General features: G+C 69.7%; 97 protein-coding genes, 7 pseudogenes and 1 riboswitch (2 of these 105 cut by a window edge). Of the genes and pseudogenes, 48 read left to right on the top strand and 56 right to left on the bottom strand.

Going from position 1 to position 113,686, the window contains the following annotated elements:
• Window positions 1-1,375, top strand: partial view of a helix-turn-helix transcriptional regulator gene (locus tag CES90_RS13565; protein WP_189785015.1) — the 3' portion only. The gene continues 779 nt to the left of window position 1, outside the view; only the last 1,375 of its 2,154 coding nucleotides appear in the window; the start codon falls outside the window, past its left edge; it ends in the stop codon at window positions 1,373-1,375.
• A 254-nt stretch (window positions 1,376-1,629) separates the two neighbouring features.
• Here CES90_RS13565 and bioD read toward each other — a convergent pair whose 3' ends face one another.
• Genes bioD through bioB form a run of 3 tightly spaced genes read right to left on the bottom strand, consistent with a single transcriptional unit; the run spans window position 1,630 to window position 4,808 of the window.
• The gene (gene bioD / locus CES90_RS13560) at window positions 1,630-2,349 is read right to left on the bottom strand and encodes a dethiobiotin synthase (RefSeq protein ID WP_189785014.1); all 720 of its coding nucleotides are present in this window, start codon (window positions 2,347-2,349) and stop codon (window positions 1,630-1,632) included.
• Between the two features lies 1 nt (window position 2,350).
• Complete coding sequence (locus CES90_RS13555) at window positions 2,351-3,631, bottom strand: adenosylmethionine--8-amino-7-oxononanoate transaminase (RefSeq protein ID WP_189785013.1); 1,281 nt, start codon at window positions 3,629-3,631, stop codon at window positions 2,351-2,353.
• Window positions 3,632-3,641: 10 nt separating this feature from the next.
• Entirely contained in the window at window positions 3,642-4,808 is a 1,167-nt protein-coding gene (bioB, locus tag CES90_RS13550; RefSeq protein ID WP_189785012.1) for a biotin synthase BioB, read from the bottom strand.
• Window positions 4,809-5,006: 198 nt separating this feature from the next.
• Here bioB and CES90_RS13545 point away from each other — a divergent pair, with 198 nt between their 5' ends.
• Window positions 5,007-6,134: an 8-amino-7-oxononanoate synthase gene (locus tag CES90_RS13545; RefSeq protein WP_189785011.1), complete on the top strand. Its 1,128-nt coding sequence runs from the start codon at window positions 5,007-5,009 to the stop codon at window positions 6,132-6,134.
• A gap of 57 nt (window positions 6,135-6,191) precedes the next feature.
• Here the strand turns inward: CES90_RS13545 and CES90_RS13540 are convergent, their stop codons facing one another.
• Both CES90_RS13540 and CES90_RS13535 read right to left on the bottom strand, forming a co-directional pair.
• On the bottom strand, window positions 6,192-6,416 hold the full coding sequence (locus tag CES90_RS13540) for a DUF397 domain-containing protein (RefSeq protein WP_189785010.1): 225 nt from the start codon (window positions 6,414-6,416) through the stop codon (window positions 6,192-6,194).
• A 9-nt stretch (window positions 6,417-6,425) separates the two neighbouring features.
• On the bottom strand, window positions 6,426-7,298 hold the full coding sequence (locus tag CES90_RS13535; protein ID WP_189785009.1) for a helix-turn-helix domain-containing protein: 873 nt from the start codon (window positions 7,296-7,298) through the stop codon (window positions 6,426-6,428).
• 267 nt (window positions 7,299-7,565) lie between these two features.
• Between CES90_RS13535 and CES90_RS13530 the strand changes: the two genes are divergently transcribed.
• Entirely contained in the window at window positions 7,566-8,024 is a 459-nt protein-coding gene (locus CES90_RS13530; protein WP_189785008.1) for an ATP-binding protein, read from the top strand.
• On the opposite strand, the gene CES90_RS13525 is transcribed toward CES90_RS13530, so the two are convergent.
• The 4 genes from CES90_RS13525 to CES90_RS13510 all read right to left on the bottom strand — a co-directional run bounded on the left by CES90_RS13525 (window position 7,996) and on the right by CES90_RS13510 (window position 10,663).
• A complete protein-coding gene (locus CES90_RS13525) occupies window positions 7,996-8,580 on the bottom strand; it encodes a DUF6328 family protein (RefSeq protein ID WP_189785007.1) in 585 nt (194 codons plus the stop codon). The two genes, CES90_RS13530 and CES90_RS13525, sit on opposite strands and share 29 nt — an antisense overlap.
• 78 nt (window positions 8,581-8,658) lie before the next feature.
• Entirely contained in the window at window positions 8,659-9,132 is a 474-nt protein-coding gene (locus CES90_RS13520; protein ID WP_189785006.1) for a C40 family peptidase, read from the bottom strand.
• 3 nt (window positions 9,133-9,135) lie between these two features.
• Window positions 9,136-9,306, bottom strand: a riboswitch (cyclic di-AMP (ydaO/yuaA leader).
• A gap of 405 nt (window positions 9,307-9,711) precedes the next feature.
• Window positions 9,712-10,020, bottom strand: a complete 309-nt coding sequence (locus CES90_RS13515) for a hypothetical protein (RefSeq protein WP_149824019.1) — start codon at window positions 10,018-10,020, stop codon at window positions 9,712-9,714.
• A 7-nt stretch (window positions 10,021-10,027) separates the two neighbouring features.
• Window positions 10,028-10,663: an ATP-dependent Clp protease proteolytic subunit gene (locus CES90_RS13510; RefSeq protein ID WP_189785094.1), complete on the bottom strand. Its 636-nt coding sequence runs from the start codon at window positions 10,661-10,663 to the stop codon at window positions 10,028-10,030.
• Between the two features lie 126 nt (window positions 10,664-10,789).
• On the opposite strand from CES90_RS13510, the gene CES90_RS13505 reads away from it, so the two are divergent.
• The 8 genes from CES90_RS13505 to CES90_RS13470 all read left to right on the top strand — a co-directional run bounded on the left by CES90_RS13505 (window position 10,790) and on the right by CES90_RS13470 (window position 17,935).
• Window positions 10,790-11,068 carry a type II toxin-antitoxin system Phd/YefM family antitoxin gene (locus CES90_RS13505; protein ID WP_189785005.1) on the top strand — a complete coding sequence of 93 codons (279 nt, stop codon included), beginning with the start codon at window positions 10,790-10,792 and terminating at the stop codon, window positions 11,066-11,068.
• A gap of 360 nt (window positions 11,069-11,428) precedes the next feature.
• Window positions 11,429-11,731, top strand: coding sequence for an urease subunit gamma (locus tag CES90_RS13500; protein ID WP_189785093.1), 303 nt, complete (start codon window positions 11,429-11,431; stop codon window positions 11,729-11,731).
• Between the two features lie 11 nt (window positions 11,732-11,742).
• Window positions 11,743-12,054, top strand: a complete 312-nt coding sequence (locus tag CES90_RS13495; RefSeq protein WP_189785004.1) for an urease subunit beta — start codon at window positions 11,743-11,745, stop codon at window positions 12,052-12,054.
• Complete coding sequence (locus CES90_RS13490) at window positions 12,047-13,768, top strand: urease subunit alpha (protein ID WP_189785003.1); 1,722 nt, start codon at window positions 12,047-12,049, stop codon at window positions 13,766-13,768. Before CES90_RS13495 ends, CES90_RS13490 begins: the two co-directional genes overlap by 8 nt.
• Complete coding sequence (locus tag CES90_RS13485; protein ID WP_189785002.1) at window positions 13,768-14,442, top strand: urease accessory protein UreF; 675 nt, start codon at window positions 13,768-13,770, stop codon at window positions 14,440-14,442. The genes CES90_RS13490 and CES90_RS13485 overlap by 1 nt, the downstream gene beginning before the upstream one ends.
• 306 nt (window positions 14,443-14,748) lie before the next feature.
• Window positions 14,749-15,432, top strand: a complete 684-nt coding sequence (ureG, locus tag CES90_RS13480; RefSeq protein WP_189785001.1) for an urease accessory protein UreG — start codon at window positions 14,749-14,751, stop codon at window positions 15,430-15,432.
• Window positions 15,429-16,190 carry an urease accessory protein UreD gene (locus CES90_RS13475; RefSeq protein WP_189785092.1) on the top strand — a complete coding sequence of 254 codons (762 nt, stop codon included), beginning with the start codon at window positions 15,429-15,431 and terminating at the stop codon, window positions 16,188-16,190. Before ureG ends, CES90_RS13475 begins: the two co-directional genes overlap by 4 nt.
• A gap of 152 nt (window positions 16,191-16,342) precedes the next feature.
• Entirely contained in the window at window positions 16,343-17,935 is a 1,593-nt protein-coding gene (locus tag CES90_RS13470) for an alpha/beta hydrolase (protein WP_189785000.1), read from the top strand.
• A gap of 58 nt (window positions 17,936-17,993) precedes the next feature.
• On the opposite strand, the gene CES90_RS13465 is transcribed toward CES90_RS13470, so the two are convergent.
• From CES90_RS13465 to CES90_RS13455, 3 genes are all read right to left on the bottom strand, one after another.
• Window positions 17,994-19,010, bottom strand: a complete 1,017-nt coding sequence (locus CES90_RS13465; protein ID WP_189785091.1) for an NAD-dependent epimerase/dehydratase family protein — start codon at window positions 19,008-19,010, stop codon at window positions 17,994-17,996.
• A gap of 76 nt (window positions 19,011-19,086) precedes the next feature.
• Window positions 19,087-19,824: a lysophospholipid acyltransferase family protein gene (locus CES90_RS13460; protein ID WP_189784999.1), complete on the bottom strand. Its 738-nt coding sequence runs from the start codon at window positions 19,822-19,824 to the stop codon at window positions 19,087-19,089.
• A gap of 97 nt (window positions 19,825-19,921) precedes the next feature.
• Window positions 19,922-21,118: a CdaR family transcriptional regulator gene (locus CES90_RS13455; RefSeq protein WP_189784998.1), complete on the bottom strand. Its 1,197-nt coding sequence runs from the start codon at window positions 21,116-21,118 to the stop codon at window positions 19,922-19,924.
• A gap of 225 nt (window positions 21,119-21,343) precedes the next feature.
• On the opposite strand from CES90_RS13455, the gene CES90_RS13450 reads away from it, so the two are divergent.
• From CES90_RS13450 to CES90_RS13435, 4 genes are read left to right on the top strand one after another with little or no spacing between them, the layout of a single operon-like run.
• Window positions 21,344-22,276 (top strand): substrate-binding periplasmic protein, encoded by a 933-nt coding sequence (locus tag CES90_RS13450; RefSeq protein WP_189784997.1) that lies wholly within the window; start codon window positions 21,344-21,346, stop codon window positions 22,274-22,276.
• A gap of 10 nt (window positions 22,277-22,286) precedes the next feature.
• Window positions 22,287-23,060 carry an amino acid ABC transporter permease gene (locus tag CES90_RS13445; RefSeq protein WP_189784995.1) on the top strand — a complete coding sequence of 258 codons (774 nt, stop codon included), beginning with the start codon at window positions 22,287-22,289 and terminating at the stop codon, window positions 23,058-23,060.
• Window positions 23,057-23,851: an amino acid ABC transporter ATP-binding protein gene (locus CES90_RS13440; protein WP_189784994.1), complete on the top strand. Its 795-nt coding sequence runs from the start codon at window positions 23,057-23,059 to the stop codon at window positions 23,849-23,851. The genes CES90_RS13445 and CES90_RS13440 overlap by 4 nt, the downstream gene beginning before the upstream one ends.
• On the top strand, window positions 23,848-25,137 hold the full coding sequence (locus CES90_RS13435; protein WP_229914055.1) for an NAD(P)/FAD-dependent oxidoreductase: 1,290 nt from the start codon (window positions 23,848-23,850) through the stop codon (window positions 25,135-25,137). The genes CES90_RS13440 and CES90_RS13435 overlap by 4 nt, the downstream gene beginning before the upstream one ends.
• A gap of 241 nt (window positions 25,138-25,378) precedes the next feature.
• Here CES90_RS13435 and rocD read toward each other — a convergent pair whose 3' ends face one another.
• The 3 genes from rocD to CES90_RS13420 form a co-directional block, all read right to left on the bottom strand.
• Complete coding sequence (rocD, locus tag CES90_RS13430; RefSeq protein WP_229914054.1) at window positions 25,379-26,608, bottom strand: ornithine--oxo-acid transaminase; 1,230 nt, start codon at window positions 26,606-26,608, stop codon at window positions 25,379-25,381.
• Window positions 26,605-27,435 carry a dimethylargininase gene (ddaH, locus tag CES90_RS13425; protein ID WP_189784993.1) on the bottom strand — a complete coding sequence of 277 codons (831 nt, stop codon included), beginning with the start codon at window positions 27,433-27,435 and terminating at the stop codon, window positions 26,605-26,607. Before ddaH ends, rocD begins: the two co-directional genes overlap by 4 nt.
• A gap of 120 nt (window positions 27,436-27,555) precedes the next feature.
• Window positions 27,556-28,047, bottom strand: coding sequence for an Lrp/AsnC family transcriptional regulator (locus tag CES90_RS13420; RefSeq protein ID WP_189784992.1), 492 nt, complete (start codon window positions 28,045-28,047; stop codon window positions 27,556-27,558).
• Window positions 28,048-28,138: 91 nt separating this feature from the next.
• On the opposite strand from CES90_RS13420, the gene CES90_RS13415 reads away from it, so the two are divergent.
• The 4 genes from CES90_RS13415 to CES90_RS13400 are packed head-to-tail and all read left to right on the top strand — an operon-like array spanning window position 28,139 to window position 32,282.
• Window positions 28,139-28,894, top strand: a complete 756-nt coding sequence (locus tag CES90_RS13415) for a LytR/AlgR family response regulator transcription factor (protein ID WP_189784991.1) — start codon at window positions 28,139-28,141, stop codon at window positions 28,892-28,894.
• Window positions 28,895-28,903: 9 nt separating this feature from the next.
• Window positions 28,904-29,263 (top strand): hypothetical protein, encoded by a 360-nt coding sequence (locus CES90_RS13410; protein WP_189784990.1) that lies wholly within the window; start codon window positions 28,904-28,906, stop codon window positions 29,261-29,263.
• Window positions 29,264-29,300: 37 nt separating this feature from the next.
• Window positions 29,301-31,046 carry a sodium/solute symporter gene (locus tag CES90_RS13405; RefSeq protein WP_189784989.1) on the top strand — a complete coding sequence of 582 codons (1,746 nt, stop codon included), beginning with the start codon at window positions 29,301-29,303 and terminating at the stop codon, window positions 31,044-31,046.
• 3 nt (window positions 31,047-31,049) lie between these two features.
• Window positions 31,050-32,282: a sensor histidine kinase gene (locus CES90_RS13400; protein WP_189784988.1), complete on the top strand. Its 1,233-nt coding sequence runs from the start codon at window positions 31,050-31,052 to the stop codon at window positions 32,280-32,282.
• Between the two features lie 33 nt (window positions 32,283-32,315).
• Here the strand turns inward: CES90_RS13400 and CES90_RS13395 are convergent, their stop codons facing one another.
• The 4 genes from CES90_RS13395 to CES90_RS13380 all read right to left on the bottom strand — a co-directional run bounded on the left by CES90_RS13395 (window position 32,316) and on the right by CES90_RS13380 (window position 37,060).
• A complete protein-coding gene (locus tag CES90_RS13395) occupies window positions 32,316-32,471 on the bottom strand; it encodes a hypothetical protein (protein ID WP_189784987.1) in 156 nt (51 codons plus the stop codon).
• Between the two features lie 14 nt (window positions 32,472-32,485).
• Window positions 32,486-34,417: a serine/threonine-protein kinase gene (locus CES90_RS13390; RefSeq protein ID WP_189784986.1), complete on the bottom strand. Its 1,932-nt coding sequence runs from the start codon at window positions 34,415-34,417 to the stop codon at window positions 32,486-32,488.
• Window positions 34,418-34,433: 16 nt separating this feature from the next.
• A complete protein-coding gene (locus CES90_RS13385; RefSeq protein ID WP_232791319.1) occupies window positions 34,434-35,873 on the bottom strand; it encodes a PASTA domain-containing protein in 1,440 nt (479 codons plus the stop codon).
• 242 nt (window positions 35,874-36,115) lie between these two features.
• Window positions 36,116-37,060 (bottom strand): cytochrome c oxidase assembly protein, encoded by a 945-nt coding sequence (locus CES90_RS13380; protein WP_189784984.1) that lies wholly within the window; start codon window positions 37,058-37,060, stop codon window positions 36,116-36,118.
• Window positions 37,061-37,184: 124 nt separating this feature from the next.
• Between CES90_RS13380 and CES90_RS51955 the strand changes: the two are divergent.
• A pseudogene (locus CES90_RS51955) lies at window positions 37,185-38,313 on the top strand (hypothetical protein).
• A 154-nt stretch (window positions 38,314-38,467) separates the two neighbouring features.
• Here CES90_RS51955 and CES90_RS13370 read toward each other — a convergent pair.
• From CES90_RS13370 to CES90_RS13360, 3 genes are all read right to left on the bottom strand, one after another.
• A complete protein-coding gene (locus CES90_RS13370; protein WP_189784983.1) occupies window positions 38,468-39,493 on the bottom strand; it encodes a 6-phosphofructokinase in 1,026 nt (341 codons plus the stop codon).
• Between the two features lie 292 nt (window positions 39,494-39,785).
• Window positions 39,786-40,514: a type 1 glutamine amidotransferase gene (locus tag CES90_RS13365; protein ID WP_189784982.1), complete on the bottom strand. Its 729-nt coding sequence runs from the start codon at window positions 40,512-40,514 to the stop codon at window positions 39,786-39,788.
• A gap of 23 nt (window positions 40,515-40,537) precedes the next feature.
• Window positions 40,538-41,776 (bottom strand): MurT ligase domain-containing protein, encoded by a 1,239-nt coding sequence (locus tag CES90_RS13360; RefSeq protein WP_189784981.1) that lies wholly within the window; start codon window positions 41,774-41,776, stop codon window positions 40,538-40,540.
• A 152-nt stretch (window positions 41,777-41,928) separates the two neighbouring features.
• On the opposite strand from CES90_RS13360, the gene def reads away from it, so the two are divergent.
• Window positions 41,929-42,468: a peptide deformylase gene (def, locus tag CES90_RS13355; protein WP_189784980.1), complete on the top strand. Its 540-nt coding sequence runs from the start codon at window positions 41,929-41,931 to the stop codon at window positions 42,466-42,468.
• A gap of 174 nt (window positions 42,469-42,642) precedes the next feature.
• Here the strand turns inward: def and CES90_RS13350 are convergent, their stop codons facing one another.
• Window positions 42,643-43,290: a TetR family transcriptional regulator gene (locus CES90_RS13350; protein ID WP_189784979.1), complete on the bottom strand. Its 648-nt coding sequence runs from the start codon at window positions 43,288-43,290 to the stop codon at window positions 42,643-42,645.
• Between the two features lie 177 nt (window positions 43,291-43,467).
• Here CES90_RS13350 and CES90_RS13345 point away from each other — a divergent pair, with 177 nt between their 5' ends.
• Complete coding sequence (locus CES90_RS13345; protein WP_189784978.1) at window positions 43,468-44,694, top strand: acyl-CoA dehydrogenase family protein; 1,227 nt, start codon at window positions 43,468-43,470, stop codon at window positions 44,692-44,694.
• Window positions 44,695-44,709: 15 nt separating this feature from the next.
• On the opposite strand, the gene CES90_RS13340 is transcribed toward CES90_RS13345, so the two are convergent.
• The 8 genes from CES90_RS13340 to CES90_RS13305 all read right to left on the bottom strand — a co-directional run bounded on the left by CES90_RS13340 (window position 44,710) and on the right by CES90_RS13305 (window position 52,795).
• The gene (locus CES90_RS13340; RefSeq protein WP_229914052.1) at window positions 44,710-45,240 is read right to left on the bottom strand and encodes a cupin domain-containing protein; all 531 of its coding nucleotides are present in this window, start codon (window positions 45,238-45,240) and stop codon (window positions 44,710-44,712) included.
• Window positions 45,237-46,466, bottom strand: coding sequence for a cytochrome P450 (locus CES90_RS13335; protein ID WP_189784977.1), 1,230 nt, complete (start codon window positions 46,464-46,466; stop codon window positions 45,237-45,239). The genes CES90_RS13340 and CES90_RS13335 overlap by 4 nt, the downstream gene beginning before the upstream one ends.
• Before the next feature lies 1 nt (window position 46,467).
• Window positions 46,468-47,532 carry a type III polyketide synthase gene (locus CES90_RS13330; protein WP_189784976.1) on the bottom strand — a complete coding sequence of 355 codons (1,065 nt, stop codon included), beginning with the start codon at window positions 47,530-47,532 and terminating at the stop codon, window positions 46,468-46,470.
• A gap of 269 nt (window positions 47,533-47,801) precedes the next feature.
• The gene (locus tag CES90_RS13325) at window positions 47,802-48,035 is read right to left on the bottom strand and encodes a DUF6213 family protein (protein ID WP_149824051.1); all 234 of its coding nucleotides are present in this window, start codon (window positions 48,033-48,035) and stop codon (window positions 47,802-47,804) included.
• 25 nt (window positions 48,036-48,060) lie between these two features.
• The gene (locus CES90_RS13320) at window positions 48,061-49,446 is read right to left on the bottom strand and encodes an NADP-dependent succinic semialdehyde dehydrogenase (protein ID WP_189784975.1); all 1,386 of its coding nucleotides are present in this window, start codon (window positions 49,444-49,446) and stop codon (window positions 48,061-48,063) included.
• Between the two features lie 114 nt (window positions 49,447-49,560).
• Window positions 49,561-50,031: an NUDIX domain-containing protein gene (locus CES90_RS13315; RefSeq protein ID WP_189784974.1), complete on the bottom strand. Its 471-nt coding sequence runs from the start codon at window positions 50,029-50,031 to the stop codon at window positions 49,561-49,563.
• Window positions 50,028-51,566, bottom strand: a complete 1,539-nt coding sequence (locus CES90_RS13310) for an ATP-dependent DNA ligase (protein ID WP_189784973.1) — start codon at window positions 51,564-51,566, stop codon at window positions 50,028-50,030. The genes CES90_RS13315 and CES90_RS13310 overlap by 4 nt, the downstream gene beginning before the upstream one ends.
• A gap of 176 nt (window positions 51,567-51,742) precedes the next feature.
• On the bottom strand, window positions 51,743-52,795 hold the full coding sequence (locus tag CES90_RS13305; RefSeq protein ID WP_189784972.1) for an NAD(P)/FAD-dependent oxidoreductase: 1,053 nt from the start codon (window positions 52,793-52,795) through the stop codon (window positions 51,743-51,745).
• Window positions 52,796-52,873: 78 nt separating this feature from the next.
• Between CES90_RS13305 and CES90_RS13300 the strand changes: the two genes are divergently transcribed.
• From CES90_RS13300 to CES90_RS13275, 6 genes are all read left to right on the top strand, one after another.
• Window positions 52,874-53,458 carry a helix-turn-helix domain-containing protein gene (locus CES90_RS13300; RefSeq protein ID WP_189784971.1) on the top strand — a complete coding sequence of 195 codons (585 nt, stop codon included), beginning with the start codon at window positions 52,874-52,876 and terminating at the stop codon, window positions 53,456-53,458.
• 110 nt (window positions 53,459-53,568) lie between these two features.
• Complete coding sequence (locus tag CES90_RS13295; RefSeq protein ID WP_189784970.1) at window positions 53,569-54,546, top strand: NADPH:quinone oxidoreductase family protein; 978 nt, start codon at window positions 53,569-53,571, stop codon at window positions 54,544-54,546.
• A complete protein-coding gene (locus CES90_RS13290) occupies window positions 54,543-55,727 on the top strand; it encodes an acyl-CoA dehydrogenase family protein (RefSeq protein ID WP_189784969.1) in 1,185 nt (394 codons plus the stop codon). Before CES90_RS13295 ends, CES90_RS13290 begins: the two co-directional genes overlap by 4 nt.
• Window positions 55,724-56,851, top strand: a complete 1,128-nt coding sequence (locus CES90_RS13285; protein WP_189784968.1) for an acyl-CoA dehydrogenase family protein — start codon at window positions 55,724-55,726, stop codon at window positions 56,849-56,851. Before CES90_RS13290 ends, CES90_RS13285 begins: the two co-directional genes overlap by 4 nt.
• 183 nt (window positions 56,852-57,034) lie before the next feature.
• Window positions 57,035-57,892 carry a phosphatidylinositol-specific phospholipase C/glycerophosphodiester phosphodiesterase family protein gene (locus CES90_RS13280; RefSeq protein WP_189784967.1) on the top strand — a complete coding sequence of 286 codons (858 nt, stop codon included), beginning with the start codon at window positions 57,035-57,037 and terminating at the stop codon, window positions 57,890-57,892.
• Between the two features lie 103 nt (window positions 57,893-57,995).
• Window positions 57,996-58,190, top strand: a complete 195-nt coding sequence (locus CES90_RS13275; protein ID WP_189784966.1) for a hypothetical protein — start codon at window positions 57,996-57,998, stop codon at window positions 58,188-58,190.
• A 52-nt stretch (window positions 58,191-58,242) separates the two neighbouring features.
• Here the strand turns inward: CES90_RS13275 and CES90_RS13270 are convergent, their stop codons facing one another.
• From CES90_RS13270 to CES90_RS13260, 3 genes and pseudogenes are all read right to left on the bottom strand, one after another.
• A complete protein-coding gene (locus CES90_RS13270; protein WP_189784965.1) occupies window positions 58,243-59,421 on the bottom strand; it encodes a phosphodiester glycosidase family protein in 1,179 nt (392 codons plus the stop codon).
• A gap of 168 nt (window positions 59,422-59,589) precedes the next feature.
• On the bottom strand, window positions 59,590-59,946 hold the full coding sequence (locus CES90_RS13265) for a DUF779 domain-containing protein (RefSeq protein ID WP_189784964.1): 357 nt from the start codon (window positions 59,944-59,946) through the stop codon (window positions 59,590-59,592).
• Window positions 59,947-59,997: 51 nt separating this feature from the next.
• Window positions 59,998-61,776: pseudogene (locus tag CES90_RS13260) on the bottom strand (alginate lyase family protein).
• A 361-nt stretch (window positions 61,777-62,137) separates the two neighbouring features.
• Here CES90_RS13260 and CES90_RS13250 point away from each other — a divergent pair.
• From CES90_RS13250 to CES90_RS13230, 5 genes are all read left to right on the top strand, one after another.
• Window positions 62,138-63,151, top strand: a complete 1,014-nt coding sequence (locus CES90_RS13250; protein WP_189784963.1) for a substrate-binding domain-containing protein — start codon at window positions 62,138-62,140, stop codon at window positions 63,149-63,151.
• Between the two features lie 242 nt (window positions 63,152-63,393).
• Entirely contained in the window at window positions 63,394-65,808 is a 2,415-nt protein-coding gene (locus tag CES90_RS13245) for a sensor histidine kinase (protein ID WP_189784962.1), read from the top strand.
• Between the two features lie 48 nt (window positions 65,809-65,856).
• A complete protein-coding gene (locus CES90_RS13240; protein WP_189784961.1) occupies window positions 65,857-66,285 on the top strand; it encodes a roadblock/LC7 domain-containing protein in 429 nt (142 codons plus the stop codon).
• Between the two features lies 1 nt (window position 66,286).
• Window positions 66,287-66,643, top strand: coding sequence for a DUF742 domain-containing protein (locus CES90_RS13235; RefSeq protein WP_189784960.1), 357 nt, complete (start codon window positions 66,287-66,289; stop codon window positions 66,641-66,643).
• Window positions 66,630-67,211, top strand: a complete 582-nt coding sequence (locus tag CES90_RS13230; RefSeq protein ID WP_189784959.1) for a GTP-binding protein — start codon at window positions 66,630-66,632, stop codon at window positions 67,209-67,211. The genes CES90_RS13235 and CES90_RS13230 overlap by 14 nt, the downstream gene beginning before the upstream one ends.
• Window positions 67,212-67,215: 4 nt before the next feature.
• Here the strand turns inward: CES90_RS13230 and CES90_RS13225 are convergent, their stop codons facing one another.
• Together CES90_RS13225 and CES90_RS13220 are read right to left on the bottom strand one after the other, a co-directional pair.
• Window positions 67,216-67,821 (bottom strand): TetR/AcrR family transcriptional regulator, encoded by a 606-nt coding sequence (locus CES90_RS13225; RefSeq protein WP_189784958.1) that lies wholly within the window; start codon window positions 67,819-67,821, stop codon window positions 67,216-67,218.
• A 27-nt stretch (window positions 67,822-67,848) separates the two neighbouring features.
• Window positions 67,849-69,867, bottom strand: coding sequence for a galactose-binding domain-containing protein (locus CES90_RS13220; RefSeq protein ID WP_189785087.1), 2,019 nt, complete (start codon window positions 69,865-69,867; stop codon window positions 67,849-67,851).
• A gap of 354 nt (window positions 69,868-70,221) precedes the next feature.
• Here CES90_RS13220 and CES90_RS13215 point away from each other — a divergent pair, with 354 nt between their 5' ends.
• Window positions 70,222-71,184 carry an MFS transporter gene (locus tag CES90_RS13215; RefSeq protein ID WP_308437879.1) on the top strand — a complete coding sequence of 321 codons (963 nt, stop codon included), beginning with the start codon at window positions 70,222-70,224 and terminating at the stop codon, window positions 71,182-71,184.
• A gap of 59 nt (window positions 71,185-71,243) precedes the next feature.
• Here CES90_RS13215 and CES90_RS13210 read toward each other — a convergent pair whose 3' ends face one another.
• Both CES90_RS13210 and CES90_RS13205 read right to left on the bottom strand, forming a co-directional pair.
• On the bottom strand, window positions 71,244-71,513 hold the full coding sequence (locus tag CES90_RS13210) for a hypothetical protein (RefSeq protein WP_189784957.1): 270 nt from the start codon (window positions 71,511-71,513) through the stop codon (window positions 71,244-71,246).
• On the bottom strand, window positions 71,510-74,353 hold the full coding sequence (locus CES90_RS13205) for an AfsR/SARP family transcriptional regulator (protein WP_189784956.1): 2,844 nt from the start codon (window positions 74,351-74,353) through the stop codon (window positions 71,510-71,512). The genes CES90_RS13210 and CES90_RS13205 overlap by 4 nt, the downstream gene beginning before the upstream one ends.
• A gap of 152 nt (window positions 74,354-74,505) precedes the next feature.
• Here CES90_RS13205 and CES90_RS13200 point away from each other — a divergent pair, with 152 nt between their 5' ends.
• Both CES90_RS13200 and CES90_RS13195 read left to right on the top strand, forming a co-directional pair.
• A complete protein-coding gene (locus tag CES90_RS13200; RefSeq protein ID WP_229914050.1) occupies window positions 74,506-75,147 on the top strand; it encodes a L,D-transpeptidase in 642 nt (213 codons plus the stop codon).
• Between the two features lie 91 nt (window positions 75,148-75,238).
• Window positions 75,239-75,835, top strand: a complete 597-nt coding sequence (locus tag CES90_RS13195; protein ID WP_189784955.1) for a carboxypeptidase — start codon at window positions 75,239-75,241, stop codon at window positions 75,833-75,835.
• 104 nt (window positions 75,836-75,939) lie between these two features.
• Here the strand turns inward: CES90_RS13195 and CES90_RS49500 are convergent.
• Window positions 75,940-76,059: pseudogene (locus CES90_RS49500) on the bottom strand (adenosine deaminase); the annotation flags it as partial.
• 41 nt (window positions 76,060-76,100) lie between these two features.
• Window positions 76,101-79,103, bottom strand: coding sequence for a glycoside hydrolase (locus tag CES90_RS13190; protein WP_189784954.1), 3,003 nt, complete (start codon window positions 79,101-79,103; stop codon window positions 76,101-76,103).
• Window positions 79,104-79,908: 805 nt separating this feature from the next.
• Here CES90_RS13190 and CES90_RS13185 point away from each other — a divergent pair.
• Window positions 79,909-80,520 carry a hypothetical protein gene (locus CES90_RS13185; protein ID WP_189784953.1) on the top strand — a complete coding sequence of 204 codons (612 nt, stop codon included), beginning with the start codon at window positions 79,909-79,911 and terminating at the stop codon, window positions 80,518-80,520.
• A 158-nt stretch (window positions 80,521-80,678) separates the two neighbouring features.
• On the opposite strand, the pseudogene CES90_RS49495 reads toward CES90_RS13185, so the two are convergent.
• Window positions 80,679-80,762, bottom strand: a pseudogene (locus CES90_RS49495) (cutinase family protein); the annotation flags it as partial.
• Window positions 80,752-82,173 (bottom strand): annotated as a pseudogene (locus tag CES90_RS13180) (acyl-CoA carboxylase subunit beta); the annotation flags it as partial. The pseudogenes CES90_RS49495 and CES90_RS13180, both read right to left, overlap by 11 nt.
• 279 nt (window positions 82,174-82,452) lie before the next feature.
• Here CES90_RS13180 and CES90_RS13175 point away from each other — a divergent pair.
• The 4 genes and pseudogenes from CES90_RS13175 to CES90_RS13165 all read left to right on the top strand — a co-directional run bounded on the left by CES90_RS13175 (window position 82,453) and on the right by CES90_RS13165 (window position 86,328).
• On the top strand, window positions 82,453-83,640 hold the full coding sequence (locus CES90_RS13175) for an aminotransferase class V-fold PLP-dependent enzyme (RefSeq protein ID WP_229914049.1): 1,188 nt from the start codon (window positions 82,453-82,455) through the stop codon (window positions 83,638-83,640).
• A gap of 144 nt (window positions 83,641-83,784) precedes the next feature.
• Window positions 83,785-83,937: pseudogene (locus tag CES90_RS49490) on the top strand (FAD-dependent oxidoreductase); the annotation flags it as partial.
• A 97-nt stretch (window positions 83,938-84,034) separates the two neighbouring features.
• Window positions 84,035-85,273 carry a flavin-containing monooxygenase gene (locus CES90_RS13170; RefSeq protein ID WP_332836396.1) on the top strand — a complete coding sequence of 413 codons (1,239 nt, stop codon included), beginning with the start codon at window positions 84,035-84,037 and terminating at the stop codon, window positions 85,271-85,273.
• Window positions 85,270-86,328: a Rieske 2Fe-2S domain-containing protein gene (locus tag CES90_RS13165; RefSeq protein WP_189784952.1), complete on the top strand. Its 1,059-nt coding sequence runs from the start codon at window positions 85,270-85,272 to the stop codon at window positions 86,326-86,328. Before CES90_RS13170 ends, CES90_RS13165 begins: the two co-directional genes overlap by 4 nt.
• 15 nt (window positions 86,329-86,343) lie before the next feature.
• Here the strand turns inward: CES90_RS13165 and CES90_RS13160 are convergent, their stop codons facing one another.
• The gene (locus CES90_RS13160; RefSeq protein WP_189784951.1) at window positions 86,344-87,183 is read right to left on the bottom strand and encodes an SDR family oxidoreductase; all 840 of its coding nucleotides are present in this window, start codon (window positions 87,181-87,183) and stop codon (window positions 86,344-86,346) included.
• A 97-nt stretch (window positions 87,184-87,280) separates the two neighbouring features.
• Window positions 87,281-87,844, bottom strand: a complete 564-nt coding sequence (locus CES90_RS13155) for a hemerythrin domain-containing protein (protein WP_189784950.1) — start codon at window positions 87,842-87,844, stop codon at window positions 87,281-87,283.
• Between the two features lie 226 nt (window positions 87,845-88,070).
• Between CES90_RS13155 and CES90_RS13150 the strand changes: the two genes are divergently transcribed.
• Entirely contained in the window at window positions 88,071-88,601 is a 531-nt protein-coding gene (locus CES90_RS13150) for a hypothetical protein (protein ID WP_189784949.1), read from the top strand.
• A 35-nt stretch (window positions 88,602-88,636) separates the two neighbouring features.
• On the opposite strand, the gene CES90_RS13145 is transcribed toward CES90_RS13150, so the two are convergent.
• The 4 genes from CES90_RS13145 to CES90_RS13130 form a co-directional block, all read right to left on the bottom strand.
• Window positions 88,637-89,779: an SGNH/GDSL hydrolase family protein gene (locus CES90_RS13145; protein WP_189784948.1), complete on the bottom strand. Its 1,143-nt coding sequence runs from the start codon at window positions 89,777-89,779 to the stop codon at window positions 88,637-88,639.
• Window positions 89,780-90,028: 249 nt separating this feature from the next.
• A complete protein-coding gene (locus tag CES90_RS13140) occupies window positions 90,029-91,321 on the bottom strand; it encodes an MFS transporter (RefSeq protein ID WP_189784947.1) in 1,293 nt (430 codons plus the stop codon).
• The gene (locus tag CES90_RS13135) at window positions 91,318-92,907 is read right to left on the bottom strand and encodes a bifunctional 3-(3-hydroxy-phenyl)propionate/3-hydroxycinnamic acid hydroxylase (RefSeq protein ID WP_229914048.1); all 1,590 of its coding nucleotides are present in this window, start codon (window positions 92,905-92,907) and stop codon (window positions 91,318-91,320) included. The genes CES90_RS13140 and CES90_RS13135 overlap by 4 nt, the downstream gene beginning before the upstream one ends.
• On the bottom strand, window positions 92,900-93,892 hold the full coding sequence (locus tag CES90_RS13130) for an amidohydrolase family protein (protein ID WP_189784946.1): 993 nt from the start codon (window positions 93,890-93,892) through the stop codon (window positions 92,900-92,902). The genes CES90_RS13135 and CES90_RS13130 overlap by 8 nt, the downstream gene beginning before the upstream one ends.
• 327 nt (window positions 93,893-94,219) lie before the next feature.
• Between CES90_RS13130 and CES90_RS13125 the strand changes: the two genes are divergently transcribed.
• The 4 genes and pseudogenes from CES90_RS13125 (at window position 94,220) to CES90_RS13110 (ending at window position 97,237) form a co-directional block, all read left to right on the top strand.
• Complete coding sequence (locus CES90_RS13125; protein WP_189784945.1) at window positions 94,220-95,002, top strand: IclR family transcriptional regulator; 783 nt, start codon at window positions 94,220-94,222, stop codon at window positions 95,000-95,002.
• A 74-nt stretch (window positions 95,003-95,076) separates the two neighbouring features.
• Window positions 95,077-95,742, top strand: a pseudogene (locus CES90_RS13120) (DUF418 domain-containing protein); the annotation flags it as partial.
• Window positions 95,743-95,950: 208 nt separating this feature from the next.
• A complete protein-coding gene (locus CES90_RS13115; RefSeq protein ID WP_208921421.1) occupies window positions 95,951-96,646 on the top strand; it encodes an amidohydrolase family protein in 696 nt (231 codons plus the stop codon).
• A gap of 396 nt (window positions 96,647-97,042) precedes the next feature.
• Window positions 97,043-97,237 (top strand): hypothetical protein, encoded by a 195-nt coding sequence (locus CES90_RS13110; protein ID WP_189784321.1) that lies wholly within the window; start codon window positions 97,043-97,045, stop codon window positions 97,235-97,237.
• Here CES90_RS13110 and CES90_RS13105 read toward each other — a convergent pair.
• The 8 genes from CES90_RS13105 to CES90_RS13070 all read right to left on the bottom strand — a co-directional run bounded on the left by CES90_RS13105 (window position 97,198) and on the right by CES90_RS13070 (window position 105,346).
• Complete coding sequence (locus tag CES90_RS13105; RefSeq protein ID WP_189784320.1) at window positions 97,198-97,443, bottom strand: hypothetical protein; 246 nt, start codon at window positions 97,441-97,443, stop codon at window positions 97,198-97,200. The two genes, CES90_RS13110 and CES90_RS13105, sit on opposite strands and share 40 nt — an antisense overlap.
• On the bottom strand, window positions 97,398-97,913 hold the full coding sequence (locus CES90_RS13100; protein WP_189784319.1) for a winged helix-turn-helix domain-containing protein: 516 nt from the start codon (window positions 97,911-97,913) through the stop codon (window positions 97,398-97,400). The genes CES90_RS13105 and CES90_RS13100 overlap by 46 nt, the downstream gene beginning before the upstream one ends.
• Before the next feature lie 60 nt (window positions 97,914-97,973).
• The gene (locus tag CES90_RS13095; RefSeq protein ID WP_189784318.1) at window positions 97,974-99,830 is read right to left on the bottom strand and encodes a DUF2075 domain-containing protein; all 1,857 of its coding nucleotides are present in this window, start codon (window positions 99,828-99,830) and stop codon (window positions 97,974-97,976) included.
• Window positions 99,831-100,012: 182 nt separating this feature from the next.
• The gene (locus tag CES90_RS13090; protein ID WP_189784317.1) at window positions 100,013-100,624 is read right to left on the bottom strand and encodes a hypothetical protein; all 612 of its coding nucleotides are present in this window, start codon (window positions 100,622-100,624) and stop codon (window positions 100,013-100,015) included.
• Between the two features lie 144 nt (window positions 100,625-100,768).
• The gene (locus tag CES90_RS49480) at window positions 100,769-102,166 is read right to left on the bottom strand and encodes an HNH endonuclease (protein ID WP_229913965.1); all 1,398 of its coding nucleotides are present in this window, start codon (window positions 102,164-102,166) and stop codon (window positions 100,769-100,771) included.
• A gap of 269 nt (window positions 102,167-102,435) precedes the next feature.
• Window positions 102,436-103,656, bottom strand: coding sequence for a restriction endonuclease subunit S domain-containing protein (locus tag CES90_RS13080; protein WP_189784316.1), 1,221 nt, complete (start codon window positions 103,654-103,656; stop codon window positions 102,436-102,438).
• Complete coding sequence (locus tag CES90_RS13075) at window positions 103,656-105,080, bottom strand: N-6 DNA methylase (RefSeq protein WP_189784315.1); 1,425 nt, start codon at window positions 105,078-105,080, stop codon at window positions 103,656-103,658. Before CES90_RS13075 ends, CES90_RS13080 begins: the two co-directional genes overlap by 1 nt.
• 77 nt (window positions 105,081-105,157) lie before the next feature.
• Window positions 105,158-105,346, bottom strand: coding sequence for a hypothetical protein (locus tag CES90_RS13070; RefSeq protein ID WP_189784314.1), 189 nt, complete (start codon window positions 105,344-105,346; stop codon window positions 105,158-105,160).
• Window positions 105,347-105,727: 381 nt separating this feature from the next.
• Between CES90_RS13070 and pglW the strand changes: the two genes are divergently transcribed.
• Window positions 105,728-110,428: a BREX system serine/threonine kinase PglW gene (pglW, locus tag CES90_RS13065; protein WP_189784313.1), complete on the top strand. Its 4,701-nt coding sequence runs from the start codon at window positions 105,728-105,730 to the stop codon at window positions 110,426-110,428.
• Between the two features lie 72 nt (window positions 110,429-110,500).
• Window positions 110,501-113,686: the 5' portion of a BREX-2 system adenine-specific DNA-methyltransferase PglX gene (gene pglX / locus CES90_RS13060; RefSeq protein ID WP_189784312.1), read on the top strand. 546 nt of this gene lie beyond the right edge of the window; only the first 3,186 of its 3,732 coding nucleotides appear in the window; the start codon lies at window positions 110,501-110,503; its stop codon lies beyond the right edge, outside the window.

The following is a 113,686-nucleotide window of genomic DNA, read 5'->3' as shown; positions in this document are numbered from 1 at the left end:
CGCGGGCAACGCCTCCGAGGCCTTCGACGCGCTGCTCACCGCCACCGTCCGGCACGGCCACGACCAGGCCTCGGACACCGCCGCCCACTTGTTGGCACGAGCCACCGAGGCCGCCATCTACACCGGGGACCTACGCCGCTGCCGTGAGGCCGCCGCCGTCGCCGACCGGCTGGGGATCCTGCCGCCGAGCACGCTGGGCGCGCTGGCCGCCGCGTTCGAGGGGCGGTACGACGACGCCCGCGACGTCCTCGAAGCCGCCGCCGGACGCTGCGGCCCCGGCGGCGACCCCACCCTGCTCATCCACTCCGGGATCGCCGCCCTGCTCCTCGGCGACCACACCCGCGCCGCCACCGCCACCGCCCGCGCCGCCACCTCCGCCCGGGCCAGGGGCGAGTCGGTGACCGTGCCGCAGGCCATGGAGTTCCGCGCCTACGCCGAGTTCTGGACCGGGCGCCCCAAGGCCGCCGAGGCCGCCGCCGTGGACGCCCTGCGCCAGGCCTACGCCACCGGACAGGACAACGGGGCCTGCCATCTCCAGGCCGCCCTCGCGATGTTCGCGGCCGTCACCGGCGACGAGAAGGTCTGCCGGGAGCGCGCCGAGTCCGCCCGGGCGTACGCCCTGGAGCGCGGACTCGGACTGCCCGCCGCCCTCGCCATGTTCGCCCTCGCCTTCCTCGATCTGAGCACCGGCCGTTACGCCGCCTCCGCGGCCCGCCTCCGCGCGCTCGCCGGATTCGGCCCGGGCCACGGGCACCGGGCCATCCGGCACATCGCCACCCCGCTCTACGTCGAGGCCGCCGTCCGCACGGGCGACACCCGTGTGGCCCGCGCCGCGCACGCCGACTACGACCGCTGGGCCCGCACCGTCCGCAGCGCCGACGACCTCGCCCTCAGCGCCCGTGGCCGCGCGCTGCTGGCCACCGGGGAGGAGGGCGTCGAGCACTACCGCACGGCCCTCGACCTCCACGCCGGTGGCACCCGCGACTTCGAACGCGCCCGCACGGAACTGCTGTTCGGTAGCGCCCTGCGCAGGCTCCGAAACCGCAACGAGGCCCGCGACCGCCTCCACAGTGCCCTGGAAGCCTTCGAACACTTCGGTTCCCCGCACTGCGCGGCCCAGTCTCGCGCCGAACTCCGAGCCCTGGGCGAGCGCGCCGCCGAGACCCGAGACACCGAGGACCTCACCACCCGCCTCACGGCCCAGCAGCTGATGGTGGCGCGGATGGCGGCGGAGGGCGCGACGAACCGTGAGATCGCGGCCCGGCTGCTGCTGAGCCCGCGAACGATCGACCATCATCTCCGGGGCGTGTTCGCCCGGTTGGGGATCAGGTCGAGGATCGAACTGGTGCGGCTGCTGGGGGAGGGCAGCGACTGAGCGTGGGTATGCCGGGCGCCCGGAGCTGCGGCTGGGCGGGGGCGGGCTGCGCAACTCGGCGCCGCGAGTTGCCGCTGCGCCCACCCTCCCCCCACTCTAGGCTTCGCTCGAGCGGGAGGTACCCCCATCGCCTCAGCGGCACGATTGTCCGCAGCCAGGAACGGGGGTCGCGCCCCGTAAGGGGCGCGGGGAACTGCGCGACCAGCCACGACGAAGCCGCAGTCGGCCAATCGCCACACCCCTACGGCGAGTCTCTAAGGCGCGGCTTCCGCGGTGGTGAAGGAAACGGCATCCCACACGCCCCCCAGGCCAGACGCCAGCCAGTTACCGGCCTCCGCGCGGAACGTGGTCGGCGCCAACGTCCCCGCCCCCTCCGGCACCGCCCCCAGCAGTGGAGACCCCGCCACCACCGGAAGGTCCGCCAGGTTGCAACGGGACGCCAGGTCGGGCCGCTGCGGCCAGCTGCCGATCACCACTCCCGCCAACTCCACCTCCCGAACGGCCAGTTCGCGCGCCGTCAGCTCGGTCGTGTTGAGCGTGCCCAATCCCGCCGAGGCGACCAGCAACACCGGCGCCCCCAGCAGCCGGGCCGCGTCCGCCAGCGTTCCGCCCGCCTCGTCGAAGCGTACGAGCAACCCACCCGCGCCCTCGACCAGCACGAGGTCGTGCTCGGCGGCCAGTTTCCCGGCGGCCTCGGCCACGTCCTCAGGGTGCAGGGGAGGCAGCCCGGAGCGTCGGGCGGCGGTGGCGGGGGCCAACGGCTCGGGATAGCGGGCGAGTTCGCGTGCGGTCACGGCGCCCGCGAGCCGGGCCACCTCGTCCGCGTCGCCGCGCTCGTCCGGCCGTACACCCGTCTGAGCCGGCTTCAGGACGGCCACGGACCGACCCGCGGCCACCGCCACCGCCGCGACGGCCGCCGTGGTGACCGTCTTGCCGACCTCCGTACCCGTCCCCGTGATCACCAGGACCGTCATGTCACCCCTCCCGCGCCGCCGCGCACACCGCACGGGCGATCCGTGCCACGTCCTCGTCGCCCGTGACGTACGGCGGCATCGTGTAGACGAGATCGCGGAACGGCCGCAGCCACACACCCTCGCGTACGGCGGCAGCCGTGGCCGTCGTCATGTCCACCCCGTGGTCGAGCTGGACGACGCCGATGGCGCCCAGTACGCGTACGTCCTTCACACCGGGTACGTCGAGCGCCGGCGCCAGCCCCTCCCTCAGTCCGGCCTCGATCCGCTTGACCTCCGCCGCCCAGTCCTGCCCCAGCAGCAGTTCGATCGAGGCGCAGGCGACGGCCGCCGCCAGCGGGTTGCCCATGAAGGTCGGCCCGTGGGCCAGCACGGGCACCTCGCCGCGCGAGATCCCGTCGGCCACCCGTGCCGTGCACAGCGTCGCCGCCATGGTCAGGTAGCCGCCGGTCAGAGCCTTGCCCACGCACATCACATCGGGCGTCACCGCCGCGTGGTCCGCCGCGAACAGCGCGCCCGTGCGCCCGAAACCGGTCGCGATCTCGTCGAACACCAGCAGTACATCGTGCGCGTCGCACGCCTCGCGCAGCACCCGCAGATACGCGGGGGAGTGGAACCGCATCCCACCCGCGCCCTGCACCACCGGCTCCACGATCACCGCGGCCAGTTCGTCGGCGTGCCGTCCGATCGCCGAGCGCAGCGACTCCGCGTACGACTCCTCGTACTCCGTCGGCGGCGCGTCCACGAACACCTGCCGGGGCAGCACGCCCTGCCACAGCTCGTGCATCCCGCCCTCGGGGTCGCACACGGACATCGGCTGCCAGGTGTCGCCGTGGTAACCACCGCGCCAGGTCAGCAGGCGCTGTTTGCGGGGGCGGCCCAGCGAGCGCCAGTACTGCAGGCACATCTTGACCGCGACCTCGACCGAGACCGAGCCCGAGTCCGCCAGGAAGACATGCTCCAGGCCCTCGGGAGACATGTCGACAAGACGCTTCGCCAGCCGTACGGCGGGCTCGTGCGTGAGCCCGCCGAACATGACATGACTCATCCGGCCCAGCTGCTCGCGCGCCGCCTCGTTGAGCACCGGGTGGTTGTAGCCGTGGATCGCCGACCACCAGGACGACATGCCGTCCACCAGCTCGCCCGAGCCGTCGGCGAGCTTCAGTCGTACCCCGCTCGCCGCCTCCACGACGAGCGGCTCGACCCGGCCGGGCATAGGCCCGTACGGATGCCAGACATGCCGCCGGTCGAGATCCAGCAGCTCGGGCACGCTCAGCTCAGGCATGGGGCGCAGGTCAGGCATTGGGCGCGAGATCGGTTCCGGCGCCCCGGCGGCGTACGGCGACGAGGTCGGTGCGCGGCTCGCCGACCGGCGCGGCAGTGGCCGTACCGCACACATCGTCGGAGCCGCAGGCACTCTCCGAGCCGCAGGCACTCTCGGATCCGCATCCGCCCGAGACGCGGTGCTCCGGCAGCGTCACCTCGCCCATGCCCTCCACCTCGAACCCGGCGTCGGCGATCATCTCCAGGTCGGCCTTGCCGGCCTGGCCCTCGGTGGTGAGGTAGTCGCCGAGGAAGATGGAGTTGGCCAGGTGCAGGGCGAGCGGCTGCATCGTGCGCAGATGGACCTCACGGCCGCCCGCGATGCGCACCTCGATGTCGGGGCAGACGAACCGGACCATCGCCAGGATCCGCAGACACCGTTGCGGGGTGAGGTTCCACTCCTTGCCCAGCGGAGTGCCCTCGACCGGGATGAGGAAGTTGACCGGCACCGAGTCCGGGTCCAGTTCGCGCAGTGAGAAGACCACGTCGACCAGGTCCTCGTCGCTCTCGCCCATGCCCGCGATCAGACCCGAGCACGCCGACAGACCCGCCGCGTGCGCCTTCTGCACCGTGTCCACCCGATCGGCGTACGTGTGCGTCGTCGTGATCTCGCCGTACGTGGACTCGGAGGTGTTGAGGTTGTGGTTGTAGGCGTCCGCGCCCGCCTCGCGCAGGCGTTCGGCCTGGCCGTCGGAGAGGAGACCGAGGCAGGCGCACACCTCGACACCCTCGTTCTGCTCCTTGATCGCCTTGATGGTGCCGGCGACCCGGTCGACGTCCCGGTCGGTCGGGCCGCGCCCGGACGCCACCAGGCAGACCCGCTTGGCGCCACCGGCGAGCCCGGCCGCGGCGGCCTTGGAGGCCTCGTCTGGCTTGAGCCAGGTGTACTTGAGGATGCCGGTGGTGGAGCCGAGCCGCTGGGAACAGTAGGAGCAGTCCTCGGGGCAGAGCCCGGACTTGAGGTTGACCAGGTAGTTCAGCTTCACCCGGCGTCCGAACCAGTGCCGACGCACCTTGCCGGCCGCGGCCACCACATCCAACAGGTCGTCGTCGGAGGTGCCCAGGACGGCGAGCGCCTCGGCACGGCTCGGCGGCTCGCGCCGGAGCCCTTTGTCCACCAGCGTGTTCAGCAGGTCCATGAGAGCCGATCCTGTCCTACGGGAGTGCTCCGGGCCAAGGAGAGTTCGGACAACAGAGTCGGTTCGACGTGTGGGTATTGCCACATCGTGGGCGGCCGGTCGTCCCGTTAGTGTCTGTGCACTGCCTACAAAAGCCCTGAGCGACCTGGATCCTGTCGTCCAGGGAGTGCGGGCTGCCCACATGCCCCCGGAGGAATCATGGCGTTCGGCTGGATCGACGAGCAGGCCGCCGCGCGCCGCCGCGCCGGGCTCGTACGGACCCTGCGCCCCCGCCCCGCCGACTCGCCGCTCCTCGACCTCGCGAGCAACGACTACCTGGGCCTGGCCCGGCACCCCGAGATCATCGAGGGCGCCGCCGAGGCCGCGCGCAGGTGGGGCGGCGGCGCCACCGGCTCCCGGCTCGTCACCGGCACCACCGAACTCCACGGCGAACTGGAGCGGGAGCTGGCCGACTTCTGCGGCTTCGAGGCGGCCCTGGTCTTCTCCTCCGGCTACGCCGCCAACCTCGCTGCCGTCACCGCGCTCGCACCGCACGGCTCCCTCGTCGTCTCCGACGCCGGAAACCACGCCTCCCTCATCGACGGCTGCCGACTGGCCCGCGGCACCACCCAGGTCGTGGCACACGCCGACCCGGACGCCGTCCGCAAGGCGCTGAGCACGGCGAAAAGCCCGGCCATCACCGTCTCCGACACGGTGTTCTCCGTGGACGGCGACGCCGCCCCGCTGGCCGAACTGGCGGCCGCCTGCCGTGAGTACGGCGCCGGACTGGTCGTGGACGACGCCCACGGGCTCGGTGTCCTGGGCGACGGCGGCCGGGGAGCGCCGCACGCGGCGGGACTCGCGGGCGCCCCCGATGTCGTCGTGACGGTGACGCTGTCGAAGTCGCTGGGCAGCCAGGGCGGTGCCGTCCTCGGCCCGGCGCACGTCATCGACCACCTGGTCAACGCGGCCCGTACGTTCATCTTCGACACGGGCCTCGCCCCGGCCGCCACCGGCGCCGCCCTCGCCGCGCTCCGGCTGCTGCGCCGCGAGCCGGAGCGTGCCGCGCGGGCCCGCGAGGTGGCCAGGGCCCTGCACACACGGCTGACGGCGTCGGGCCATGAAGCGGTGCGGCCCGACGCCGCCGTGGTGTCCGTGCGTGCGCCGTCTCCGGATCAGGCGGTGCGGTGGGCGGCGGATTGCCGGTCGGCGGGTCTCGCCGTCGGCTGTTTCCGCCCACCGTCCGTACCCGACGGCGTTTCGAGGCTGCGGCTGACCGCCCGCGCGGATCTCACCGAGGGCCAGATCGACCGAGCCGTGGGGATCATCGGCGATACGCGACCGTGAGTCGGCGTCCCGGCCGTGCGTCGCCGTAAGCGGAAGTGCGAGTGCCTCCGGCGGCGCTCACCGAAGCGTGGTGATGAATCCCTCCCATGCCTCGGGGGCGAACAGCAGAGCCGGCCCCGCCGTGTTCTTCGAGTCGCGTACGGCCACAAGACCGGCCCAGCGGCCGGACCCGGGACGGGCCGTCTCCACACAGTTGTTCATTCCGGTGCTGCGGCTGCTGCGCCGCCAGCACACACCGCGCAGTGCGGTACTGGTAGGTACGTTCCGAGGCGGTGCGGACATGGTGCCTCCTTACGCGCCGGTCGACTGGCAGTGGGCCAGCCCGGCGATGTAATCCAACGAGTCCTCGGGCGAAAGGGCGTGGATCTGAAGGGCGTTGAAGGCCTCGACATAAGCCCTGAGGTCTTCTTTCCGCTCCAGGTAGAGGCTACTCGTCAAGTGGTCGAGAACAACCACGTCCAGATCGGAAGTGCTCCTAAATGAGAAAATGACGAAAGGTCCGGTGATGCCGATGTGTGCCCCGGCAGTGAACGGCAGCACCTGCAGTCGCACCTGAGGAAGGGCCGCCGCCTCGACCAGACGCCCCAGCTGGCGGGCCATGATCTCGGGACCGCCGACCTCCCGCCGCAAAACCCCCTCGTCGAGCACGGCGCTGAGCTCCATCGGCGGATTTCCGCGCAGTACGTCCTGCCGCGCGAGCCGCACTTCCACGAGCGTGTCGAGTTTGTCGTCTTCCAGCCCCTCCACCGCGGCCCGCGTCACCGCCCGGGCGTACTCCGGGATCTGCAAGAGCCCTGGTACGACCGAGGTCTCCAGCGTCCGTATCCCGCTGGCCTGCGACTCCAGGCTGATGAAGTCCCGGTACGTCGGCGGCAGCACCCCGCGATACGCGTGCCACCAGTTGTGCCGCCCCCCGCCGTCCTCGGAGCCCGCCAAGGCCAGCAGCAGCCCCCGCAATTCGGTGTCGCCGACCTCGTACGCGTCCAGTAGCTTCCGTACGTCAGCGGGCTTCACCCCACTGGCGCCCGTCTCGATCCGGCTCACCTTGGACTGGTGCCAGCCCACCAGCCGGGCCGCCTCGATACTCGTGAGCCCGGATCCGGTGCGCAGGACGCGCAACTCGGCACCGAGCTTGCGGCGGCGCACCGCCGGACCGTATTGCATGGGATTCTCCTTCCGCCAGGCGCGGGGTGGTCAGGCCGGCGCGCGGAGGTCGGGTGATGACAGAGGATGGACCGAGAGTCCACCTGAATACGGTCGGTCGTCGGAGAGTTCACTGCTTCGAGCGACAGATATATGCATATCTTGGTCGATCGCCACCCGTGACGGCCCAGGTAGTGGCAGTCTGGCGCGAAGCACCAGTCCGGGACCGTACTCGAACCATCCGCTCCCTGTCGGACATCGGTCCCGTGGGAAAGGGACGACCGTGCCATGGCAGATCATCAGGAAGCATCCGTCACTCTGCCGAGCGATCCCGCTTCGGTGTCCGCGGCCCGCAACTACGTCGCCTCCGTGCTCGCCGAATGGGGCCTGCCGAGCGGCACGGGCATCGCGGACACCGTGCGCCTGATCGTGTCCGAACTCGCCACCAACGCCGTCCAGCACACGCTCGGTCAGTCACCCACGTTCACCGTGGACATCGCCCTGGACCGGGACGAGCAACTGCGCATCGGTGTCACCGACAGTCATCCACGCTTTCCGAAACGGCTGCCCGCCGGGGTCCAGCAGGACAACGGCCGGGGCATGGTCATCATTCGCTGGCTGACCGCCGAGTGCGGCGGCAGACTGAGCGTCAGACCCACGCGTGAGGGCGGTAAGACGGTGGCGATCGAACTGCCATGGACGGTCCCCGTGCAACCGATCAGGGCAGGGGGTCCGCAGGAGCCCTGACGGGCGACTCTCCACGAGCCCGTGCGGGTGACGGTGACGGTGTTGACGAGCCGCCGTCGCGACCGGACCGCCCCACCAGCTTCGGGAGCAGACCCCACAGGAACAGGCACACGAGGAGTGTGCCGGCGCAGGCGGCGACACCGGCCGCCCTGCCGAGGGTCACATCCACGACCAGCAGTACCGATCCGGCGAAGGCGGGCATCAGGACGGCCAGGCCCACGCCGGCCAGCCGGGACGAGACCCGCACGATGGCGGGCTTGGCGCTCTGCTGGAACAGCGAGCGGTGCAGCGCCGCCGGAGCGGTGAACAGCGCGGCCGCGAGAACCGCCAGCAGAAGCGTGGTGACGTATGTGGCGCGCTGGACCGAGTCGAGGTCCGGGAAGCGCGGGGTGAAAGCCAGCGTCAGCAGGAACGCGAAGAGGATCTGTACCCCGGTCTGGGTGACCCGCAACTCCTGCAGCAGTTCGGCGAAGTTGCGGTCGGCGCGTTCGAGGTGCGTCTCGTTACGTGCTTCGAAGCGCTCGTCGCGTGCGGGGTGGGGGCGTTCGTCGGCCATGGGCGTACGGGTATCCGGCACGGCCCGCGTTACGCCCGCCGGGGCGGCGGAGCTTGCCCGCCGCCCCCACGGTTGGGCCTAGCGGACCCGGCCGTACCAGACGCTCTTGGTCCAGATCTTCTGGAGCCGTACGACGTCACCGGTCTTCGGCGAGTGCCAGATCTTTCCCTTCCCCGCGTAGATGCCGACGTGGTAGACGTTCGACCCCGAGTGGAAGAACACGAGGTCTCCGAGCTTGCGGTTGCTCGCGGAGATGTGCTTCGTCTTGTTGTACTGCTGCTGGGCGGTACGGGGCAGCTTCTTGCCCACCTTCTTGAACGCGTAGAGCGTCAGCCCGGAGCAGTCGAACCTGCGAGGGCCCTTGGCGCCGTACTTGTAAGGGGAGCCCTTCTTGGAAGCCGCGACCTTGAGTGCCTTCGACGCCACTGTGGCGGCCTCGGCGTCGGATGCGACGCCCGGGACCACGATGCTGCCGCCGACGGCGGCGATGGTGAGGGCCGAGGCCGTACCGGCCCGGGTCAACAGCGACGGGACACGATTGAGCGCAGTCATGCGCAACCCTTCGTCAGCCGCCTGTGAAGGATGACCTGTCGGATTCGGGCTGGCGAAGTTGCCCGGCCGCTGACGCGGCTTCACCCCAAGGGCTGCTCGGCCCGGTCATGGCTTGACCGTTCCGGCGACCCGTCGTGCTTGGGTCCTCCACTCCTGCCGATGCAATCCTGTCGACCGGTCATCCGGGCGGCGGCAGGACTCGGCGTCCACCCGGATCGCCCCGCCGCTGTGGCGGGGGCTTGTCGTCAGGAAGGGATCTTGACGCACGGAAGTCCGAAAATCCCAACGGAATCGGGGATTTGTGGCCTTACTCACCACCTGCATATTCGGGTGGACGGGGCGATTTCGGCGAAGATGTCCACCCCGCAAGGAGGCTCGCACCAGCATCGGAATGCCATATTCCGTCCCGTAAGCAGGCATGTTGCTCAACTCCACGGGGCCTGAAGCGGGATGAGCGAGTACGTCGTTGCGCCGATACCACTCGGTCCGCCCCAAGTCCGGGCCTGACACCCTTCAGTACGGCGCACGACCCGGCCTCCGTTCAGACGGCCACCGGGTCGCACGCGCCGTGCGTGCCGGTCAACTCTCCGTTCCGGGCGGCAGGGTGACGCGGGCGGCGCGGCGCTCGCCGTCGAGGACCCGTAGCGCCCGCGCGAGGGTGGGGGCATGCACCTCGTTCTCCCCCCGCCTGTGCATCAGTTCGAGCGCGTCGCGCAGTGCGGTCGCCTTGCCGACGAGGGCCTGCGCGGCCCGCAGTCCGCGGTACGTGTCGCCGGGACGGGCCGGATTGATCCGGCCCAGCAGGTCCACCACGTCCAGATAACGGTCGATCAGCTCCGCCTCGGCACGCGTGAGAGCGGGCAACGGCGGCAACTCGGGTGGAAGCATCGGCGGCTCACCTCGCGCCGGGGAGCGTGCGCGAGGTCTTGCGGCTCGGGATGAGCCGGTCGGCCAGGCCGTACTCCACCGCGGCCTCCGCGTCGAGGATCTTGTCCCGCTCGATGTCCCCGCTGATCCGCTCGTGGCTCTGCCCGGTGTGCCGTACGAGCATCTCCTCCAGCTTCCGGCGGTTGCGCATCAACTCCTCGGCCTGGATGGCCAGATCGCTCGCCTGTCCCTCGACCGGTTCGGTCAGCGCCGGCTGCTGGATCACCACCCGGGCGCCCGGCAGCACGAACCGCTTGCCCGGTGTGCCCGCCGCCAGCAGTACCGCGGCTGACGACCCCGCCTGCCCCAGGCAGATGGTCTCTACATCGCAGGTGACGAACTGGATCGTGTCGTAAAGCGCCGTCATCGCGCTGAACGAGCCGCCGGGGGAGTTGATGTACAGCGAGATGTCCCGGTCCGGGGACTGGTACTCGAGGTGCATGAACTGCGCCATCACATCGTTCGCCGAGGTGTCGTCGATCTGCGTCCCGAGGAACACGATCCGTTCTTCCAACAGCTTCGAGTACGGATCCATCGTCCGGTGACCCGTACTGGTGCGCTCGGTGAACTCGGGCAGCACATAGCGGGTCGACGGTCGGTTCATGGGCATGGGCCACGCCTCCTCTGATCGGCAACCGTAAAAAATGTACAGGACGTACGTACCTTTGGAGTGGGCGATGTGGGATCTTTCGCTCTGAGGGGTCGGTGTCGCCGGTTTAAGCTGGACTCCATGGCCTACGAGATTCCGGTGACGCAAGCCAGGGCTGAGCTCGCCGAACTGATCAACCGCGTGGTCTACGGCGGCGAGCGCGTTGTCGTGACGCGGCACGGAAAGCCCCTCGTCGCTTTGGTCTCGGCCGCCGACCTGGAGCAGCTCGAAGCGCTCCAGGAGCCCGCCGAGGAGCCGGTCATCAGCGCGGTCTCCGGCGTCCGCGAGGTCGCGTCGGCCCCGCGCGAACAGCAGCGGTTCGGGATCACGGCGGAGCATCGGGGGAGCGGGGCGTCGTAGCCGTAGCCGTAGCCGTAGTCGTAGGGGTCGTGTGTAGCGGTCGTAGGGGTGTCCCGGTCGGTTGCCGAACGCTACGCGCGGCTGATCGCCTCGCGCCGCGCGTCCAGGGCGGTGTCGAGCAGACCCGTCTCGTGGGCTCCTGGGACCGCCGGGCGACGTACCGATCCAGGTGGTCGAGCTGGGGCTCAGGGCGCCGCTGAGCATGGCGGATCCGGACGCCCGTGCAGGAGCGGATCGTAAGTCGGTTAACGTCGCTGAAACGCCACCCAATTAGCCTGCGCGCACGCCACCAGCGATTTTGCAGGGTGGCGCGGCAACCGGACCCCGCACGGTCCGGAGCGAGGATGTGAGGTGGACGCCGTGCAACTGACCCCGCACGAGCAGGAGAGGCTGCTGATCCATGTGGCGGCGGACGTGGCCGAGAAGCGCCGGGCTCGAGGGGTGAAGCTGAACCACCCCGAAGCCGTCGCCCTGATCACGGCGCACATCCTCGAAGGCGCGCGGGACGGCCGTACGGTGGCCGAACTCATGGCGTCCGGGCGCAAACTGCTCACCCGCGACGACGTCATGGAGGGCATCCCCGAGATGATCCACGACGTCCAGGTCGAGGCGACCTTCCCGGACGGCACCAAGCTCGTCACCGTCCACGACCCGATCGTCTGAGAGGGACCCCGATGATTCCCGGAGAGATCCTCTTCGCTTCAGGCCCGATCGTCTACAACGAGGGCCGTGAGGTCACCCGGCTGACCGTCCTCAACGCCGCCGACCGGCCCGTCCAGGTCGGCTCCCACTACCACTTCGCCGAGGCAAACCCCGGCCTGGAGTTCGACCGTGAGGCCGCGCGCGGCAAGCGGCTGAACGTCGCCGCCGGCACCGCCGTGCGCTTCGAGCCCGGGATCCCCGTCGACGTAGAACTCGTATCCCTCACCGGCGCCCGTGTCGTGCCCGGGCTGCGAGGGGAGACCGGAGGTGCCCTCGATGCCTGAGATCTCGCGTGCCGCGTACGCCGACCTGTTCGGTCCCACCACCGGTGACCGTATCCGGCTCGCCGACACCGATCTGCTCGTCGAGATCGAGGAGGATCGTTCCGGCGGACCCGGGCTCGCCGGTGACGAGGCCGTCTTCGGCGGCGGCAAGGTCATCCGTGAATCCATGGGCCAGGCGCGTGCTACGCGCGCAGAAGGCACCCCGGACACGGTCATCACCGGCGCGGTGATCATCGACCACTGGGGCATCGTCAAGGCCGACATCGGCATCCGTGACGGCCGGATCACCGGCATCGGCAAGGCGGGCAACCCCGACACCATGGACGGGGTCCACCCCGAGCTGGTCATCGGCCCCGAGACGGAGATCATCGCGGGCAACGGGCGGATCGTCACCGCCGGAGCCATCGACGCGCACGTCCACTTCATCTGTCCGCAGATCGCCGACGAGGCGCTGTCGGCGGGCATCACGACGCTGGTCGGCGGCGGTACGGGTCCGGCCGAGGGCTCGAAGGCCACGACCGTTACACCCGGGCCCTGGCATCTGGCCCGCATGCTGGAGGCGATGGAGCAGTACCCGCTCAACATCGGGTTCCTGGGGAAGGGCAACACTGTCTCCCACGAGGCGATGCTGTCCCAGATCCGGGGTGGGGCGCTGGGCCTGAAGCTGCACGAGGACTGGGGTTCGACGCCGGCCGTCATCGACGCGTCCCTGACGGTCGCCGACCAGACCGGTATCCAGGTCGCCATCCACACCGACACGCTCAACGAGGCCGGGTTCGTCGGTGACACGCTCGCCGCGATCGCCGGACGAGGCATCCACGCGTACCACACCGAGGGTGCGGGCGGCGGGCACGCGCCCGACATCATGACCGTGGTCTCCGAGCCGCACGTCCTGCCCAGCTCCACCAACCCGACCCGGCCCTACACCGTCAACACCGCCGAGGAACACCTCGACATGTTGATGGTCTGCCACCACCTGAACGCGGCGGTGCCGGAGGACCTGGCCTTCGCCGAGTCCCGCATCCGGCCGTCCACCATCGGCGCCGAGGACATCCTCCACGACCTCGGAGCCATCTCGATCATCTCCTCCGACTCCCAGGCCATGGGCAGGGTCGGCGAGGTCATCCTGCGGACCTGGCAGACCGCGCATGTGATGAAGCGGAGGCGGGGCGCCCTGCCGGGTGACGGCCGCGCGGACAACCGTCGCGTACGTCGATATGTCGCCAAGTACACGATCAACCCCGCGCTCGCGCAGGGGCTCGCCCGGGAGATCGGCTCCGTCGAGAGCGGCAAGCTCGCCGACCTCGTGGTGTGGGAGCCCGCGTTCTTCGGGGTCAAGCCGCAGCTTGTGATCAAGGGCGGGCAGATCGCGTACGCGCAGATGGGCGACGCCAACGCCTCGATCCCGACGCCGCAGCCGATCCTTCCGCGGCCGATGTACGGTGCGATCGGGCGGGCTCCGGCGTCGAATTCGTTCAACTTCGTGGCGCCGCTGGCCATCGAGGACGGGCTGCCGGAGCGGCTGTCGCTGGGGAAGCGGTTCGTGGCGATCGAGTCGACGCGTGGGGTCACCAAGGCCGACATGCGCGAGAACGACGCGCGTCCCGAGGTACGGGTCGACCCCGACAGCTTCGCCGTGCACATCGACGGGGAGCTGGTGGAGGCCACGCCTGCCGCCGAACTGCCCATGGCGCAGCGGTACTTCCTCTTCTGATGTCCAGGGCAACTCTTCTCGTCCTGGCCGACGGCCGCTTTCCTGCCGGAGGGCATGCGCACTCCGGTGGGGCCGAGGCTGCCGTCAAGAGTGGGCTGATCAGCGGGGCGGACGGGTTGGAGGCGTTCTGCCGGGGGCGGCTGCACACCGCGGGGTTGGTGTCGGCGGCCCTGGCCGCCGCCGCCGCGCTCGGTGTTGATCCGGTCGCTTTGGACAGCGCCGCCGATGCCCGTACGCCGTCCCTCGCCCTGCGGGTCGCCTCGCGGAAGCTGGGGCGGCAGTTGATGCGGGCGGCTCGGGCGACGTGGCCCTCCGGGGAACTGGATGTGGTGGCACGGGAGTTTCCCAAGGGCGCGCATCAGCCGGTGGTGTTGGGAGTGGCGGCGCGGGCGGCGGGGCTGGGGCCGGATGACGCGGCGTACTGCTCGGCGTACGAGAGTGTCAGTGGGCCGGCGAGTGCGGTGGTGCGGTTGCTGAGTCTGGATCCGTTCGAGGCGACCGGGGTGTTGGCGCGGTTGGCGCCGGAGGCTGATCGGGTGGTGGGTGTTGCGGTTGAGGCGGCTCGGGGGGCGGTCGGCGATGGGGTGGATGCCTTGCCTGCGGCTTCCGCTCCGCTGTTGGAGATCGGGGCGGAGGCGCATGCCGCGTGGCCGGTTCGGTTGTTCGCCTCGTGAGGTTTTCGCCCCCGCCGCCCCTACCCGTCCCTCCCCCAGGGGCTGCGCCCCTTCAACCCCCGCCTACCAGTTCGGGTGGGGGTGTTGGTTGGCGGGTGCGGGTGCAGGTGCGTCGGGGCTTGTCGCACAGTTCCCCGCGCCCCTGAAAAGCAGGGGCTGCGCCCCGCTTTTCATCGGCCCGCAGTGTCGTGCTTTTAGGGGCGCGGGGAACTGCGCGAACGACCCCCACTCACCCGCACCCGCCCCCCCCGCAAAGACCCACCCGCCCCTTGGACCACCCACTCACGAACAACAGGAGCCGCTGTCATGCATCTCGGTCACGATCACTCCCACGACGGGCCCTCCGCCGTCAGCGCTGACGCGCGTCGGCCCGACGGCTCCCGGCGAGCCCTGCGGATCGGGCTCGGCGGGCCGGTCGGGTCCGGTAAGACAGCGACCGTCGCCGCACTCTGCAGGGCCCTGCGGGATGAGCTCTCGCTCGCCGTCGTCACCAATGACATCTACACCCGCGAGGACGCCGAGTTCCTGCTCCGCGAGGCCGTGTTGCCGCCCGAGCGGATCACCGCTGTCGAGACAGGCGCCTGCCCGCACACCGCCATCCGGGACGACATCTCCGCGAATCTCGAAGCCGTGGAGGATCTGGAGGACGAGGTGGGTCCCCTCGACCTCATCCTCGTCGAGTCCGGCGGTGACAACCTCACCGCCACCTTCTCCAAGGGCCTCGTCGACGCGCAGATCTTCGTCATCGATGTGGCCGGCGGGGACGACATTCCGCGGAAGGGCGGTCCCGGCGTCACCACCGCCGACCTGCTCGTCGTGAACAAGACGGACCTCGCGCCGTATGTCGGGTCCGACCTCACCCGGATGGCCGCGGACGCGAAGGCACAGCGGGCGGAGCTGCCGGTGGCGTTCCAGTCGCTCAGGAGCGAGACGGGGGTCGCGGAGGTCGCGGGCTGGGTGAGGGAGAAGCTCGCGGCGTGGACGGCATGACGACGGCCGGAGTCAGGGCCACCGCACGGATCGCGGCCCGCCTCGACGGTCGGGGCACCACGGTCCTGCCCGTGCTGGAGAGCGACGGCCCGCTCGCGCTGCGCCGTACCCGGGGACGTGGCGACGAAGCGCGCGTCATGCTCGTCGGCGCCATGAGCGGGCCGCTCGGCGGTGACCGTTTCGCCGTGGAGGCGGGGGTCGGCGCGTGCGCCCGGCTGCACCTCGGGTCGGCCGCCGCGACGATCGCGCTGCCGGGGCAGAGCAAGGGCGAGGCACGCTACGACGTACGGATCGACGTCGCCGCCGGAGGCGAACTGCGGTGGCTCCCCGAGCAGTTGATCTCGGCGCAGGGCAGCGATCTGTGTGTGTCGACGCGCGTGGACCTTGCCGCCGGTGCGCGACTCGTCTTCCGCGAGGAGCAGGTGCTCGGGCGGGCCGGTGAGGAGCCGGGGCGGCTGAGCAGCCGGCTCACCGTGCGGCTGGACGGGCGTACGCTGCTCGACCAGGAGGTGGCCTGCGGGCCGGGGGCGCCCGGTGGCTGGGACGGTCCCGCCGTGCTCGGCGGGCATCGCGCGCTGGGGCAACTCGTCGTCGTACGACCGGAGTTCGGGGAGCGGACGCCCGAGTCGAGGGTGCTGGGGGAGTCCGCCGCGCTCACTCCGCTCGTCGGGCCCGCCGTCCTCGTGACCGCCCTCGCGCCCGACGCGCTGCGGCTGCGGCGCGTACTCGACGAGGCCCTTGCCGCACTCGACGGTTGAACCGCGCTCCGCTCAACGGGACATTCCATACCGGTTATCGGAATAGTAAAGAACGCTCCTCCCCCCTGTTCTCAGGTGCCTCACAGGCACGAGGATCCCCGTGACCATTCGACACTTCGCATCGATCTACGGGGAGTTCCCTCTTGAGAGGTATGAGACCGAGGAGGCGAGCGGCGGCCTTCGGGTCCGCCGGAGCGCTCGTCACGGCGACTCTGATAGCCGGCGCCGTCACGGCGCCGGTGGCCAACGCCGCCGAGACGGCCCGCACGGTCCAGGACCGCGAGGCCAAGGGTGTGGCCGTCGCCGCGGCCAAGGCGGCGAAGAAGGGCATCAAGTGGCAGGACTGCCCTGAGAGCTGGGGCCTGGAGAAGCCCATCATGTGCGGCTGGGTCAGCGTGCCGCTCGACTACGCCAAGCCGAACGGCAAGCAGATCAAGATCGCCGTGGACCGTATCGGCAACACCGGCAGGAAGAAGGAGCGCCAGGGCGCCCTCGTCTACAACCCGGGCGGACCGGGCGGCTCGGGTCTGCGCTTCCCGCGCCGGGTCACCACGAAGAACCCGCTGTGGGCGAACGTCGCCAAGGCGTACGACTTCGTGGGCTTCGACCCCCGTGGTGTCGGCAAGTCGGCGCCCATCTCCTGTGTCGACCCGCAGCAGTTCGTGAAGGCGCCCAAGATGGACCCGGTCCCGGACTCCGAGGCCGACAAGCTCAAGCAGCGGGGGCTCGCCGCCGACTACGCGGCCGGCTGCAAGAAGCGCAGCGGCGCGATGCTGCCGTACATGACGACACCGAACACCGCGCGTGACCTGGACGTCATCCGGGCCGCCCTCGGTGAGAAGAAGCTCAACTTCCTCGGCGTCTCCTACGGCACCTACATCGCCGCCGTCTACGGCACCCTCTTCCCGACCCATGTGCGGCGCATGGTCGCCGACAGCGTGGTGAACCCCTCGCGGGAGAAGATCTGGTACCAGGCCAACCTGGACCAGGACGTCGCCTTCGAGATGCGCTGGAAGGACTGGACGAAGTGGGTCGCGAAGCACGACGCGACGTACCACCTCGGCGACACCCAGGCCAAGGTGCAGGCGAACTGGCTGAAGCTGCGCGCCACCGCGAAGAAGAACCCCATCGGCGGGCTCGTCGGCCCGGCCGAGCTGATCTCCTTCTTCCAGAGCGCCCCGTACTACGACTCCGCGTGGGCGCCCACCGCGCAGGTGTGGAGCAAGTACGCCGCCGGTGACACCCAGGCGCTGGTCGACGCCGCCGCCCCGGACCTCACCGACACCGCCGGCAACGCGGCCTCGGAGAACGGCAACGCCGTCTACACCGCGGTCGAGTGCACCGACGCCAAGTGGCCCACCAGCTGGAAGAAGTGGGACCGCGACAACACCCGGCTGCACAAGAACTACCCGTTCATGACGTGGGCCAACGCCTGGATGAACCTGCCGTGCGCCACCTGGCAGTCCAAGCAGTACACGCCCGTGGAGGTGAAGACCAAGAAGGGCCTGCCGCCCGTCCTGATCGTCCAGTCCACGCGTGACGCGGCCACCCCGTACGGGGGCGCCGTCGAACTGCACAAGCGGTTCAAGGGTTCCCGTCTGATCACCGAGACGAAGGCCGGCTCGCACGGCGTGACGAGCCTGACCAACCCGTGCGTCAACCAGCGCGTGGACACCTACCTGCTCACCGGCAAGGTGGGCAAGGCCGATGTGAAGTGCGCCCCGCACGCCACGCCGACGCCGTAGCAAGACCGGAAGGGTGAGGGGCGGCCGGGTCACTCCGGCCGCCCCTCTCGTATGCCCTTCAGGACTTCAGCCAGGTGTCCTCCGCCGCGTAGTCGAAGAGGTCCCCGTAGGCCTGGAACATCTTGGGATACGCCTCCCGCCAGTCCCGGCCGCCCGCCAATCGCCGTTCGATCCACGCGACGGTGTCCGGCAGCGTCTCCACATACCGGACCACCGGGCGGTAGCCCAACTCCCGTTCGGCAGCGGACATGTCACACACCACCGGTACGGGGACGGACCACGGGGTGTCGCCGACGGAGGGCGCCGGAGGGGGGCCGTCCACCAGAACGGTCTCGGTCTCGACGCCCATCACCGCGTCGATCGCCGCCGCGATCTCCGCGGCGGTCGGCGCGTCGGGGTCGACCGCGTTCAGCGCCCGCGTTCCCGGCCGCACGGCGGCCAGCCGGATCAGCTCGGCGATGTTGTGGACGCTCGCCGGATGGAAGCGGCTCTCACCGCCGTACGCGATGACCCGGCGGCGCCGTGCGTCCAGGTTGCGCTTGACGAAGTACAGCTCGCGGGGTGTACGGCAGTGGGGCCCGTGGATGGCGCCCGCGCGCAGCAGCGTCGTGGGCAACCGGTCGCCGACGGCGAGGAGTTCGCGCTCCAGGCCCGCCTTGCGGGTGCTGTACGAGGCCTCGCCGGGCTGGATCGTGCGCTGGCTCTCGCCGAGTGGCACGGGGTATACGGGGAAGCCGTCCGGCTCCGCCTGGGTGTCGAAGTTACGGCCCTTGTCGTCCTCGTACACCGACACGCTGGAGATGACCACGGCGGAGCCGATCCGGTCGGCGAACGACGTCAACTGCCGGGCGTGCTCGGGTCCGTACGCGACCATGTCGACCAGTACGTCACAGCCGTCGCCGATCACGGCGGCCAGCTCCGTGTCGTCGCCGCGGTCGGCTCCGACGGCCCGTACCCCGGCGGGCCAGCCCTCGTCACGTCCGCCGCCCCGCGAGACGGCGGTCACCTCCCAGCCGTCCCGCGCCAGCGCGCCCACGGCCACGCGTCCGATCTGTCCCGTCGCTCCGATCACCACAGCACGTCGTGTCATGCCCCGACCGTACGATGCCGGCCCCCGGCCCGCTGGGATGCTCTGCTGCGAGCAGAACCGGTCAACTCAGCGGCATACGCGGGAACTTCCGCTCCTTGCCCGCCTTCTCGTCCTTCGCCGCCGCGGCCTCCTCCGCCTTCACGACGGCCGCGTACTGGTCGACGTACTCCTGCTCCGAGAGCGAGAGGATCGCGTACATGATCTCGTCGGTGATGGCCCGCAGGATGGCCTTCTCGTTCTCCATGCCCTCATAGCGGGAGAAGTCCAGCGGCTTGCCGAAGCGGATGACGACGGGGTGGATGTTCGGGATGACCTTGCCCGGCGGCTGTGCCTCGAAGGTGCCGATCATCGCGCAGGGGATGACGGGCACCCGGGCCTTGAGCGCCATGACCGCCACACCGACCTTGCCCTTGTAGAGGCGGCCGTCGTGCGAGCGCGTGCCCTCCGGGTAGATGCCGAGCAGCTCGTCCTTGCTCAGCACACCGAGCCCCTCGCGGATCGCGGCCTGGCCCGCCTCCTTGCCGGAGCGGTCGACCGGGATCTGCCCCGCGCTGCGGAAGAAGAACGCCGTCAGCCTGCCCTTGAGGCCCGGCCCGGTGAAGTACTCGGCCTTCGCCAGGAAGGTGATGCGCCGCTTCAGGATCGCGGGCATCAGGAAGTGGTCGGAAAAGGACAGGTGGTTACCGGCGACGATGGCCGCGCCCGACGCCGGTACGTGCTCGAGGCCCTCGATCCGAGGCCGGAAGACCAGTCTCAGCAGCGGGCCAAGCAGCACGTACTTGAGCAGGTAATAGAACACCGCGCACTCCTCTTTACCCCCAGGAGCGATCAGTTTAGGCGCGGCTGTCGCCGGGCGTAACCGCCGGGAGGTCACTCTCTGTCGTTACTGGCCGCTATCAGGGCGCCGCGGCCGCGCCGGCGCCGCCCATCTCGTCGGCCAGACAGGCGAGATACAGGGCCATGGACGCGCGGTGGTCCCGCAGGGGACGCCCGGTGACCTGCTCTATCTTCTGCATGCGGTAGACGACGGTGTTGCGATGGACATGCAGGGCCGCGGCCGCGCGTACGAGGTTGAAGCCGCTCTCGCACCAGGCTGTGACCGTGTCGCGGAGCACCGGCCAGTCCGGCTGGGCCCGCAGGTCCGCGGTGGTCCGTTCGAGCAGACGGTTGCGGGCGGGCTGGCCGACCGCCGCGAGGACCTGGTGCACGCGCAGCTCGGAGATCAGGCGGACCGGCGAGGCGCCCGCCCGGCGCGCGGTCAGATGGAGAGCGTCCCGGGCGTCCTGGTAGGAATCGTGCAGCCCGGCGACGGTGTCGGCCGGTTCACCGACACCCGCCCGCGCCGAGAGGGCACCCTGGGCCGCGATGGCGTCGATGACCCGTCCGCAGTCGACGACCAGTGACTCCGCCGGCCGGTCGGGGTGGACCCGGTGCAGGACGACGAGCCGGCCGGGCGCCGCCGCCGCGACGATGTCCTGGAGGTCGGCGAACACCTCACGGACCGTGCGGAGCAGCTCGGAACGGGCCAGCGCCATGTCCCGCGCGGGTGCCCCGTACCGGCGGTTGCCCGGGCCTGTCACGGTCACCTCGAACGCCACCGCCACCCGGGGCAGCCGCAGGTCGAAGCCCAGCTCGGCGGCCCGGAAGACCAGGAAGTCGCCCTCGACGACCTGGGGGTCGTACGCGGCGATGTCGGCGAGGAGTTTCTCGGTGGCCCGTTCGGCGAGCAGCCGGGAGCGCAGCATGACGGACTCCCGCAGCAGGATCTCCGTCTGACGTTTCACCAGCAGGCCGAAGCGCCGCACCTGGGCGGGCGTACCGGTGATCCCGACCGTGCCCACCGCCTGCCCGTCCGTGACCAGCGGCAAGGTGACACCCGGCCGTACGCCCCGCAGCCGATGGGCCTCGGACGCGCTGTGCGCGGCGGGTTCCTGAGTGCGGATCACCTCCACGGACGCCTCGTGGAAGGTGCCCACGCGGCTGCTGTCGCCGCTGCCGATGACCATGCCCTCCGCATCGGTGATCAGCACGTTGAAGCCGATGACCGCGGAGGTGTCCCCGGCGATCTCCTGCGCGAGTGAAGGGCTCAGCACGGACGTTCCTCCCGTCGGAGAGGCGGGCCGGAGATGGACGCACCGTACAGCAGATCGAGCGATTTCGGCCGCAAGTTCGTACGAAGTGAACGGTGACGTACGGCGGGCCGGTTCGTAGCGTATGGGCCCATCACATCCCCGCCTGGGGCGTCCATCACATCCCCGCCGGGGGCACAGCGCGGTGAACGGCGGGTTCCGCCACACCGATACGGAAGGCCCGAGCCGATGATCCGTGTGCGTCCACTTGTCGCGGTACTGTCCGCGATCCTCCTGCTGTCGACCGTCGCCGCCTGCGGTGGCGACGGCGACGACGAGCCCAAGAACGTCTCCGCGAAGACCGCCGCCCTGGGCACCCTCACCCCCGGCGTGATCAAGGTGGCCGTACAGCCGTACGCGCCGTACACCAGCGTCCAGGGCGACAAGATCGTCGGCCTGGACGGCGACATCCTCCACCACGTGGCCGAAAAGCTCGGGTTGGAGGTCGAACCCCAGGTGACGGACTTCGCGGGCATGCTCGCCGGAGTGCAGTCCCGCCGCGTGGACATCACCATCGGTGGTGTCGCCTGGACGGCGGACCGGCAGAAGGAAGGCCTGTTCACCGATCCGCCCTACTACTCGCCGCCGGCGATGGCCGTCCGCGGCGGGAAGACGTACAAGACGGTCGACGATCTGGAAGGGCTCGACCTGGGGACCGTCGAGGGGTACGTCTGGGTCAAGTCCATCCAGGCCGTGCCCGACGCGAAACTGCACGCCTACCCCGACGCCAACGGTGTCTTCGACGACCTCGGCGCGGGCCGCCTCGACGTCGGCTTCCTCGACCCGCTGATCATCATCGCGGCACAGAAGGAGCGCCCCGACCTGAGCATCGAAACGCAGTACCTGACCCCGCCGACCGCCGCCCAGGTCAAGGCCGAGCCCGCCTACCAGTACTTCCAGCCGTACCAGACCGGCTTCTACCTCCCGAAGAAGGCCACGAAGCTGGAGCAGGCGATCTCCGAGCAGATCGACGCCATGTACGCCGACGGCGAGATGGAGAAGCTCGTCGAGAAGTACGGCGGCGATCCCGAGCAGTTCCTGAAGCCCGCCGCCGATGTCGCCACCGCACGCCGGGGCGTGGACCGGCCCGAAGACTGGACGCCGCCGTCCATCGCGCAGTGAGGGGGATGACGTGTCCGGTCTCTTTCAAGTCCCCTGGTCCGACTATCAGTCCGATCTGCTCGGCGCCCTCGGCCGCACCCTCTCCTACACGGTGGTCAGCTTCGTCGGCGCCGTCCTGCTCGGTCTCGCGGTGGCGCTGCTGCGGCTGAGCAAGGCCTGGCCCGCGCGTGCCGTCGCCGCCGTCTACACCGAGGTCTTCAAGAACGTTCCGCTGCTCGCCATCATCTTCCTGACGTACTTCGGCCTGGCCTCCGCCGGGATCCGGCTCGACGTCTTCACGGCCGGCTGCGTCAGCCTCGTTGTCTTCTACGCCGCGTACCTGTCCGAGATCTTTCGCTCGGCCATCAGCGGAGTCCACACCGGACAGACCGAGGCGGGGCAGGCCCTTGGACTGGGCAGGGCGGGCATCTTCAGCCGGATCGTCCTGCCGCAGGCGGTACGGCAGGCGCTGCCCGGCACCAACACCATGCTGGTCGACCTGCTCAAGTCCACCTCGCTGCTCGTCACCGTCTCGGCCGCCGAGCTGATGTCCGAGGGGCGGCTCATCACCTCGGCCACTTTCCGGGCACTGGAGGTGTACCTGGTCATCTCGGCCGTCTACTTCGCCCTCTGTTACCCGCTCTCCCAGCTCCTGTTGCTGCTGGAGCGGAAGGTGCGGGCGGGCGTGCCCCTGTCCCCGTGGCGGCGGCGCCGGCTGCGGGCGGCCCGGTCCCTGCTCGCCGGCGACCTCGACCACGGCCTCGGTGCGGGCACCGACACCGACCGGAAGGAGGCGACGGTATGACCGAGCCCGTCACCACGACCAAGGCCACCGCGTCGGCGCCCTCCGACGCGGTGGTGCGGATCAGCGGACTGAGTAAGTCCTTCGACGGCCGCCGCGTCCTCGACGACGTCCATCTGGAGGTCGACCGGGGCCGCATCGTCAGCGTCATCGGGCAGAGCGGCGGCGGCAAGACGACCCTGATGCGCTGCGTCAACCTCCTGGAACAGCCGGACCGGGGCACGGTCGAGGTCGACGGGGAGGTGGTGCACCAGGACGGTCGTACGGTCTGCCGCGACCTGGCCCGGCTGCGGCGCACCGTCGGCATGGTCTTCCAGCGGTTCCATCTCTTCCCGCACCTCACGGCTGTCGAGAACGTCGTCCTCGCGCAGCGCACGGCGGGTTTCCCCGAACAGGAGGCGCTGGAACGGGCCGTCGTACTCCTTCGCCGGGTCAGGGTCGCCCACCGCGCCCTTGCCCTGCCCGAACAGCTCTCCGGCGGCGAACAACAGCGCGTCGCCATCGCACGTGCCCTCGCCCTCCGGCCCGAGGTCCTCCTCTTCGACGAGCCCACGTCCTCCCTGGACCCCGAGGCGACCCGCGAGGTGCTCGGCGTGATGCGGGAACTCGCCGCGGACGGCATGACCATGCTCCTCGTCACCCACGAACTGCCCTTCGCCCGCGAGGTCTCCGACCACGTCGTCTTCGTGGACGGCGGCCGGATCGTGGAGGAGGGCAGGCCCGAGGACGTCCTCGACGCTCCGGCGCGGGCCCGCACCCGGGAGTTCCTCGCCTCGTACCGGACCGCGTCGTGAGCAGCGTGCCCGGTTCCGCGGGTGACGCCCCGGTCGTGGTCATCGGCGGTGGCGTCGTGGGGCTGTGCACGGCGTACTACCTGGCCGCCGCCGGGATGCCCGTGGAGGTCGTCGAGCGGCGAGGGCTGGGCTCCGGGGTGTCCCGGGGCAACGCGGGCTGGGTCTGCCTCAGCCATTCGACTCCCGTGCCCGCGCCGGGAGTTCTGCGCTACGCGCTGCGCTCGCTGGGGCGGCCGGACTCGCCCTTGTATCTACGGCCCCTGCCGGACCCTTCGTTCGTACGGTGGCTGTGGCGGTTCTGGCGCAGCAGTACACCGGCGGCGTTCCGGCGGGGGTACGCGGCCGTCGCCGAGCTGAACCATGGCACCTTCGAACTCTTCGACGGGCTGCGCGAGGCGGGGGTCGCCACGACGCTCACCCGGCCCGGCATGGTGCACGCCTTCCTCTCGCCGGCCGAGGCCCGCCACCATCTCGCGATCCAGCGGGAGATGGCCGACGGGCGCTACCCGCTTCCCGACGACGTCACCATCGGCGCCGACGCGCATCTGCTGGATGCCGCGCTGTCGCCCCGCGTGCGGGCGGCGTACCTCGTTGAGGGGGAGGGCGTGGTCGATCCCGAGGCGTTCGCCCGGGAGCTCGGGGAGGCGCTCGCGGCCGTGGGGGTGAAGGTTCAGGAGAACGCCGAGGTCACGGGGTTCCGGGTCGCGGCGGGCCGCGTCACCGGGGTGCGTACCGGGCAGGGCGAGATTCCCTGTTCGGCCGTCGTCGTCGCGGCCGGGATGCGTTCGCCCGGGCTGTTGCGGGAGCTGGGCGCGGTGTTGCCGCTTCAGGCGGGCAAGGGGTACAGCTTCTCCGTGGATCTGGATCCCGCGCCCCGGCACACGCTGTACTTCGGGGAGCGTCGGGCGGTGGCGTCGCCGATCGGTGGTACCACGCGGATCGGGGGGACGATGGAGTTGAGCGGCAACAACAACCGTCTCGACTGGCGTCGTGTCGTGGCCGTTGCTCTTGCCAGTCGGCACTATCTGGGGCGGTGGTTCGAGGATCCGGACGATCTGGTGGGGCTGATTCGTGATCCTTGGGTCGGGGGGCGGCCGTTCCTTCCCGATGGGCTTCCGGTGGTCGATCGTGTGCCGGGGTGTGGGAACGGGTTCGTGGCCACCGGGCACGGGATGCTCGGTGTCACGTTGGGGCCGGTGACCGGATATCGGCTTGCGGAGTATGTGCGTACGGGGCGGCGGCCGGGGGTGCTGGTGCCGTTTCGGTTCGATCGGTTGCGTGCGTGAGGGGGTGCCTGATGGATTTCGCCCCCGCCGCCCCTGCCCGTCCCTCCCCCACTCTCGGCTTCGCTCGAGCGGGAGGTGCCCCCATCCAGGGGCTGCTGCCCCTTCGACCCCACTTCTGAGGGCTGCCGCCCCCAGGCCCCCGCCGGGATCAGGGGGCCTGGGGTGAGTTTGTCCGTGCGGATCGTCGTTGGTTGCTCGCGCCCACGCGGCGGAGCCGCAGATTGACACAGCCCCGCGCCCCTTACGGGGCGCCCTCCCTCAGGACCTCCTCCAACGTGCCCAGCGCCGCACCGAGTTCCTCGGCCGTGATGGTCAGGGGTGGGGCCAGGCGGATCGTCGAGCCATGGGTGTCCTTGACCAGAATCCCCCGATCCATGAGACGGCGGCTGATCTCGCGGCCCGTGCCGATCGTCGGGTCGATGTCGACGCCCGCCCACAGGCCGCGCGCCCGGAAGTCGAGCACGCCCTTGCCGACCAGGGAAGCCAGGCCTTCCCTCAGGAGTACGCCCAGCTCGGCCGCCCGGTGCTGGAATTCGCCGGTGTGCAGGAGGTCGACGACCGCCGAGCCCACCGCTGCCGCCAGGGGGTTGCCGCCGAAGGTCGAGCCGTGTTCGCCGGGGCGCAGGACGGACAGGACCTCCCGGCGGGCGACGACCGCCGATACGGGGACGATGCCGCCGCCGAGGGCCTTGCCGAGCAGGACGGCGTCGGGGACGACGTCCTCGTGGTCGACGGCCAGCGTGCGGCCCGTGCGGCCGAGACCCGACTGGATCTCGTCGGCGATGAACAGGCAGCCGGCGCGGCGGGTCGCGTCACGGACTCCGCGCAGATAGCCCTCGTCCGGGATGACCACCCCGGCCTCGCCCTGGATCGGCTCGATCAGCACCGCGGCCGTCGTCTCGTCGATCGCCGCCTCGAGCGCCGGGAGGTCGTCGTACGGGACGACCCGGAAGCCGGGGGTGAAGGGGCCGAAACCGGTGCGGGCGAGCGGGTCGGTGGAGAAGCTGACGATGGTCGTCGTACGGCCGTGGAAGTTGTCGGCGGCGACGACGATCGTGGCCTGGTCGGCGGGGACGCCCTTCACCTCGTACGCCCATTTGCGGGCCACCTTGATCGCGCTCTCCACGGCCTCGGCGCCGGTGTTCATCGGCAGCACCATGTCGAGGCCCGTCAGCGCGGCCAGGGACTCGGCGAACTCGGCGAGCCGGTCGTTGTGGAAGGCACGCGAGGTGAGGGTGAGGGTGTCGAGCTGGCGGTGCGCGGCCTCGATCAGCGCCGGGTGGCGGTGGCCGAAGTTGAGGGCGGAGTAGCCGGCCAGCATGTCCAGGTAACGGCGGCCCTCGACGTCCTCGACCCAGCTGCCCTCGGCGCGGGCGACGACCACGGGCAGGGGGTGGTAGTTGTGCGCGAGGACGGGCTCCTCGGCGCGGATGAGGTCGGCCGACGAACGCGTACGGACGGGTGCGGTCATGAGCGGATCTCCTGAGTGACGCACTTGATGCCGCCGCCGGCCTTCTGGAACTCCGAGAGGTCGACGGGGACGGGGACGTAGCCCTGCCGGGCGAGCTGGTCGGCGAGGTCCTTGGCGCGGGGGGAGATGAAGACATGGCGGCCGTCGGAGACCGAGTTCAGGCCGAAGGCCATGGCGTCGTCGCGGGTGGCGATCACCGCGTCCGGATAGAGGCGGGCGAGGACCGCGCGGCTGCCTGGGGAGAACGCCTCAGGGTAGTATGCGATGTTGCCCGCGTGACCGTCGCTCTCGTCGTCCAGGACGAAGAGCGCCGTGTCCAGGTGGTAGAAGCGCGGGTCCACCAGCTGAAGGCTGATCACCGGGACGCCGAAGAACTCCTGCGCCTGGTGATGGGCCTCACGGGTGGTGCGGAAGCCGGTCCCGGCGAGGAGATGGCGGCCGGTAGGAATCAGATCGCCCTCCCCCTCGCACACCGACTCGGACCGGTGCACTTCGTAGCCGGCGTTCTTGAACCAGGCGTCGTACGCGAGGGACTCCGCGCGCCGCTCGGGCGCGTGGAAGAGCGAGCCGAGGACACGGCCGCCGAGGACGAGCGCGCAGTTGGCCGCGAACACCATGTCGGGCAGCGCGGCCACCGGCTCCACGGTCTCCACGGTATGGCCGTGGTCCCGGTAGGCGCGGATCAGTTCCTGCCACTGGTCCTGGGCGAGGTCGACATCCACGGGGGTGTCCGGGTGCATCCAGGGATTGATCGAGTACTGAACGGCGAAGTGTCTGGGTTCGCAGACGAGAAAGCGCCGAAGGCGCGGCACACGGCTGTCGGGCACAGAGGGTCTCTCCGCTTCCTGCGTGTTGGCTGGGATGACACCACGGTAGGAATCGGGGCAGGCGCACGACAAGGAGTGAACGTTGCGTGTTCGCGCAGTAATGCTGCGTGTTCGGCGATCTCAGCGCACGTTCGCTGCGTCCTGTGTCGCGCCCGCCTCCGGCGCCTCCGGTAGCAGGTGCGACAGCACCATGTAACTGATCGTCTTCCGGATGAACGGCTCCGCGCGGATCCGCTCCAGCACCTCCTCGAAGTGCTCCACGTCGACGGCCCGCACATGCAGCAGCGCGTCGGCACCACCGGTCACCGTCATCGCCGCGGTGATCTCCGGATGGTTGCGTACGACCTCCGCGAGCCGCCGGGGCGGCGCCGCGCCCTCGCAGTACACCTCCACGTACGCCTCCGTGCGCCAGCCGAGCGCCGCCGGCTGTACCGTCGCCGTGAACCCGGTGATCACCCCCGTCTCACGCAGCCGGTCCACCCGCCGCTTGACCGCGGTGGCCGAAAGACCGACGGTCGAGCCGATCTCGGCGAAGCTGGTCCTGGCGTTCGCCATGAGCGCCGTGATGATCTTGCGATCGAGCTCGTCGAACGCCGCCGACTTGCTGTTCATGGGGGCACTGTATCCAGCGGCACCCCTCCGTGGACCCCATGTGGAGCGTGCCCGTGTGCAGGCGTACGAATTGCTCCTACACTCCACGTTCATGCTGCGCGCGCTCGCCGTCGATGACGAAAAACCCTCCCTCGAGGAGCTGCTGTACCTGCTGAACGCGGATCCGCGGATCGGCAGCGCCGAGGGCGCGAGCGACGCCACCGAGGCACTGCGCCGCATCAACCGCGCCCTGGAGTCCGGCCCCGACGGGCCCGACGCGATCGACGTCGTCTTCCTCGACATCCACATGGCCGGACTCGACGGCCTCGACCTCGCCCGCCTCCTCACGGGCTTCGCCCGGCCCCCGCTCGTCGTCTTCGTCACCGCGCACGAGGGCTTCGCCGTCCAGGCCTTCGACCTCAAGGCCGTCGACTACGTCCTCAAACCCGTCCGCCGGGAACGCCTCGCCGAGGCGATACGCCGGGCCGCCCAGCTCCGCGACGCGGCCCCGCCGATACCGGTCCACGAACCCGACCCCGACCAGATACCCGTCGAGCTCGGCGGAGTGACCCGCTTCGTCACCGTCGACGACATCACCCATGTCGAGGCCCAGGGCGACTACGCCCGCCTGCACACCTCGCAGGGCAGCCACCTCGTCCGCATCCCGCTCTCCACCCTCGAGGAACGCTGGCGCGCCCGCGGCTTCGTCCGCATCCACCGCCGTCACCTGGTCGCCCTGCGTCACGTCGGTGAGCTCCGCCTCGACGCGGGCACGGTCAGCGTTCTCGTAGGCTCGGTGGAACTCCAGGTCAGCCGTCGACACGCCCGCGAACTGCGCGACCTGCTGATGCGCCGGACCACGGGCTGAGGAGATGGCATGCCCCACGACCCCACCGAACGCCGCGTCGTCGTCACCGGCCCGCCCCGCCGCGCCCGCCGCGGCCCCAGCCACCACCGCCCGCGCACCGAGATCGACGAACAGACCACCCTCGGCCACACCTACGTCCGCTCCCTCATGCGCAGCCAGCTCCGCGCCGCCCTCGCCGTGTTCGCGGTCCTGGTCCTGCTGGTCGCCCCGCTGCCCCTGGTCTTCGCCGCGATGCCGGACGGCGCCGGCCTGGAGTGGGCCGTCCTCGGCTTCGGTATCTATCCGCCGCTGGTCCTCCTCGCCCGCTGGCACGTACGCCGCGCCGAACGCAACGAGCAGGACCTCGTACGGCTCGTCGAGGACCGCTGAGGCGACGGGACCCTGACCTCATGAACGCCGTGAACTCATGAACGAGAACTACGCCGTCCCCGCCGTCGCCCTCGTCGTCGTGGCCACCGTCTTCGTCGGCGCCTTCGGCCTGCGCATATCCCGGACCACCTCCGACTTCTACGTCGCCTCCCGCACCGTCGGCCCCCGCCTCAACGCGGCCGCGATCAGCGGCGAGTACCTGTCCGCCGCCTCGTTCCTGGGCATCGCGGGCCTCGTCCTGGTCCAGGGCCCCGACATGCTCTGGTACCCGGTCGGCTACACGGCCGGCTACCTGGTGCTGTTGCTGTTCGTCGCGGCCCCGCTGCGCCGCTCCGGCGCGTACACCCTGCCGGACTTCGCCGAGGCCCGGCTCGCCTCCAAGACGGTACGACGCCTCGCCGGGGCCTTCGTGGTCGGCGTCGGCTGGCTCTACCTCCTGCCCCAACTCCAGGGCGCCGGGCTGACGTTGAACGTGCTCACCGACGCCCCCGAGTGGGCCGGCGGGGTGATCGTCGCCGTCGTCGTCTCCGCCACGGTCGCCGCCGGCGGCATGCGCAGCATCACCTTCGTCCAGGCTTTCCAGTACTGGCTCAAGCTCACCGCCCTCCTGGTCCCCGCGCTCTTCCTCGTCCTCGCCTGGCAGGGCGACGGCGCCCCGCGCCACGCCTTCGACGAGCCCGCCCGGTTCCGCGAACAGCGTGTCGTCCACGTCGACGAGAGCCTCGACCTCAAACTCGCGAGCCCACTGACCGTCACCGCCTCCGGCACGGTCGACGGCCGCCGCTACGAGGACAGCCGCGTCGACCTGCCCACGGGCACCCACCGCATCGAGCAGGGCACCCGACTGACCTTCACCAAGGGCGACGCCGTCCCCGTCGCCGACCGCGGCAGCAACGGCGGCATGTCCACCTCCCTCGCCGCCGGCCGCGAGGAACGCCCGCTGTACGCCACGTACGGGCTGATCCTCGCCACCTTCCTCGGCACCATGGGCCTGCCCCACGTCGTCGTCCGCTTCTACACCAGCCCGCACGGCGTCGCCGCCCGCCGCACCACGGTCGTCGTCCTCGGCCTGATCGGCGCCTTCTACCTCCTCCCACCGGTCTACGGCGCCCTCAGCAGGCTCTACGCCCCCGACCTCACCCTCACCGGCGACGCCGACGCGGCCGTACTCCTCCTCCCGGACCGCATGATCGGCGGGCTCGGCGGCGACCTCCTTGGCGCACTGGTGGCGGGCGGCGCCTTCGCGGCGTTCCTGTCCACCGCGTCCGGGCTCACGATGGCCGTCGCCGGCGTCCTCACCCAGGACGTACTGCCCTCACGGGGCGTACGGCACTTCCGGCTCGGCACGGTCCTCGCCATGGCCGTACCGCTCGCCGCGAGCGTCCTGGTGGGCGGCCTTCCGGTCGCCGACGCGGTCGGACTCGCCTTCGCCGTGTCCGCCTCCTCCTTCTGCCCCCTCCTCGTCCTCGGCATCTGGTGGCGCCGCCTGACCCCGCCGGGCGCCGCCGCCGGCATGCTGGTCGGCGGCGGCTCGGCGCTCCTCGCGGTCGCCGCGACCATGGCCGGCTTCCCCGACACCGGCGCCCTCCACGCCCTCCTGGCCTGGCCCGCCCTCTGGTCCGTCCCCCTCGGCTTCCTGACGATGACCCTGGTCTCCCTGTCCACCCCGAGCAAGGTCCCGGCAGGCACAGCAGCGATCCTGGCGCGCTTCCACCTGCCGGAGGAACTGGTGGGCGGCCAGTCACGGGCGGCGTCGAAGGAGATCGAACTATGGCGGCGGTGAGCGATGAGCGGTGAGGTCAGCGGCTTCCTCGCGGGGCTCTTCGTAGCCGTGCTCCCGCTGCTCGCGGCAGGATTCTGGCTCGGTCGCCGCACCGCGAGGCCCCGCAGCAGCCTCGGCGGGCTCGGCACGCCCGTCGAGCACGCCACCTTCCAGACCCTGCACACCGCGACGCTCGCCGCACCCCCGCTGCGCGCCGGCCTCACCGAGGAGACGGCCCGCAGGTCCGCCAAGCGGCTGCGCACCCTGCTCGGCACGGACGCGCTGTGCCTCACCGACCACGAGTCGGTCCTCGTCTGGGAGGGCGTGGGGGCGCACCACCGCGCCGAGATCATGGAACGGCTGGCGGGCCCCCTGGAGAGCGGCCGCGGCGAGGCCTTCCGCCTGACCTGCGACATCATCGACTGCCCGGTGCGCTGGGCCGTCGTCGCCCCCCTCACCGTCGACGACCGCGTCCACGGCGCACTCGTCGCCTGCGCGCCCCTGGAGTCCGCCGTCCTCGTACGAGCCGCCGGCGAAGTCGCCCGGTGGGTCTCCGTACAGCTCGAACTCGCCGATCTCGACCAGTCCCGCACCCGTCTGATAGAGGCCGAGATCAAGGCCCTGCGCGCCCAGATCTCCCCGCACTTCATCTTCAACTCACTCGCGGTGATCGCCTCGTTCGTCCGCACCGACCCCGAGCGCGCCCGTGAACTCCTCCTGGAATTCGCCGACTTCACCCGCTACTCGTTCCGCAGGCACGGCGACTTCACCACCCTCGCCGACGAACTCCACGCCATCGACCACTACTTGGCACTCGTACGGGCCCGCTTCGGCGACCGTCTCTCCGTCACCCTCCAGATCGCCCCCGAGGTCCTGCCGGTCACCCTGCCCTTCCTCTGCCTCCAGCCCCTGGTCGAGAACGCCGTCAAACACGGCCTCGAAGGCCGGACCGTGACCGCAGCGGGCAAGAGCCACATCAGCATCACCGCCCAGGACGCGGGCGCCGAGGCGCTCGTCGTCATCGAGGACGACGGCGTCGGCATGGACCCCGCGCTGCTCCGCCGCATCCTGGCCGGCGACGTCAGCCCTTCGGGCGGCATCGGCCTCAGCAACGTCGACGAACGGCTCCGCCAGGTCTACGGCGACGACCACGGCCTCGTCATCGAGACCGCGGTCGGCGCGGGCATGAAGATCACCGCCCGGCTGCCGAAATACCAGCCGGGCGTACACCCGGACGGAGGAATGCCCGGTGTCTGAAGGCCCGGCGTTCGAAGGCCCCGGGCGCGGGCCTCAGGTGCGCGACGCCACCATCCCGAGCGTCAGCAGGCCGAGGACGACCCATCCGAACCACAGCCAGCCGTTGCTGCCGAGCGCCACCGTGTAGGCCGTCACCACGACCAGCCCACCTACGGTGAGCACCCCCATGGCCTTCGTCGAACCGGGCATCGCGACACCCCTTCTCAGGCTTCTTCTCCCTCCATGGTGCCCCCGCTGGCGGAAATGACAGTACAGACGACGTAATGGGCGCCCTTTTTCCAGCCGTCCTCGCTGATCCAGGAGTCGGAGCGGGTGGCGGCGTCCTCGTAGCCGTACTCCTCCGGGGGCACGTTCCTCGCGCAGGCGGCCAGTGCCTTGGTGGTCGCCTGTTCGTAGGTCGTGTCGGCGGGCATCTCGTGGAAGCCGAGGACTTTCTGCCGATGGCGGTCCTGGCACGGGACGAGCCGGGCCTTGGTCTCGGAGATCGGTTCGAGGCAGTCCTGCTTCTGCATGGTGGCCGTATCGACGAACACGGTGCTGCCCACCTGACGGTGGCGCCCGATCGGCCCGTACACCGGCCTGCGCTCGCCCAGCAGCAGACAGGCGACACGGTGCCCCGCTGCGTCGAAGCCGTCGTCGGTCGGGAGCACCGGGTAGGAGCGGATGTCCACGAGATTCCCGCGGTCCTCCTCGGTGAGCTGTTCGCACTGGGCGGCCCCGCCCGCCTCGGCGTCCTCGGCGGAGGACGCCTCGTAGAAGGCCATCACCTGTCCGTCCATCGCGGACCCCGTGCACTCCGGCACCAATCGGAGACGCGGCGTGCCCTCGAACCGGGCGTCGGTCCAGCTGACGTCCACGCAGTCGCCGTCCTTCAGGGGCTCGGCCAGCCCTACGGCCTCCCCGTACGGCAGCGCCTGACCTCCGCTGCCGCCGACGCCGCCACCCGGCAGGTTCCCCATCGCGTACCAGCCACCGCCCACCAGCAGGGTCAGGCCCAGCGCGGTCGCGACGCCGGCGAGCAGGGCCTTGCTGCGGTGAAAACGGTGCCGCCCGGTGGTACCGGCCGTGCCGGTCGTACCGGTGGTTCGTGGGGGAGCGCAGAAGCCCTGGCCGGGGGAGGGGGCCCAGGCGGAGGGGGCCTCCGGCGGATACCACGGCGTCTCGTGGCGCACCCCGGAGCCGATGACCTCGGGCTCCACCGTGTGCGTCCTCTCGCCGGCCCACTGCGGCTGGGAGCCGAGGTCGGGCTCGGTGCGGGGGTGGACCTGGGGCGTCACGATGGCGGAGAGCGCGGCCTCGGTCTCGGCGGCGGTGATCCGGCGCACGGGGTCCTTGGCGAGCATGGCGGCCAGCAGCGACTCCAGGGCTCCCGCGCGCAGCGTCGGCCGCGGTTCCTCCAGGACGACCGCGGTCAGGGCCGCGATCTCCGAGTCCCGGTCGAAGGGCCCGTACCCCTCGACGGCGTAGTACAGCGTGCAGCCCAGCGAGAACAGGTCGGCCGCGGCGGTCGGCGGCCCGCCCTGCGCCCGCTCGGGTGCCAGATATCCGGCGGTGCCGACCAGGACGTGGGTACGGGTGTACCGGGTCTCCTGGGTGTCGGGCTGGACGGAGATGCCGTAGTCGGTGAGCAGGACCCGGGCGTACGGCGACCCGGTGCGGTCGGGCGCGAGCAGGATGTTGGCGGGTTTGACGTCCCGGTGCATGACGCCTCGCTCGTGCCCGGCGGTCAGCGCGTCCAGCACGGCGAGCCCGATGCGGGCGCACTCGGCCGGCGCGAGGGGCCCGCGCTGGGTGACGAGCGCCTTGAGGTCGAGGGCGCCCGGCACGTATTCCATGACGATCCAGGGCAGTTCCTCGTGCTCCAGGACGTCGTGCACGGTGACCACGTTCGGGTGGCCGCGCAGTCCGGCGGCGTGCCGGGCCTCCGCGCGGGCCCGTGCGACCCGGGCCGTGCGGTCCCGCTCCTCCTCGCCGGGACTGCCGAACACGATCTCCTTGAGCGCGACCTCGCAGTCCAACTGCTGGTCGTGCGCGAGCCAGACATGGCCCATGCCGCCGCTGCCCAGCTGGTTCAGCAGGTGGTAGCGGTCGGCGATGACCCGGCCGACTCCCGAATGGGGTGCTCCTGACTGCATCGGTCACTCCCAGGGTTCAGAGCCGCACGGGCTGGGCCGGGTCCTCGACGGGGTCTGCCGGATCGCCTCCGGGATCTCCGGGGTCTCCTCCTGGGTCTCCGGGATCGCCTCCGGGATCTCCCGGGGTCTCGGACGGGGGATCGCTGGACGGTTCGGGATCCGGCGGCGGGGCGACGCTGGTGGGACTGACCTCCGGCGTACTGGGTTCGGGGGGCGGCGGGGGAGGCGGCGCACTCGACTTGGAGGGCGTCTGGGTCGGGGTGGGGGTCGGTTTCGGCGTCGGAGTCGGTGTGGGAGTGGGCGTCGGGCTCGGTGTGGGCTTTTCGGGGCTCGACCTGGTCGCCGACGGTGTGTCGCTGGGCTCCGGCGAGGACTCGGTCCGCGAGGGCGTGTCGCTGGGCTCCGGCGACCCGGTCTCCTCGGGGGTGCCGCCGCCGCCCGGCGACGAGGAGTCCCTCCCCGAGGGACCGGTCGGACCAGGACCCGTACCTGTGCCCGTACCCGTGGGCTCGGGCCCGCTCGGCGTATGCGTGGACCCGCCCTTGTCCTGGTTCCTGTCCTCGGGCCAGTCCACGTTCAGCGCCACGGCCGCACCGAACTCCAACTCGGTGCCCGGTCCTGGCTCCGACCCGGTCACCGGCGCGTCACCCGGCGGCATCTCGTCCCCTGCGACCGTCACCGCGAGGCCCTTGGCGGCCATGGCCTCACTGGCCTGGCTGAACGTCATCCCCTGCACACGCGGCACCGCCTGCCGCTCACGCGTGTCGAACGTCTCGTCGGACTCGCCCGTCGAGCCGACCTCCCGGCTGATGCCCGTGTCGGAGTCCTCGACATCGACGAGCTTGATCTCCTTCAGCTGCTCGGGCGCCGGCTTGACGACGACCAGGGCGGACTCGTCGTAGCCGTCCCACTTCTTGTTGTCGTCGTCGAATTCGACCTTGATGCGCTGGGGGTCCTCGTCGAACGCCCGCAACGGGTTTCCGCAGCTGCACTTCACGGCGGGCAGACCCTGTTCGTCCACCAATACGGCGATGCCCGCCTCCAGCAGCGCGTCGAACGGGACACCCTTGCCCTTCTTGTAGTCGTGATTCTTCACGAGGGTGTCGTGACGCAGAAGAACGGGCGTGAGATCGTCGAGATAATTCCCGATGCCGTCGATTTTCACGCCCGCGATGTCGGCCCATACCTGAGCCTTTTTCTTGTTCTTGGGGTCGTTGAGGAAATCCTCGAGTTTGTCGACGTCGCAGACGTTCGGCTTCCGCGTGCCACCGTAGAGCCCTGGTGTGTTGCCCTGCTGCAGACCGCTGTGCGGCTCCTGGGAGGCGATGCCGGGCTCGTCCCGGCCCAGCCGCTCGCCCTCGTCGAAGAAGGGAGCCAGGGACGGTACGCCCGCGGCCACCGCCTTCACCGCGAAGAACGTCGGAACCGAGTCACCGCATCCGCTGAGGATCACCACCCCCACTACCAGGACGGCGATCCTCCGGGCAGCCGATTTCCCAGCCTTTCGCAAACATGTTCGCAAGCATGCATGAATTGTCATGACCGCTCCCCCTGGCGGTTTTCCCCCGTCGCCCCGCAGAGCGGAAGCAGGGCTCACGCATCATGCTACTGAACGGCAAAGCCTCTCAGTCAAGGAAAAAACAAAAGTGCGGTCGTGTGGCCAAACAAAAGAAATGAGGCCCGAAAAAGAATTGTGGCTCAGTGACTGCGTGCGTTGAGTGAGGCCAGATAGGCGTTGTACGCCTCGAGTTCCTTGTCGCCGTCCCGGTCGGCAGCCCGGTCCTTGCGCCGGGCCTGCCGCTGCTCGGAGCGGTACCACTGGAAAAGCAGCGCGAGCAGCACCAGCACCGAGGGAATCTCGCTGAACGCCCAGGCGATGCCACCGGCCGCGTTCTGGTCGGCGAGCGCGTCGATGCCGAGGGAGGCGGGCGGGTCCTCGTACGTCTTCACCATCGGCGCGGACGCCATCATCAACGCGATACCGAAGAACGCGTGGAACGGCATGCCCGCGAACAGTTCCAGCATCCGCATCAGATGGCCCGGCCGGTGTGGCCCCGGGTCCACGCCCATGATCGGCCAGAAGAAGAACAGTCCGACCGCGAGGAAGTGCAGCATCATCGCGACGTGCCCCGGCTTCGACCCCATCAGGAAGTCGAACAGCGGCGTGAAGTACAGCGCGTACAGGCTCGCGATGAACATCGGGATCGTGAACGCCGGGTGCGTGACGATCCGCATGTACCAGCTGTGCAGCAGCATCAGCAACAGCTCACGCGGCCCCTTACGCCCCTTCCCCGCCACCGGCAACGCCCGCAGCGCCAACGTGATCGGCGCCCCCAGCAACAACATGATCGGCGCCAACATGCTGATCACCATGTGCTGCACCATGTGCACGCTGAACATGACCATGCCGTAGTCGTTCAACCCGGTGCAGGTCACGAGCAGAACGAGCAGCACGCCGACGACGAAGGAGACGGTACGTCCGACGGGCCACTTGTCCCCCCGCCGAACGAGCCGCACGACCCCCCACCCGTACAGGGCCAACCCCAGCAGACAGCCGACAAGGAAGAACGGATCCGCCGACCAGGCAAGTCCTCGCCCCAAGGTGAAGGGCAAGAGATCCATGCCATGCCCGCTGTGATCCATGACGCCGGCTCCTGATTCGTGGGGGGTTGACGCATTGCGTCCCCAGACTAGAACCGCTGCCACTGATCATTACGACCGGGGGCAGGGCAACATGGTCCCGCACGAACTACACGGGGGAGAACAGATGACATACCGGCGCGCAGCCATACCGGTCCTGGTCGGCGCCCTCTCGATGACCGTACTTCTGTGGTGGGCGGGCGCCGGCGCGGAGGCGCTGCGACTGCCCGGCGCCACCAGAGTGCTCGGCATCGACGGCACCGTCGAACTCGGCCGCTGGCTGATCCCTTGGTCGTACGCCCCTCCGACCTCCGTGAACGGCGAGCTGTACGCGACGGCGCTGCAGATCCGGCATGTCGCGGTCCTCGCCTTCTTCATGGCGGGGGCGCTGCTGCTGGTCCGCAGGCCGCCGCCGGTGCGCGGCCGCGTGCCGGCGGCGCTTCTCGCGGTGTGGGCCTGAGGTCTGGTCGCCGGAACGCTGGCGGTGACCGTCTCCGCGCCATGGCTGATCGCCGCGCAGGGACACGGGAGTTACCGCTTCCTGCCGAACCTGGCGAGTTCCTGCCGAACCTGGCGAGCGCGATCTCCGCCGGGCAACAGATCGTGGTCGTGGTGGCCCTGCTCGCGGCGACGGTGACCGTGCTCGTGGCGCGGCTCACCACCCAGGCGACCGAACCGCGGGACCCGGCGCACGTGGACATCCCAGTGCGCGCCGTCCGGCTGGCCGCCTCCCTCGGGACCGCGGTGATCGCACTGTCGCTGGTGGCCCTCTCGTACCGGCGGGTCGCCGCCGCCATCCAGACGGCCCCTCTGGGCACGGCCTGTTCGCCGAACCGGGCGACCTCCTGGGCCAGTGGCTGCTGCTCGGCGCCTGGGCGGGCCCGACGGGCGCCCCGTCCGGGGAGTGGCTCCTGTACCGCGTCGCCGATGTACTGCTGCTCGCCGTGGTGTGGTGGGCCCTGCGGCGGCTGCTCGGGCTGCTCACCCGGGTCACGGTCCCGGCGATGGCGGTAGGCGCTGTGTGCGCGACCGTTCTCGGACTGCTGGCGAGTCAGCTGGTGCGGATGGCCCTGGACGGCTGGAACCTGCCCCTGGGCCTGCTGCGTCTGTCCACGGGCCTGGGCGCCGGAGTCCCGGCCGCCCTGACCTGGGGCTTGGTGGCGGGAGCTGCTGCCGCTGTGATCCTGCGGGTGGCCGCGGGCCGAGGGGAGACCACCGACGCCACAGCCTCAGTCAAGGACGCCGCCCGGTCCTGAGCGGGTCTGGCGAAGTCGACTGCGGTTCGGCAGCGCCCCAAAGGGGTGCGGAGAACTGCGCGACCAGCCACGACGGCGCCGCAGTCGCCAGACGGCATAACCCGACACTTCCAGCGGAGCGCTTGGCACCGGGAGCGGCGCCCTCCACCCCGACTCAGAGGACACACTCCGCCTCGGCGTACCGCTCCTCCGGAACGGTCTTCAGCGTCTCCACGGCCTCGGCCAACGGCACCATCACGATGTCGGTGCCCCGAAGAGCCGTCATCTTCCCGAACTCCCCACGGTGGACGGCCTCGACGGCATGCCACCCGAAGCGAGTCGCCAGTACCCGGTCGTACGCGGTCGGCGTACCGCCTCGCTGCACATGCCCGAGGATCACCGGCCGCGCCTCCTTCCCGAGGCGTGCCTCCAGCTCCACCGACAGCTGCCGCGCGATCCCTGCGAACCGCTCGTGCCCGTAGATGTCCTTGCCGCCCTCGTCGAACTCCATGGACCCGGGCTGAGGCTTGGCCCCCTCCGCCGCCACCACGATCGCGAACCGCTTGCCCGCCTCGAAGCGATCGCCGACCCGCGCCGCCAGCTCCTCGATGTCGAAGGGACGTTCCGGTACGACGATGGCGTGCGCGCCGGCCGCCATGCCGGAGTGGAGCGCGATCCAGCCGGTGTGGCGGCCCATGACCTCCACGACGAGGACCCGCTGGTGGGACTCGGCGGTGGTCTTCAGCCGGTCCAGCGCCTCGGTCGCCACCCCCACGGCCGTGTCGAAGCCGAAGGTGACGTCCGTGACCGCGATGTCGTTGTCGATGGTCTTCGGCACACCCACGACGGGCAGGCCGTTGTCCGACATCAGCCGGGCCGCCTTGAGCGTGCCCTCACCGCCGATGGGGATGATCGCGTCGAGACCGAGCTCCTCGACATGGCCCTTCGCCCGCTCCACACCGTCCCGCAGATGCGAGGGCTGGACCCGGGAGGAACCGAGGATCGTGCCGCCGCGGGCCAGGATGCCGGCCACGGCGTCGAGGTCGAGCTTGAGGTAGTCGCACTCCAGGAGACCTTTCCAGCCGTCCCGGAAGCCGATGACCTCGTCGCCGTGGTCGACGACGGCACGGTGCACGACGGACCGGATGACGGCGTTCAGCCCGGGACAGTCGCCGCCGGACGTGAGGACACCAATGCGCATAGCCCGAATACCTTCTCAACGTGGGCCGGGTCCGGACCGCGCTGTCCGGCAGGAATCCCCGCCACCCTACCGGCGACAGGGGGCGTCGCCGTAGCGGGCGTCCGCCTGCTGGACGCCCCCGCACAGGTGAGCGGAGCCCTGGTCAGACGGGCTGTCACACGTGAGCGGAGGCGCCTTCAGACGGGCTGTCGCATGGGCTTTCGGACAGGCTCCGGTTCGGCTGCTGAGGAACCGTTTCTCAGACCTCTCAGACCTCTCAGACCTCTCAGACCTCTCAGACGCTCGGCCCCACTCACGCGGGCTGCGTGGCCGCCTCGATGCGCTCGTTGCGCAGCGCCTCGAACCAGCGGTCGTCGGTCGGCGGCAGCGCGTTCACATCGAGCGCCAGCTTCAGCAGCAGGTCGGCGATCTGCGGGTTCCGCGCGAGCACGGGACCGTGCATGTACGTGCCGAACACGGTGTCGTTGTACGCCCCCTCCGTGCCGTCGCCCGTGCCGTTGCCCTTGCCGAGCCGCACCTGCGCGAACGCGCGGGCGGTGGGGCCGAGGTGGGTGATGCCCTGGTGGTTCTCGAAGCCGGTCAGCTGGGGCAGCCCGAGGCGCGGGTCGATGTCCGCGAGGACGTCACCGACGCACCGCTCGCCCTCACCACGCGTCGTGACCACGTCGAGCAGACCGAGGCCGGGTTCGCGCTGCCCGAGGTCGTTGACGAACTCGTGGCCGAGGATCTGGTAGCCGGCGCACACCGCGAAGACGATCGCGCCGTTCTCCACGGCCCGGTACAGATGCGCGTCGCGGCGCAGCCGCTCGGCCGCGAGCCGCTGCGGCCGGTCCTCGCCGCCGCCGATCAGATAGATGTCGCCGGAGGTCGGGATCGGCTGGTCGCTGCGTACGTCCAGACGGGCGACGTCGAGGCCGCGCTGGCGTGCCCGACGCTCCACGACCAGGACGTTGCCCTGGTCGCCGTAGGTGCTGAGCAGGTCCGGGTAGACCCAGACGACCCGCAGGCTGTTGTCACTCATGAGTTCCCCTCGAGTCCTCGTGGTCAGTTGCCGACGCGGCGGCGCAGGTCCTGGAACGCGGTGTAGTTGGCGATGACCTCGATCCGGCCCGGCGGGCACATCTGCACCGCCTGGTCGAGGCTGTCGCAGACCTGGAAGTGCTGGTTCGCGACCTCCAGACGTACCGCGAGGTCCAGCTTCCGGTCGCCGAGGACGAAGATCGGGTGACCGGTCAGCCGGGTGTAGTCGACGTCCCACAGCCAGGAGGTGTCGGTGCCGTCGGCGCCGCGCGCGTTCACCGACAGGATCACCGGCGACGGCGGCGGGTCGATCAGCGAGAACGTCTCCAGCCAGCCCGCCGGGTTCTTGGCGAGCAGCAGTCTGAGGTCGCGCTGCATGAACTGCACCACGTCGTAGCGCCCGGCCACGGCCTGCACCTGATACATGCGTTCCAGGGCGACCTGCGGCGGCACGCCGAAGACGGCGGCGACGGCGGCCGACGAGGCGGCGTTCGCCTTGTTGGCGCGGCCCGGCAGCTGGAGGTGGATCGGCCAGGCCGAACCGTGCGGGTCGAGGACGTGGTCGCCGGAGAGCGCCCAGCTCGGCGTGGGGCGGCGGAAACCGCACTCACCGCAGAACCAGTCGTCGCCCGGCCGCTGCATCACACCGCCGCAGGACGGGCATGACCAGGCGTCGTCCTTCCACATCTGGCCGACGGCGACCCAGATCACGTTCGGGGAGGACGACGCGGCCCACACCACCAGCGGGTCGTCGCAGTTGGCCACGATGACGGCCTTGGTGCCGGCCAGACCCTCACGCCAGGCCTCCGCCATCATGCGGGTCTCGGCGGCCCGGTCGAGCTGGTCACGGGAGAGGTTGAGCAGCGCGATGCACTTGGGGTCCGTGTCCCGGGCCACACCGGCGAGGTACTTCTCGTCGACCTCGATGACACCGAACTTGGCGTCCGAGTTCCCGGCGAGCGCCGAGGTGATGCCCGCGGGCATGTTCGCGCCGAGCGCGTTCGAGACGACCGGGCCGGCGGCGCGGAGCGCTTCCGCGATCAGCCGGGTGGTCGTGGTCTTGCCGTTGGTGGCGGAGACCAGGACGACGTCGAGGCTCTGTGCGAGCCGGGCGAGGAGGTCGGGGTCGAGTTTGAGCGCCACCCGGCCGCCGATCACCGATCCGCTACCGCGTCCCGCGGCACGGGATGCCGCCGCGACCGCCTTGCCCGCCGTCACGGCCAGCTTGGCCCGCGGCGTCAGCGGGTCCGAGTTGCCTGCCATCAGTTCTCGATCCTCCTTGCGTACAGCGCCGCGCCCAGTCCCGGCAACGTGTGGACCAAAGCCTATCGAGATCCACTCACGTGCCCGAATCCCGCCGAGGCGTTGAAACCGGCTCGGCCGGTGATGTCGGGTGTGAACGTACTCTTGCGGCCATGCGACATGGCTCGATTCCCGGCGCCCGAGGGCGTGTTCTTCCCATGACACTGCTCGGCGATCCCGTATTGCACGCCCCGTGTGAAGAGGTGACGGAGTTCGGGAGTGAGCTGGAGCGGCTTGTGGAGGACATGTTCGCGACGATGTACGACGCGCGGGGTGTGGGGTTGGCCGCGAATCAGGTGGGCCGGAGTTTGAAGGTTTTCGTCTACGACTGCCCCGACGACGACGAGGTGCGGCATGTCGGCCATGTGGTGAACCCCCGGCTGGTCTCGGTGGAGGGGATCGTGCTGCGGGGGCCCGAGGGGTGTCTGTCGCTGCCCGGACTGGAGGCGGGGACGGAGCGGTACGACGAGGCCGTGGTCGAGGGGTTCACGGTGGACGGGGATCGGGTGCGGGTGCGGGGGAGTGGGTTCTTCGCGCGGTGCCTTCAGCACGAGTGCGATCATCTTGAGGGCAGGGTTTATGTGGACCGGCTTTCGGGGTGGCGGCGTTCTCGGGTGATGAGGAAGATCGCCAAGGCGCCGTGGGGGCGGTGAGCCCGTTGGCGGCTGCGGGTGCGTTGTGGCTGGTCGCTCCCCCACTCTCGGCTTCGCTCGAGCGGGAGGGACCCCCATCGTGGCGGAGCCGCAATCGACACAGCCCCGCGCCCCTGTAGGGGCGCGATCCCCGGCCCCGGCCCCGGCCCCGGCCCCGGCCAAGAAGGAGAACTCTCAGAAACCCGGACCGCCAACCTTGTCGCCCGCCGCCGCCAGGCGGCCCCACAGCAGGTCTGCCAGGCTGCGGACCAACTCCGCCCTCGTGCAGGGGCGTTCGCCGAGCCACCAGTCGCCTGCCGCGTGCATCATGCCTACGATGCCGTGGCCCCAGACGCGGGCGAGTCGGTGGCTGTCGGGGCCGAGGTCGAGGCGGTCCTCGATGACCTTGCCGAGTTCCTCGCCCATGCGGCGAAGGAGGGGGGCGGAGTGCTTGCCGACGTCGAAGCCCTGGTCGACGCCGGGCTGGCTGCCGTCGGCCGGGTGCATCAGGAAGCGGTACACCTGGGGGCGGGCCTCGATGGCCGCCAGGTAGGTGTCGAGGGTGGCCTCGACGCGTTCGCGGCGCTCCGCGGGGGCGTCCAGGGCGGCCCGCAGGGAGTCCAGGAGGGCGTCGGTGTGGCGCTTGGCAAGGGCGGCGTAAAGTCCGCCCTTGTCGCCGAAGTGGCGGTAGAGGATCGGCTTGGTGATGCCCGCCTCGGCGGCGATGGCGTTCATCGACGCCCCCGGGCCGTCGCGGAGCACCACTCGGTCCGCGGCTTCCAGCAGCTCGCGCCGACGGCGGTCGGCGGACCGTGCCTGATCGGTCCGCTGCGTGGTGTCCATGATGTCTCCCCCAGTGCTGATTTCGGTGACGCCTGCGCAAAGTAACACTGATTGGCACGCCCCGATCGAACGGGCTACCGAGCCCCCCGGGAGTTGACTTTTCCTACCGACCGGTAACAGACTCGCAGTTACCGCAGGTAACATCTTAGTGCAGTACCCGGAAATGCTGGAGGGGTCATGGCTGAGTTCACCATGGAGCTGAATGAGGAGCAGAGGGAGGTCCGCGACTGGCTCCACGGGTTCGCCGCCGATGTGATCCGCCCCGCCGCCGCCGAGTGGGACGAGCGCGAGGAGACGCCCTGGCCGGTCATCCAGGAGGCCGCAAAGGTCGGCATCTACTCCCTCGACTTCTACGCCCAGCAGTACTTCGACCCCACCGGCCTCGGCATCCCCATGGCCATGGAGGAGCTGTTCTGGGGCGACGCGGGCATCGCCCTCTCCATCGTCGGCACCGGCCTCGCCGCCGTGGGCGTCCTCGCCAACGGCACCGAGGAGCAGATCGGCACCTGGATCCCCCAGATGTACGGCGACGCCAACGATGTCAAGGTCGCCGCGTTCTGCTCCTCCGAGCCCGACGCCGGGTCCGACGTGGCCTCCATGCGCACCCGTGCGGTGTACGACGAGGCCAAGGACGAGTGGGTGCTCAACGGCACGAAGACGTGGGCGACCAACGGTGGCATAGCCAACGTGCACGTGGTGGTGGCCGTGGTCGACCCCGAGCTCGGCTCCAAGGGCCACGCCTCCTTCATCGTTCCGCCCAACACGCCCGGTCTGTCCCAAGGTCAGAAGTTCAAGAAGCACGGGATTCGCGCCTCGCACACCGCCGAGGTCGTACTCGAGGACGTACGGGTTCCGGGTTCCTGCCTTCTCGGCGGCAAGGAGAAGCTCGACGAGCGGCTGGCGCGGGCCCGGGAGCGGGTTGCCTCCGGCGGTGAGCGGGTGAAGAACGCGGCGATGGCCACGTTCGAGGCGTCCCGCCCGGCCGTGGGGGCCATGGCGGTGGGCACCGCCCGCGCCGCGTACGAGGTGGCTCTGGATTACGCCAAGACACGTGAGCAGTTCGGGCGACCGATCATCGACAACCAGGGTGTCGCCTTCCAGCTCGCGGACATGCGGACGTCCGTGGACGCGGCGCGGTTGCTGGTGTGGCGGGCCTCGTGGATGGCGATCAACGGGAAGCCGTTCACCGGGGCCGAGGGGTCGCAGTCGAAGCTGTTCGCGAGCGAGACGGCGAAGAAGGTCACGGCTCAGGCCATTCAGATACTGGGTGGCAACGGGTACACGCGTGAGTACCCGGTGGAGCGGATGCATCGGGATGCCGCGATCTACACGATCTTCGAGGGTACGAGTGAGGTTCAGCGGCTGGTGATCGCGCGGACTCTGTCCGGGATGCCGATTCGGTGACGCCGACTGCGGGCCTCACCGGTGTTTCAGAGGTGTGAGTTGTTCGATGTCGTATCTCGTGCGCAGGGCTTCGATCGCCCTCTGATCCGGTGGGCCGCCCGCCTCCAGGATCTCCAGCAACTCCTCGAAGTACCGCTCGTGGTCCGGTGGCGGTGACGACTGGAAGAACATCTTCGCCGGTACGTCGGTGGGGTTGGCGAAGGCGTGGGGGCAGCCGGGGGGTACGACGATGACCGTGCCGGGGGTGGCCCGGACGATGCGGTTGCCGGTGGTGGACTCCCAGCGCTGCCAGTGGTCCGGTGTCCGTACCCGTGGCTCGAAGGCGAGCACGTCGAGCTCGCCTTCGAGGACGTAGAAGAGTTCCTCACTACGGGTGTGCACGTGGGCGCCGACGTCGAAGCCCGGGGGGACGACCACCTCGAAGCTGGAGGCGGCGCGGGAGTGGGTGCCGGTGACCTTGAAGGTGACGGCATGGGCGGGGGTGGTGACGGTACGGCCGTGGCCCGGGGGGACCAGGAGTCCTTCGGGCGGGGTGAGCGCGGTCACCAGGAGACGGGGAGGGCTTCTGGGCCGCGGATCAGCGCGCCCCGGCGCCAGGGAACCTCCTCCGGCGGGACGGCCAGCTTCAGGCCCGGTACCCGGTCCAGGAGCGTGTTCACGATCAGTTCCGTCTCCAGCTTGGCCAGGTTGGCGCCCGCGCAGAAGTGGGCGCCGTAGCCGAAGGCAAGGTGTGGGTTCGGGTCGCGGTCGAAGTCGATGCGCTCGGGGTCGGGGAAGACGTCCGGGTCGCGGTTGGCGGCCAGGTAGGAGACGTAGACCGGGTCGCCCGCGCGGATCCGGACGCCGTGGAACACCACGTCCTCCAGGGCGATGCGGGAGAGGCCGACGGCGTTGCGGTGCGGGATGTACCGCAGGAGCTCGTCCAGTGCCTGCGGGCGCAGTCCGGGTTCGTCGCGCATACGGGCGAGCAGGTCGGGGCGGGTCAGGAGGATGAAGAACATCTGGCCGGTGTTGTTGGTGACTGCCTCGCCGCCGATCTGGAGGGGTCCGGCCAGGGCCATCGCCTCCTCCGCGCTGATGTCGCCCCGGCCCACGGCCGCCCCGAGCAGGGAGATGACGTCCTCGCCGTCGGAGTCCCGGTGCTCGGCGATGGCCTTCGCGAAGTACGCCTCCATGTCCCGCTTGGCCCGCTCGCTGGCCTCGATGCCGTACGTGGAGGACAGGATCCGCTGCGTCCAGTCGTGCATGTCCTCGCGGTCCGCCTCCGGGACGCCCATCAGCTCGCAGATCACGGTGATCGGGAAGGGCTCCAGCACCCGCTCGATCAGGTCGGCGGGCGGGCCGTCGCGCAGCATCGCGTCCACCGTCGCGTCGAGGGCGCGCTGGGCGTTGTCGCGGAGGCGTTCGACGCCACGCGTGGTGAAGGCGGACGCCACGGAGCGGCGCAGCCGGGCGTGGTCGGGCTTGTCATGGAAGTTCATCGCGCCCGGCTGCGGGATGAAGTGTGGTGCCAACCGGGTGACTTGGCGGCCCACGACCTTCTTACGGCTGAACCGGGGGTCGTTCGTGACCAGCCGTACGTCGTCGTAGCGGGTCAGCAGCCAGGCCCAGCCCTCGCCGTTGGGCAGCTGGATCCGGGTGATCGGACCCTCCCGCATCAGCTGGGCCAGGACGGGGTCGAAGTCGACCCCGGTCAGATTGAGGGCGGGCCAGTGCCGTACCGGAGGGGCCGCCATGGTCTCTTCGCCGGTGGTGATGTCACTCGTCGTCATGTCATGCCGTCTCTTGTGGGTTGCGTTGCCAGCGGCCCAGGGCCATCTCGGCGGTGATACCGGGTCCGAACCCGGCGAGCAGGCCGCGTGCCCGGTCGTGGGCACCGCCCTCGTCGAACAGCCGGCGCAGCGCGTCCAGGACGACGGCGCTGGCGATGTTGCCGTACTCGGTGAGCGTGGCCCGGCTGAAGCGGAACGCGTGCGGGTCGACCCGGAGGAACTTGCTCAAGTCGTCGAGGATGCGGGGGCCGCCCGCGTGGATGATGTAGAAGTCCAGGTCGGAGGCGTCCCAGCCATGGGCGGCCGCCAGTCGGTGGAGGGCCGGTGCGAGTGGTTCCATCGTGCCCGGCACTCGCTTGTCCAGGAGGAAGTGGAACCCGGTGGCCCGGACGTCGTACATGATCCACTCCTCGGTCTTGGGGATCAGATACGAGCCGTTGCGCTCCAGGGTCATGCCCTCGCCGCCCCGGCCGCGTACGACGGCGGCCGCGATGCCGTCGCCGAACAGGCCGTTGGAGAGCAGCGAGCCGACGCCCAGGTCGGTCGGCTGGTAGCACAGCGAGCAGAACTCGCAGGCCACGATCAGGGCGTTGCCCTCGGGGTAGGCCGAGCAGAAGTCGTGCGCCCGGTTGATCGCGGCACCGCCCGCCGCACAGCCCAGCTGGGCTATGGGTATCTGCTTGGTGTCATGGCTGAAGCCCATGTTGTTGATCAGCCACGCGGTCATCGACGGCATCATGAAGCCCGTGCACGACACGTAGATGATCACGTCTATGTCGGTGCTGAGCAGCTCTGCCTCGTCCAGCGCCTGCTGCACGACCGCGGGGACCCGGGCCTTCGCCTCGGCCTCGTAGACCTTGTTGCGCTGCTCGAAGCCCGGGTGCTTGAGCGTCTCCTCGATGGGTTGCACGATGTGCCGGGTTCGGACACCGGTGTTCTCGATCAGCCGTAGCGCCAGCGGGAGTTGGGGATGGTCCGGGTGACGCTCGCGCGCCAGCTCCAGCGTCTCCTCCATCGTGATCACGTACTCCGGCACGGACACCGCGGGTCTGCACAAAGTGGCCATGGAGCGCGCCTGCTTTCGCCATCCGGAAGGCCTTCGCCCCCCGGGTACGGGGTGGTTCGGTGGTTCCACCACGATCACCCGGCGCTCCGGGGATATCGCGCCGAATTACTCCAGACCGGCGAAGCGAAATGAACCCCCGCGCACTACTCCGAACCGGGCATCGAAGGTGATGGGCGGCTCCGCGGCGTGGGCGCGATCAACCACGAACAACCAGCGGACGTCAGCAAACCGCAGCTCTCAGCTCAGCAGGTGTCACCGAACCGAGGCTCTTACGGCGCTCCGCTGCTGTGCGCGATGCACGCCACGTCGATCCGGTCGGCCAACTTCGCCAGCTCGATCGTCAGCGCCGCCACCGTGTCCTCGTCCAGTCCCTCCGCCCCCGCCTCCACCAGGTGCAGCCACCGCCCGCCCACGGTGCGCAGCAGCTTGCTCACATCGGCGGCGGCCACCTGCAAGGTCCCGCGGTCGTCGACGATCAGAGGCAGAGTCACTTCGCGGTTCACAACGGGGATGTTAGCCGTGGAACGCTCACACCCCGTGCCATACGGTGGTGATGTTGCAGAACTCGCGGATTCCGTGTCCGGACAGCTCACGCCCGTATCCGGACCGCTTGGCTCCGCCGAAGGGAAACGCCGGGTGGGAGGCGGTCATCCCGTTGACATACACCCCGCCCGCGTCAAGGTCCCGTACAAAACGGTCGACCTCGGCCGCGTCCCGCGTCCACACGTTGGAACTCAGCCCGAAAGACGTGTCGTTGGCGATCGCGATCGCCTCGTCCAGGTCGGCGACCCGGTACAGCGTGGCGACCGGACCGAAGGTCTCCTCGCGGTGGACGCGCATCTCGGGGGTGATGTCGGCGAGGACGGTCGGCGGGTAGTACCAGCCGGGCCCGTCGGGGCGCTCGGCGCCGCACAGGACCGTGGCGCCGCTCTCGACGGCCTCGTCGACCAGTCCCGCCAGGGCCTCACGGCCCTGCTCGCTGGAGAGGGGGCCGACGTCGGTGTCCTCGTCCAGCGGGTCGCCGACCTTGAGCGCGTTCATGCCGGCCACGAACCGCTCGGTGAAGGCGTCGTACACGTCGGCGTGCACGATGAACCGCTTGGCGGCGATGCAGGACTGCCCGGCGTTCTGCGTCCGGGCCGTCACGGCGACCTCGGCCGCACGGTCGACGTCGGCGGACGGCATCACGACGTACGGATCGCTGCCGCCCAGCTCCAGGACCGTCTTCTTGACCTCGTCCCCGGCGACCGAGGCGACGGAACGGCCCGCGGGCTCGCTGCCGGTGAGCGTGGCGGCGCGGACACGCGGGTCGCGCAGGATGCCCTCGACGGCGCCGGAGCCGATGAGCAGCGTCTGGAAGCAGCCTTCGGGGAAGCCCGCGCGGCGGAAGAGGTCCTCCAGGTAGAGCGCGGTCTGCGGGACGTTGGAGGCGTGCTTGAGCAGGCCCACGTTGCCCGCCATCAGCGCGGGCGCGGCGAAGCGGATCACCTGCCAGAGGGGGAAGTTCCACGGCATCACGGCGAGCACCGGGCCGAGCGGCCGGTAGCGGACCAGGACGCGGGCGGCGCCCGAGTCCTTCACGTCCGCGTCGGAGGGCTCCACGTCCGTGAGCAGCACCTCGGCGTGGTCGGCGTACCAGCGCATCGCCTTCGCGCACTTGGCGGCCTCGGCGCGGGCCTGCTTGATCGGCTTGCCCATCTCCGTGGTCATCGTCCGGGCGACGCTCTCCGCGTCCTCGTCGAGGAGGTCGGCGGCCTTGCGCAGGAGACGGGCGCGTTCCGCGAAGGACGTGGTCCGGTAGGTGCGGAACGTGGCGTCGGCGGTCGCGAGGCGGCGTTCGATCTCCTCCTCGCCCAGGGCGTCGTACGTCTTGAGCGTCTCGCCGTTCGCCGGGTTCACCGTCGCGATGGGCATGGCTGACCTCCTGCGTGGGCTGTCCTTCGACCTTCCCGCGCGACAGCACACGCCGCAACGCGGGCAGGGGGTTCTGATGGACCTCCGCGACGCCACGGAGATCCATCAGGAGCCCTAGACCGAGTGCTCAAGGAGGCGGTCGAGAAACTCCGCCTGCGCCTTGACGATCACCGCCCGGGCCCGCTCCACGGGCAACCACTCCACACGGTCCAGCTCGGGGAACTCCTGGACCTGCCCCGACCTCGGCGGCCACTCCATGCGGAAGGTGCCGGGAACGACGGTCGCCGGGTCGAGGTCCGCCTCGATCGCCCAGGCCGTGACGATCTTGCCGTTCGTCTGGCGCACCTCGCCCAGGGGTACGGCCTCGCCGTCGGGCGGTGCCAGCCCCAGCTCCTCCTGGAACTCCCGGCGCGCCGCCTCCCAGGAGGGTTCGTCGGGCTCGTACTCGCCCTTCGGCACCGTCCAGGCGCCCGCGTCCTTGCGGGCGAAGTACGGGCCGCCCATGTGGCCGAGCAGCACCTCGAGGCCGTCGGCGGTGCGACGGTGGAGCAGCAGGCCCGCGCTGCGCTTCGGGGCGGTCGTCACCGGGTGACCTCCGGGTGGGCGGCGAGCAGGGTCTCGACCGTATCGGCTTCGGCCGGGGACTTGTCCTCGCGGTAGCGGACCACGCGGGCGAAGCGGAGGGTGACGCCGGCCGCGTAGCGGGTGGAGCGCTGGAGGCCGTCGTAGGCGATCTCGACGACGAGTTCGGGGCGTACGGTCACGCCCCAGCCGTGGTCCTCGACGGCCAGCTCCCCGAGGCGTTCGGTCTGCCAGGTCAGCATCGCGTCCGTCATGCCCTTGAACGTCTTGCCCAGCATCGCGAAGGAGCCGTCGGCGCTGCGGGCGCCCAGGTGGAGGTTGGAGAGCTTGCCCGTGCGCCGTCCGTGGCCCCACTCGGCGGCCAGGACCACCAGGTCGAGGGTGTGGACCGGCTTGACCTTCAGCCAGGAGGCACCGCGCCGGCCCGCGCTGTAGGGGGCGTCGAGGGCTTTGAGTACGACCCCCTCGTGGCCGCGGGTGAGTGTGTCGGAGAGGAACCTCTCCGCCTCCGGGAGGTCGTCGGGGCCGTTCACGACGGTACGGCGGACGCGCATCGGCTCGGGGACGAGGCGGGCCAGTTCGGTGTGGCGGTCGGCGAAGGGCAGGTCCAGGAGGTCCTGGCCGTCGACGGAGAGCGCGTCGAAGAAGACCGGGGAGACGGGGACCTGCCCGGCTGCCGTCGCCACGTCCACGCGCGAGCCGACCCGTCCCGAGATCTCCTGGAAGGAACGCGGCCGTCCGTCCTCGTCGAACGCGATCACCTCGCCGTCGAGGATGAATCGCTCACCCGCCAACTCGCGGGCCGCCGCGGTCAGTTCGGGGAGGCGGTCGGTGATGTCGTCGAGGGTGCGGGTGTAGAGGCGTACGTCGTCTCCGTCGCGGTGGAGCTGGACGCGGATGCCGTCCAGCTTCTCCTCCACCGCGCAGGTGCCCAGTTTCGCCACAGCCTCCGTGACCGAGGAGGCGCTGTGCGCGAGCATCGGGAGGACGGAGCGGCCGAGCGTGAGCCGGAATCGTTCCAGGGCCGGTGGGCCGTCAGTGAGGATGGCCTGCGCCACGGTTTGCAGTGAGCCGGCGAGCATCACCGCACGGCGTACGTCGGCGGGGGGTGCGCCGGTGGCCGCGGCCAGGCCCTCCACGGCCAGTGCGTCGAGTGCGCCCTGGCGGACCTCGCCGGTGAGGAGGCCGAGGAGGTAGCGCTGTTCGTCCTCGGTGGCCGCGGCGAGCAACTCGGCGACCAGGCGCTTGCGTTCGGTCTGTGAGCCGGGGCCGGTGGCGGCGCCGATCGCTGTCAGGCGGGTGTCGATGTCTTGGACGGTGAGGGTGGGTTCTCGGGCGGGCGGGATCTGCTGGGCGAGGACCTTCCAGCCGATGCCGAGCCGACCCTGTGGCAGGCGTCCCGCGAGATACGGGATGACGATCGGCACGTCCGCCGGCTCGGCGCCCCGGAAGAGTTCGGCGAGCAGAGCGGTTTTCCGGGAGCGGGCCAAGGTGGCGGCGATCTCCTGGGACACGTGGGCCAGCCGGGCGAACAGCATGCAGCCATGGTGCAACGGGGGGAGGGTTTTCGCCCCCGCCGTTCCTACCCGTCCCATCCCCAGGGGCGGCTGCCCCTTCAGCCCCGCTTCCTGAGGGCTGCCGCCCCCAGACCCCCGCCCGGTTGGTGGGTCGTCTGCGGGTGATTGTGGGGGTGAATCGCCCTTCGGGCTCGTCCTCAAACTCCCCCACTCTCGGCTTCGCTCGAGCGGGGGGACCCCCACGACGGGCTGAGATTGTCCAGGTCGGTCATCAGTAGCTCCCCGTTGATCGTTGCTCCCGCCCGGTAGCCGGCGGCTGCCGCGTTGATGACCTGTTCGGAGAAGCCCATCGCGTTGCCGGCGGTCCAGACGCCCGGGGCTGTGGTCTGGCCTGTCGCGTCGACTACGGGATAGGCGCCGAAGGGGGTCTCCTGGAGTTCGGCGCCCAGTTGTCGCAGGAGGGTGGTCTGGGGGATCGGGCGGGGGGCGACGAACAGGATCGAGCGGTCGTGGGTCGTGCCGTTCGTGAGGCGGAGGCCGGTCAGGCGGTCTGCCTCGATCAGGAGTTCGGAGACCTCTCCTGGTACTACGGAGACACCGGCGGCGGCGAGCCTGCGGAGGTCCTCGTCCGGCAGGGCGTCCTCGGGGACGGTGTGCAGGAACAGGGTCACGTCCTTGGACCACTGGGAGACCATCAGCGCCTGGTGCACGCTCCGGGGGGTGGTGGCGAGGACGCCGAAGGGCTGGTCCTGGACCTCCCAGCCGTGGCAGTACGGACAGTGGAGCACGTCTCGTCCGAAGCGGTCGGCGAGGCCGGGGACCGGCGGGAGTTCGTCCTTCAGACCGGTGGCGATCACCAGGCGGCGCGCCTGGATGCTGCGGCCTGTCGCCAGGGTTGCGGTGAAGGTCTGTCCGTCGTGGTTTCGAGTGACGTTCGTCGCCCGGTCCCGCACCAGCTCGACGCCGTAGCGGGCGATCTCCTCGCGGCCCATGGCCAGGAACTCCGCCGGGGGGAATCCGTCCCGCGACAGGTAGCCCTGCATGTGGGCGGCGGGGGCGTTGCGAGGTTCGCCCGCGTCGATGACGAGGGTGCGCCGTCGGGCGCGGCCGAGGACGAGGGCGGCGGAGAGCCCGGCCGCTCCGCCACCGATGACGATCACTTCGTACTGCTCGGACAGTTCGGTCCGTTCGGTCCGTTCGGTCCGTTCGGTCCGTTCGGTCCGTTCGGTCCGTTCGGTCTGTTCGGTCATGGTGACCACCTCCACGAAGACGGTCACTCAGGGGGTGCGGTATTGACAAACATCTTTGCTGATTCTGCAATTCAGGTCATGACCACTGATGACGTTCTCGCAGAAGTCGGTCCGCGGCTGCGGCGGATCCGGAAGGACCGGGAGGTGACGCTCGCGGGTTTGTCCGAGGCGACCGGGATCTCCGTGAGCACCCTCTCGCGGCTGGAGTCGGGGCTGCGCAAGCCCAGCCTGGAGCTGTTGCTACCCATCGCGCGGGCCCATCAGGTGCCGCTGGACGAGCTGATCGGGGAACCGCCGGTCGGCGATCCGCGGGTGCGGTCGAAGCCGATCGTGCGGCACGGGCGGACGTACTGGCCGCTCACCCGGCAGCCGGGCGGCCTCCAGGCCTTCAAGGTCCACATCCCGCAGAGCGAGCAGGAGCCGGAGCCGCGCACCCATGAGGGGTACGAGTGGCTGTATGTGCTGGCCGGGAGGCTGCGGATGGTGCTCGGCGCGCACGATGTGGTGCTGACCGCGGGGGAGGCCGCCGAGTTCGACACCCGGGTTCCGCACTGGTTCGGGTCGACGGGGGAGGGGCCCGTGGAGTTCCTGAGTCTGTTCGGGCCGCAGGGGGAGCGGATGCACGTACGGGCGAAGCCCACACGGTCGTCGTCGCGGTCGTGAAGCGGACCGCTGTTCCTTGACGGGTATGTGTTCCTTGAGGGCAAGCGACTGCTTAGTATGCACGTGTCAGTCGATCCCGGTCAGACGAAGCAGTCCCGTGGAGGCACCGCATGCAGGCATGGCAAGTGCACGAGAACGGCGAGCCCGGTGAGGTGATGCGGCTCCAGGACGTGGAGCGGCCCACGCCAGGTGACGGCCAGGTCCTGCTGAAGGTGCGCGCCGCGAACATCAACTTCCCGGATGTGCTGATGTGCCGGGGCCACTACCAGGTCAGGCCACCGCTGCCCTTCACGCCCGGCGTGGAGATCTGCGGAGAGACCGAGGACGGGCGCCGGGTCCTCGCCAACCCGGCGCTGCCGTACGGCGGGTTCGCCGAGTACGCGGTCGCCGATGCCGCCGCCGTCCTGCCCGCGCCCGAGTCGCTGGACGACGCCGAGGCCGCCGCGCTGCACATCGGCTACCAGACGGGCTGGTTCGGTCTGCACCGGCGAGCCAGGCTCGAAGCCGGGGAGACGCTGCTCGTCCACGCCGCCGCGGGTGGCGTGGGCAGTGCGGCCGTACAACTCGGCAAGGCGGCCGGGGCGACCGTCATCGGGGTCGTCGGCGGCGCCGACAAGGCCGCCGTGGCCCGGGAGCTGGGCTGTGACGTGGTGGTCGACCGGCGGAGCGAGGACGTCGTCTCCGCCGTGAAGGAGGCCACCGGAGGCCGGGGCGCGGATGTGATCTACGACCCCGTGGGCGGCGAGGCCTACACGCAGTCGACCAAGGTCGTCGCCTTCGAAGGGCGCATCGTGGTCGTCGGCTTCGCCAGTGGGACGATCCCGAGCCCCGGCCTCAACCACGCCCTCGTCAAGAACTACTCGATCCTCGGCCTGCACTGGGGCCTGTACAACACCAAGAACCCGAAGCTGGTCCAGCACTGCCACGAGCAGCTCACCGAGCTGGCCGCCCGGGGTGTCGTCAAGCCGCTGGTGAGCGAGCGGGTGCCCCTCGACGGGGCCGCGGCCGCCGTACAGCGGGTCGGGGACGGGGTCACCACCGGCCGGGTCGCCGTAGTGCCTGCACTGGAGAACGGAGCCTCCGCATGACCGACGCCCCCGAGCTCCGGCGCCGTACGGCCGAGTTGCTGGCCGCGCACCCGCCGGCCACCACCGACCGCCTGGACTTCCTGCGCGCCCGCTTCGACGCGGGACTCGCATGGGTGCACTACCCGGAGGGCCTCGGCGGACTGGGCGCGCCCCGCTCCCTCCAGGCCGTCGTGGACGCGGAGCTGGAGGCCGCCAACGCCCCCGACAACGACCCGCGGCGTATCGGTATCGGCCTCGGCATGGCAGCGCCCACGATCCTCGCCTACGGCACGGAGGAGCAGAAGCGGCAGTACCTGCGGCCGCTGTGGACCGGTGAGGAGGTCTGGTGCCAGCTCTTCAGCGAGCCGGGTGCCGGGTCCGACCTCGCGGCCCTCGGGACGAGGGCCGTACGGGAGGGCGAGGGCGACTGGGTCGTCAACGGGCAGAAGGTGTGGACGTCCAGCGCCCACCTCGCCCGCTGGGCCATCCTCATCGCCCGCACCGACCCGGACGTCCCCAAGCACCGGGGCATCACGTACTTCATCTGCGACATGACCGACCCGGGCGTCGACGTCCGGCCGCTCCGGCAGGTCACCGGTGAGGCCGAGTTCAACGAGGTGTTCCTCACCGACGTACGGATCCCGGACGCGCGTCGCCTCGGTGAGGTCGGCGACGGCTGGAAGGTCGCGCAGACCACGCTGAACAACGAACGCGTCGCCATCGGCGGTATGCGGCTGCCCCGCGAGGGCGGCATGATCGGGCCGGTCTCCAAGACCTGGCGCGAACGCCCCGAACTGCGCACCCACGACTTCCACCAGCGGCTCCTGAAACTCTGGGTCGAGGCCGAGACCGCCCGCCTCACCGCGGAGCGGCTGCGCCAGCAGCTCGTCGCCGGACAGCCCGGCCCCGAGGGCGCCGGCATGAAGCTCGCCTTCGCCCGCCTCAACCAGGAGATCAGCGGCCTGGAGGTCGAACTCCGCGGCGAGGAAGGCCTGTTGTACGACGACTGGACCATGCGGCGCCCGGAGCTGGTCGACTTCGTCGGCCGCGACGCCGGCTACCGCTACCTCCGCTCCAAGGGCAACAGCATCGAGGGCGGGACCACCGAGGTCCTGCTGAACATCGTCGCCGAGCGCGTCCTGGGCCTGCCCGCCGAGCCGCGCACCGACAAGGACGTCGCCTGGAAGGACCTCGCCCGATGAGCACGACGAGCGCACAGCCCGACCTGCTGTACTCGGAGGAGGAAGAGGCTCTCCGCGCCGCCGTCCGCGATCTGCTCACGGACCACTGCGACGCACCCGGCGTCATCGCCCGCACCGAGTCCGACGCGCCCCACGACCGCGAGGCATGGAAGGCGCTCGCCGACGGCATGGGGCTCGCCGGGCTGCTGATCCCCGAGGCGCACGGCGGTCAGGGTGCCACCCACCGCGAAGTCGCCGTGGTCCTGGAGGAGTTGGGGCGTGCGGTCGCCCCGGTGCCGTATCTGACGAGCGCCGTCGTCGCCACTGAGGCCCTGCTCTCCTTCCCTCAGTCTCGGCTTCGCTCGACCGGGGGGACCCCCATGGCCGCCGACCTGCTCGCCGAGCTGGCGACCGGCCGCAGGATCGGCGCCCTCGCCGTCGCGCTCAACATCGCTCCGGGCGCGGCCTACAAGGTCGTACGGCATGAGGACGGCGCCCTGCACGGAGAGCTGACCGGCATCGCGGACGCGGCCGTCGCCGATGTGCTGCTCGTGCCCGCCGACGACGGCGGTCTGTACGCGGTCGACGCCTCCGCCGCGACCCTCACCCCCCAGGTGTCCCTGGACCTGACCCGACCGCTCGCGACCGTCACCCTCGACCGGGCGCCCGGCCGGCTCCTGGGCGACGCCGAACCCGCCGTACGACGTGCCCTGCGCGCCGGGGCCGGGCTGCTCGCCTCCGAACAACTGGGCGTCGCCGAATGGGCGTTGACCGAGACCGTGCGCTACCTCAAGGAGCGCAAGCAGTTCAACCGGCCCGTCGGCGGCTTCCAGGCGCTCAAGCACCGGCTCGCCCAGCTGTGGCTGGAGGTCGTCAACCTGCGGGCGGCGGCCCGGAACGCCGCCGACGCGCTGGCGAAGGACGACGACACCGCCGTGGCGGTCGCCGTCGCCCAGGCCTACGCGGCGCCCGTCGCCATCCACGCCGCCGAGGAGGCGCTGCAACTCCACGGCGGGATCGGCATGACGTGGGAGCACCCGGTCCACCTCTACCTCAAGCGGGCGAAGGCCGACTCGATCGCGTACGGCACGGCGGGCGCCCACCGGGCGGCGCTGGCCGAACTGGTCGACCTCCAGGCCCCCTGACGTACACCCGGCGAAGAGCAGGCAAAGCCCGCCCCACCTGGGCGGGCTTTTTCGTGTGCCCCACGCGGACGGGATGAACAGGGGGCGGCAGTCCGGCCAACTCACGCCATGTACAGGCTCTTTGCACGGCTCAGGACCCCATACTCGCTGGGGTCCCGTACGCCACTCAAAGGGAGGCGGACCATGGCCCTCACCACCCGTCGCAGAGCCCTCAGCACCCTCGGCGCCGCCCTCGCGGGCGCGGTCGCCCTGCCCACCACCAGCGCGTGGGCGGGCGAGCGCAAGCACGGCCCGCGTCCGCTGTGGCGTGCCCACGCGCACAACGACTACGAGCACCCGCGGCCCCTGCTCGACGCGCTCGACCACCGCTTCGGCAGCGTCGAGGCCGACATCTTCCTCGTCGGCGACCAGCTCCTCGTCGCCCACGACCCCGTCGACCTCGACCCCACCCGCACCCTCGAATCCCTCTACCTCGACCCGCTCGCCGCCCGCGTGCGCGCCAACCACGGCTCCGTGTACCGGGGGCAGCGGGGGTCGCTGCAACTGCTCATCGACATCAAGACCGAGGGATCGTCCACGTACCTCGAACTCGACCGCCATCTGCGGCGCTACAAGCACCTGTTCACGACGTACGCGCACGGCAGGGTGTACCCGGGCCCGGTGACCGCCGTGATCTCGGGCGACCGGGCCGCCCGCGTGCCGATGGAGGCGCAGACGGTACGGCGCGCCTTCTACGACGGCCGGCTCGCCGACCTCGGCGGCGCGGCGCCCGCCTCCTTCATCCCGCTGATCAGCGACAACTGGACGCTCAACTTCACCTGGCGGGGCGAGGGGACGTTCCCCGAGGCCGAGCGCGCCAAGCTGCGCACCATGGTCTCCACGGCGCATGGGCGTGGCCAGAAGGTCCGGTTCTGGGCGACGCCGGACGTGCCCGGTGCCGCCCGGGACGCGCTGTGGGGTGAGCTGGTCGACGCGGACGTGGACCACCTCAACACCGACGATCTCGCGGGGCTCGAAGCGTTCCTGGACGGCCGGCGGTAGACACCACACGTTCGGCGGATACGTCATCCGCACGGACGAACCCTTCGCTACGCCACACTTACGGCCGAATGCCGTGAAGTGGGCGTGGCGGAGGAGGTTGACGATGGCCATTTCCATCTCTGTGGTGGTCCTGCTCGCGATCCTGACGGTGATCTTCATGCGCAACGGATCGCTGAAGTTCTCGCACGCCGCCGTGTGTGTCCTGCTGGGCTTCTACATGGCAGGCACAAGCCTGGCCCCGACCATCCACAACGGCCTCACGGCTACGGCGGACATCGTCAGCAGCCTGAAACCGTGAGTCTGCGACGCTTCAAGCCACCCGAGCTCTTCCGCGCAGGGGGTCGAAGAGGTCAGCGCCAGGGGGTGGTGAAGACGCCGATGCCGTTGGGGACGGGGCGTTCCGTGCCGGCGCTGGGGTTGTTTCGTACCGTGACCTCGGTGGTCCCGGGGGTGCGGGCAGCCAGGGTCGTCGAGCCGCCGCCGTCCAGGCTGAAGGCGTCGACGGAGCCCAAGTCCCGCATGGTGGCGGCTACTTCGGCGATCGTGAGCCCCGTGCGGTAGGCAGGCGATCCGTCCAGGGCCAGGAGAAGGAGACGGCGGCCGCCGTCGGCGATGCCCGCGGCCGTGCGTACCGCCGAGGTCGTGTCGTTCAGGCCGGGGAGCGGCCGGCCGGAGCGTAGGACCGGGTAGCCGCCGACGGCGAAGGCGTACGGCGTGCGGGTCGACGAGGCCACCAGGCGGTGACGCACCTTGACCGTGTCGCCCGGCGACAGCTTGCGCAGCCACTGGGCGCCCGCCTCGCGGCCGACCAGGACGGTCGTGCCGGAGTCGATCGCACCGCTGCCGGGGCTGTCCGCAGAGGAGACGACCCGGCCGTCGGCGATCCGCACCTCGTGCGTGTCCGTGCTGCACGGCGCCGCCCGGTCGGTGTCCGTGCCGCAGACCGCCCGCATCCGGGAGACGCTGCCCCAGTCCGAGGTGAACGCCCCGACGGAACCGACCGGCAGCGCGTACTGGTTGAGGCCGCCGAGCGGTAGATCGCCCTCGGCGGTGGTGACGGAACCGTCGAGGGCGAGGCTGTCGAGCCGGGCCCGGCCGTCGGCGGTGACGCCGAGCACGTCCTTGGTGCTCGTGCCGGGCGGCAGCGCCGGGCCGAAGCGCTGCCCGTTCGGTACGGCGGCCTTGAGTGCGCGCCCGCGGGCGATCGCCGGGCCGACCGACGCGCCCGTGGCGGCGACACCGGGATGCTGGGTCTCGGTGATGTTGAAGAAGTCACCGTTGACGCCGGCCACGGCACCGGCCGACGTGGCCAGTTGGGACACGGTCGCCCGCGCCGCCACCTTGCCCGGGTACAGGAGCCCCACGCTCACCTGGCGGCTGCGCATATCGACCCTCAGGACGTGGGCGTGCGCCACGCCCTTGGCCGCGTCGATGTCGAACCGGGTGTACTCGACGCCCGGCGCGAGCTCGACGGCCTTCGACGCGGCGCCGGCCGGTGCCGCCCCCGCGAGGGCCGCCCCGGCCAGCACACTCCATAGCGCGAGAACCGTCAGTACCGTTCTGACGTTTCTGATGTTTCTGACGGTTCTGACCGTTCTGAATCGTGCGCCACGACGTGTCACGGTGCCCCCTGAAGTCTCGTCAACTCTCCCAGGAATCAAGGGAAGTGGACCAGACGAGGACCGGCCGCGCGGTGGCTATGCGTCGACGACGCGAGAACGGATGAGGAAACGCACTCCTTCGGGTGCTTCCAGGGAGAAACCGCTGCCCCGGCCCGGTACGACGTCCACGATCAGCCGGGTGTGGCGCCACACCTCGTACTGGCTGCGGGACATCCAGAACCCGACGGCCTCGTCGACGCCGTCGACCTGGAGCTCGGCGAGCAGGACGTCCGAGTCGCCGGTACGGAACTCGCCGTCCGGGTAGCACATGGGGGCGCTGCCGTCGCAGCAGCCGCCCGACTGGTGGAACATCAACGGGCCGTGGGCCGCGCGCAGCCGCCGGAGAAGGTCGGCGGCCGCGGCGGTCAGCTCAACACGCGGGACCACATCCATGGCCGTAGTCAACGCCCGGCCAGGTTGCGAGGACGTTGCGTGGGCCTGGCGTCAGCCGTGGGAGCCGCCGCCCGGGCGGTTGTTGCGGCGGCGCAGCAGGAGCAGGCCACCCGCGAGGGCCGTGATGCCGCCGGCGGCGCTCCAGGCCACGAGTTCGGTGGAGCCGGTCGCGGCCAGGTCGTCACCGCGTCCGCCCTGCGCGCTCGCGGAGGCGCACGGGGAGGCCGACGAGCCGCTCGTCTTCGTGCCGGTGCCGGACCCCGAGTCGGCGCCCGAGTCCGAACCCGAGCCTGCCGCCTTGGACGCGGACGGGGACGCCTCCGCCTCTGCCCTAATCGCCTTGTCCCGCGTGAACGCCAGCGTGCCGAAGCCCAGTTGGTCGAAGCCGCCGCTGTTGGGCCGTAGTCGCCGCCACCGCCCTCGGGGGCCGCCTTGGCGGCGATGCGGGTGACGTATGAGGCGTCGAGGCCCCGGCGCTTGGTGCAGTGGTTGGCGATCATGGCCCAGATCGGCCGCGTCATGTTGGGGTCGACGCCCGCTGCCTGGGACGCGGTCTCGCGGCCGGACCAGCCGTTGATCGCGCCCTTCGCACGGGTGTTCTCGGTGTAGGCAACCTGGCCGCCCATGGCCCGCTTGGCCACGTACTGGGCGCCCTTGAGGAAGCGGTTGTCGTCGTAGCCGTACAGGTCGATGCGCTGGTTCCAGGCCATCTCGCAGAAGGTGCCCATCAGGCCGACGCCGAGGAGGGCGTGGCCCTGGTCCCGGCCGGCCTCCAGCCACTCGGCGAGGCCGTCGTCGTGGACGACGGGGATGGCCTGCTTGACGGCGCCGAGGCCCTCGCCGTTCTTGAAGTAGTCGACGGCGCGGGCGACCTGGGCCTTGTCGTCGCAGAAGATACCGGTGGCGAGGACGCAGGCCATGTTGGCGAGGTCCCAGTTGGGCCAGTAGTTGGTGATGACCGCGCCGTTGTGGTTCACCAGGAAGTCGTCGCTGACCGTGCCGAAGACGTCGCTCAGCATCTCCTGGAAGCGGTCGAGCGCGAAGTCGGGGGTGATCGCGGACGAGCTCGGCGGCGTTGGCGATCTGGTAGCCGTACCGTCCGGAGGCCAGGAAACGGTCGGCGTTGCCTGCGATGGAAGTGAGCTGCTCCGACCAGGCGTTGAGGATGGCGACGGCGGTGTCGGCGTACTCGGCCTCGCCGGTGACGTGGTGGCGCAGGCCGATCTGGTAGGCGGCGTGCACGTCGTTGTAGAAGGTCACGTAGTTGTTCTCCATGACCATCTTCGTGTTGCCGCGCGCGTAGTTGCCGTACGACGAGGTGATGTCCGTGCCGGACACGTCCTCCAGGAAGTTGTTGTACAGGTGCGCGTGGGCCACGTTGTCGGTGGAGGGGTTGCGCTGCTCGGCCTCGCGGAACCAGTGGACACGGTGACGTGGGTGGTGTCCTTGCGGCTGTCGATCTGGCCGTCCGCCATGTGCCGCAGGTCGTTGTGGCCGATCCAGACGTGGTGGGCGCCGTCCATCTGGATGGCGTCGAAGTCGTGGTCCTTGTCGTTCCAGGTGCCCTGGTAGGAGTCACGGATCGTCAGGTTGCGGATGATGGCGTTGTGGACGCCGGAGCCGAGGAAGAAGCCGCCGCTGTTCCGTTCTGGCCGAGCGCGTTGACCGACGCGAAGCCGTCGGCGACATCGTCGGCCCACGCCGCCCCGGCTGCCCCGGCTGCCCCGGCCGTCGCGGCCTTCGGCAGGGCGCCTTCGCCGAACGCGCCGAAGACCGTCCCGTAGGCCATGGTCCCCGCGGCGGCCAGGGCGAGGGGGCGCCGATGGCCAGCGCTGTGTTCCTTCTCCGGTGGCGGGCCTTGCTGCGGTTGTCGCTGACGCGTCGCTTCCGTTCCTTCTGGAGGGGGTGGTCAGCGGAGGAGTCGCCGCCGGATGTGAAGAGGTTGCCGCCTTTCCGCACGGGCCGTGCCAGGGGCGCATTCGGCTCCGTCCGTTGACACGTGTGTGCTGGTCAGCCCGTCGCTGTCACAGCAGTACATCGATTTTGTTGTTCACTTGACTACCGGGCGTCACACGCGATTGGCTCCGCCCAGCGAAAGTCAGCCAGTCGCCGCACGTCATCGCGGTGAACGCGGCATTTCGCCTTCCCCGAAACGTCCCGCCCCGGTCGCACAGCGAGGTGCCGCACCCCCATGACTCCACCCCCCGCGCTTCACGGTCTCTCCAGATCTTTCCGTGCCGCGGCGCTCGCGGCGGCCGTCAGTCTGACGGTCGCGGGCTGCTCCGTCCTCGGCGGAACGGACTTCGATGCGGAAACGGAGTCGGCGGGCGAGGCGGGCGGTAACGGCATGAAGGTCGCCCTGATCACCCACAGCGCCGAGGGGGACGCCTTCTGGGATCTGGTGCGCCGAGGCGCGGACGTCGCGGCCGCCAAGGACGGCATCGACCTCACCTACCACAGCGACCCCGACGCGGCGGGCCAGGCACAGCTGGTGCGGGACGCGATCGCCGACAAGGTCGACGGCATCGCGGTGACCCTGGCCAAGCCGCAGGCCATGCGGAGCGCGGTCGCCGAGGCGCGCAGAGCCGGTATACCCGTCGTGGCCCTCAACTCCGGTATCGACGCCTGGGCCGCACAGGGCTTGCTGGCGTTTTTCGGCCAGGACGAGAGCGTCGCCGGCCAGGCGCTCGGCAACCAACTGGACGCCCTGAAAGCCAAGCACGCGCTGTGCGTCGTCCACGAACGCGGCAACGTGGCCATAGAGGCCCGCTGCGCCGGAGTGCGGAAGGCTTTCGCCGGACAGACCGAGAACCTCTACGTCGACGGCACAGACATGGACGCGGTGACGCGCTCGATCACCGCCAAACTGCGCCAGGACCCCACGATCGACGAGGTGGTGACGCTCGGCGCGCAGTTCGCGCTGGCCGCCGTGGACTCGGTCGACGACGCGGGCAGCAAGGCCGAGGTCGCCACCTTCGACCTGAGCAAGGACCTGGCCAAGGCGGTGCGGAGCGGCGATGTGCAGTTCGCGGTGGACCAGCAGCCGTACCTCCAGGGCTATCTGGCGGTCGACTCGCTCTGGCTCTACAAGACCAACGGCAACATCAGCGGCGGCGGGGTCGAGCCCGTGCTCACCGGCCCCGCGTTCGTCAACAGGAAGAACATCGCCGGAATCGCGAAGTTCGCGGAGAACGGCACGCGTTGACGAATGCGTGAGGGCCTTGTGTACCCGCGGCGAAGGGCGCGTGTGCACCCAGGCAAACGGAACCTTCCGTTCGGGCACGATCATGCAGCGGGACGCAACCATCCGGAACGGTCGGGTAACGGCGACACCAAGCTTTCGACCTCTGCTGACGCATGCGTTCTCTTGTACGGATAGCATCCTGCGCATCCCCTGTGACGTACCGCTGACTCCTTCCGCTCCCCGCCAACCGCCCAAGGACGACGATGCCCTCACGGACCGGCGCCCGGCGCCGTCTCGGCTCCATACGTCTCTCGCTGATCCTTCTGGCTCTGATCCCCGGCGTCACGCTCACCGCCAGCTGGGCCATGACGACGACGCAGATGTTCTCGGAGGGGCTACGGCTGCGGGCGCAGACCGGACTGAGCAAGTCCACCGGCGCCATGGGAACCGACGCGACCCTCGCCCTGCAGCGCGAGCGCGCCCTGTCCGCCGCCTACATGGCGGCCCCCGGCAGCTCCATGGAGCCCCTGGAGCGGCAGCGCAGGGAGACCGACAAGGCGGTCGCGAAGCTGACCGAAGGCGCGGACGCCATCGAGGAGGCCCCCGACCGCGTCGGTGGGCGGCTGTACTCGGTGATGGCCGGCTCCGGCAGCCTGGAGTACTACCGGGACCAGGTGGACAGCCTCACCGACATCACCCCCGAGCAGGCCCTGGCCCATTACACCGAGATCATCGACGGCCAGATCCACGCCTTCCAGGCGCTCTCCCAGGTCGACGACGGCGACCTCACCTCGCAGGCCGGTCCGCTCGTCACCCTCGAACGGGCCGCCGAGCTGGTCTCCCAGGGGGACGCGATCCTCACCCTCAACTGGCCCTCGGGGCAGCTCGACAAGTCGACCCGGGACCGCTTCGCCCAGGTGGTCAACGCCCGCCGCTGGCTCGTCGACAACCAGCTCTTGCCCTCGCTGGAGGGCGAGGTGAAGACCGAGGTCGAGCGGATCATCCAGGGCAAGGACTGGCAGGCCCTGCAGAGCGTGGAGAATGAAATCCTCTCCACCCCCACCACGGGCCCCGTTTACTCCCGGAAGACCGAGCTGCCGGAGTCCCAGGCGCTGTGGAACGACGCGATGGCGAAGCTGTCCGCCCAGTACGAGCGATTGATCCGGGCACAGACCCAGGGGCTGCTGGACCGCAGCGGTGAGGAGGCGCGCGGGCTGCTGATCAAGGCCGGCTCGCTGAGCGCCGCCGGGCTCGCCGCGCTGCTGCTGTGCGTCGTGATGTCCTGGCGCATCACCCGCTCCCTGTCCCGCCGCCTCACCGGCCTGAGGACCGCGACCCTCAGCCTCGCCGAGGAACGGCTGCCCGACGTCGTGGCCCGCCTCGACCGGGGCGAGAAAGTCGACGTCGACGCCGCCGCGGCCCCGCTGGACTACGGCACCGACGAACTCGGCCAGGTCGCCAAGGCGTTCAACGCCGCCCAGCGCACCGCCGTGCACACCGCGGTGGAGCTCGCCGACACCCGGCGCGGATTCCAGCGGGTCATCCTCGGCATCGCCCGGCAGAGCCAGAACCTGGTCAACCTCCAGCTCACCAAGCTCGACAAACTGGAGCGCCAGCACCAGGACCCGGAGATCCTCAAGGGCCTGTACGAGCTGGACTCCACCGCGAGCCAGCTGCGCCGCTACGAGGAGAACCTCGTCATCATCAGCGGCGAGCGGCCCGGCCGTACCTGGTCCGAACCGGTCGCGCTGATCGACATCCTGCGCAGCGCCGTCGGCGAGGTCGCCGAGTACCAGCGGGTGGAGGTGCACACCGAGGACGACGTGTGGATCGCCCCGCCCGCCGTCGCCGACGTGATCCACCTCCTCGCCGAGCTCATCGACAACGCCACCGCCTACTCGCCCGCCCCGAGCCCGGTGGGCGTCCGCGCGGCGATCGTGGCCAAGGGCCTCGCCATCGAGATCGAGGACCGAGGGCTCGGCATGTCCGAGGAGGACTACGCCGCGTTCAACGCCCAACTGGCGGTGTCCCCGCAGTTCGACGTGGTCGCGCTCGCCGACGACCTCCGGCTCGGCATGTTCGTGATCGCCCGGCTCGCCACCCGGCACGGCATCGCCGTCACCCTGCGTGCCTCGCCGTACGGCGGCACCACCGCGATCGTGCTGATCCCGCACGAGATCGTGGTGCGCGAGGCCCCCGTCCCCGACGAGGACGGCACCGACACGGCCGAACCGCCCGCACGGACCTCGCTCGTGGCCGCCCGGGTCGCCGCCGTAGCCGCGCCCGAGCCCGTACGGCAGGACCGGAACCGTACGCCGGAGCCGGAGCCGGAGCCCGTCACGGACGGGCGGACCGCGGAAGCCGTCGCGGACGGGACCGGGCCACGGGCAGCCGCCGCCAGGAAGAAGCCTCTGTCGGGGAAGAAGGGCGGCCTGAAGCCGTTGCCCCGCCGGATCCCGCAGACCAGCCTGGCCGCCGAGTTGAAGGAGGAGGCGCCCACCTGCCCGGACGGCGACCGCGACGACGACTTCACCGCCGAGCGCGCAGCCTCCTCGCTCGCCGGATTCCAGCGCGGAACCCTCCAGGCACGTGACGAGGACGCGGAACCCGAGTACGCAGGGGCAGAACCCGCACCGTCCGAAGACCCAGGAGACCGGCTCCCCGCCTCCGGCACCTGACGTCCCATCGACTCCCCCTCCGCACACCGCTCATTGAAGGACACACAGATGACACGCCGTATCCCCGCCACGCACAGCCAGCTCGACCAGCTGCTCACCGGACTGGTGGACCGCGTCGCCGAGGTCGACCACGCCGTCGTGCTCTCCGAGGACGGACTGGTCGTCAGCAAGTCCACCGCGTTCCTCCGCGACGACGCCGAACGCCTGGCGGCCACCGCGTCCGGCCTGATGAGCCTCAGCAAGGGCGTCAGCATGGACTTCCGCGGTGGCCCCGTCCGGCAGTTGCTCATCGAGATGGGCAACGCCTTCCTGATCCTCACCAACGCCGGACCCGGCGCGAACCTCGCGGTGCTGACCCGGCAGGGCGCGGACGTCGGCGTGGTGGCGTACCAGATGAACATGCTGGTCAAGAAGATCGGCGAGCACCTCAGCGCGGCACCACGCGCCGATGCCGTCGCGGCCGACAGCGGCGAGTGAGGTGAACGGAGGCGACGCGGCGGGCCGGCTGGTTCGCCCGTTCACCCTGACGGGCGGCCGGACCCGGCCCGCCCGTGGCGACTTCACCCTGATCACCATGGTGACGGCGGTGGACCCGCAGCCGGCCGGGGGCACCCGGCCACAGCCGGAGCACACGCGGATCCTCAAGCTGAGTGCGAAGCCGATCGTGGTCGCGGAGCTGGCCAGCAAGCTCGACCTCCCGGTGAGTGTGGTCGCCATCATGCTCTGCGACCTGCTGGAGGCGGGCCGGATCAGTGTCCGCCAGCCCCGCATGATCTCCCGCACCCCCGACCTGGACCTGCTGAAGAAAGTGAGGGACGGCCTTGGCCGGCTCTGACCCCACCCCCCAGGGGACCTCGGCACCCGACGCGGTGAAGATCCTCATCGCCGGCGGATTCGGCGTCGGCAAGACGACCATGGTCGGGTCGGTCAGCGAGATCGTCCCGCTGCGCACCGAGGAACCCCTCACCATCGCGAGCCTCGGCGTCGACGACCTCGACGGCATCCCGGAGAAACAGGCCACCACGGTGGCCCTCGACTTCGGCCGGATCAGCATCGGCCAGGACCTCGTGCTGTATCTGTTCGGCACGCCCGGGCAGCAGCGGTTCTGGTTCATGTGGAACGATCTCGCGATCGGCGCTCTCGGGGCGGTGGTCCTGGTCGACGTGCGCAGACCCGAGTCCAGCTTCGCCGCCATCGACTTCTTCGAGCGCCGCGGTATCCCGTTCGTCATCGGCGTCAACGGCTTCTACGGCGAGCACCCGTACGAACCGGACGAGATCCGCGAGGCCCTGGCCCTGCCCGAGGACATGCCGGTACTGCTCTTCGACGCCCGGGAGCGCACCTCGTGCCGTGACGTACTGATCGCCCTGCTCGACCAGTTGATCGCCGCGTCCGCCCACTGAAGCGCTACGGGCGGACCTCCTCCCGTACGAGACCGGCCACATGGTCGGTGATCGTGTCGAGGATGTCCGTCCAGGTCGCGTCGTCACCCAGGACCAGGTAGTTGAGGGTGAGACCGTCCGTCATGGCGGCCAGATAGCGGGCCAGGACCGGGACGGGGACGGTCAGTTCGAAGTCCATGGACCGGCGCAGATGCTCGATCAGCTCGGCGTAGGTGTCGCAGTACATCTCGTACTGGCGTCGCGCCAGATGTTCGAAGCCGGGCTCACGCAGGGCGTACTGGGTCAGCTCGTAGGTGAGCATGTGCTCGCCCGGGTGGGCGGACACATGGTCCCAGTACGCCTGGAAACCGGCCCGTACGGTCTCCCTGAGTGTCTCCCGGGGCCGGATCGCCTCCCGCACCAGTGCCACGTAGTGCCCGGTGATGGTGGTGATGACGGACTCGATCAACTCCTGCTTGGAGTCGAAGCAGTAGTGGAAGACGCTCAGCGACACGCCCGCCTCGGCCGCGATGGACCGGGTCGTCGTCCTGGGGACGCCGTCCCGGGTCATCGCGCGGATGGCCGCCTCGGTCAACTGTCTGCGCCGCTCGGCCGACGGCAAGCGTGCCATGGTGGATTCCTTCCCCCGTTGTTCGGGTCAGCCGCTGAACACGCCGACCTCGTACAGGGAGTACCCCCAGTTCGTACCGCGGTCCACCCCCTGCATCCGAACATATCTCGCCGCGACACCGGAGAACGTGGCCGTGTCCAGGCCGCCGTCACCGGCGGTCGTCGACCACACGGTCCGCCAGGCCGAGCCGTCGGTGGAGACGTCGACCCGGTACGACCTGCCGTAGGCACGCTCCCAGTCGAGGGTGACCTTCGTGATCGTGTGCGAGGAGCCGAGGTCCAGCCTCAGCCACTGGTCGTCGCTCCAGTCGCTCGCCCAGCGGCTGTCGCCGTCGCCGTCCGCGGCCCGGCCGGGCCGGTAGCTGGTGAAGGGGTTCGACTCGGACGAACTGGCCGTCGCCGTCACGCCCTTGGCGAGGTTCACTCCGGCCTGGTGGTCCTCGGAGGAGCCCCAGGTGTCGAGGTAGGACTCGGCGCCCTTGAACAGGTCGTCCACGACACCCTGGCCGCCGACGAGCCGGATGTCCTCGATCCAGTCCGGGACCATGCCGACATGGGCGGCACCGTCGGTGTTGTAGTCCCAGGTGCGCTGCCCGGTGGTCTGCCTGTCGAGGGTGGAGCCGCCGTCGGCGCTCTTGAAGGGGTACGTCACCGGGTTCGACGTGTCCGCGCCCCGCGGGGCGGGGTGGTCGCCGATGCCGTTGAAGTCCGTGCCGAATCCGTAGCCCACGTCGTACTTCGCGCGCAGCGCGTCGGTGCGCTGGGCCTCCTTGCTGAACTCCTGCGAGCCGTGCATGTACTGGGCCACGAAACCGCCGAGGGAGTAGACCCGCTCGGTCCAGTTCAGGTCCATCCAGCTGTGCGAGGACAGAACGCCCGGGTACGACTCGGCCTCGAAGATGTCGAGGACGCGGCCGGTGGCCTTGACGCTCATGTGGTCGATCTCGAGCATCATCTTGCGCTTCATCATGCCGCGTACGGCGTACTCGCCGAGATCGGTGAGCCCGCGCACGTTGCACTGCGCGTCCTTGTCGTACTCCGGGACCTCGGTGCCCTCCGGCAGATCCTTCTCGGCCTTCGTGGACGCCGCACCGATCGGGTTGTCCTTCTGCGGGCCGGTGCACTTCTCCGTCCGCCAGAAGGTGCCCGTCGACAGGAACTGGCCGACGTTGATCGCCGTGCCGAGACCGTGCTCGTCGAAACGGACGCCGCACAGCGCGTTGTCGAACTTGTGGCACAGGAACATGCTGCGCACACCCAGGTCGTACAGCTCGTCGAGGCCCTTGTCGATGTCCTGCTTGCTGCACTGAGGGATGTCGAGGATCTGCTTGCAGCCGAACGGCTCGGAGGTCTCCACGCCCAGGATCACGGCGAGCTTGCCCTGCGCGATGACCTTGCGCGCCTGCTGGCTGTCGGTGACGATCCGGAACCAGCCTTTGCCGGTGCCGCCGTACATCGCGTCGATGTAGTCCTGCAGGTCGTACGTCAGCTTCGCCTGCAGACGGATCGACGTCATCTCGTCGCAACCGCGGTCCTTGAACGGGTAGACGGAGCAGATCATCCCGTTGGTGACCAGGTCGTTGACCAGGACGCGCTGACCGCCGCGCCAGGCGCGCTCGATCCAGGCGTAGTAGTTCGCCTGGTGGGTCATCGAGTTGTACGCCGGCCAGTCCTTGAACGTGGGCCAGCCGACCGGGTCGTGCTTGCCGTCGCCGCCGTGGGTGATGTAGTCGAAGAGCGCGAGCGTCCCGTCCGGGTAGTGCTCGGGGCAGTCCTTCAGCGCGTCGGCGACGCCCGAGGTGGAGAACACCTTGCCGCAGATCAGCCGGCCGCCGAAGGCCTCGTTGGAGAACAGGTGGTTGTGCGCGTCGACGAACCCGCGCACCTCGCCGGCTGAGTTCGTCCCCTTGAACGGCTCGCCCGTGACATTGATCTGGGAGTCGGGGGCCGGTCGGGAGGTGGGGAGCCACCAGTCGCCGGTGGCGGCCGAACTGGACGAGGGGCTCAGCAGCATGCCCATCGCGGTGAGGAACAACGCCAGCACCATGAGGGGCCGGCGTCTGTGCTGGGCATGTCGAGTCCTGGTCATCACTCACGTCCTCGGTCGAAGGATGGCGCGGTCGATCGGCCAGACCGTTCCGGGACGCGTTGAACACCCACGACGCCATAGCCCGATTTGTCATGGCTGGCACAAGCGATGTGACGAGAATCTCTCCGCAGGTGAAGCGAGTCAATAGTCCGGGACGGTTGACCTGATGGCGATCGGGGCTCAACGGCGAGGTGACGATTCGTCAAATGATCGGAAACCTGAGGGAATTGTCCGGGAGCTGCCGACGGGTCGTGTGTTGCCCGGTCGCGTGAGTCGAGTGAGTCGAGTGAGTCGAGTGAGTCCTGTGGTCCTGTGGGTCCTGTGAGTCTTGTGAGTCTTGTGAGTCGTGTTGGTGACGCCGACGGCGGGAGCGCCCCGTATTGCCCGGGCTCGACAGGCCTGCCCCCACAGGGCGGCGGGCTGCAGGGCAGCGAGGCCGTCACCCAGGTCGCCGGGCCGGGGATGGCGGGGCTGCTCACCCAGGCGTTCGGCGCGGTCACCGCACTCGTGGCCGACGCGGTGACGTTCCTGATTTCCGCGCTTTGCCTGAAGCGGATCAGAGTGGTCGAGCCTGACCGCGCTCTGCACGAGGAACGCGCCTCCCTCCGACGGCAGATCGCCGAAGGGCCCCGCTTCGTGAGCCGGGACCGCTACCTGCGGCCGATGGTCACCCGGGGCGCTGTGATCAACATGGCGCTGATGGGCTACCAGGCGGTCCAGGTTGTGTTCCTTGTCCGCACCGTCGGGCTAAACCCGGCCACGGTCGGGCTGCTGCTGGCCAGCGGCAGCACCGGCGGCATCCTGGGCGCCCTGGTGGCCACCAGGGTCAGCCGACGGTTCGGTACCGCGCGCGGGCTGCTCGTCCTGCAGGCCGTCACCTCGCCGTTCGCGCTGCTGATGCCAATGACCAAGACGGGGCCGGGGCTGCTGCCGTTCGCGATGGGCGCCCTTCTCGTCGGGATCGGTATCTCCGTGGCCAACATCGTGGTCGGCAGCTTCCGGCAGAACTACTGCCCACCGCACATGCTCGGCCGGGTCGTGGCGACGGCCATGGTGATCAACCACAGCACCATCCCGCTCGGATCCCTGCTCGGCGGCGTGCTCGGTGACGCTGTCGGTTACCGGTCTGCCATGTGGACCATGACGGGTTTCGTCGCGCCCAGTTGGCTCATCCTTGCCATGAGCCCCATGCGTCGCGAGCGTGACCTGCCGCTGACCTATGAGCAGGAGCAGGTGCAGTCCAAGGACCCAAAGGGAGTACAAGGGGCTGCCTGATCACATCTTTCCCGTGCCAGGATGGGGGTGCCCCGGTACAGGGTGCCGGCCCGGCGGGCTCAGGCGCCTCCTTCAGAGTCGGTGTCGAAGTCGGCGAGTTCGAACTCGCTGTACAGATCGCCGTCGTCCTGACCCGCGTCACTGAGATTGATCTGGCCGGTGAGGTGGGCCAATGGGGCCGCTGGCGTGGCAACCTCCATGCGCGTGCCGTTGTCGTCCAGCACGAAGGTCCCCGGGCGCCAGTCACCTGGATATGTCTCGGCGGGGCTGCGGGGCTCGAAGTGCAGGGTGCAGCCGGCGACCAGCGGCAGGCTGGGTGACAGCGTCATGCTGAGTGCATCTTGGCCGTGATCCGGTCGATGTCGGCGTCGTAGCTTCCCAGCTCCCTGAGAATCGTCACCGACTGCCGCCAGTAGTCGCGGGCCGCTTCCTCGTCGCCCATGGCGAGGTGGACGTCGCCGAGGTGGTCCAGGTTCTCGAAGAGGTTGAACCTGTGGCCGTTCTCCTCGTTCAGCGCGAGGCTGGAGTGGTAGCACACGACCGCCTCTTCGTAGTCGCCCAGGTGCTGGTACGCGAAGCCCAGGCTGTCCCAGGTGTTGGCCTCGCCGCGGCGGTCCCCGAGTTTCTGCTGGACGGCAAGGGCCGCCCGGCAATGGGCCGCCGCCGACTCGTACTCACTCAGCTGGGCGTAGTCCCAGCCGACCGCGTTGAGCGCCCTGGCCTGGCCGGCGAGGTGGCCGACCGCCTGGAACAGCTCCAGGGCGAGAAGATCATGGTGGAGGGCCTCCCGTTGATCACCGAACCGGTCGCAGATCCAGCCGAGTACGAGATGGGTCTGGGCCTCGCCCTTGTGGTCCTCCAGGGCGTGGTAGAGCTCCAGAGCACGCGCGAGGTGATCGTCCGCCTCGTCGTGGCGGCCGATCTCGTTGTAGGCGCAGCCGAGTTCACGATGGGCACGTGCCTGCTCCGAGGGATCGTCCAGGGCGGTCGCGGCCTCGAGGGCGGCCGTCTGGGTCGCGATCACGTCGTGCCATTTGCCCTTCCGGCCGTGATACGTGCTCAGAGCCCAGGCCAGTTGGCATGTGTGGCGGTGCAGCCCGGCTCGGCGGGTCTGCTCGACCGTGGCCGCGAGCACCGCATGCTCGGTCTCGAACCACTGCAGTGCCTCACGGTCGTCTGCGTGCTGCACGGGCGCCGCACCAGGGACCGCCGCCGTCAGGGTGATCGGATCACGGTGTGGCCAGAGCAGTCGGTCGCAGGCGTGAGCCGTGTGCAGGGAATGGTCGACGCCGCGCAGGAGGGCCTGCGGCGTTTCGGGGTCTTCGGCGGACAGCTCGACGGCGTACTCGCGCAGCAGATCGTGGAGTGTGTAGCGGCCCGGAGCGTGTTCCGACACCAGGTGGGCACGGGCGAGTTCCACGAGCAGCGACCGTGTCTCGCGCGGACCGAGGCCCGCCACGGCGGCAGCGGCGGGGGTGGCGATATCCGGTCCCGGGTGCGTTCCTAGCAGCCGGAAGAGCCGGCGTGGGCCGGTGTCGAGTGCCGCGTATGACCAGGAGAACACGGCGCGCAGGTCAGCCGACCGGTCGCCGCCGTCGAAGGCGTCGAGGCTCTCCCAGGCGGCGTCCAGCTCGGAGGCGAGAGCCTGGAGCGGGAACGAGGGGTTGGCCGCGGCGCGTGCGGCCAGGATACTGATCGCCAGCGGCAGGCCGGCGCAGCGTTCCAGGATCCGGGTGGCGTCCCGGGGTTCGGCGCCGACGCGCTCGGATCCGAGGTGGCGGCTGAACAACCGCCGGGCCTCGTCGGGCACGAGGGCGTCCAGCGCGAGCGGCCGGGCGCCGTGCGCACATGTCAGCCCCGTGAGCTGCCGGCGACTGGTCACGACGACCGTGCAGGACGAGCCGCCAGGCAGGAGGGGCAGTACCTGGTCGGTGTCGTGGGCGTTGTCGAGCAGGATCAGCATCCTGCGGCCGGCGGTCAGGGTGCGGTAGAGACCGGCCTGCGCGTCGGCGCCGGCCGGGATCGCGCCGGGGGCTGTGCCGAGCGCTTCCAGAAAGGCGCGGAGCACCTCGTCGGGGGGCGTGGGGCGACCGGTGGCGTCGAACCCCCGGAGGTTGGTGTAGAGGTGCCCGTCGGGAAACCTGTCCACGTTGTCGTGGGCCCACCGCAGGGCCAGGCAGGTCTTGCCGACGCCTCCCGTGCCGGTGATCGCCGCGATGCCGACGGTGGTTTCCGCCTCGCCGTCGCGATCCACCAACCGGTCCAGCAAGCCGATTTCACGGGTTCGGCCGACGAAGGCTGGTGGCGGAGCCGGCAGTTGCTGCGCCACAGGCACGGGCGGCGGTACGGGCCCGGGCGACGGGTCGGGGAGGGACTGCGGCGCGGTCGTGTCCTGTGCGTGCGCGGACGCGGGGGCGGTCGGCGACACGGCGAGGGACGGGGAGGACCGCAGGATCTCCTGGTGGAGGTCCTGCAGGGACGGGTGCGGACTGGTCCCGAGCTCCTCGGCCAGCCTGTCGTGGATGTCCTGGTAGACGGCAAGTGCGCTGGACGGGCGGCCACTTCGGTACAGGGCGAGCATGTACTGGCCGGCGAGGCGCTCGTCCAGCGGGTGCTCGGCCGTCAGCGCGAGGAGACCGGCGATCAGTTCGGCGTGGCGCCCCCGGCTCAGCTGGATGTCGTTGCGGTCGAGCTGGGCGGTGACCCGCTCCTGGGCCAGGACGTCGCGCAGATCGCTGAGCCACGGGGTGTCGAGGGTGCCGAAGGCCGGTCCCCGCCACAGTCCGAGCGCGTCGTCGAACAGGGCGGCAGCGGCGGCCTCGTCGGTGGCGGCGCGCGCCCGCGCGATCAGGTCACGGAAACGGTGCAGATCCACGGCCCCCGGATCCACGGTCAGGAGGTAGCCGCCCGCCTGTCGGTCGAGGCGCACGTCCTCGGCGTCGCCGAGGACACGGCGTAATCGGGAGAGGTAGCTGTACAGGCTGCCACGGGGCTCGCGCGGAGGGCTGTGTCCCCAGACCCGGTAGGTGAGTTCGTCGACCGGGACGTGGTGGTTGGCCTCGACGACCAGAACCGCGAGGACGCACCGCTGGCGCGCGGGACCGAGGTCGACCGGTCTGCCGGCAATGCGTGCCTCGACGGAGCCGAGCACGCCCAACTCAGTGTCCATCCGTTTCTCCTCCCCCGGCCCCACATGCTATCCAGCGCACGGCATGACCAGCGGGCCAAGGATTCGCCAAGGTTCGCACAGGATCGGCCATTCAGGATCGAGCCGCTCCCCGACGAACGCGGGGGATTTCCGAGAACTGGAGGAGCGGGACAGTGAACCGATTCACGAGTGCGGCCCTGACAGGTGTGCTGCTGGCGGGCGGCGTCATGGCCGTCGCGCAGCCCACCCAGGCGGCGCCGGCGCCGGGCGGCGTGGTGGCCGCCGACGCACCGGCCGTCGCGAAGGCCGCCGGCAAGACCAGCAAGTACTACTTCCTCTTCAACAAGAATTGGTCCGACCCCACCAAGTCGCGGCTGTACTACATGAAGAGCCAGCCGGGCAAGGACCGGAAGATCGACGACTGGCGGGCCGGATCCGGCAACGGCAGCACGAACGAGTGCGCCAAGAACGCGGGATGGCTGCCCACCGGGACGTACAACGTCGGCAAGCAGACGACGAGGAAGAACGGCGGGGAGAAGGGCATCAACGGCTACGCCATCCCCGTCTCCAACAAGTGGTGCAAGCCGAAGCCCGGCCAGCGCAAGGTCGTGCGCGACGCGCTGTTCATCCACAGCGAGATGCTCCCCGACGGCAAGCAGGGCAGGAAGACGAACGGCGACAGCCCGTACCGCTGGGACGGAGCCGGGGACTACTACTCCCTGGGCTGCATCAAGCTCTCGCCCAAGGACATCAGGGAGCTGTTCCGCACCGCGAACAAGCACGGCTGGCCGAAGCAGCTCAAGGTCGTCAACTGAGCACCGCCCAAGTCCGGACAGGGCGCGTGCGCCCTGTCCGGCTCCTTGCGCCCCACTCGGCAACCCCGACACCCGGAAGGAACCACAGCGCATGAAGCCCACCAGGCTCCTGGCCTCCGTCGCCCTCGCATCGTCGCTCACGGCCGGCGCGGCCCTGCCCGCCGTCGCTCAGCCCGCCGCACCGCGCACGACCGCAGCGGCCGCCGCCGCGGAGACCACCGCCACACCGTCGGCCCAGGCGTCGGCGAAGAAGATCGCCAAGAACAACGGCATCAAACTGCTCAACCACCACGTCAGCGGGGTGAAGGACGCCCGTTCGACGGCGAAGGCCAACATCAGGGACGCCGCGCGCGGCAAGAAGGCGTACACCAGCAGGTACGCCCACCCGCGGGGTGTCAAGGTCGCGCTGAACGCGAAGATGCTCCACGCCATGCAGCAGCTGAACGCGAAGAAGCGGTTCACCTTCCGCGTCACGGCGATCGCCGGCAGCAAGCACTCGCCGAACTCGGCCCACTACAAGGGGCGGGCGTTCGACGTCGACATCGTCAACGGCTCGTACGTCTCCACCCGTGGGCCCGGCCTGACCAAGGCGAAGCGTCTGATGAAGGCGTGTACGTCGTACGGCGCCAAGCTCGTACTGGGGCCGGGCCACAGCGGGCACAGCACCCACGTCCACTGCCAGTGGTGACGCGGGTACGCGCCCACGCCTGAGGAGCTCGCCGACCGCCGCCGGAGCCACCGGCGGCGGTTCGGTGTCGTGCGGCCGCCCGCGACCCGCAAGCTCGACAGGCGTCAGCGCAGCGCCGCGTGACCCGGGCGGATCACCTCGTCGATCAGACGCTGCCGCTTCGGCAGCGGCAGGAACGCCGCCTCGGCCGCCGCGACCGTGAACTCCTCGAAGACCTCAGGGCCGACGGCTGAGCATGAATCCTGGCAACAGGACTCACTCCGGCTCAGTCTCCAGGAACGGTCGAAGGATGCGACGGGCTCCCGGCGACCTCGATGGACGAGGCGGCCGCGTCCGAGGAGGTGCTGGGGGCCTTGGCGTACACCTCGATCTCACTCATGGTGATGTAGCCGCCCGGGCGTGCGGTCATGACCACGCGCACGGCGGTCGCCGCTCCCGTTGTCAGTGGGACGTCGATCACGGGTGTGCCCTCGGTGCCGACCGTGATGGATTCGCTCGCGTCGGTCCACGTGCCGTCGTCGGGCGTCCGGATCTGGACCTTGAGGCTCTCGGGGAAGGACACGTTGGTCCCGTCCCGGTGGAAGTGGGCGACGAGCCGGGTGAGGTCGCGGGCCTTCGGCAGGGTGAAGGTGATCGTGTCGGAGGGGTTCTTGGTGCCCGACTTCCAGTTGGACCAGGCCTTCTCGGCGGTGTTGCCGTTGCGCAGGCCCTCCGCGGAGTAGCCGCTCTCGGTGAACGTGGCGCCCACGGAGACGTTCTCGTCGGGCGCGATGTTGGCCGCCACCGGTTCCGTGACCTGCACACGTACCGTCGCGTCGACCGTGCTGCCGTCGACGACCCGGGCGGTGCCGCGCAGGGTTACGACGCCGGTCTTGTCGAATGCTCCGTCTGGTGCCGCTTCCCAAGTCACGGGAAGGTCGGTCCGGCCGCCGTGCCTGCCGACGGCCACGACCGTCGTCGGCAGTTCCGGCTCGCCGCCCACGTACGTCTTGGCGCGGCCCGGGAGGGTCGAGGCGATCGTGTCGACGGTGACGACGGCCTTCGCGCGGATCTTCCGGCCGAGGGCGTCGGTCGCCTCACCCGTGACCCGTACCGTCCCGGGATCGCGCCACTTGCGGTCCGAGGGGAGGTCCCACACCACGGGGAGCGAACCCCGGGCGCCGTCACGGAACACCGGCGTCACCGTCTCCGGCAGCTTCGGCCGCAGACCGGGGACGGTGAAGGCCTTGGCCGGCTCCGTGCGCAGCACGGTCTCGTCGGTCACGGCCCAGCGCTGGTTCGCCGCCGAGGTCGGGGTGTACGCCGACACCTTGGCGCCGTCCGCCGAGGACTGCCCGGTGACGTCGATCAGGCGGCCGGTGGCGGCGTTCACGAACGTCCAACTGCCGTCGCCCGTCGTCGACATGATCCACTGGGCGGCTTCGGGGACCTCGCCGCCTTCCGGGCTCGGGTCTTCCAGCACGGCTTGGTTGTCGCGTACGGCGAGTCGCTTGCCGGTTGTCGCGCTGGTGACGGCGTAGCGCTCGCGGTTGTCGGTGCCCGGGGTCAGCTTCTCGACGGACCACAACTGCTGGGCACTCGCGGCGTCGGTCGTGCGGATGACGACACCGGTGCCGTCCTCCGACGGGGCCAGTGACTTGCCGCTCTGTGCGCCCTGGAGCCGGTAGACGTGCCCGGGCCGGACCAGGGCGGCGTCCTTCGCCACGCCGCTGACGCCCTCGACCAGGAAGGTCGTGACCGACTTCGCGGGGACGTCGAGGGTGGCCCGCCGGTCAGTCACCCGGACCGGGGTGCCCTCGACAAGGGCGCCGTCGGCGCTGGTCACGACGGGGATGACGGTCGCCCGCGGGGAGACCTTGGCGAAGCGCGAGAGGTCGAGGGTGACGGAGCGCGCGGACGTGCCGCTGTTGACGTGTACGACGGTCGCCGCACGGCCTGACTTCTTCACGGCGGCGACGCTGGACGCGTCGTCGACCTTCACGAAGTGGTCGCCGGGGCGGATGTGGTGGGTGAAGTTCCGGATGGTGTGGAACTTGGAGTTGGCCCGGATCGGACAGGTCTCCAGGGTGTCCTCCGCCGTGCAGTTGAACGGGACGTGGATGCTGCCCCAGTTCTTGCCGGCCGCGGCCTGCGGGATGGAGTCCTCGATCGGCTGCCAGAACACCCAGGCCGAGGGCTCCAGTTCACGCATGTCGTCGACCATGCGGGTGGCGATGCCGAGCCCCGGTTCCATGCTCGTGAAGTCGGTGCCCGTGCCCCAGGTGCCCTCGACCTCGCTCATCCAGAGCTTTTTGTCCGCGCCCTTGGCGATGTCACGGGCGCTGGTGCGCATGCCGGTGCCGTACGTGTGCACGTTGAGCTGGGGGAGTGCGGCTCGCGCGGAGGCGTCGTAGGCGTTCCAGTTCTGGGTGAAGATCGTGGGGTTGGTCTCGTCCATCGCCGAGATCTCGGCGTCGGTCCGGGCCCCTTCGAGCGCCTTGGCGAGCGCGAGGACCACCTTCTGCTGGAGCGCCGGTCCCGCGTGCGCGCCCTCCTGGCGTCCGCCCGTGGGCTGGCCGTCCGCGCCGATCTGAGTACCCCAGTAGTTGGTGTTGGGCTCGTTGAGGGGGGCGATGGTGTCGAAGTCGATGCCGTGCCTCTTCTCCAACTCCTCGGTCACGCGCACCAGATACGTGGCGAACTCGTCGACGCGGTCCGCGCGGATCTGGTCCGTGTTCGCGTCGAAGCCGCCGGAGACATAGCCGCTGACGGTCTGGAACCAGGGCGGCGAGTTGCTGAACGCCTCCCACTTGGTGATCTTGTCCTTGATCTGGTCCACCCACCAGCGCTGGCCCGCGTCGGCGTCCCAGTCCCAGTGGTCGGGGTTGTCGGGGTTCCACCACTCCATGTGCTGCCGGGTGGTTCCCTCGGGGGCCTTCCAGAAGCCGTCCATGGTCGCGCCCGTCTTCATGTAGTCCTTGCGGACGTCCGGGGCGTTGCCGCCGCCGATGTTGTAGCGGGCGATGTTGAGGGCGAGGCCGTCCTCGTCGAACAGCATGTCCACGAGCTGTCTTCGGATGGGTTCCGGGTAGCGGCCCGTGGCGTTGGCGAACCAGACGAGGCTTGTCCCCCATCCCTCGAACTCCTGCTGCCGGTACGACGGGTCGATCCGTACGGTGACCGCGCTCTGCGCCGCCGCGGCCGACACGTCCGCGGTCGCCGAGGCCGATACGTCCGCGGCCGCCGGCGGCGCGGCCATCAGGCCCGCGCCGAGGACCAGGGGAACCATGGGTGCCAAGGCTCGGACGATGCGATGTCGTGGCGTCACGACACTCCCTTCCACAACACGGAGGCGGGCACGACTTCATTGACATGCCCAAAACACGTGCTTAGCATTCAGGAAACTGAAAGCGCTTTCTAGTCCCTGTCGCTTCCCTGTTGCTTCCCGTTCTCGCACGGCCCAGGAAGATCCGCCCCCTCCCCGGGAGGAACCACATGAGGTCGTCGTTACGCGCGATTCCCGCTGTCACGCTTGCCCTGTTGCTCGCCGCGACGGTCGCGCCCGCGACCGTGATTCATTCGCAGTGCTCCGGCCTTCGGAACAGGGGTGAAGTGAATCTCGCGGTGTTGTTCCGGCGGAGCCGGGGCAGTGCGCGGCGCCGGTGACATCTCGCTCACATGTTCCTGGCGGCAGTAGGTGTTCGAGGCGGTATCGGCCTGCGGAGCGCCGGTAAGACCAGGAGCAATCCCGGCACGGCGCGAAGAAACAGGAAGCCACGGATTCCCCACCGGAAACCGCGCCGCCTAGCGGCACAGCAGCCGGCGGACAAGGCCAGAATCCTCGCCCTTCAGGGCGAGGGGCATGTCAATCCGGAGCGCTGACGACGCCTCCGAGCCCGGCCGGCTCGTCCAGCGAAACAACGTCTTCACCGGGTCCGGTACATGCGAGACCAACGGCACCGTGATCGAGCCTCGCACCTACTGCACCTACACGCTGGACCCGCGAACAACGTCCCCGCCCTCGTACGGGCCGGGGCGGGCGTCGGCAAGATCGGCGCTTGATCACTCCCCCACGCACACAGGAGGACCCCCACATGAGTTCACTGCGCGAGAAGGCGCTCATAGCCGCGCTGGCCGCCGCGCTTCTGGCTGGACCCGGTGTCGCGCAAGCCGTTCCGCAGGCCGCATCGCAGGCCGCGCCGGTGCCCCAGCAGCGGGCCGCGGCGGCCACCATCACCTGGACCCTCGTACGGGCGAGCAACCCCACCCAGGACCAGCAGACGGCGTACAACCTCATCACGGCGGCCATGAACGCCGCCGTCGCCCGGTACAACAACCTCAGCGACCTGGGCAAGAACATCACCGTCCACTACAACCCGGGCGTGCCCACCGCCGACGGCAACATCAACGGGACCATCCGCTTCGGCAACCGCGGCTACATGACCGAGCGGACCGCGCTGCACGAGATCGCCCACACCATCGGCGTGGGCACGAGCGCGGGCTGGTCGCGGTTGGGCGGCAGCGGCACATGGACGGGCGCGCAGGCCACGGCACTCGTCCGGCAGTACGACGGGTCGAGCGCCAAGATCTCCACCGGTGGTGGCCACTTCTGGCCGTACGGTCTCAACTACGAGAACGAGTTCTCGAACACGGCGGCCGACCGGCACGTCCGCATCGTCGCCGCGATGGTGCGTGACGGGCTCTAACTCCGGCTGACGTAGCGACAGTTGGTTTCTTGTGACAAGGAGTCGGCGCGCAGCCTGGCCGAGCAGCCGCTGGACTTCACCTGTTTCTGGCGAGGATGCCCCGGCGTTGAGCCCGGGAGGTTTGCCCTCCCGGGCCCTTCGACGTCATACGTGGGGGCTCAGACCTCGCCCGCCGCGAAGGCGGCCGCCGCGTCGGCGTCGGCGGTGTAGCCGAGGTGGGCGCCCACGTCGCCGCCGCCGTCCCGTGGGTGCTCTCGTACGCGGCGACGAGGCGGGCGCGCAGCGCGTCGGGGTCGGCCGCGGCGGCGAGTTCGCGCCGGTGCAGGACGCCGACCGCGCCGGCGCCCATGACGGCGATGCGCGCGGTGGGCCAGGCCAGATTGATGTCGGCGCCCAGGTGCTTGGAGCCCATCACCGCGTATCCGCCGCCGTACGCCTTGCGCACCACCACCGTGACCTTGGGGACGGTCGCCTCGGCGTACGCGTACAGCAGTTTGGCGCCCCGCCGGATGATCCCGGCCTGCTCCTGACGGGCACCGGAGAGATGGCCGGGGACGTCGGCGAAGGTCAGCAGCGGGATACCGAACGCGTCGCAGAACCGTACGAAGCGCGCCGCCTTCTCGGAGGCGTCGATGTCGAGGAAGCCGGCGGCGTGCAGCGGCTGGTTGGCGACGACACCGACCGAAGCGCCCTCGACGAGGGCCAGGGCACAGATGATGTTCGGCGCGAACAGCTCCTGTATCTCGAGGAGTTCACCGTCATCCACGACCTCACGCAGGATGTCCCGCATGTCGTACGCCTGCCCGAGCCGGTCCGGCACGACCGCGTCGAGGCGCAGACCGTCGGGCGCGGCCCCCGGCGCGTACCGAGGCGGCTGCTCCAGATTGTCGGCGGGCAGGTACGACAGCAGGTCCCGTACGGTGTCGAGGGCGTCCACCTCGTCGGCGGCGAGGTAGTGCGCGTTGCCGTTGACGGTGTTGCTGGTACGGGCGCCGCCCAGTTCCTCGGCGCTGGTGCGCTCGCCGGTGACCGTCTCGATGACGTCGGGCCCGGTGACGAACATGTGCGAGGCGCAGTCCACCATCACGGTGAAGTCGGTGATGGCGGGCGAGTACGCGGCCCCGCCGGCGCACGGTCCGAGGACGACCGAGATCTGCGGGATCACCCCGCAGGCCCGTACGTTGCGCCGGACCAGCTCGGCGTAGCGGGCGAGCGAGGTGACCCCCTCCTGGATACGGGCGCCACCGCCGTCGTTGAGCCCGATGACCGGACAGCCGGTCTTCAGGGCGAGGTCCATCAGGGCGAGCGTCTTCTCGCCGAAGGCCTCGCCCATGGTGCCGCCGAAAATCGTGGAGTCCTGGGCGAACACACAGACGGGGCGGCCGTCGACCGTGCCGTGCCCGGTGACCACGCCGTCGCCGCACGGGCGGTGGGCGCCGTCGCCGGTGGGCCGGGCCCGCACGAACAGGCCGGTCTCGGTGAACGACCCCGCGTCCAGCAGCAGGTCGATCCGCTCTCGGCGCCGTACTCACCACGCCGTCGCGGCCCACCGAGAGCGACCGCCCGCGCCCGACGGCTCTCGAGGTAGGCGAAGCGATCGATGGCGCGGCCGCCGGCCGGGTCGGCGGTCGGGGCAGCGGTTGAGGCAGGCACGGGTGTCACCGCCCGCTCCGCCGACTGCCTGGCCCGGGATGTCGTCACCTCTGGCGTCACAGCCACCTCCGAAGGGGCTTTCGAATATGGCAGCGGGGAAGGAGCGGGCGGGGCGATCGCCGTTCTGTTTGCGGGAGATGAGTCCTGTGGGGCCGGTGTTTGTCCGTGGGTGACAAGAGAGCCGTAGGGCCGTACGACACCGGCACCACCCATCCCGAACGCCGACCAGCCGGGCCGGGCCCAGTTCACCGAGCGCTGACGCGTGGGAAGGGTGTGGGCATGGACATGAATATCGACGCACTGCGCGGGGACACCCCGGGCACCGCCAACCGCGTGCACCTCAACAACGCCGGAGCCGCCCTGCTCTCCCGCCGGACCCTGGACACCGTCACCGCCCATCTGGAACTGGAGGCGGCCATCGGCGGCTACGAGGCGGCGCGGCAGGAACAGGAGAGGATCGACGCCACCTACGCGAGCCTCGCCCGACTGGTGGGCGGGCGGCCCGAGGAGGTCGCGCTGTTCGACAACTCGACCCACGCCTGGAACGCCGCGTTCTATGCGATGACGTTCAAGCCGGGCGACCGCATCCTCACCGGCCGGGACGAGTACGGAAGCAGCGTGCTCGCCTATTTCCAGGTCGCCCAACGCACCGGCGCGGAGATCGTCGTCGTCCCGGACGACGAGTCCGGACAGCTCGACACCGCCGCCCTGGCCGACCTGATCGACGAGCGCACCAGGCTCGTCGGCGTCACCCACGTCCCCACCAGCGGCGGTCTGGTCAACCCGGCCGCCGAGATCGGCCGGATCACCCGCGCCGCCGGGGTGCCGTTCCTGCTGGACGCCACGCAGTCCGTGGGCCAGTTCCCCGTCGACGTCGCCGCCATCGGCTGCGACCTGCTCACCGGCACCGGCCGCAAGTTCCTGCGCGGCCCACGCGGAACGGGCTTCCTGTGGGTGCGGCACGAGGCGCTGGAGTACCTGGACCCGTACGTCTGCGAGATCGAGTCGGCCGTCTGGGACGGCGAGCGCGGCTTCACCTGGCGCCCCGGCGCCCGGCGCTTCGAGACCTGGGAGAAGAGCTACGCCGACGTCCTCGGCCTGGACACGGCCGTACGCCAGGCCCTCGACCTGGGCCTGGACCGGATCGGCGAGCGAGCCGTCGCCCTCGGCGCGTATCTCCGCGACCGGCTCGACGACCTGCCCGGCGTCACCACCCACGATCTCGGCGCCCACCGGTGCGCCATCGTCACCGCCAAGGTCGACGGCCTGCCCGCGCCCGAGGTCGCCGCCGCGCTCGCCCGCCACGGCATCAACGTCACGACCACGGTCCCCGAACACACCCAGTTCGACACGGAGAACCGAGGCGTCCACCCTCTGGTACGGCTCTCCCCGCACTACTACAACACGGAGACCGAACTCGACCGGACCGTCGAGGTGATGGCCGGCATCGCGCGCTCCGCCCGCTGAAGCACGTACTCCGCCCGCTGAGACACGCACGCGGAAGCGGCTCGTCCGCGCGGACGAGCCGCTTCCGCGTATGCTCCGCGCGCTCCCCGCAGACGCCGGTTCACGCCCTGACGGCGGCGTCGCGCAGCCTTCCACACTGAGGGCGTGGCGAACGCAGAGATCATCGTGGTGGGTGCGGGGGTTTCCGGAATCGGCGCTGCCATCAGGCTGCGCCAGGAGGGCCACCAGGACATCCTGGTACTGGAGAGAGCACCGGAGGTGGGCGGCACCTGGCGGGAGAACACCTACCCGGGATGCGCGTGCGACGTCCCGTCCTCGCTGTACAGCTACTCCTTCGCCCCGAACCCGTCAGTGGAGCCGGATCTTCGCCGAACAGCGGGAGATCCACGACTACTTGCGGACGACGGTACGGCGGCACGGCATCGGCCCGTCACTGCGCCACGGCGTCGATGTACGGGAGGCCCGCTGGGACGACCGGGAACGGCGCTGGCACCTGGAGACGAACGACGGCCCGTACAGCGCCCCCGTACTCGTCCTGGCGACCGGCCCCTGGCGACGCCCACGATGGCCCGAGGTCCCGGGACTGACCGAGTTCGACGGCCCGGTGGTGCACACCGCCCGCTGGGACCCCTCGGTCCGGCTGACCGGACGACGGATCGCGGTCATCGGCAGCGGGGCCTCCGCCGTGCAGGTGGTCCCCGCGATCCAGGAGCGGGCCGCCGACGTGCACGTCTTCCAACGCACCGCCCACTGGCTGCTGCCCAAGCCGGATCACGGCATCCCCGGCTGGCTGCGCGCGCCGGGCGCCCAACGTGTCCTGCGGGCCGCCCAGTACCGCGTCCAGGAGGGCCTCGGCTACGCCTTCCGCCACCCCCGGCTCGTCCGACCGGTGGAGGCCGCCGCACGGGCCCATCTGCGCCGGGCGGTCCGGGATCCGGGGCTGCGCCGGGCACTCACCCCGGACTACCGGCTGGGCTGCAAACGGCTGCTGACATCGAGCACGTACTACCCGGCGCTGTCCCGCCCTCACGTCCGGCTCCACCCGACCGCCCTGGCCGAGGTGGACGGAAACCGGGTCATCGGCGCCGACGGCAGTGAGGCCGAGGCCGATGTGATCGTCCTGGCCACGGGCTTCCACGTCGGCGAGCTGCCGCTGGCCCGGAACGTGCACGGCACGCACGGCCGTACGCTCCGGGACACCTGGGACGGCGACGGCCCCCAGGCCTACCTCGGCACCAGCGTCAGCGGCTTCCCGAACCTCTTCCTGCTGCTGGGCCCGAACGTACTGACCGGCTCCACCTCCACCGTCACCGTCGTCGAGGGCCAACTGGCCCACCTCACGGCGGCACTGGCCCATCTGCGTACCGCGGGCAAGGCCTCCCTGGACCTGCGACCCGCTGTACAGGCCCGCTTCAACGCCGCCGTCCAGGAGGCGCTGAGCACCACTGTCTACAACTCTGGTGGCTGCAGCAGCTATTACTTCAGCCCGAGCGGACGCAACACCTTCTGCTGGCCCTGGTCCACCGGCCAACTCCTCCACCACCTGAACCACTTCGACCCGGACGCCTACACCTGGACGGCACCCGGCCCGACACCGGCCTGCCCCGTGAACGAGGAGGAGATCACCGCATGAAGCTCCGGCGCGGCCGAACGCGCCCCTACGACCGCGAGCTCGACGACCGACTCCTTCCCGCCGTCGGCGACGAGCAGGAACGTGTGCCGGTCGGCTGGTACTTCGCCCGCTTCAGCAGCCATCTGTCGTGCGGCGAGGTGGTCCCGGTGACGTACATGAGCCGGCAGTACGCGCTGTTCCGGACCGACGACGGGCGGCTCGGCATGATCGACAGCCAGTGCTGCCACATGGGGGCGGACCTCAGCCGCTGCGGGAAGGTCAGCGGGGAACACCTCGTCTGCGGCTTCCATGCCTGGGAGTTCGACACGGAAGGCATCTGCCGGAAGATCCCCGGAGCGGACCGCATCCCGCCGCGGGCCACCCAGCGGAGTGTCCCCGTCACCGAGCGGGCGGGGATCATCTGGTTCTGGCACGGCCTGGGACCGGCGGAGCCGCTGACCGGCCTGGACTTCGCCGAGGACCGCCGCCGCCATATGCACCTGGCGGGCCGGGTACTGATCTGCTACACGGACCTGCTCCCCATCAGCGAACACGTCACCGACGTCGCGCACTGGCCCTACACACACAGCCCCGGCCGCCGGATGACCTCCGTCATCCTGCGCGACGAAGGCCGGCACTTCTCGTTCCGTATCCAGCCCGCCGACCCGGACGGCACCCGCATCCACCACTTCCGCCCGTACGCCCTGGCCTCGTTGGTGAACCCGACCACGGCCCTGGTCACCCCACAGCGGGGTCCGGAACCCGCCGACACACCACCCTCGATGGCCTTCGTCGCGGCCGTGAGCCCCGTACGCCCCGGAGTCACGATCGCCACCTGGGGCCTGATCGTCCGCAAACTCGGCCCCGACTGGCTGCTGTGGCCGGTCAACCGGCTCTGGGCGGCCTTCGTCTGGCGCCTGGTACGCCGCAACCACGACGCGGACGTCGCCATCCTGCGCTGGATGCGCCCCGTGGCCAAGGACCTCTGGTCCGCAGACGACGGCCCCACCGTCCGCGCCTACCGCCGCTTCTACCGCCGCAACCTCGCCCCACCGGAGCCCACCACGTCCCGGTGACGTGCGACGCACGCCTCACGTCCCTGCCGCGAGGAACTCCCGCGCGCCACGAAGCGGAGTACGCAACCGCCGTCGAGTGGCACGGCTGTCCAGCCGGACATCGAGGGCCCCACGCAGGCCGCCGTCGACTCGTCGTCCGGCGGGCAGCAGTGACGTGTCGAGCCCGTCGCGGCGGGCGACGAGGACACCGAGTTGGTGACGGCTCAGGGCCTCCGGGCCCGCGATGTGCCACACACCGCCCTCGACGGACTCGCACACGGCCGGCTCCAGCAGCGCCGCAGCCAGGTCGGACACGTGCACCGGGCAGCGCACGACGTCGGTGAACAGCACTCCGGCGAGGACACCGGCCACCAGGTCGTGCACATGCTGTTCGTGCACGGACCGGGTTCCGGCGTCCCCGATGATCAGCGACGTACGTACCACGACCGCGTGCGGCGCCAGCAGCCGGACGCCGGTCTCCGCCGCGGCCTTCGCGGCACCGTAGGGAGTGACGGGGTCGGGGAGGCACGTCTCGTCGTAGTGGACCCGGTCGCCCGAGAACACGGCGTCGCTGGACACATGGACCAGGCGGCAGCCGTGCTCCACCGCGGCCATCGCCACGCGCAGTGAGCCCTCGGCGGTGACCGCCCAGTCGGCCCCGCCGCTCGACGCGTTGACGACGACCGAGGGGGCCACATCGGCCACCACCCTGGTCACCTGCGCGGCGTCCCGGACATCGAGGGCGCGCCAGGCGACGTCCGGGGCCGTACCGGGGCGGGAGGCGTAGGTCGCCGCCGTCTCGTATCCCGCCGCCGCGGCCCGGCGCGCCAACTCGGTTCCCAGGAACCCGCTGCCGCCGACGATCAAGAGCTTCATGGCGCTCCACGGTAGGACACCCGCGGGGCGGACGCCGAAGGGTTCAGGGCGTCGAAGCCTGCCCTGAGCCCAACGCCCCGCCGGCGGAGCCCGTCGCTCAGGAGCTCTTGCCGCGCCCGGTCATCGCGTCGCGCATGCGGTCGACGAGGCCGAGGCCGGGGGCGAGCAACTTGTTGGCCGGAGGCTTGGACGGCGCGGCCGGGTGCGGGCGGGTGGGAGCCGTCTTCTTGGCCATCCGCACCTTCTCACCGAGTTCTTCGAGCATCTCGACCGAACAGGACTGGGACAGGCGCGGGAAGAGATTGCTCTCCTCGTCCCGCACATGCTGCCTGATCTGGGTCATGAGCTGGGCGATCAGCCGGTCGAAATCGGGATCGTTGGCCTCGCACCGCTCCAGATCCTTCATGGTCCGCTCGGCCTCGGCATGATCCTCCAGCTCCCGGTCGGCGAGCGCGTCACCGTCCCTCACATGCTTACGGACCGCCGGGTAGAGGTACGCCTCCTCCGCTACGGAGTGCCGTACCAGTTCGATGGTGACCAGGTCCGCGTATTCCTTGCGCTGCGCATTCCCGGACGGCAGTTGCTCGATCTTTCCGAAGAGCTCTTCCACTTCGCGGTGGTCGGTCTTCAATTCCTCGACCACGTCTCCGCCGTGTCCCATTTCTCGTTCCTTTCGACGCGTCCCGGCCGTCGGTGTCGGGCGGGCTCTCGCGGAGGTCAGTGAAACTCCTCCACGTCCGCATCCGGCGCATTGATCCCTTGGTGGTCGGGTCGACCGGACCATGTGGCCGAGGACACCTCCCTTCCGTGGCCCGCGCCATTTCCGGGCCGGCGGCATCCGGCTACGTTTTCCGTGTGCTCCCCAGTACCCACGGACGGCCGGCCCAGTGCACAAAGAACTCTCCCCCCTCATAGCGGCGACCACCCAGTGGCTGACGCGCGCCTACCCGGCGGGCGGCGGCGCCCTGGACGCCGCGCTCTGCGCAGCACAGGCCCACCAGGCGGTGACCGTGGCGGCCTGGCTGCGCTACCCGACGCCGATGGACGCGGCGCTCGTGGGCGTCGCCGGACCCGGCGGCTCCGCCCGGCTCGACTGGATCACCGGCTCCGACGAGACCCCCGTAGCGGACGAATACGCCTGGCGGACCTGGGTGGACGAGGTCGTCGCCAGCTGGGCGGCCGGACTGCTCACCGATCCCGACCTGGCCCGGGACGCCGTGACCGCGGTGACCTCCCCGTCCGCCCGCCGCCACACCGGCGCTTCACCGGCCGCCTTCCGCCGCCTCCTCACCCCGGACGAGAACGACCGCCGGGCGGCCGCCCTGCTCCGCCACCCCGACCTGCTGGCCCCCGTCGCGGAACTCCACCACGCCGGCCTCCTCGACGCGCTGACGCCCGGGCAGCCGCTGACGGCCTGAGAACACGGGGAACGACAAGAACGGCGCCGGCCCTGCTACCAGCGCAGCGACAGCCCCGCCAGGAACTCGTCGAGCAGACCCGAGACGATCCGGTGGTCGTTGACCGAGGGATGCCAGTCGCAGCCCAGGAAATCGAGTCCGGGAGCGTCGTAGTACCAGTGGCGGACCCGGTCGTCGCCCCGCAGGTTTCGTTCCTCGACGATCCGCCGGGTGGCCTCGGCGAACGCGGTGGTGTTCCACAGGCGGGTGGCGGCGACCACGAGGAATGTCCGGGGGCCGTATCGCGTGCGCAGCTTGTCGAGGAAACCGTGGTAGGCACTCTTGTACGCGGCGACCAGCGCGCCCTCGGTCGTCCAGCGCTCGCCGGGATTGAGCGGGGTCGAGAAGTCGTTGATGCCCAGGCCGATGACGACGACCCGCGGCTGCCAGGAATCCGGTTTTTGCCAGACGTCGCCGTCGACATGCAGCAGGGCGCGGTCGTAGTACGTACGAAAGTCGACGCCCGTGTTTGTGCCGTTGTAATTGCGGACCATGCCGAGACCGGAGAATGCGTTGATCTGGAAGTCGGCGTCGAGTTTTCGCGCGGTGAGGGCGCCGAATGTGAGATCGGCGTTGCTGTTCCGGTTGACCCCGCCATTGCTCGAACAGTCCCGCGTGCCGGAGACATTGCCGTACCCGGCCGTGAACGAATCACCGATGAACTCGATCTGCCTGCTCCGCGCCCGGGGCCTGGCGAGGATCACGCCACCCGGGGCCGCGACGAATCCGCCGAACCGCCCGGCCGTCCAGGGGCTCTCGGTGCGTTTGACCACCCGTACGCGGTGCTCGGTGTCGGGCAGCCCGTCCAGCCAGGAGACGGTCCGGCCCGGGGTCACCAGAGTCGCGGCGGTCGTCCCGTCGATCTGGACGTCGTAGTCGTTGTCGGCGTCGTCGAGGACGATGCCGACCCCGGTCCCGCGGAACCGCCCCTCGAAGCAGACGCCGGGCCAGCTGTACTGGACCGTCCCATCGGCGGCCCGTCCGACCCGGCCCACCGTATGGAACCGGGCCCGCGCGTCGTCGGCGGCCGCCCAGGTGGGAGAGGAGACGGCGGTGACGACGCCGGCGGCGGCGCCCGCGACGAAGGCCCTCCGGGAGACACGGCCGGACGTACGGGGTAAGGGGCGAGGCGTCTGCATGGTGGGCCATCCCTTCGACAGCGGGGCGTGGGAGCGCTCCCGTCACGATTCGCTGTCGAAGGTGACCGCCCCACACGCCTCCGTCAACCCCTCGCGACGACATCCGCGACTCCTTCCTCAGGACGCGGGCGGAAGCCGGGTGCCGTCACCTTGAAATGCGGGATCCGGCACCGCACGGGACGTCCTCCCGTGCGGTGCCGGAGCCGAAGACGATCCGCCGGCCCCAGGACTCGTGGACCAGCGAAGCGGTTACGCGGCCGCTGTTCGGGCCCGGGGTACGGCACCTGCCGCGAACGCCCCGACGAGGGCGGGGACGGCGAAGGCGTAGAAGGCCCATTCGATGTCGGCGCCCGAGCTGAGGACGAACGCGCCCAGGGACGGGCCGACGATGGCGCCGAACCGGCCGATGGACAGGGCCCAGGCGAGACCGTTGCCGCGGACGGCGTCCGGGTAGCGGGTCACGATGAACGCGTTGCCGAGGATCTGCGAACCGATGAACCCGAAGCCGCTGATGAACATGAGCACGAACATCACGGCCGTCGGCGGCCGGGTGCTCATCGCGATCAGGCTGAGTGTGCCGACCAGGAACGCGACGACCACGACCCGCTTGGCGCCCAGCGCGTCCGCGATCCGCCCGCCGACGATCGCCCCGACGCCGACGCCCAGCCACATCGCCGCGGTCTGCAGCAGCGCCGAGCCGAGGGAGAAACCGGCGGCCTGCATGATGCTGGGCAGCCAGGTGCTGATGCCGAAGACCAGCAGGAGTCCGCAGAAGGACATGGCCCAGAACAGGACGGTCGACACGGTGAGGCCACCCGTCAGCAGCGAGCCGAGGCCCAGCCAGCGGCCGGGGTCCGCGGCCGGCTCGGCCTCGGACGGGGCGAGACCGAGCCGCTCCTCCACCTCGCGTGCCTCGGCCACCCGACCCGTACGGCTCAGGTGGAACGGGCTCTCCGGCAGCCTGAGCACGAGCGGGATGGCCACGAACACCGGGATCACACCGATCACGTACAGCCAGCGGTACGAGACGTCCGGGAGCAGGGCGGTGCCGAGCAGCGGGGAGAGCAGGGCGCCTGCCGCGTAGCCGCTCATGATGAGGGCGACGTTGCGGCTGCGGTGGCCCGGGTCGCTGAGATCGGCCACGTACGCGTTGATCGTCGGCAGGACGACACCCAGGCCCAGGCCGACGACCAGGCGTCCGGCGCCGAAGGACGGGACACCGCCCGCGACCGTGCAGATCGCCATGCCGAGTGTGAACAGGGTGGTCCCGGCGAGCAGCAGCCGACGGGGGCCGGTGCGGTGGACGAGAGCTCCGGCGATGGCCGCGCCGATCAGCATCCCGATGCCGACGAGCGAGCCGATCGTGCCCGCCTCGGCCTTGTCGATGCCGAGCGAGGGGTCACCCAGGATGGAGGGGACGGTGACGCCGTACACGGCGAGGTCGTAGCCCTCCAGGGAGGAGACGATCCAGGCGGCGACCAGGATGAAGGTGTTCGCGGGCACTCTGGTGACTCGCGGGCGGATGACAGAGGGAGCGGTCATGGCCGGATCCTTTCTCCGACGGTGGCAGGAGCCTGCACGGGCTCGACTGCGGTGGCAAGGGTTTCGAGGAGCGCCGGGACGCCGGAGGGCGTGTCCGCGGTGCCGAGGATGTAGAAGTCGGGCCGCCACAGAACGGCGGCACGGCCGGTCTCGTCGAACCAGCGCCCGTAGACGCCGCCGACGTCGGTGAACCCCTCGGTGGTGAGGCGACGGTCGGTGAGGTGGTGGACGGCGACGCCGAGCCGAGTGGCTTTTGCCATGGCCGAGGCGTCGAGCGAGGCGCCCTCGCGGCCGTCGACGAGGAGGACGAAGCCACGGCCGAGTACGGTGTCGAAGAGCCCCTCGGTGCCGTGCGACTCGACCCGGCCGTGCGGCATGAGCTGCCCGGCCTGCGCGGACGCGTCGTGCAGACCGGGGCCGAGGCCGGGGAACCGCATTTTCTCGGGGCGCCCGTTCGCCTCGCGCTGCGCGATCAGCCGGGCGTCCCGCTCGGCGGCGGCCACCGGGTCGCGCATGGTCTGCACCCGGCCCAGCTCGATGCCCTTGGCGATGATGGCCCGGACATGCGGCTCGCGTTCGCTCTGGTACGTGTCGAGCAGCGCGTCGTCGGCGCCGCGCAGCACGGCGTCGAGTTTGAACGCGATGTTCTGGGCGTCCCGGATACCCGAGCACATGCCCTGCCCGAGGAACGGCGGCATCTGGTGGGCCGCGTCCCCGGCCAGCAGGATCCGGCCACTGCGCCAGCGCTCCGCGACCAGCGAGCGGAACGTGTACGTGGCGACGCGGATCAGCTCGGCCTGCGCACGGTCGACGTAGGCGGCGACCCTGGCCCACACCCGGTCGGGCTCCCGCTCGACGGAGAAGGAGTCCGCCGAGTCGAGCATGAAGCTGAACCGGTGGTGCTTCGGGCCCAGCGAGATGATCGATATCGGCTGCTTCGGGTCGCAGACCTGCCGGGCCTTGGGGATGTCGGCGCCGCCGCCCTCCGTCAGCCGGAAGTCGCAGACCATCCACGGCTCGGAGAAGCCGTGGTCCTCCTGACCGACGCCCAGCCACGAGCGGGTGAAGCTGTTGCCGCCGTCGCAGGCCACGACGTACCGGGCGGAGACGGCGTCGTCGTCGTCCTCGACCTGGATGTCCACACCCAGATCCGTGTGGTGGAGTCCGGTGACCCGGCAGTCCATCCGGATCCGGACGTTCTCGAGACCTCGGACCAGGCCGTCGAGGGCGTCCTCCAGGTACGGCTGGTACATCATGTACCACTCCGCCCAGCCCTGGCCGCCGACGGCGGCGAAGTCGTGCTCGATGAGCAGCTCGCCCGCGCCGCCCAGCCATTCGTAGTTCCGCTGGACGTGCAGCGTGGGCAGCAGGGCCTCGGAGATGCCGAGGCGGTCGAACGTGCGCATCGTCTCGTCGTCGAAGATGGCGGCGCGCGGCAGGTTGTAGAGGGTGGGGTAGCGCTCCAGCACGATCACGTCATGGCCTGCCTGACCGAGCAGTGCCGCCGTGACCATGCCCACGGGTCCGTACCCGATGACGGCGACGTCGTACATGTGCGTGCCCTTCCGGTCCGGTGCCTCAGGCACCGGCGTACGCGGGTGCGGGGGCCGGGGAGAGGCCGAGCAGCTTCTCGGCGTTGAGGTGGCCGATCTTCTGGCGGTCGGCGTCGCTGATCGGCGCCTTCCGCAGGAAGTCGGTGGCCGTCTCGATGTCCTCGAAGGGGTAGTCGGTGCCGAAGAGGATGTGGTCGGCGCCCATCGAGAGCAGCGCGGTCAGCAGCGGCGGGGCGGAGCAGACGCCGCTGGTGGTGATGTAGAGGTTGTCGCGGATGTACTCCGAGGGGCGGCCCCGCTTCAGCTCGATGCCGTGGTGGGCGTGGAAGTCCCAGCGGGAGTCCATGCGCCACAGCACGAACGGCAGTCCCTCTCCCATGTGGCCGAGCAGCAGTTTGGCGTTCGGGAAGTCGTCGAAGACGCCGCCGAAGATCAGCCGCAGCACATGGGTGGCCGTGTCGATGCCCCAGCTCCACATCGGCCCGACGAGCTCGGGGTGGCCCGAGAGGACGTGCGCGGTGTCGACGCCGTTGGCCGGGTGCAGATAGAGCGGTACGTCGAGGTGCTCGGCACGCTCCCAGACGACACGCAGCTCGGGGTCGTCGAGGTACCGGCCGTGGGTGTGCGCGTTGACCAGGGCGCCACGCAGTCCGAGCTGGGTGACCGCGCGTTCCAGCTCGTCGGCGGCGGCCTTCGGGTCCTGCAGGGGCAGGGCGGCGAAGCCGGAGAAGCGGTCGGGGTGCTCGGCGATGACGCCGGTCAGGAAGTCGTTGACGGTGATCGCCTGGCGTACGGCGGCGGCCGGGTCCTTCTCCGCCTGGAGGCCGGGGGAGTTGAGCGACAGCACCTGCATGTCCAGGCCTGCCGCGTCCATGTCGTCGAGACGTTCCTCGGTGAGGTCGAGGAGCCGGCGGGAGGCCTCGGCCCAGGCCTGGGGCTGGGCGACGGAAGCGGTGGACGCGCCGTGGCCCACCAGGTCGGGGGTCACGAAGTGCTCTTCGAGGCCGATCAGCTTCATAACGGGGGTCTCCTCGGGGATCGCCTGTGCGGCGAGGGGAGGTGCGGGCGGGGAGCGGTGCGGGTCGGGGAGTGACCGGGGCACTCGGGAGCGCTGCGGGTGCGCTGACAGAAGGCGGCTTGCGGCTCAAGGGTGGCTGCGAGCGGGGCCGTCGACGCGGCGGGGAAGCAGCCGGCCGGGGTGGCGGTGAGCGCCACCGATTCGCAGTTCACCAGAACGTAACGCGTTCCGCAATAGTGAATGTAAGATCCGTTTGAAGACGCCGGTCGGTCTGTCGCGTCGATAGGCTGATCGCGTTCCACCACCGGCAGGGGAGAGGGCGGTGCCGTGACCACGACAGACCCCAAGGAGAACGGGGAACGGCAGGGCATCCAGTCCGTCGAGACCGCGATGCGGGTCCTGCTGGCCCTGGAGAGCGGCGGCGGCGCGCTGAGTCTCTCGGCCATCGCGCAGGCCAGCGGTATGCAGCCCAGCAAGGTGCACCGTTACCTCGTCAGCCTCGGCCGTATCGGCCTGACCTCGCAGGATCCCGCGTCCGGCCTCTACGACTTCGGGGCCACCATGCGCCGCATGGGCGCCGAGGCGCTGCGCCGCACCAACGAGGTCGCGGTGGCCGGCGGCCACGCCATGCAACTCCGCGACCGCACGGGCCACTCCGTGAACCTCGCGGTCTGGGGTGACCGCGGCCCGATCGTGGTCAGCTGGGCGTACGGCACCCGCCCGCTGCCCCTGACCGTGCGCGTCGGCGCCACCCTCCCCCTGCTCACCTCATCCGTCGGCCAGGTCTTCCTGGCCCATCTGCCCGAGAGCCTCACCGAGGAGGTGCTCGGCGGTGAGCTGCGCGGCAAGGAGGCCGAGTGGACGGGCGAGCGGCTCGCGGCCGTACGGGCCCAGGTCCGCGAACAGGGCCATGTCGTGACGCACAGCGGTGTCATCCCGGGCATCATCTCCGTCGCCGCGCCCGTCTTCGCGGCCGGTGACCCGCTGCCGCTCGCCGTCTCCGTCGTCCTGCCCGAGAGCCTCGGCACCCCGGAACACCTCGCCGAGGTCACCCGTGAACTGCACAGCACGGTGACGGCGGCCTCGCACGAGCTGGGGCGTCTGGCCTAGGTGTATTGCCCTGAGAGGTTGGGGACGCGGCTGGCGGGTGGTTGGCCTTTCAGAGCGGTGTGTCCGCGGTGGTGATTACCGGCTTCTACCCGGCGCTCACGTGGATGTCGTTCGTGATCGCGGGCATGGCCCTGGGCCGCCTCGACCTGTCCTCCGGCACTGTCCAGAAGCGCCTGGCCGCGCTCGGCGCCTCCCTCACCGCGGCCGCCTACGGCATGTCCCTGCTGCTCGCCGGCAAGGGCGCGTTGCGGAGCACGGCGGAAGGCGGGTCGTCGTCCGGCGGCTCCGGTTCGATGCCCCCAGCCAGCGGTTCGATGCCCCCCGCCAGCGGGTCGGTACCCCTCGACGGCGGGTCGTTCCCCGATATGCCGGCGTCGTCGCTCCTGACGGCCGGGCCGCACAGCGGCACCACGTTCGACATCATCGGCAGCGTCGGAGTCGCGATCCTCGTGATCGTGGGCGCGACGGTGCTCATTGACCGCCTGCCGCGACTGCGCCGCCTGGCGAAACCGGTCATCGCCGTGGGCACCATGTCCCTGACCGCCTACGTCGGCCACTTCGTCGCACAGTCCGTGTTTTCCACGCCCGCCGGAACAGGCACCCAGCAGTCCTGGCTGCCCCTGATCATGTACGTCCTCGGGGCGATCGTGTTCGCCACGATCTGGTCCCGCTTCTTCCGCCGCGGCCCCCTGGAGTACCTCCTCAATGCCGCCACCAAGCCGGTCAAGCACATCCGATGACACCCGGCCGGGGTGGGACGCCTCCACGCCCCACCCCGGCACAGCCGTCCAGCACTGGTCGAAGCCATGCTCACAGCCCTGCAGAGCGATGAATCGAGCCGTGGGTGGCGCGCAACGGCAGACATGGGGCACCGGAGCGCGCGGCAATGATGTCCGCGGCGATGGACACCGCCGTCTCCTCGGGTGAGACAGCGCCGACGTCAGACCGATGGGCGAGTGGAGCCGCGCCAACTGGTCGCTCGACGAGTACACCCGGCTGCGTGACGAGGAGCCGTGGGCCGGGCTGACCGCATCTGCCGGGGGCGGCTCCGTCTCTCTGGCCGACCCCGCGCTCGCCCCGCTCTGGAAGGTACTGGACGAGGACGGCCGCACCCTCCTCCTGCACCCGGGAACCTCCCCGGACCCTCGGCTGACGCCGTTCTACCTCTCCAACCTCCTCGGCAACCCGGCAGAAACCGCACTGGCCGCGGCGACGGCCTCGGTCCTCGCCGACCGCGGGCAGACCATCACGCTGGCCCAGCGTCCGGACTTCGCCTGGTCGATCGCCCGGCAGGTCGCGGACGACCGGGCGGACATGACCGAGGTCGGCGAGGACCTGCGGGCGGTGCAGAACGTGGTCGAAGAGGAGTTCGGCGCGGACTTCCCGCTCAGCGGGCTGCTCGCCGAGGGAGTCGGCATCCACCATCGCGGCCTGCCGGACGACATCCGCGTCCTGACGGAATACCTGATGGAGATCTGGCCCACCTGGTGTCCACGACGACCACCGCCCAGGGTGTCAACTTCCCCGTGGCGAACGTCGTCCTGGCCTCACACCAGTTCCCGTACGGGACGGACATCCCCGCCTCGGACTTCTGGAACCTGGCAGGGAGGGCGGGCCGTGTCGAGCAGGGCGAGGTGGGCCTGATCGCACTGGCCGCGACCGACGAGGAACGGGCCCGGAAACTCCGGGGCTTCGTGGGCCGCCAGGTTGCTGAGCTGAACTCCACGCTCATCGACATGGTGGACAGGGCCATGACCTCGTACGGCCATCTCGACCTGCACACGCTGGCAGCCCTCCCCGAGTGGTCCGCCTTCGTGCAGTACCTGGCTCACACGTACCGGCAGATCGGGGACCACGAGGAGTTCGCCGAGGAGATCGAGCAGGTCCTGCGCGGCACCCTCGGTTTCCAGAGCCTGCGCCGCGTGAACGACGGCTGGGCGGCCGAACTGACCCGCAGTGTGCGGGAGTACGCGGAACGTCTCTCAGGCAAGGCGCTGGGTCTCATGGACAGCACGGGCTTCTCGGGAGAGCGTGGCGGGCATGCTGAAACGGCTGAGCGATGCGCAGATCGACCGCGAAATCTGGTATACGCCGCTGTTCGAGGGCGATCGCAGGCCGCTGGCCCAGTTGGTCGGGGTGATGCTCAAAGTGCCCCAACTCAGGGAGAGCCTCTACGAGATCACGGACGAGCACTGTCAACGGCCACTCAGTTCGGCTCTGATCCACTTCTGGTAGATCAGACGGGTCTCGCGGCCCGGCCTGACGCAGATCATCCCGGCCATCAGGACCCGGCCCGAACCCTTGCCCGTCACCTTGACCAGCGGCGTCCTGCCCCGCCGCGACCAGGTCCGGCCCTTGCCGGGCTTCAGGTCCTGCCCGGCCTCGTCCTCGAAGGCTATCCACGCGCCCAGGAGCTGGGCCGTCCTCTTACCCGCGACCACTGCTCCTCCCGCCACCTGGCCACGGCCTGCTCGTCGCGCTCGACGGCCCGGTGCGCGGGGAGCTGCGGTGACCAGCCCAGCCGGTGCAGCAGATACGAAACCCCGCGCGGGGTGTACCGGTGCCCGAACAGCCGGTGGATCAGCTCGGCCACACGCGCGAGGGTCCACCTCTGGTCCTCCACCCAGCCGTGCGCCGCAGGGCCGGCCTCCAGCTCGGCCTGCAGGCGATTTGCCTTGGCGTCGCTGAGCTGACACGGAAAGCCGCCGGGCCCCTTGGAGGCCAGGGCCGGCCTGCCGCCGTCCCGCCAGACGGCGTGCCAGGCGTACGCCGACTTCCGCGACACCCGTAACCTGCGGGCCACCTCCGGCGGCCGCACCCCCTGCTCGAACATCTCCGCGGCCTCGAAACGCAGCGCCTCACGCTTCGCCCGCCCCGCAGCGGTCAGACCGCCGCCATCCGCATACCTCATGACGATGACGTAACACCGCCAACGTCCGCTGTCACCCCACCCTTTCAACCTCAGCGGCAACTACGGCCCCTTCACAAGTGTGCGGAGCATCTCCCGCGTCGCTCTATCCGTCGAGAAGAGCACGGTGCCCCGCATGCCTCGAGTGAGCAGCACTTTGTAGGTATTGCGTATGAGATATGCGAACTCCTGCTCTGAAGCGCCAGCGACGACGGTGTCCTTGGTCGCCTGCCTGTCCGCGACCCATGCACCGTCGCGCCACACCAGGTCGGGGCCAAGGATCACGCCGTTCCAGTCGTATTCAAATCCTTGGGCGGTGTAAATGCAGCCGACTTGGGAGAATCCGGCGGGGTCAGTGGCCCACAGGTTTTTTGACGGGTAGCCGCCCACGGAACGGTCGCTCTGGACGTTCCACGGGCGCGCCCAGCCCCATTCGGGAAGGCTGACGTCGTCGACGAGTCCCACGACGTTGTCGGAGTCCCTGACGGGCCTGCTCCAGGGCCAGCAGAAGCCCGCGGTCATTCGGGCCTGCCCGCCAGCCTCGTGGTGTGAGCGGAGAACCGCTTCGAACTCCTGCGGGGTGTCCGCCAACTGAACCGAGAAGTGGTCGTCGCCTTGCCAAGGCAGTGGCCCACCAGGCGAGAGGCTTAGCAGACGCAGCACCCACTCCTCGTATGCCCGGCTGCCGCCGCAGCGGAACTGGCCTCCGAGGTGAACATGACGGACAGGCAGGTTCATGGCCCGGGCAGCCTTGTCGATCGCGCCGACGGCACCCATTTCCCCAGGGCGTACGACCTGGTGCTCATCCAGAAGGAAGACGGGCACTCGGGCGGCGTCAAGTAGTTCCTCGACCTGTCGGCGATGCCTGCCCCTGTACTTGGGCGGGATGTAGGGGTCGCGGATACGGTGCGCCTCATCGCACAGAAGTACGTCGAAGCCGTTCTTCTCTACCCGGGAGAACTCGTAGAAGTAGCGGAAGAGCTTCTTGACCCGAGGGTCATTCGGCGCCGTTGCCTGTTGCAGCGTGGTGGTAAACGCCTTGGACCCGGTGGCATGCAAAGCGGAAAGATCGTTTCTGTAGAGCTCACCGAGCAGTTCGAGAGCGATGACGCTCTTTCCTGAGCCAGGCCCTCCCGTGACGACGACGACCTCCTTGAAGTCGGCATCCCTGGCCTTCTTCACCGCGCGCATGACCAGGGCGTAGGCAACTCTTTGCTCATTGAGCAGGTTGAACTGGCTGCGGTCCGCGATCCCCTCTGCGGCAACGTCCATGAGCTTTTTGCTGGGAGCAACGCGTTCCGGACGCAGAGCATCAGCCGCCTGCACACCAGCTGCGGGAGCGAGTCGCTCAGCGAGGAACTTCTGGAACTTCTCCCTGCTGGAGCCCGTGAAGAGCTGCCCATGCGCGTCGGGAGCGAAGGCGAAGAGCTGGTCGACGCCTTGGTCCGTGGCATTGTGCAGGTATGCCGCGCCGCTGATGCGGTGTTCGCAGCCGTGAAGGGACTTGGTGAAGTCGGCGATGTGGTCGCAGTAACGGCGAACTTGGGCAACGGGGTGAAGACGGGCCACGTTGCCCATCCCGTCGACGAGTACGAGGTCTTCGGCATCGGGAACAGGGCGAGCCTTGGTCCACTGCTTGAGTTCGATGGCCACATAGGACGGCTCACCAGTCACAGGATGGATTCCACAGAGGAGGACGTCCACACGGTAACTGGACAATGGGACCGGGTACTCGATGAGCATCTCAACGTTCCCGAGTCCCACGTCCACGAGCACGTCAGCGAGGGCGGGCAGGCTGTTCCGCCAGGAGCGTTGCTCGCTCTCGCCCGCCTCGTATCCGTGGACGACACGGAATCGCCGGGACAGGTTCTCCCCCAGCGTGACTGCGTCGCATTCTTTGACAAGGTCATGAACGGCCATGCGTAGCAGAGTCACTGGAGATCCCCGGGCAGCACGAGACACCTGAGCAGGCCAGGGCATGCCGCACAGCGGCGCGAAAACCCGGTTGCCTACACGAACGAGATTCACCCTAACGGGTGACATCGACATGCCGGGGCGAACAACCTGGGGTCCTCACAACGCCAGTTGTTGCACGACGAAGCTCAGATGCTGGATATGACCGACCTGGATCCATTTCTCGGCGTTGCCGCATTGCGTGCTCCGTCGCCATACGCGCACGCGTACAGCCAGCGTTCCGCCTCACTCGCGCCGAGGCCGTCGGTGCCTCGGAAGTCATCGGACTCCACGATCCAGCGGGCCATGGCACGAGCCCGGTAATCACGGTACGGACCTCTCGTGGGCGCCTTGCCGAGGCCGAGCCCGCTCAGGAAGGACAGACCTGCGGCATAGCGTTGCTGCTTCGGAGTTCGTTCCGGCCCCGTCACCAACCGCAGGCTGCTTGTGGTGGCCAGCCGCCACAAGGCCTCCGCGGAAGCGTCGAGGCGTTCGACATGGATCGCGTCAATCCACCCGGTCATGCCGTCCATGACGTCGATGAGACCGGCCACGCGCGGTGTCAACCAGTGGCGCAGTGCCGCTTCGTCGGGCTCCGGGTCGGGGACCATGAGTCGCCCTCGCGGGCGTTCAGGCCCGGTGCGCGGGAGGATTGTCCATAGGGGCGCGATCCGTTTTCGCAGGCCGGGATCCACATGGGCGTAGGCAGTCACGGCCGCACGGGTCGTCGGCAGTACCGGTACGTAGATCGGCTCGACCATCGCGGCTCCCCCGTCGATCCGCTGCTTTCGCCCGAATCACCTCTCATCGCAGGGTGCGAGGAAGCAGTTGAAACGGAAAGAGCGCAGTTCAGGCCAGAGCCGGGTATCCCGCCATGATTCACACCAAGTACGAAGCCAGCAGCATCAGTTGCGGGCGGCGCTAGAGCGGTTCCCCCCGCAGAGCGCTCGGTGGTACTCGACGTACTGCTCGTCGACGGCGTGTTCGGGATGGCGCCTGAGCGTGCCAATGGACTGGCCGTCCCTGCTCCTCCGCACGTTCCAGTGCTCGTCTATGAAGATGGTCAGGGTGTCGAACTGGACGTGATGGTTGGGGCACAGACACAGCATGTTGGACAGTGTGTCCGGCCCGTCGTGCGGGCTTCCGAGTCCTCTGATGTGTGCTGCCTCGCTGTAGTGGCCGAATCGTGTCTCCAGCCGAAGCCCGCACACTTGGCACCCATGCTGGTGCAGCAGTTTGACCCTGTTCACAAGACGCTGATCCCGGTCAGGGCGTGAAGAGGTGACCTGGCGACGCCCACTGGGCCGGGCGGACTCACTGCCGCCATCGCGCTCGCCGTCACCTTCCTCCGCCCCGCTTGCGTGCGCGTAGCCACCAAGACCCACCCGCTCCAGGAGTTCTTCCTGATCAATATTCTCGAAGTAGGTGGTGCACAGCAGACCAATCGCCTCGGCTCGGGCGAGCGGCTGCCGGAGCAGCCTTGCGGCTTCTGGGCGGAGTCCTGCTTGGGCTCCTGACTCGACGGAAGCCGCCAGCGACACCGGGTCCGGTCGCCGCCGCTCCGTACCTACGACATCCCACAGCCCATGGCCACTCAGGTGACGAAACGGGTACTCGAGTGACACGGACACACCCGGAGTGCCGAACTCGTGCAGGATGGGCTCGAGTTGGCTTCGACAGACGTCAGCCGACGCCAGGCGGCCTTGCCCCGACGCCAAGCGGCCAATGGCCCAGAGCAGTGTGAGGGACCCATGACGGGTACGGCGCTCGTCCGGTACGTCGGCGTCGAGCTTTCCAAGTGCGTGCAGGAGTTCTCCGCGACCCATCGTCTTGGCAGGAGTGGAGGGCTCTCTCCCAGCGGATGACCGTTTCGCCGCAACGGCTGCCTGTCCATCCAGAAGACGCAGGTGCCGACGGCGTTCTGCAGCCCTGACGAGGGTGAGGCTGCGCAGTGGAGGTGTCATTGCCAGGGCAGTCAGTATGGGCTGTGCCGGCACGTGGAACTCGACGATGTCGCCCAGGGCCATGATGTACTCCCAGGTGCTCTGCGTCTCCTCGTCAACGCCCCAGACCGCTGCTGCCAAGTCGCGGTTGCGAAGGAGCCCCAGAATGCGGGCGCGGGCTATGAACGTGTTCTGTGCGTAGAAGAGGACCTCGTCGCCGACCTTGCGGTCCCGCAGTGCGACGGCCTTGGCGTTCCCGGTGTGCTGCGTGGGCGTCGAGCCCCACAGGCGCGCCACTCCGTCGGGGAAGATCCGCTTGAGGGTGTCCGCATCCTCTCCGAGAACGCGCTCGTAGTCCACGAGCCGGATTCCTCTTCGCACCGAGTGGTCGAAGTGTTGCGGCCCGCGCATCCTGGCGCTGCCGCGGGGCTGCAGCACCCACTGGACCGAGTCGCTTTCGACGCGCCCGGCCAGGTCTTTCCCTCCTTCCCTGCCTCCTGCTGCACTGGCATCGAAGATCGACTCATCACCATGACCGTTCCCCATGGTGATCAGATTTTCATATCAACGATGGGATGCGGTAAGGCCTTTCCCCGTGAAGCCTTCTGGACGACCGCCATCGCCCCCTGTCAGGAGGCAGACTTCCTTGGAAAGGCCCCCGACAGGAAGCTGTCGAGAATCCGCCCTCGCAGCACGCGCAGCATCCTGTTCTCCGCGAGTGCCGTGTATGCCCGTTCGTGTAGGCGGTCGGCGAGCTGTGCGAACTGCTCGCGCACCTCGTACGGGGGCCATCTGACCTCGGTCGCTGCGAATGCGCGCCGACTGATCTCACGGCCGGCGGACCCTTGTGCGGTCGCTGCCAGTTCGGCACTGCGCAGGCGGATGTCATGGAGCAGCCAGAGGGCGTCGGTCACGGACGTGGGGCTCAGCACGAGCACTCCCCGGCCGGGAATGACCGGCGCTTTGTTCATGACCGCCCTCACCCCGTCTTCTCTGGAGGCGACCAGCAGGGAATGCGGCTCGCACATCAGGGCACCCTTCGGGGCGGCGGCGAAATGGTGCTCCGTCTCATGGAGGTGCGGCCACTCGCTCTGCAGGATGTCGGCAGGTGCCGCAAAATCGATGTCCTGCTGCGTGGGCAACTCAACGTCGTCCGACCGCGGACGTGACGAGGTGCCGGCATGCAGCTCCGCGAGCGCGCCGATGGTTCTGTCCGCCCATGCTCCGCTGCGCCCGGCCAGCATCGCGAAGTGCCCATCGACCAGTTCTGTGGCGCATGCGGCGATGCGCGCATTGGTCGATTCCTTCGCCTCCAGAAGGCGCATCGCGCCCAGCAGTGCAGGCCTCGACTCCACAGGGGGAACGGGCACGGGAAGTGTGCGTAGCGCCGCCAGACTCAACGTGCGATGCAGCGTGGAACCGGTGGCCTGCTGCGCGCACCATTCGCGCACCTCCGGCGAACCGAGCCACAATCTCAGCCACGCCGCCTCACCGGGCTCGTCCGCGCGGATGATCCCGACAGTCCGAGAGGTGTTCCAGTGGCGGAACTCCTCGGTGACAACCGCCGCCTGACCCACACGGCCCACCAGAACCACGACGACGTCGCCGGCCTCCAGCTGACTCCGTGGGTTCTCTTCGTGAACGCGGGGATCGATGCGCCTTGGCTCATTGCTGCGCAACTGTCCGTCCTGGACATCCGCGGCACGGATCATTCCCACACCACCCTCGGTGTGTTGACCGGGGCGAGTGATGCCGTAACCGATCAACTGCACCGACCGCAGTTCCCCCAAGGGCACCACATCCCATTGCGGTGGGAGCAGCCGCAACCGCTCGTCCAGCCCGCTCACCATCACAACTTCCCCAGCAGTTCGCGCAGTTCCTCTTCCAGACTGTGCGACTTCGCGAAGAGCTCGTACAACTCGTCGGTCAGATCGGCGATTCGCTCTTCTCCACTCACATCCTCTGTCTCGACAGCGGGTGCGCCAACATGATGTGAAGGCAACACGTCGTGCTTGCGCTCGGCGATCTCGTCCAAGGACACCGACCTGCACCAGCCGGGCACATCTTCGTAGCGCGCCGCTCCCTCTGCTCCCCGCCAGGCCGCGAAGGCCGTGACAATGCGCTCTCGTGCCTGCTTCGGCACGGCGCGGCGGCCACGCCCGACGGTTACCGCGGTCTCACGGGCATCAATCAGCAAGAACTGACCTGACCGGTCACTGCTGCCCCAGTTCTCGTGAGGTGTCTTGCTCCAGGTGAACAACCACAGGCTCACGGGATTGCGCACATGGGGGACCAGTCCGGCGGGCAGCTCCACCACGCAGCTCAGGACGTCGTGTTCCAGCATGCGTGCGCGGATGTCCCGTTCCCCGGCTTTCGCTCCGGAGGCGGCACCCGTGGGCAGCAGGAGCGCACCGCGTCCGGCTCGGGTACGGGACAGCTTGCTCACCACGTGCTGAGCCCAGGCGAAGTTGGCGTTGCCGGCCGGTGGCGGGCCGTAGCGCCAGCGCGGATCGTAGTGTCGGCTCTCACGATCGTCCCACCCCGACTGGTTGAAGGGCGGGTTGGCCACGACCACGTCGAAGGTCTGGTCCGGAAACCGGTCATCGGTCAGGGTCGAAGAGGGACCTGCCAGATGCGCCTCAGCGCCGTGCACGGAGAGGTTCATCGCGGCGGTCTGCACGGCGGTCCTGTTCACGTCCTGTCCGTACAGCCCCAGGCGGGAGTTGCCGTCGGCGGACTCGACGTACTCATGGGCCCGCAGGAGGAAACCACCCGATCCGCACACCGGGTCGTAGACGGTCTCACCGGCCCGGGGCTCCATCAGGTCGATCAGCAGATGGGCGATGTCAGGCGGCGTGTAGTAGCTGCCGCCCTTGCCCGTCGTCTGGGTATGGCGCAGACATTCTTCGAAAAGCGCTGCGGGTTCCCGTGTCGCAGTCGCCCACTCGACAAGAGGGACGAGCTGGTGTGCGCGCACGTCGGCGAGGTGCGGCAGGTTCTCCAGCCGAACGTGGCGCGATTCCCAGACATCCAGACCGCTCCGAATGATGGGCGACAGCTCGTAGGGGTCTCGCCACCAGGCTCCCGTCGCGAGAGTGCCCCACGCATCGCGAGCGCGAGTCCGGTGGCTCCAGTCATCGGACTCGTCGGCGTCCGCCTCGTGACGCAAGAGCGTCAAGGCCATGGCCAGCAGGAGGGCGTCCTGGGGTGCCATCGCCTCGCGCAGACCATCCAGCGCACGTCCCAACGACGGACCTCTCGACGCCTTCTCCACCCTCGACTCCTGCCGTTCTCATCCTGTTCCGCCGTGAGCACCTGTCCCGCCGGTCCGCCCATCATGCCCGGTGGACCTCACTCGGACCGTATGTAGCTCAAGACGACGAACGCCAGCATGGCCACGGCGATGAACACCCCTCCACCCGTCGCCAACGCCTGATCAACGCCGCCCATCCGAGCCAGTCGCCAGAAGGCGGCGCCCAGCCCGCAGATCACCGCCAGCGCGAGAGCGAGCGCTGCCGTCATGATCTTCAGCTCGTTCAACTGCCCTCCCCTTGCCCAATCCCTATGGAAAACAGCACAAAGTGGGCACAGGACAGTTCCCGTCCAGTGCACCACACCACTGTAGCCTACTTCAGCAGTCGGTTTGGTTCTACAGCAGTCCGTTCGGAAGACCGCCCAGAGTTAAAAACCCAACTCTCAGCTCGTGAATTCCCGCACCATGAATTCCTGTAGCAACGACAGGGACGGCAACAAGGCGCGAACCGCTGGCGCCGACCCGCCTCGCCAGGCAGGGGCAACGGCTCACGGCCTCCGTCCATGTACCTGCACCCCACCGCCCGGCCCCGCTACGATCTGAGCGGGGCATATTGCTGTCTGAGCAGCAGCAATCGACACAGAGCGACACGAAGCGGGGACAGGCGCATGCGGGACGGCCGGTGGACAACGGTCACCGACTCCGAGTTCCAGCATGAGCACCGGGGTCTGGAGGCCATCCGCGAGAAGCTCCCGGACAACGATCCGTGGCGGGCCTGGTCGAACTTCACCTTCACCGCCCACACCGGCCACGTCCGGGAAGTGGACCTGCTGGTGATCGCCCCGGGCGGCGTCCACCTGATCGAGCTGAAGGACTGGCACGGCTCCGTCGAGTCCCGCAACGGCACCTGGCTGCAGACCCAGCCCAGCGGCCGGCAGCTCCCTCACGGCAACCCGCTGCACCTGGCCAACAAGAAGGCCAAGGAACTGGCCACACTGCTGAAGCAGCACGGCGAGAAGGTGTGGGTCTCGGAAGCCGTCTGCTTCACCGACTCCTCACTGCGCAACCGGCTGCCCACCCACGACCGCAACGGCGTCTTCACCGTCCACCAACTGGCCGAGATGCTGAAGGAGCCGCCGAAGGACGAGTACCGCCGGATCGACGCCGCGCGCTCGCGCCGGATCAAGGCCGCCCTGGAGCGCATCGGCATCGCTCGCAGTGACGCTGAGTACAAGGTCGGCCCGTACCTGCTCAGCCGGAAGGCGTTCGACTCGGGCCCGACCTGGGCCGACTATCTGGCCCAGCACAGCGAGCTGCCGGAGGCCGCCCGCGTCCGTGTCTATCTGCGCGAGCGCGGCTCCGACGCCGAGCTGCGGGCATCCGTGGAGCGTGCCGCGCGCCGCGAGGCCGCTGTGCTGCGCGCCTTCCGGCACCCCGGCGTCGTCCAGCTCAAGCAGTACGACCCCTCCGGTCACTCCGCAGGCCCCGCGCTGATCTTCGATTTCGATCCGCGGACCCTGCGCCTGGACGAGTACCTGATCCAGTACGGCGAGAAACTGGACATCCTCAGCCGGATGGCGCTGGTGCGCCAGCTGGCCGAGACGGTGCGCTCGGCGCACGGCCGACGGATCTTCCACCGCACCCTGGCGGCCCGCGCGGTCCACGTCATCCCGCGCGGCCGTAGCCGCCGGAGCGACTCCGAGAGCGAGACCGGCGCCTGGTCCAGCCCGCACCTGCAGATCTCGGACTGGCAGGTCGCCGTCCAGCGCAGCTCCGAGCACGGAGGGGCCGGCAATGGCGAGCGGTTCGCCCCCACGACCTTCTCGCGTGCGGGCGCACATCTCGCCGAGGGCGCGGACCCGTATCTGGCCCCGGAGCTGACCGCGCTCAGGCCCGACCCGGTCGCCCTGGACGTGTACGGACTCGGCGTACTCACCTATCTCCTGGCCACCGGCAGGTCACCGGCCGCCAGCCAGGCCGAACTGGTCGCTCGCTACGAGGCGGGCGAGGGCCTGCGCCCCAGCTCCGTAGTGGACGGTCTCTCCCCTTACATCGACGAGCTGGTGCAGGCGGCCACGGCCTACGACGTCTCCGCCCGGCTGTCGTCGGTGGACGACTTCCTGGAGATGCTGGAGGTCGTCGAAGCGGACCTGACCGAGCCTGCGCCGGCCGAGACCCCGCGCCCGGCCGAACCCGAGAAGGACCCTCTGGACGCGGTCGCGGGCGACGTGCTGGCGGGCCGCTGGGAGGTCAGACGCCGCCTCGGTACGGGTTCGACGAGCCGCGCGTTCCTGGTGCGGGACCTGACCGCCGGCTCGGATGTGCGCTTCTCGAAGTCTCTAGCCGTGCTGAAGGTCGCCACGTCCGACAGCCGCGGCGAGGTGCTGCGTCGCGAGGCCGAGATGCTGGGCCGGCTCCGCCCCGACTCCCGCGTGATCCGCCTGGTCGAGCCGGAACCGCAGCGGATCGGCCCGCGCACGGTCCTGGTCATGGAGTACGTCGGCGACGAGCGCGACGAGAGCGGCGAGCCGTCCGCGACGGGTGCGAAGCGCCGACGCCGGGAGGAGACGGTCGCCCGGCAGCTGCGCGAGTTCGGCCGCCTGTCCGTGGACCAGCTCGAGGCGTACGGCGACTACCTGTTCGGCGCGGTGGACTTCCTCGAGGGCGAGGGCGTGTGGCACCGCGACATCAAGCCCGACAACATCGCGATCCGTATCCGCCCGAACCGCACCCGCGAGCTGGTGCTGATCGACTTCTCGCTCGCGGGCTACCCGGTGAACGAGACCGCGGCGGGCACGGACGGCTACCTGGACCCGTTCATCGGCACGCTCACCGACCGCTCGGTCTACGACGCCCACGCCGAGCGATACGCCCTGGCCGTCACCCTGCACGAGATGGCGTCCCGAGAGCTCCCGGTGTGGGGCGACGGCAAGGTCTCGCCGCGTCAGACCGACCCGGAGAAGGAGCCGTACCCGAGGATCGCCGCCGACGCCTTCGACCCGGCGGTACGGGACGGCCTGGTCGCGTTCTTCCAGAGGGCACTGCACCGGGACGCCTCCGAGCGCTTCCCGGACCTCAAGCCGATGCGGGACGCCTGGAAGAAGATCTTCCTCGCCATGGACGAGGCGAAGCCCTCGTCCCGCCGCCCGTCACGGCACGCAGCGCCACCCACGCAGGGCGAGGCGGCGCAGCCCGCACCGGATGCCGCCATTCCGGAGGCCGAGGAGGAGAGCGCCGAGCAGCAGCGCGAGCGGCTGGCGGAGCGCGTCGACCGGGACACGCTGATCTCGTCGTCCGGCCTGAGCCCAGCCGCGGAGTCGTTCGTGTACGGCCTGGGCGTCAACACTGTCGGCGAGCTGCTCGACTACAGCCAGCGCCAGCTCGTCAACGCCCCCGGTCTCGGCGCCAAGACCCGCAAGGAGGTCTTGAACCGCATCAAACAGTGGCGACTCAGGCTCGCGGAGAAGCCCGCCGCACCGCTCACTCCCGAGGGCCGCAAGGCCGCGAAGGAGGAACTGTCGGCCGCCGAGGCCGCGGCGGCCGACGCGGTGGCGGCGAGCGGCGGCGCCGGTGCGCAGTCGCTCCCGGAGCGCGCACTGCGCAGCGTCAGCCTCGACACGCTCGCCACGGTGTTCGTACCGCCACTGCGCAAGGACGGCTCGAACCACAACGAGTGCGAGATGGTACGGCTGCTGCTGCGCCTGCCCAACGAACAGGGCGTACTGCCGTCAGAGGTCGGGGTCTGGCCGACGCAGACGGACGTCGCGCACGCGCTCGGGCTGTCGCGGGGCCGCATCCCGCAGATGCTGAAGAACCAGCGGACCCGCTGGAAGAAGCACCCGGCGGTACGGGCGCTGCGCGCCGAGGTCCTGGACCTGCTGCACGGCCTTGGCCGGGTCGCCTCAGCGGCGGAGATCGCGGACGCGCTGACCGTACGGCGCGGCACCCAGCTCCAGGAGCGCGAGCAGCGCCGGGCGCTGGCGCTGGCCGCCGTACGGGCCGTGGTGGAGGTCGAGCAACTCGTGCCGGACGAGGCCGAGTTCCAGCACGCCCCGAACCGCGACGCGGCCGACGAGAGCATGGGCGCGGGGCTGCTGGCGCTGGAGGTGGGCGCGGATGACGCGCCGGACACGCCGTCCGCGCCGGGGCTGCTCCACTACGCCCATCGGCTCGGCCGTATCGCCGACGGCATGTCGGAGCTCGACACCCTGCCGACGGCGGCGACCGTGGTGGCCGAACTGGGGGCCGTACCCCCGCCCAGTGCTGCGGTGCAGTGGGACGACCGGCGCATGGTGGAGATCGCGGTGGCCGCCTCCCGCCATGCCGCCGCGACGCCCCGCCTGGAGATCTATCCACGCAAGCTGCCGCTGGTACGGGCGCTGCGCCTCACCCAGGCCGGCCTGGTGCCGCTCATCCCGGGGATGGCGGAGGCCGAGCAGCCGGGCCTGACCGGGGAGGATGTCCACGAGCGGGTACGGGCCCGCTTCCCGGAGTTGCTGAACGAGCGCGGTGGCCATGCTCTGCCTACAGGCGGCCCGCTGACGAAGGCCCTGCGGGACGCCGGCTTCGACCTGGTGCTGTCAACGCGCAAGAGCACGGGGACGCTGCGCTACCTGCCGAGCAACCCGGACGGCACGTCGATCTATCTGTCGTCGGACGCCCGACGGCAGCCGACGGGCACCGTCTCCGCGCACCGCTACTCCGACGACCCGGAACTCGCGGCGGCGGGCACGGCCGAGGACCGGTTGAAGGCGTCGGCGCGGCGGGACGGGTTCCGCGTACTGACGGTGCCGACGGAGTGGGCACGGGATGCGATCGACGAACTCGGGCGCGACGACTTCGGCGGCGGGGCCGTCGTGGTGTCGGTGGCCGAGCTGTTCGTGCGGGCGCTGCACGAGTTGGTCGACCCTCGGCCCAAGCCGACGTGGGAGACGATCCTGCGTGCGGATGTGGCGAAGGCCGGGACGCCGGGGGCGATGAAGTTCGCCGAGTACGCGGGGACGGCGTGGGGACTGGTGGAGCCTCGGATCGGGGAGCTGCTGGTGCCGGGGGGCACGGGCTCTGGGAACAGTGGCGGCGTGGGCGGGTTGGCTGCTCCGTTGCTGCTGACGGATGCCGGGGTCTTCGCCCGGTACGACGCGATGGGTGTGCTGGAGCGGCTGGCGGAGCGGTCGCGGGGTGGTGGCCGCGCGCTGTGGCTGCTGTGCCCGCAGAGCGACCCGGCCCGGCCGCCGCGGCTGGGGACGGTGGCGGTGCCGTATCAGTCGGGGCTCGGTGAGTGGATCGTGCTCAATGAGTTCTGGGTACAGAACGCGCACCGCGCGAAGCCGGAGAGGGCCGGGGCCGGTGCCGGCGGCCTACGGGGATGACGCGCTGAGCGCGTGTGCCGCATACGGAGCCGCTCGCGTGTGGGTGGGGATGACGACAGGAGACGTGACCAAGTGATCGACCGCAAGTCCAAGGCACTGCTGACGGACCTGATCAAGCAGGTGAAGGCGGTCGAGGTCGACCTCGGCCAGCAGGTACGGGACGGCGAGACCGTCCTTAAGCCGCTGCGCACGGAGTACGGCAAGCTGCAGAAGGCCGATCCCAAGGGGAGCCCCAAGTGGGATGCCTGGCTGGAGGAACGGCTGGCCGAGCTGCCGGAGGAGCGTGCCGAGCGGGTGCGGGCGGCGGAGGCGGTCGCGGGGAGACTGCGGGCCGAGTACGACCAGGCATTCAAGCTCGGTCGTACGGGGGCGACTTGGAGCGCGTGGCTGGACGAGCGGGTCACGCAGGTCGCGGTGGCGTGGGTGCTGGGCACGGTGTTCGTACGGTTCTGCGAGGACAACCGGCTGATCCCGGAGCCGTACCTCACGGGCCCGGACGCCGAGCGGCGGGATCTGGCGGAGGCCCGGTACCGGCAGTACGTCGAGGACGAGCAGGACCCGACGTACCGAGGCTGGCTGGAGCGGGCGTTCGCTGAGCTGGGCTCCGGGCAGGCCGGCAAGTTGCTGTTCGACAAGCGGCGCAACCCGCTGTATCAGATCCCCGTCTCGCACGACGGGGCGCGTGCGCTGGTGGAGTTCTGGCGGGAGCGGCGGGAGGACGGGGAGCTGGTCCATGACTTCACCGACCCGCTGAGCGAGGACGGCACGGAGGGGTGGGACACGCGGTTCTTGGGTGACCTGTACCAGGATCTGTCGGCCGACGTTCGCGAAAAGTACGCACTGCTCCAGACACCGGACTTTGTTGAGGATTTCATCCTCGAGCGAACAATGAACCCAGTGGTGCGGGAATTGGGGAGTCGGTTCGGTGAACTGAAAATGATCGATCCGACCTGCGGATCCGGGCATTTCGTGATTGGCGCCTTCCGCAGGATCGTCCGGCTGTGGGCACATCGCCGCCCCGACAAGAACCTCCACGAGCAGGTACGTGCGGCGCTGAACGCAGTGCACGGAGTAGACATTAATCCGTTCGCAGTGGCCATCGCACGCTTCCGACTACTCCTTGCCGCCATGGCAGCAGCTGGCGTAAGAACTCTGGCGCAAGCGGGGCAATATGACTGGCCGATCCACCTTGCGGTGGGTGACTCCCTCATCAAGGCCCGACAGCTTGAGTTGACGCTGATCGGCGAAGAGTCTGGAGACCCGCTGGCGGAGTTCGCTTATGCGACGGAGGACGTGCACGAGCACAAAGGGATTCTGGAACAGGGACGGTACGACGTGGTAGTGGGAAACCCGCCGTATATCACCGTCAAGGATCCGAAGCTGAACAAGCTTTACCGCAAGTTGTATGCGTCATGCGCAGGCAAATACGCCCTATCCGTTCCTTTCGCCGAACGTTTCTTCCAGTTGGCGAAGGTTGGTGAACCCGACGGCCGCGGATATGGCATGGTCGGCCAGATTACAGCGAACTCCTTCATGAAGCGCGAGTTCGGGAAGAAGCTGATCGAGGAATATTTTGCCCATAAGGTTGAACTTACAGAGGTGATCGACTCGTCCGGATCCCACATCCCAGAGCATAAGACTCCTACAGTGATTTTGGTTGGCCGAAGGCGTCCTGGCAGCAATCGAGCAACAACAATCAAGACCGTGCGAAGCATCCAAGGCGAGACCTCTACTCCACCGGACGGCCAGCCGGGGCCGGTTTGGAAGTCGATCATCAAGCAGATCGACAACACCAAATCAGCAGATCAATGGGTTGCAGTGGATTACTTGGACCGAGCACGCTATTTCGGCCGCCACCCGTGGGTCCTAGCAGACGGAGCTCTAGAAGTTCTGGAGCAAATCGATCTAGCGAAGGAGGCCGAGCTGAAGCGAGACGTATTGAGGGTGGGATATTATGGAATTCTGGGATCCGATGAGGCATTTACTGCGACACAGGAGGTTTTCCATCGCCAAGGCGTAAAGAACTCCAGCATCCGTAGGCTTCTAAACGGCGACGAGGTGCGTGACTTTGCCTTCAGCGAAGGAAACTTTGCCTTCTACCCATACGATGAGGCACGTAACCTACGGCACATCAGTGAAACACCCGGGGACGAACGGCGCCTTTGGCCGTACCGAACCGATCTAGGAAATCGCGCAACCTTCGGCGGCGGCACTTACTTCAAAGATGGACGCCCCTGGTGGGAGTGGCATCAGCTCCCGAAAGACCCTGATGCCCACAAGTGGATGATCGTCTTTGCCGAAGTGGCCACGCATAACCACTTCACGCCGGAGCGGGAAGGAAAAATCTCTAACCAAACAGCACCAGTCGTAAAACTCAACAAAGAAGCCACCGAATACGACTTTCTTAAGCTTCTCGGGGTATTGAACAGCTCAACAGCATGCTTCTGGCTCAAACAAGTGTGTTTCTGCAAGGGAAATGCTACTGCATCAAGCGGCATCGCAGATCAACCTTGGTCTTGGAATTACCAATTCAACGGAACCAACCTCCTCGACCTGCCACTTCCAGCACAGTATCCAATTTCACTTGCCACGTCTCTCGAAAAGACTTCCCAAGAAGCAATTGAGGCGGGCCAGGCCCATTTGGCCAGTCATCCCACGATTGATTCCCTGCGTGGGGCGCACGATAAGTGGAAATATGCACGAGCCCGCATGATCGCACTTCAGGAAGAGCTGGATTGGCAGGTCTACTCCCTCTACAACCTGCACCCCGAAGACCTTCGCGCTCCCGAGGCCGATGTTCCCGAACTAGCCCTCGGTGAGCGGGCCTTCGAGATCGTGCTGGCTCGGCGTGTCAAGAAGGGTGAGGCGTCCGACGAGTGGTTCAAACGGCACGAGTCCACCCCCATCACCACGCTCCCCGACCACTGGTCCGACGCGTACAAGGCCACTGTCCAGAAGCGCATCGACGTCATCGAGTCGTCCCGCGCCATCGGCATGGTCGAGCGCCCCGAGTACAAACGTCGCTGGGCGACCGAAGGCTGGGACTCGCTCCAGGCAAAGGCCCTGCGCTCCTGGCTCCTCGACCACATCGAGGATCGCGATCTCTGGTTCCAAGACGGCCAGCCGACCATCCTCACCCGTGCTCAGCTCACCTCCGTACTCTCCCTCGACGAGGACTTCGTCTCCGTCGCCGAGTTGTACGCCCCCCGCAAGGAGCTGGCGACCGTCGTCGCGGATCTCCTCGCCAACGAGCACGTC

The sequence above is a fragment of the Streptomyces capitiformicae genome (assembly GCF_002214185.1).
In the GTDB taxonomy this organism is placed as follows: Bacteria; Actinomycetota; Actinomycetes; order Streptomycetales; family Streptomycetaceae; genus Streptomyces; species Streptomyces capitiformicae.
The sequence above is the reverse complement of the archived record's forward strand: the minus strand, read 5'-3'. Positions and strand labels throughout refer to the sequence as shown.

What these genes read in the sequence shown, in the direction of transcription:
- bioD (WP_189785014.1), bottom strand. Translation starts at nt 2,349, where the DNA reads ATGACGGTCCTGGTGATCACGGGGACGGGTACGGAGGTCGGCAAGACG.
- CES90_RS13555 (WP_189785013.1), bottom strand. Translation starts at nt 3,631, where the DNA reads ATGCCTGAGCTGAGCGTGCCCGAGCTGCTGGATCTCGACCGGCGGCAT.
- bioB (WP_189785012.1), bottom strand. Translation starts at nt 4,808, where the DNA reads ATGGACCTGCTGAACACGCTGGTGGACAAAGGGCTCCGGCGCGAGCCG.
- CES90_RS13545 (WP_189785011.1), top strand. Translation starts at nt 5,007, where the DNA reads ATGGCGTTCGGCTGGATCGACGAGCAGGCCGCCGCGCGCCGCCGCGCC.
- CES90_RS13540 (WP_189785010.1), bottom strand. Translation starts at nt 6,416, where the DNA reads ATGTCCGCACCGCCTCGGAACGTACCTACCAGTACCGCACTGCGCGGT.
- CES90_RS13535 (WP_189785009.1), bottom strand. Translation starts at nt 7,298, where the DNA reads ATGCAATACGGTCCGGCGGTGCGCCGCCGCAAGCTCGGTGCCGAGTTG.
- CES90_RS13530 (WP_189785008.1), top strand. Translation starts at nt 7,566, where the DNA reads ATGGCAGATCATCAGGAAGCATCCGTCACTCTGCCGAGCGATCCCGCT.
- CES90_RS13525 (WP_189785007.1), bottom strand. Translation starts at nt 8,580, where the DNA reads ATGGCCGACGAACGCCCCCACCCCGCACGCGACGAGCGCTTCGAAGCA.
- CES90_RS13520 (WP_189785006.1), bottom strand. Translation starts at nt 9,132, where the DNA reads ATGACTGCGCTCAATCGTGTCCCGTCGCTGTTGACCCGGGCCGGTACG.
- CES90_RS13515 (WP_149824019.1), bottom strand. Translation starts at nt 10,020, where the DNA reads ATGCTTCCACCCGAGTTGCCGCCGTTGCCCGCTCTCACGCGTGCCGAG.
- CES90_RS13510 (WP_189785094.1), bottom strand. Translation starts at nt 10,663, where the DNA reads ATGAACCGACCGTCGACCCGCTATGTGCTGCCCGAGTTCACCGAGCGC.
- CES90_RS13505 (WP_189785005.1), top strand. Translation starts at nt 10,790, where the DNA reads ATGGCCTACGAGATTCCGGTGACGCAAGCCAGGGCTGAGCTCGCCGAA.
- CES90_RS13495 (WP_189785004.1), top strand. Translation starts at nt 11,743, where the DNA reads ATGATTCCCGGAGAGATCCTCTTCGCTTCAGGCCCGATCGTCTACAAC.
- CES90_RS13490 (WP_189785003.1), top strand. Translation starts at nt 12,047, where the DNA reads ATGCCTGAGATCTCGCGTGCCGCGTACGCCGACCTGTTCGGTCCCACC.
- CES90_RS13485 (WP_189785002.1), top strand. Translation starts at nt 13,768, where the DNA reads ATGTCCAGGGCAACTCTTCTCGTCCTGGCCGACGGCCGCTTTCCTGCC.
- ureG (WP_189785001.1), top strand. Translation starts at nt 14,749, where the DNA reads ATGCATCTCGGTCACGATCACTCCCACGACGGGCCCTCCGCCGTCAGC.
- CES90_RS13475 (WP_189785092.1), top strand. Translation starts at nt 15,429, where the DNA reads ATGACGACGGCCGGAGTCAGGGCCACCGCACGGATCGCGGCCCGCCTC.
- CES90_RS13470 (WP_189785000.1), top strand. Translation starts at nt 16,343, where the DNA reads ATGAGACCGAGGAGGCGAGCGGCGGCCTTCGGGTCCGCCGGAGCGCTC.
- CES90_RS13450 (WP_189784997.1), top strand. Translation starts at nt 21,344, where the DNA reads ATGATCCGTGTGCGTCCACTTGTCGCGGTACTGTCCGCGATCCTCCTG.
- CES90_RS13440 (WP_189784994.1), top strand. Translation starts at nt 23,057, where the DNA reads ATGACCGAGCCCGTCACCACGACCAAGGCCACCGCGTCGGCGCCCTCC.
- rocD (WP_229914054.1), bottom strand. Translation starts at nt 26,608, where the DNA reads ATGACCGCACCCGTCCGTACGCGTTCGTCGGCCGACCTCATCCGCGCC.
- CES90_RS13420 (WP_189784992.1), bottom strand. Translation starts at nt 28,047, where the DNA reads ATGAACAGCAAGTCGGCGGCGTTCGACGAGCTCGATCGCAAGATCATC.
- CES90_RS13415 (WP_189784991.1), top strand. Translation starts at nt 28,139, where the DNA reads ATGCTGCGCGCGCTCGCCGTCGATGACGAAAAACCCTCCCTCGAGGAG.
- CES90_RS13410 (WP_189784990.1), top strand. Translation starts at nt 28,904, where the DNA reads ATGCCCCACGACCCCACCGAACGCCGCGTCGTCGTCACCGGCCCGCCC.
- CES90_RS13405 (WP_189784989.1), top strand. Translation starts at nt 29,301, where the DNA reads ATGAACGAGAACTACGCCGTCCCCGCCGTCGCCCTCGTCGTCGTGGCC.
- CES90_RS13400 (WP_189784988.1), top strand. Translation starts at nt 31,050, where the DNA reads ATGAGCGGTGAGGTCAGCGGCTTCCTCGCGGGGCTCTTCGTAGCCGTG.
- CES90_RS13395 (WP_189784987.1), bottom strand. Translation starts at nt 32,471, where the DNA reads ATGCCCGGTTCGACGAAGGCCATGGGGGTGCTCACCGTAGGTGGGCTG.
- CES90_RS13390 (WP_189784986.1), bottom strand. Translation starts at nt 34,417, where the DNA reads ATGCAGTCAGGAGCACCCCATTCGGGAGTCGGCCGGGTCATCGCCGAC.
- CES90_RS13380 (WP_189784984.1), bottom strand. Translation starts at nt 37,060, where the DNA reads ATGGATCACAGCGGGCATGGCATGGATCTCTTGCCCTTCACCTTGGGG.
- CES90_RS13370 (WP_189784983.1), bottom strand. Translation starts at nt 39,493, where the DNA reads ATGCGCATTGGTGTCCTCACGTCCGGCGGCGACTGTCCCGGGCTGAAC.
- CES90_RS13365 (WP_189784982.1), bottom strand. Translation starts at nt 40,514, where the DNA reads ATGAGTGACAACAGCCTGCGGGTCGTCTGGGTCTACCCGGACCTGCTC.
- CES90_RS13360 (WP_189784981.1), bottom strand. Translation starts at nt 41,776, where the DNA reads ATGGCAGGCAACTCGGACCCGCTGACGCCGCGGGCCAAGCTGGCCGTG.
- def (WP_189784980.1), top strand. Translation starts at nt 41,929, where the DNA reads ATGCGACATGGCTCGATTCCCGGCGCCCGAGGGCGTGTTCTTCCCATG.
- CES90_RS13350 (WP_189784979.1), bottom strand. Translation starts at nt 43,290, where the DNA reads ATGGACACCACGCAGCGGACCGATCAGGCACGGTCCGCCGACCGCCGT.
- CES90_RS13345 (WP_189784978.1), top strand. Translation starts at nt 43,468, where the DNA reads ATGGCTGAGTTCACCATGGAGCTGAATGAGGAGCAGAGGGAGGTCCGC.
- CES90_RS13335 (WP_189784977.1), bottom strand. Translation starts at nt 46,466, where the DNA reads ATGACGACGAGTGACATCACCACCGGCGAAGAGACCATGGCGGCCCCT.
- CES90_RS13330 (WP_189784976.1), bottom strand. Translation starts at nt 47,532, where the DNA reads ATGGCCACTTTGTGCAGACCCGCGGTGTCCGTGCCGGAGTACGTGATC.
- CES90_RS13320 (WP_189784975.1), bottom strand. Translation starts at nt 49,446, where the DNA reads ATGCCCATCGCGACGGTGAACCCGGCGAACGGCGAGACGCTCAAGACG.
- CES90_RS13310 (WP_189784973.1), bottom strand. Translation starts at nt 51,566, where the DNA reads ATGCTGTTCGCCCGGCTGGCCCACGTGTCCCAGGAGATCGCCGCCACC.
- CES90_RS13305 (WP_189784972.1), bottom strand. Translation starts at nt 52,795, where the DNA reads ATGACCGAACAGACCGAACGGACCGAACGGACCGAACGGACCGAACGG.
- CES90_RS13300 (WP_189784971.1), top strand. Translation starts at nt 52,874, where the DNA reads ATGACCACTGATGACGTTCTCGCAGAAGTCGGTCCGCGGCTGCGGCGG.
- CES90_RS13295 (WP_189784970.1), top strand. Translation starts at nt 53,569, where the DNA reads ATGCAGGCATGGCAAGTGCACGAGAACGGCGAGCCCGGTGAGGTGATG.
- CES90_RS13290 (WP_189784969.1), top strand. Translation starts at nt 54,543, where the DNA reads ATGACCGACGCCCCCGAGCTCCGGCGCCGTACGGCCGAGTTGCTGGCC.
- CES90_RS13285 (WP_189784968.1), top strand. Translation starts at nt 55,724, where the DNA reads ATGAGCACGACGAGCGCACAGCCCGACCTGCTGTACTCGGAGGAGGAA.
- CES90_RS13280 (WP_189784967.1), top strand. Translation starts at nt 57,035, where the DNA reads ATGGCCCTCACCACCCGTCGCAGAGCCCTCAGCACCCTCGGCGCCGCC.
- CES90_RS13275 (WP_189784966.1), top strand. Translation starts at nt 57,996, where the DNA reads ATGGCCATTTCCATCTCTGTGGTGGTCCTGCTCGCGATCCTGACGGTG.
- CES90_RS13265 (WP_189784964.1), bottom strand. Translation starts at nt 59,946, where the DNA reads ATGGATGTGGTCCCGCGTGTTGAGCTGACCGCCGCGGCCGCCGACCTT.
- CES90_RS13250 (WP_189784963.1), top strand. Translation starts at nt 62,138, where the DNA reads ATGACTCCACCCCCCGCGCTTCACGGTCTCTCCAGATCTTTCCGTGCC.
- CES90_RS13245 (WP_189784962.1), top strand. Translation starts at nt 63,394, where the DNA reads ATGCCCTCACGGACCGGCGCCCGGCGCCGTCTCGGCTCCATACGTCTC.
- CES90_RS13240 (WP_189784961.1), top strand. Translation starts at nt 65,857, where the DNA reads ATGACACGCCGTATCCCCGCCACGCACAGCCAGCTCGACCAGCTGCTC.
- CES90_RS13225 (WP_189784958.1), bottom strand. Translation starts at nt 67,821, where the DNA reads ATGGCACGCTTGCCGTCGGCCGAGCGGCGCAGACAGTTGACCGAGGCG.
- CES90_RS13220 (WP_189785087.1), bottom strand. Translation starts at nt 69,867, where the DNA reads ATGGTGCTGGCGTTGTTCCTCACCGCGATGGGCATGCTGCTGAGCCCC.
- CES90_RS13210 (WP_189784957.1), bottom strand. Translation starts at nt 71,513, where the DNA reads ATGACGCTGTCACCCAGCCTGCCGCTGGTCGCCGGCTGCACCCTGCAC.
- CES90_RS13205 (WP_189784956.1), bottom strand. Translation starts at nt 74,353, where the DNA reads ATGGACACTGAGTTGGGCGTGCTCGGCTCCGTCGAGGCACGCATTGCC.
- CES90_RS13195 (WP_189784955.1), top strand. Translation starts at nt 75,239, where the DNA reads ATGAAGCCCACCAGGCTCCTGGCCTCCGTCGCCCTCGCATCGTCGCTC.
- CES90_RS13190 (WP_189784954.1), bottom strand. Translation starts at nt 79,103, where the DNA reads ATGGTTCCCCTGGTCCTCGGCGCGGGCCTGATGGCCGCGCCGCCGGCG.
- CES90_RS13185 (WP_189784953.1), top strand. Translation starts at nt 79,909, where the DNA reads ATGAGTTCACTGCGCGAGAAGGCGCTCATAGCCGCGCTGGCCGCCGCG.
- CES90_RS13175 (WP_229914049.1), top strand. Translation starts at nt 82,453, where the DNA reads ATGGACATGAATATCGACGCACTGCGCGGGGACACCCCGGGCACCGCC.
- CES90_RS13165 (WP_189784952.1), top strand. Translation starts at nt 85,270, where the DNA reads ATGAAGCTCCGGCGCGGCCGAACGCGCCCCTACGACCGCGAGCTCGAC.
- CES90_RS13160 (WP_189784951.1), bottom strand. Translation starts at nt 87,183, where the DNA reads ATGAAGCTCTTGATCGTCGGCGGCAGCGGGTTCCTGGGAACCGAGTTG.
- CES90_RS13155 (WP_189784950.1), bottom strand. Translation starts at nt 87,844, where the DNA reads ATGGGACACGGCGGAGACGTGGTCGAGGAATTGAAGACCGACCACCGC.
- CES90_RS13145 (WP_189784948.1), bottom strand. Translation starts at nt 89,779, where the DNA reads ATGCAGACGCCTCGCCCCTTACCCCGTACGTCCGGCCGTGTCTCCCGG.
- CES90_RS13140 (WP_189784947.1), bottom strand. Translation starts at nt 91,321, where the DNA reads ATGACCGCTCCCTCTGTCATCCGCCCGCGAGTCACCAGAGTGCCCGCG.
- CES90_RS13130 (WP_189784946.1), bottom strand. Translation starts at nt 93,892, where the DNA reads ATGAAGCTGATCGGCCTCGAAGAGCACTTCGTGACCCCCGACCTGGTG.
- CES90_RS13115 (WP_208921421.1), top strand. Translation starts at nt 95,951, where the DNA reads ATGGGCGAGTGGAGCCGCGCCAACTGGTCGCTCGACGAGTACACCCGG.
- CES90_RS13110 (WP_189784321.1), top strand. Translation starts at nt 97,043, where the DNA reads ATGCTGAAACGGCTGAGCGATGCGCAGATCGACCGCGAAATCTGGTAT.
- CES90_RS13100 (WP_189784319.1), bottom strand. Translation starts at nt 97,913, where the DNA reads ATGAGGTATGCGGATGGCGGCGGTCTGACCGCTGCGGGGCGGGCGAAG.
- CES90_RS13095 (WP_189784318.1), bottom strand. Translation starts at nt 99,830, where the DNA reads ATGGCCGTTCATGACCTTGTCAAAGAATGCGACGCAGTCACGCTGGGG.
- CES90_RS13090 (WP_189784317.1), bottom strand. Translation starts at nt 100,624, where the DNA reads ATGGTCGAGCCGATCTACGTACCGGTACTGCCGACGACCCGTGCGGCC.
- CES90_RS13080 (WP_189784316.1), bottom strand. Translation starts at nt 103,656, where the DNA reads ATGGTGAGCGGGCTGGACGAGCGGTTGCGGCTGCTCCCACCGCAATGG.
- pglW (WP_189784313.1), top strand. Translation starts at nt 105,728, where the DNA reads ATGCGGGACGGCCGGTGGACAACGGTCACCGACTCCGAGTTCCAGCAT.